This window comes from Pedobacter sp. MC2016-15 (genome assembly GCF_026239695.1).
In the GTDB taxonomy this organism is placed as follows: domain Bacteria; phylum Bacteroidota; class Bacteroidia; order Sphingobacteriales; family Sphingobacteriaceae; genus Pedobacter.
Genome location: NZ_JAPIVS010000005.1, coordinates 1 through 115,343 on the forward strand (window position 1 = coordinate 1; position 115,343 = coordinate 115,343).

Annotated in this window: 106 protein-coding genes (1 of these 106 running past the window's edge); 60 read left to right on the top strand and 46 right to left on the bottom strand. The window is 44.1% G+C overall.

From position 1 onward, the window contains the following. Both OQY15_RS15195 and OQY15_RS15200 read left to right on the top strand, forming a co-directional pair. Nucleotides 1-2,475, top strand: a 2,475-nt coding sequence (locus OQY15_RS15195; protein ID WP_265792666.1) for a gliding motility-associated C-terminal domain-containing protein, incomplete at its 5' end; no start/stop codon positions are given. Between the two features lie 25 nt (nt 2,476-2,500). Next, complete coding sequence (locus tag OQY15_RS15200) at nt 2,501-3,505, top strand: type IX secretion system membrane protein PorP/SprF (protein WP_265792667.1); 1,005 nt, start codon at nt 2,501-2,503, stop codon at nt 3,503-3,505. A 2-nt stretch (nt 3,506-3,507) separates the two neighbouring features. Here the strand turns inward: OQY15_RS15200 and OQY15_RS15205 are convergent, their stop codons facing one another. Beyond that, nucleotides 3,508-4,938, bottom strand: a complete 1,431-nt coding sequence (locus tag OQY15_RS15205; protein WP_265792668.1) for a serine hydrolase — start codon at nt 4,936-4,938, stop codon at nt 3,508-3,510. 143 nt (nt 4,939-5,081) lie between these two features. Here OQY15_RS15205 and OQY15_RS15210 point away from each other — a divergent pair, with 143 nt between their 5' ends. Together OQY15_RS15210 and OQY15_RS15215 are read left to right on the top strand one after the other, a co-directional pair. Continuing rightward, nucleotides 5,082-6,014 carry a serine hydrolase domain-containing protein gene (locus OQY15_RS15210; protein WP_265792669.1) on the top strand — a complete coding sequence of 311 codons (933 nt, stop codon included), beginning with the start codon at nt 5,082-5,084 and terminating at the stop codon, nt 6,012-6,014. Continuing rightward, nucleotides 5,969-6,256: a hypothetical protein gene (locus OQY15_RS15215; protein WP_265792670.1), complete on the top strand. Its 288-nt coding sequence runs from the start codon at nt 5,969-5,971 to the stop codon at nt 6,254-6,256. The genes OQY15_RS15210 and OQY15_RS15215 overlap by 46 nt, the downstream gene beginning before the upstream one ends. Here the strand turns inward: OQY15_RS15215 and OQY15_RS15220 are convergent. Continuing rightward, nucleotides 6,247-6,900: an arylesterase gene (locus OQY15_RS15220; RefSeq protein ID WP_265792671.1), complete on the bottom strand. Its 654-nt coding sequence runs from the start codon at nt 6,898-6,900 to the stop codon at nt 6,247-6,249. The genes OQY15_RS15215 and OQY15_RS15220 overlap by 10 nt on opposite strands. 294 nt (nt 6,901-7,194) lie before the next feature. Here OQY15_RS15220 and OQY15_RS15225 point away from each other — a divergent pair, with 294 nt between their 5' ends. From OQY15_RS15225 to OQY15_RS15240, 4 genes are all read left to right on the top strand, one after another. Then, entirely contained in the window at nt 7,195-7,887 is a 693-nt protein-coding gene (locus tag OQY15_RS15225; RefSeq protein ID WP_347343836.1) for an ABC transporter ATP-binding protein, read from the top strand. Continuing rightward, nucleotides 7,865-10,462 (top strand): FtsX-like permease family protein, encoded by a 2,598-nt coding sequence (locus OQY15_RS15230; protein WP_265792673.1) that lies wholly within the window; start codon nt 7,865-7,867, stop codon nt 10,460-10,462. The genes OQY15_RS15225 and OQY15_RS15230 overlap by 23 nt, the downstream gene beginning before the upstream one ends. Nucleotides 10,463-10,562: 100 nt before the next feature. Continuing rightward, nucleotides 10,563-10,934, top strand: a complete 372-nt coding sequence (locus OQY15_RS15235) for a response regulator (RefSeq protein ID WP_265792674.1) — start codon at nt 10,563-10,565, stop codon at nt 10,932-10,934. Between the two features lie 24 nt (nt 10,935-10,958). Then, nucleotides 10,959-11,825, top strand: a complete 867-nt coding sequence (locus tag OQY15_RS15240) for an aldose 1-epimerase family protein (protein WP_265792675.1) — start codon at nt 10,959-10,961, stop codon at nt 11,823-11,825. Here OQY15_RS15240 and OQY15_RS15245 read toward each other — a convergent pair. After that, on the bottom strand, nt 11,822-13,678 hold the full coding sequence (locus OQY15_RS15245) for a CocE/NonD family hydrolase (protein ID WP_265792676.1): 1,857 nt from the start codon (nt 13,676-13,678) through the stop codon (nt 11,822-11,824). The genes OQY15_RS15240 and OQY15_RS15245 overlap by 4 nt on opposite strands. A 118-nt stretch (nt 13,679-13,796) precedes the next feature. On the opposite strand from OQY15_RS15245, the gene OQY15_RS15250 reads away from it, so the two are divergent. After that, nucleotides 13,797-15,032 (top strand): MFS transporter, encoded by a 1,236-nt coding sequence (locus OQY15_RS15250; protein WP_265792677.1) that lies wholly within the window; start codon nt 13,797-13,799, stop codon nt 15,030-15,032. A 52-nt stretch (nt 15,033-15,084) separates the two neighbouring features. Continuing rightward, nucleotides 15,085-16,581: a gluconokinase gene (locus tag OQY15_RS15255; protein ID WP_265792678.1), complete on the top strand. Its 1,497-nt coding sequence runs from the start codon at nt 15,085-15,087 to the stop codon at nt 16,579-16,581. 4 nt (nt 16,582-16,585) lie between these two features. Here the strand turns inward: OQY15_RS15255 and OQY15_RS15260 are convergent, their stop codons facing one another. The 6 genes from OQY15_RS15260 to OQY15_RS15285 all read right to left on the bottom strand — a co-directional run bounded on the left by OQY15_RS15260 (nt 16,586) and on the right by OQY15_RS15285 (nt 25,160). After that, nucleotides 16,586-17,290 carry a hypothetical protein gene (locus OQY15_RS15260; protein ID WP_265792679.1) on the bottom strand — a complete coding sequence of 235 codons (705 nt, stop codon included), beginning with the start codon at nt 17,288-17,290 and terminating at the stop codon, nt 16,586-16,588. A 176-nt stretch (nt 17,291-17,466) separates the two neighbouring features. Next, nucleotides 17,467-17,688, bottom strand: coding sequence for a hypothetical protein (locus OQY15_RS15265; RefSeq protein ID WP_265792680.1), 222 nt, complete (start codon nt 17,686-17,688; stop codon nt 17,467-17,469). Between the two features lie 181 nt (nt 17,689-17,869). Next, a complete protein-coding gene (locus OQY15_RS15270) occupies nt 17,870-19,924 on the bottom strand; it encodes an alpha-rhamnosidase (RefSeq protein ID WP_265792681.1) in 2,055 nt (684 codons plus the stop codon). An 11-nt stretch (nt 19,925-19,935) separates the two neighbouring features. Further along, a complete protein-coding gene (locus OQY15_RS15275; protein WP_265792682.1) occupies nt 19,936-21,561 on the bottom strand; it encodes a sodium/solute symporter in 1,626 nt (541 codons plus the stop codon). Continuing rightward, nucleotides 21,512-22,612 carry a Gfo/Idh/MocA family oxidoreductase gene (locus OQY15_RS15280; RefSeq protein WP_265792683.1) on the bottom strand — a complete coding sequence of 367 codons (1,101 nt, stop codon included), beginning with the start codon at nt 22,610-22,612 and terminating at the stop codon, nt 21,512-21,514. Before OQY15_RS15280 ends, OQY15_RS15275 begins: the two co-directional genes overlap by 50 nt. Before the next feature lie 22 nt (nt 22,613-22,634). Continuing rightward, on the bottom strand, nt 22,635-25,160 hold the full coding sequence (locus OQY15_RS15285) for an L-rhamnose mutarotase (RefSeq protein ID WP_265792684.1): 2,526 nt from the start codon (nt 25,158-25,160) through the stop codon (nt 22,635-22,637). 203 nt (nt 25,161-25,363) lie between these two features. Between OQY15_RS15285 and OQY15_RS15290 the strand changes: the two genes are divergently transcribed. Then, complete coding sequence (locus OQY15_RS15290; protein WP_265792685.1) at nt 25,364-25,801, top strand: DUF4112 domain-containing protein; 438 nt, start codon at nt 25,364-25,366, stop codon at nt 25,799-25,801. Nucleotides 25,802-26,287: 486 nt separating this feature from the next. On the opposite strand, the gene OQY15_RS15295 is transcribed toward OQY15_RS15290, so the two are convergent. Then, nucleotides 26,288-27,130: an N-acetylmuramoyl-L-alanine amidase gene (locus OQY15_RS15295; protein WP_265792686.1), complete on the bottom strand. Its 843-nt coding sequence runs from the start codon at nt 27,128-27,130 to the stop codon at nt 26,288-26,290. Between the two features lie 379 nt (nt 27,131-27,509). Between OQY15_RS15295 and glsA the strand changes: the two genes are divergently transcribed. From glsA to OQY15_RS15310, 3 genes are read left to right on the top strand one after another with little or no spacing between them, the layout of a single operon-like run. Beyond that, entirely contained in the window at nt 27,510-29,108 is a 1,599-nt protein-coding gene (gene glsA, locus OQY15_RS15300; protein WP_265792687.1) for a glutaminase A, read from the top strand. 59 nt (nt 29,109-29,167) lie between these two features. Then, the gene (locus OQY15_RS15305) at nt 29,168-29,968 is read left to right on the top strand and encodes a histidine kinase (RefSeq protein ID WP_265792689.1); all 801 of its coding nucleotides are present in this window, start codon (nt 29,168-29,170) and stop codon (nt 29,966-29,968) included. 24 nt (nt 29,969-29,992) lie between these two features. After that, on the top strand, nt 29,993-30,637 hold the full coding sequence (locus tag OQY15_RS15310) for a response regulator transcription factor (protein ID WP_265792690.1): 645 nt from the start codon (nt 29,993-29,995) through the stop codon (nt 30,635-30,637). On the opposite strand, the gene OQY15_RS15315 is transcribed toward OQY15_RS15310, so the two are convergent. Then, a complete protein-coding gene (locus OQY15_RS15315) occupies nt 30,634-31,986 on the bottom strand; it encodes a M23 family metallopeptidase (RefSeq protein WP_265792691.1) in 1,353 nt (450 codons plus the stop codon). The genes OQY15_RS15310 and OQY15_RS15315 overlap by 4 nt on opposite strands. Before the next feature lie 391 nt (nt 31,987-32,377). Between OQY15_RS15315 and OQY15_RS15320 the strand changes: the two genes are divergently transcribed. From OQY15_RS15320 to OQY15_RS15345, 6 genes are all read left to right on the top strand, one after another. Beyond that, nucleotides 32,378-32,947 (top strand): sigma-70 family RNA polymerase sigma factor, encoded by a 570-nt coding sequence (locus OQY15_RS15320; protein WP_265792692.1) that lies wholly within the window; start codon nt 32,378-32,380, stop codon nt 32,945-32,947. 162 nt (nt 32,948-33,109) lie between these two features. Next, nucleotides 33,110-36,391, top strand: a complete 3,282-nt coding sequence (locus OQY15_RS15325; RefSeq protein WP_265792693.1) for a TonB-dependent receptor — start codon at nt 33,110-33,112, stop codon at nt 36,389-36,391. Nucleotides 36,392-36,403: 12 nt separating this feature from the next. After that, on the top strand, nt 36,404-37,843 hold the full coding sequence (locus tag OQY15_RS15330; RefSeq protein ID WP_265792694.1) for a RagB/SusD family nutrient uptake outer membrane protein: 1,440 nt from the start codon (nt 36,404-36,406) through the stop codon (nt 37,841-37,843). A gap of 17 nt (nt 37,844-37,860) precedes the next feature. Beyond that, nucleotides 37,861-40,428 carry a zinc-dependent metalloprotease gene (locus tag OQY15_RS15335; protein WP_265792695.1) on the top strand — a complete coding sequence of 856 codons (2,568 nt, stop codon included), beginning with the start codon at nt 37,861-37,863 and terminating at the stop codon, nt 40,426-40,428. A 24-nt stretch (nt 40,429-40,452) separates the two neighbouring features. Next, on the top strand, nt 40,453-42,084 hold the full coding sequence (locus tag OQY15_RS15340; protein ID WP_265792696.1) for an amidohydrolase: 1,632 nt from the start codon (nt 40,453-40,455) through the stop codon (nt 42,082-42,084). A 17-nt stretch (nt 42,085-42,101) separates the two neighbouring features. Further along, on the top strand, nt 42,102-43,727 hold the full coding sequence (locus tag OQY15_RS15345; protein WP_265792697.1) for a peptidase dimerization domain-containing protein: 1,626 nt from the start codon (nt 42,102-42,104) through the stop codon (nt 43,725-43,727). Nucleotides 43,728-43,756: 29 nt separating this feature from the next. Here OQY15_RS15345 and OQY15_RS15350 read toward each other — a convergent pair whose 3' ends face one another. From OQY15_RS15350 to OQY15_RS15375, 6 genes are all read right to left on the bottom strand, one after another. After that, complete coding sequence (locus OQY15_RS15350; protein ID WP_265792698.1) at nt 43,757-44,002, bottom strand: hypothetical protein; 246 nt, start codon at nt 44,000-44,002, stop codon at nt 43,757-43,759. Then, complete coding sequence (locus tag OQY15_RS15355) at nt 43,977-45,494, bottom strand: S8 family serine peptidase (RefSeq protein WP_265792699.1); 1,518 nt, start codon at nt 45,492-45,494, stop codon at nt 43,977-43,979. Before OQY15_RS15355 ends, OQY15_RS15350 begins: the two co-directional genes overlap by 26 nt. A gap of 11 nt (nt 45,495-45,505) precedes the next feature. After that, nucleotides 45,506-46,582 (bottom strand): hypothetical protein, encoded by a 1,077-nt coding sequence (locus OQY15_RS15360; RefSeq protein WP_265792700.1) that lies wholly within the window; start codon nt 46,580-46,582, stop codon nt 45,506-45,508. Between the two features lie 4 nt (nt 46,583-46,586). Then, nucleotides 46,587-46,955, bottom strand: a complete 369-nt coding sequence (locus tag OQY15_RS15365; protein ID WP_265792701.1) for a hypothetical protein — start codon at nt 46,953-46,955, stop codon at nt 46,587-46,589. A 77-nt stretch (nt 46,956-47,032) separates the two neighbouring features. Continuing rightward, complete coding sequence (locus OQY15_RS15370) at nt 47,033-48,133, bottom strand: acyltransferase (protein WP_265792702.1); 1,101 nt, start codon at nt 48,131-48,133, stop codon at nt 47,033-47,035. A 6-nt stretch (nt 48,134-48,139) separates the two neighbouring features. Continuing rightward, entirely contained in the window at nt 48,140-49,471 is a 1,332-nt protein-coding gene (locus tag OQY15_RS15375; protein ID WP_265792703.1) for an APC family permease, read from the bottom strand. Nucleotides 49,472-49,584: 113 nt separating this feature from the next. On the opposite strand from OQY15_RS15375, the gene OQY15_RS15380 reads away from it, so the two are divergent. Then, nucleotides 49,585-49,890: a GNAT family N-acetyltransferase gene (locus OQY15_RS15380; RefSeq protein ID WP_265792704.1), complete on the top strand. Its 306-nt coding sequence runs from the start codon at nt 49,585-49,587 to the stop codon at nt 49,888-49,890. Here OQY15_RS15380 and OQY15_RS15385 read toward each other — a convergent pair. Beyond that, the gene (locus tag OQY15_RS15385; RefSeq protein WP_265792705.1) at nt 49,887-52,175 is read right to left on the bottom strand and encodes a sensor histidine kinase; all 2,289 of its coding nucleotides are present in this window, start codon (nt 52,173-52,175) and stop codon (nt 49,887-49,889) included. The genes OQY15_RS15380 and OQY15_RS15385 overlap by 4 nt on opposite strands. A 39-nt stretch (nt 52,176-52,214) precedes the next feature. Further along, a complete protein-coding gene (locus OQY15_RS15390; RefSeq protein WP_265792706.1) occupies nt 52,215-53,774 on the bottom strand; it encodes an aminotransferase class V-fold PLP-dependent enzyme in 1,560 nt (519 codons plus the stop codon). A 44-nt stretch (nt 53,775-53,818) separates the two neighbouring features. Between OQY15_RS15390 and OQY15_RS15395 the strand changes: the two genes are divergently transcribed. After that, a complete protein-coding gene (locus OQY15_RS15395; protein WP_265792707.1) occupies nt 53,819-55,993 on the top strand; it encodes a PQQ-binding-like beta-propeller repeat protein in 2,175 nt (724 codons plus the stop codon). Here the strand turns inward: OQY15_RS15395 and rpiA are convergent. Both rpiA and OQY15_RS15405 read right to left on the bottom strand, forming a co-directional pair. After that, on the bottom strand, nt 55,988-56,683 hold the full coding sequence (rpiA, locus tag OQY15_RS15400; protein ID WP_265792708.1) for a ribose 5-phosphate isomerase A: 696 nt from the start codon (nt 56,681-56,683) through the stop codon (nt 55,988-55,990). The two genes, OQY15_RS15395 and rpiA, sit on opposite strands and share 6 nt — an antisense overlap. A 23-nt stretch (nt 56,684-56,706) precedes the next feature. Continuing rightward, nucleotides 56,707-58,008 carry a BamA/TamA family outer membrane protein gene (locus tag OQY15_RS15405; protein ID WP_265792709.1) on the bottom strand — a complete coding sequence of 434 codons (1,302 nt, stop codon included), beginning with the start codon at nt 58,006-58,008 and terminating at the stop codon, nt 56,707-56,709. A gap of 117 nt (nt 58,009-58,125) precedes the next feature. Between OQY15_RS15405 and OQY15_RS15410 the strand changes: the two genes are divergently transcribed. Then, nucleotides 58,126-58,704 (top strand): GNAT family N-acetyltransferase, encoded by a 579-nt coding sequence (locus OQY15_RS15410; RefSeq protein WP_265792710.1) that lies wholly within the window; start codon nt 58,126-58,128, stop codon nt 58,702-58,704. Nucleotides 58,705-58,717: 13 nt separating this feature from the next. On the opposite strand, the gene OQY15_RS15415 is transcribed toward OQY15_RS15410, so the two are convergent. The 4 genes from OQY15_RS15415 to OQY15_RS15430 all read right to left on the bottom strand — a co-directional run bounded on the left by OQY15_RS15415 (nt 58,718) and on the right by OQY15_RS15430 (nt 61,757). Continuing rightward, a complete protein-coding gene (locus OQY15_RS15415) occupies nt 58,718-59,176 on the bottom strand; it encodes a hypothetical protein (protein WP_265792711.1) in 459 nt (152 codons plus the stop codon). Between the two features lie 42 nt (nt 59,177-59,218). Then, nucleotides 59,219-60,376: a serine hydrolase domain-containing protein gene (locus OQY15_RS15420; RefSeq protein WP_265792712.1), complete on the bottom strand. Its 1,158-nt coding sequence runs from the start codon at nt 60,374-60,376 to the stop codon at nt 59,219-59,221. After that, nucleotides 60,373-61,080: a DUF4142 domain-containing protein gene (locus OQY15_RS15425; RefSeq protein ID WP_265792713.1), complete on the bottom strand. Its 708-nt coding sequence runs from the start codon at nt 61,078-61,080 to the stop codon at nt 60,373-60,375. The genes OQY15_RS15420 and OQY15_RS15425 overlap by 4 nt, the downstream gene beginning before the upstream one ends. An 80-nt stretch (nt 61,081-61,160) precedes the next feature. Beyond that, nucleotides 61,161-61,757, bottom strand: a complete 597-nt coding sequence (locus OQY15_RS15430; RefSeq protein WP_265792714.1) for a DUF4142 domain-containing protein — start codon at nt 61,755-61,757, stop codon at nt 61,161-61,163. Nucleotides 61,758-61,926: 169 nt separating this feature from the next. On the opposite strand from OQY15_RS15430, the gene OQY15_RS15435 reads away from it, so the two are divergent. Next, the gene (locus OQY15_RS15435; protein WP_265792715.1) at nt 61,927-63,651 is read left to right on the top strand and encodes a right-handed parallel beta-helix repeat-containing protein; all 1,725 of its coding nucleotides are present in this window, start codon (nt 61,927-61,929) and stop codon (nt 63,649-63,651) included. Here the strand turns inward: OQY15_RS15435 and OQY15_RS15440 are convergent. The 3 genes from OQY15_RS15440 to OQY15_RS15450 form a co-directional block, all read right to left on the bottom strand. Next, nucleotides 63,642-64,016: a DUF1801 domain-containing protein gene (locus tag OQY15_RS15440; RefSeq protein WP_265792716.1), complete on the bottom strand. Its 375-nt coding sequence runs from the start codon at nt 64,014-64,016 to the stop codon at nt 63,642-63,644. The genes OQY15_RS15435 and OQY15_RS15440 overlap by 10 nt on opposite strands. 4 nt (nt 64,017-64,020) lie before the next feature. Continuing rightward, nucleotides 64,021-64,620, bottom strand: a complete 600-nt coding sequence (locus OQY15_RS15445) for an acetate uptake transporter (RefSeq protein ID WP_265792717.1) — start codon at nt 64,618-64,620, stop codon at nt 64,021-64,023. Between the two features lie 67 nt (nt 64,621-64,687). Next, nucleotides 64,688-65,074: a DoxX family protein gene (locus OQY15_RS15450; protein ID WP_265792718.1), complete on the bottom strand. Its 387-nt coding sequence runs from the start codon at nt 65,072-65,074 to the stop codon at nt 64,688-64,690. Nucleotides 65,075-65,347: 273 nt separating this feature from the next. Between OQY15_RS15450 and OQY15_RS15455 the strand changes: the two genes are divergently transcribed. From OQY15_RS15455 to OQY15_RS15490, 8 genes are read left to right on the top strand one after another with little or no spacing between them, the layout of a single operon-like run. Next, nucleotides 65,348-66,271: an AAA family ATPase gene (locus OQY15_RS15455; protein WP_347343837.1), complete on the top strand. Its 924-nt coding sequence runs from the start codon at nt 65,348-65,350 to the stop codon at nt 66,269-66,271. A gap of 21 nt (nt 66,272-66,292) precedes the next feature. Continuing rightward, on the top strand, nt 66,293-67,174 hold the full coding sequence (locus OQY15_RS15460; protein ID WP_265792720.1) for a DUF58 domain-containing protein: 882 nt from the start codon (nt 66,293-66,295) through the stop codon (nt 67,172-67,174). 8 nt (nt 67,175-67,182) lie between these two features. After that, on the top strand, nt 67,183-68,130 hold the full coding sequence (locus tag OQY15_RS15465) for a BatD family protein (protein WP_265792721.1): 948 nt from the start codon (nt 67,183-67,185) through the stop codon (nt 68,128-68,130). Continuing rightward, nucleotides 68,081-69,121 carry a VWA domain-containing protein gene (locus tag OQY15_RS15470; protein WP_265792722.1) on the top strand — a complete coding sequence of 347 codons (1,041 nt, stop codon included), beginning with the start codon at nt 68,081-68,083 and terminating at the stop codon, nt 69,119-69,121. The genes OQY15_RS15465 and OQY15_RS15470 overlap by 50 nt, the downstream gene beginning before the upstream one ends. Before the next feature lie 4 nt (nt 69,122-69,125). After that, nucleotides 69,126-70,223, top strand: a complete 1,098-nt coding sequence (locus tag OQY15_RS15475) for a VWA domain-containing protein (protein ID WP_265792723.1) — start codon at nt 69,126-69,128, stop codon at nt 70,221-70,223. A 10-nt stretch (nt 70,224-70,233) separates the two neighbouring features. Then, nucleotides 70,234-70,992, top strand: a complete 759-nt coding sequence (locus tag OQY15_RS15480) for a tetratricopeptide repeat protein (RefSeq protein WP_265792724.1) — start codon at nt 70,234-70,236, stop codon at nt 70,990-70,992. Nucleotides 70,993-71,011: 19 nt separating this feature from the next. Further along, nucleotides 71,012-72,802 carry a BatD family protein gene (locus OQY15_RS15485; protein ID WP_265792725.1) on the top strand — a complete coding sequence of 597 codons (1,791 nt, stop codon included), beginning with the start codon at nt 71,012-71,014 and terminating at the stop codon, nt 72,800-72,802. Continuing rightward, nucleotides 72,792-73,562 (top strand): tetratricopeptide repeat protein, encoded by a 771-nt coding sequence (locus tag OQY15_RS15490; protein WP_265792726.1) that lies wholly within the window; start codon nt 72,792-72,794, stop codon nt 73,560-73,562. The genes OQY15_RS15485 and OQY15_RS15490 overlap by 11 nt, the downstream gene beginning before the upstream one ends. On the opposite strand, the gene OQY15_RS15495 is transcribed toward OQY15_RS15490, so the two are convergent. Continuing rightward, nucleotides 73,559-74,569, bottom strand: coding sequence for an alpha/beta hydrolase (locus tag OQY15_RS15495; protein ID WP_265792727.1), 1,011 nt, complete (start codon nt 74,567-74,569; stop codon nt 73,559-73,561). The genes OQY15_RS15490 and OQY15_RS15495 overlap by 4 nt on opposite strands. Nucleotides 74,570-74,623: 54 nt before the next feature. Further along, a complete protein-coding gene (locus OQY15_RS15500) occupies nt 74,624-76,024 on the bottom strand; it encodes a sigma-54 dependent transcriptional regulator (RefSeq protein ID WP_265792728.1) in 1,401 nt (466 codons plus the stop codon). Nucleotides 76,025-76,187: 163 nt separating this feature from the next. On the opposite strand from OQY15_RS15500, the gene OQY15_RS15505 reads away from it, so the two are divergent. Both OQY15_RS15505 and OQY15_RS15510 read left to right on the top strand, forming a co-directional pair. Continuing rightward, nucleotides 76,188-77,006 carry a hypothetical protein gene (locus OQY15_RS15505; RefSeq protein ID WP_265792729.1) on the top strand — a complete coding sequence of 273 codons (819 nt, stop codon included), beginning with the start codon at nt 76,188-76,190 and terminating at the stop codon, nt 77,004-77,006. Nucleotides 77,007-77,168: 162 nt separating this feature from the next. Further along, on the top strand, nt 77,169-77,750 hold the full coding sequence (locus tag OQY15_RS15510; protein WP_265792730.1) for a Crp/Fnr family transcriptional regulator: 582 nt from the start codon (nt 77,169-77,171) through the stop codon (nt 77,748-77,750). Between the two features lie 8 nt (nt 77,751-77,758). Here OQY15_RS15510 and OQY15_RS15515 read toward each other — a convergent pair whose 3' ends face one another. Then, a complete protein-coding gene (locus OQY15_RS15515) occupies nt 77,759-78,838 on the bottom strand; it encodes a universal stress protein (protein ID WP_265792731.1) in 1,080 nt (359 codons plus the stop codon). A 182-nt stretch (nt 78,839-79,020) separates the two neighbouring features. Between OQY15_RS15515 and OQY15_RS15520 the strand changes: the two genes are divergently transcribed. The 4 genes from OQY15_RS15520 (at nt 79,021) to OQY15_RS15535 (ending at nt 82,629) form a co-directional block, all read left to right on the top strand. Further along, on the top strand, nt 79,021-79,476 hold the full coding sequence (locus tag OQY15_RS15520; protein ID WP_265792732.1) for a nuclear transport factor 2 family protein: 456 nt from the start codon (nt 79,021-79,023) through the stop codon (nt 79,474-79,476). 92 nt (nt 79,477-79,568) lie between these two features. Next, on the top strand, nt 79,569-80,789 hold the full coding sequence (locus OQY15_RS15525) for a hypothetical protein (protein ID WP_265792733.1): 1,221 nt from the start codon (nt 79,569-79,571) through the stop codon (nt 80,787-80,789). Nucleotides 80,790-80,836: 47 nt separating this feature from the next. Continuing rightward, complete coding sequence (locus tag OQY15_RS15530; RefSeq protein WP_265792734.1) at nt 80,837-82,219, top strand: DUF1080 domain-containing protein; 1,383 nt, start codon at nt 80,837-80,839, stop codon at nt 82,217-82,219. A gap of 134 nt (nt 82,220-82,353) precedes the next feature. After that, nucleotides 82,354-82,629, top strand: coding sequence for a hypothetical protein (locus tag OQY15_RS15535; protein WP_265792735.1), 276 nt, complete (start codon nt 82,354-82,356; stop codon nt 82,627-82,629). On the opposite strand, the gene OQY15_RS15540 is transcribed toward OQY15_RS15535, so the two are convergent. Together OQY15_RS15540 and OQY15_RS15545 are read right to left on the bottom strand one after the other, a co-directional pair. After that, nucleotides 82,626-84,341, bottom strand: a complete 1,716-nt coding sequence (locus tag OQY15_RS15540) for a GMC family oxidoreductase (RefSeq protein ID WP_265792736.1) — start codon at nt 84,339-84,341, stop codon at nt 82,626-82,628. The genes OQY15_RS15535 and OQY15_RS15540 overlap by 4 nt on opposite strands. 11 nt (nt 84,342-84,352) lie before the next feature. Further along, the gene (locus tag OQY15_RS15545) at nt 84,353-84,877 is read right to left on the bottom strand and encodes a gluconate 2-dehydrogenase subunit 3 family protein (RefSeq protein ID WP_265792737.1); all 525 of its coding nucleotides are present in this window, start codon (nt 84,875-84,877) and stop codon (nt 84,353-84,355) included. A 631-nt stretch (nt 84,878-85,508) separates the two neighbouring features. Between OQY15_RS15545 and OQY15_RS15550 the strand changes: the two genes are divergently transcribed. From OQY15_RS15550 to OQY15_RS15580, 7 genes are all read left to right on the top strand, one after another. After that, complete coding sequence (locus OQY15_RS15550) at nt 85,509-86,486, top strand: hypothetical protein (RefSeq protein ID WP_265792738.1); 978 nt, start codon at nt 85,509-85,511, stop codon at nt 86,484-86,486. A gap of 59 nt (nt 86,487-86,545) precedes the next feature. Next, complete coding sequence (locus OQY15_RS15555) at nt 86,546-86,821, top strand: hypothetical protein (protein WP_265792740.1); 276 nt, start codon at nt 86,546-86,548, stop codon at nt 86,819-86,821. Nucleotides 86,822-86,842: 21 nt separating this feature from the next. Continuing rightward, complete coding sequence (locus OQY15_RS15560; protein WP_265792741.1) at nt 86,843-87,517, top strand: DUF4142 domain-containing protein; 675 nt, start codon at nt 86,843-86,845, stop codon at nt 87,515-87,517. Nucleotides 87,518-87,549: 32 nt separating this feature from the next. Further along, nucleotides 87,550-87,825 (top strand): YtxH domain-containing protein, encoded by a 276-nt coding sequence (locus OQY15_RS15565; protein ID WP_265792742.1) that lies wholly within the window; start codon nt 87,550-87,552, stop codon nt 87,823-87,825. Nucleotides 87,826-87,836: 11 nt separating this feature from the next. Further along, complete coding sequence (locus OQY15_RS15570) at nt 87,837-87,962, top strand: hypothetical protein (RefSeq protein ID WP_265792743.1); 126 nt, start codon at nt 87,837-87,839, stop codon at nt 87,960-87,962. Nucleotides 87,963-88,375: 413 nt separating this feature from the next. After that, complete coding sequence (locus OQY15_RS15575; RefSeq protein ID WP_265792744.1) at nt 88,376-88,759, top strand: hypothetical protein; 384 nt, start codon at nt 88,376-88,378, stop codon at nt 88,757-88,759. 87 nt (nt 88,760-88,846) lie between these two features. Beyond that, nucleotides 88,847-89,080, top strand: coding sequence for a hypothetical protein (locus OQY15_RS15580; protein WP_265792745.1), 234 nt, complete (start codon nt 88,847-88,849; stop codon nt 89,078-89,080). A gap of 33 nt (nt 89,081-89,113) precedes the next feature. Here the strand turns inward: OQY15_RS15580 and OQY15_RS15585 are convergent, their stop codons facing one another. Beyond that, nucleotides 89,114-89,713, bottom strand: a complete 600-nt coding sequence (locus OQY15_RS15585; RefSeq protein WP_265792746.1) for a helix-turn-helix domain-containing protein — start codon at nt 89,711-89,713, stop codon at nt 89,114-89,116. A 374-nt stretch (nt 89,714-90,087) separates the two neighbouring features. Continuing rightward, the gene (locus tag OQY15_RS15590; protein ID WP_265792747.1) at nt 90,088-90,528 is read right to left on the bottom strand and encodes a MauE/DoxX family redox-associated membrane protein; all 441 of its coding nucleotides are present in this window, start codon (nt 90,526-90,528) and stop codon (nt 90,088-90,090) included. Nucleotides 90,529-90,763: 235 nt separating this feature from the next. Here OQY15_RS15590 and OQY15_RS15595 point away from each other — a divergent pair, with 235 nt between their 5' ends. The 11 genes from OQY15_RS15595 to OQY15_RS15645 all read left to right on the top strand — a co-directional run bounded on the left by OQY15_RS15595 (nt 90,764) and on the right by OQY15_RS15645 (nt 100,592). Further along, nucleotides 90,764-91,081 (top strand): hypothetical protein, encoded by a 318-nt coding sequence (locus tag OQY15_RS15595; protein WP_265792748.1) that lies wholly within the window; start codon nt 90,764-90,766, stop codon nt 91,079-91,081. Between the two features lie 272 nt (nt 91,082-91,353). Next, nucleotides 91,354-91,791, top strand: coding sequence for an Rrf2 family transcriptional regulator (locus tag OQY15_RS15600; RefSeq protein ID WP_265792749.1), 438 nt, complete (start codon nt 91,354-91,356; stop codon nt 91,789-91,791). 70 nt (nt 91,792-91,861) lie between these two features. Beyond that, nucleotides 91,862-92,248 carry a group III truncated hemoglobin gene (locus OQY15_RS15605; RefSeq protein WP_265792750.1) on the top strand — a complete coding sequence of 129 codons (387 nt, stop codon included), beginning with the start codon at nt 91,862-91,864 and terminating at the stop codon, nt 92,246-92,248. A gap of 23 nt (nt 92,249-92,271) precedes the next feature. Beyond that, nucleotides 92,272-92,574 carry a hypothetical protein gene (locus OQY15_RS15610; protein WP_265792751.1) on the top strand — a complete coding sequence of 101 codons (303 nt, stop codon included), beginning with the start codon at nt 92,272-92,274 and terminating at the stop codon, nt 92,572-92,574. Between the two features lie 293 nt (nt 92,575-92,867). Next, complete coding sequence (locus tag OQY15_RS15615; RefSeq protein WP_265792752.1) at nt 92,868-94,562, top strand: cbb3-type cytochrome c oxidase subunit I; 1,695 nt, start codon at nt 92,868-92,870, stop codon at nt 94,560-94,562. Nucleotides 94,563-94,603: 41 nt separating this feature from the next. After that, a complete protein-coding gene (locus OQY15_RS15620; protein WP_265792754.1) occupies nt 94,604-95,608 on the top strand; it encodes a cbb3-type cytochrome c oxidase subunit II in 1,005 nt (334 codons plus the stop codon). A 7-nt stretch (nt 95,609-95,615) separates the two neighbouring features. Further along, a complete protein-coding gene (locus OQY15_RS15625) occupies nt 95,616-95,870 on the top strand; it encodes a hypothetical protein (RefSeq protein WP_265792755.1) in 255 nt (84 codons plus the stop codon). A 2-nt stretch (nt 95,871-95,872) separates the two neighbouring features. Then, nucleotides 95,873-96,277, top strand: a complete 405-nt coding sequence (locus OQY15_RS15630; protein ID WP_265792756.1) for a cytochrome C — start codon at nt 95,873-95,875, stop codon at nt 96,275-96,277. Between the two features lie 142 nt (nt 96,278-96,419). Beyond that, nucleotides 96,420-98,627, top strand: a complete 2,208-nt coding sequence (locus OQY15_RS15635) for an alpha-N-acetylglucosaminidase (RefSeq protein ID WP_265792757.1) — start codon at nt 96,420-96,422, stop codon at nt 98,625-98,627. Nucleotides 98,628-98,639: 12 nt separating this feature from the next. Next, nucleotides 98,640-99,767, top strand: a complete 1,128-nt coding sequence (locus OQY15_RS15640) for a DUF5009 domain-containing protein (protein WP_265792758.1) — start codon at nt 98,640-98,642, stop codon at nt 99,765-99,767. A 90-nt stretch (nt 99,768-99,857) separates the two neighbouring features. Then, nucleotides 99,858-100,592, top strand: coding sequence for a superoxide dismutase (locus tag OQY15_RS15645; protein WP_265792759.1), 735 nt, complete (start codon nt 99,858-99,860; stop codon nt 100,590-100,592). A gap of 115 nt (nt 100,593-100,707) precedes the next feature. On the opposite strand, the gene OQY15_RS15650 is transcribed toward OQY15_RS15645, so the two are convergent. Next, nucleotides 100,708-101,733 (bottom strand): glutamine synthetase beta-grasp domain-containing protein, encoded by a 1,026-nt coding sequence (locus OQY15_RS15650; RefSeq protein WP_265792761.1) that lies wholly within the window; start codon nt 101,731-101,733, stop codon nt 100,708-100,710. Nucleotides 101,734-102,287: 554 nt separating this feature from the next. Here OQY15_RS15650 and OQY15_RS15655 point away from each other — a divergent pair. Then, entirely contained in the window at nt 102,288-103,613 is a 1,326-nt protein-coding gene (locus tag OQY15_RS15655; protein ID WP_265792762.1) for a nucleotide disphospho-sugar-binding domain-containing protein, read from the top strand. Between the two features lie 68 nt (nt 103,614-103,681). Here the strand turns inward: OQY15_RS15655 and OQY15_RS15660 are convergent, their stop codons facing one another. After that, on the bottom strand, nt 103,682-104,260 hold the full coding sequence (locus OQY15_RS15660) for an OmpH family outer membrane protein (RefSeq protein ID WP_265792763.1): 579 nt from the start codon (nt 104,258-104,260) through the stop codon (nt 103,682-103,684). A gap of 166 nt (nt 104,261-104,426) precedes the next feature. On the opposite strand from OQY15_RS15660, the gene OQY15_RS15665 reads away from it, so the two are divergent. Next, entirely contained in the window at nt 104,427-104,942 is a 516-nt protein-coding gene (locus OQY15_RS15665) for a protease (protein ID WP_265792764.1), read from the top strand. On the opposite strand, the gene OQY15_RS15670 is transcribed toward OQY15_RS15665, so the two are convergent. From OQY15_RS15670 to OQY15_RS15685, 4 genes are all read right to left on the bottom strand, one after another. Further along, on the bottom strand, nt 104,943-105,455 hold the full coding sequence (locus OQY15_RS15670; RefSeq protein WP_265792765.1) for a PRC-barrel domain-containing protein: 513 nt from the start codon (nt 105,453-105,455) through the stop codon (nt 104,943-104,945). It lies immediately after the preceding gene. Between the two features lie 108 nt (nt 105,456-105,563). Beyond that, nucleotides 105,564-105,953 (bottom strand): tautomerase family protein, encoded by a 390-nt coding sequence (locus tag OQY15_RS15675; RefSeq protein ID WP_265792767.1) that lies wholly within the window; start codon nt 105,951-105,953, stop codon nt 105,564-105,566. A 139-nt stretch (nt 105,954-106,092) separates the two neighbouring features. Further along, nucleotides 106,093-106,836 carry a DUF2807 domain-containing protein gene (locus OQY15_RS15680; RefSeq protein ID WP_265792771.1) on the bottom strand — a complete coding sequence of 248 codons (744 nt, stop codon included), beginning with the start codon at nt 106,834-106,836 and terminating at the stop codon, nt 106,093-106,095. Nucleotides 106,837-106,849: 13 nt separating this feature from the next. Further along, nucleotides 106,850-109,120: a GH92 family glycosyl hydrolase gene (locus tag OQY15_RS15685; protein ID WP_265792772.1), complete on the bottom strand. Its 2,271-nt coding sequence runs from the start codon at nt 109,118-109,120 to the stop codon at nt 106,850-106,852. 259 nt (nt 109,121-109,379) lie between these two features. On the opposite strand from OQY15_RS15685, the gene OQY15_RS15690 reads away from it, so the two are divergent. Beyond that, entirely contained in the window at nt 109,380-111,221 is a 1,842-nt protein-coding gene (locus OQY15_RS15690) for a PAS domain S-box protein (protein WP_265792774.1), read from the top strand. A 15-nt stretch (nt 111,222-111,236) separates the two neighbouring features. Here OQY15_RS15690 and OQY15_RS15695 read toward each other — a convergent pair whose 3' ends face one another. The 3 genes from OQY15_RS15695 to OQY15_RS15705 all read right to left on the bottom strand — a co-directional run bounded on the left by OQY15_RS15695 (nt 111,237) and on the right by OQY15_RS15705 (nt 114,358). Beyond that, nucleotides 111,237-112,475: a sodium:proton antiporter gene (locus OQY15_RS15695; protein ID WP_265792776.1), complete on the bottom strand. Its 1,239-nt coding sequence runs from the start codon at nt 112,473-112,475 to the stop codon at nt 111,237-111,239. A gap of 125 nt (nt 112,476-112,600) precedes the next feature. Further along, complete coding sequence (locus OQY15_RS15700; protein WP_265792777.1) at nt 112,601-113,365, bottom strand: alpha/beta hydrolase; 765 nt, start codon at nt 113,363-113,365, stop codon at nt 112,601-112,603. Between the two features lie 84 nt (nt 113,366-113,449). Then, on the bottom strand, nt 113,450-114,358 hold the full coding sequence (locus tag OQY15_RS15705) for a glycosyltransferase family 2 protein (RefSeq protein ID WP_265792778.1): 909 nt from the start codon (nt 114,356-114,358) through the stop codon (nt 113,450-113,452). A gap of 86 nt (nt 114,359-114,444) precedes the next feature. Here OQY15_RS15705 and OQY15_RS15710 point away from each other — a divergent pair, with 86 nt between their 5' ends. Then, nucleotides 114,445-114,735, top strand: a complete 291-nt coding sequence (locus OQY15_RS15710; protein WP_265792779.1) for a hypothetical protein — start codon at nt 114,445-114,447, stop codon at nt 114,733-114,735. On the opposite strand, the gene OQY15_RS15715 is transcribed toward OQY15_RS15710, so the two are convergent. Together OQY15_RS15715 and OQY15_RS15720 are read right to left on the bottom strand one after the other, a co-directional pair. Next, on the bottom strand, nt 114,732-115,112 hold the full coding sequence (locus OQY15_RS15715) for a helix-turn-helix domain-containing protein (protein WP_265792780.1): 381 nt from the start codon (nt 115,110-115,112) through the stop codon (nt 114,732-114,734). The two genes, OQY15_RS15710 and OQY15_RS15715, sit on opposite strands and share 4 nt — an antisense overlap. Nucleotides 115,113-115,206: 94 nt before the next feature. Beyond that, a protein-coding gene (locus tag OQY15_RS15720) for a hypothetical protein (RefSeq protein ID WP_265792781.1) crosses the window boundary here: on the bottom strand, nt 115,207-115,343 show its 3' end. The gene runs 361 nt beyond the window's last position; 137 of the gene's 498 nt are visible here — the last part of the coding sequence; the start codon falls outside the window, past its right edge; its stop codon occupies nt 115,207-115,209.

Sequence of the window (115,343 nt, forward strand, 5' to 3'; positions counted from 1 at the left end):
TTACCAACCGGTACGATCAGTGGAAATACTGAAGTTTGCGAAGGGCCAACAAGTTCAATCATCACTTTCAAAGGTTTTGGTGGTACCGCTCCATACAACTTTACATACAAAATTGGCAATGGAGTAGCACAAACAGTCCGGTCTGACGCAAGTGGAGTAGCAACGGTCGGTCAGTCTAACGGCATAGTAGGGACTTATTTATACACATTGCTAAGCGTAAGTGATGCAACCACAACGGCCTGTGAAAATGCGCAGACAGGAATTGTGACAATAAAAGTAAACCCAAACACTACACTCAACTTAACATCAGCTCCTGCAACTGCAGCACAAACCGTATGTTTAAACTGCGCTGTCAACAACATCACCTACCAGGCAGAAAATGCAAACTCAGTAACCGTTTCAGGACTGCCAGCAGGTCTCACATCAACTTCCGTTAACGGTAAATTAACCATTACAGGCACCGCAACAGCTCTTGGAACATTCACCTATACGGTGACAGCCGCAGGCATCTGTACAACTGAAGTACTGACCGGTACCATTACAGTAACTGAAAGCCCTGCAATAACCCTTGTTAAAACAGGAATAATAAGCTCAGATAAAAACACAATTAAATACACCTTCAAAATCATTAACACAGGTAATGTAACCCTTAAAAACCTTACACTAACAGATGTTAAAATCCCTTCGTTAAACATCAGCTCAACCATAACATTATTACCAGGTGCCAGCACCGAAACCACCGCCACTTACACCATTACCCAGGCAGAAAAAGATGCCGGAAAAGTAAGTAACAGCGCTACTGCAACCGGAGTTAGTCCGGGTGCAAGGACAGTAACTGATAAATCCGGGACAGACCAAAACAGCGATGCCCCTACAGTAATTACTGTTCCCCAATCACCGGCACTTGCATTTACCAAAGTAGCTACAGGTACAGTTCCGGCAACATTAGGAGGCATAATTACTTACGAACTGAAAGTCACCAATACCGGAACAGTAACCCTGTATAATCTTGTTGTGACAGATCCTAATGCAGTGATCAGCGGAGGTTCACCTATTGCATCCCTTGCACCAAATGCAAGCGTGATCGTAACAGCTACACATAAAATTACACAGGCAGATCTCGATGCCGGAAAAGTCATCAATCAGGCAACTGTAAAAGGTACAGATCCTAACAATGGAAACATCACCAAACCATCTGATGATCCTGCTACGCCTGCATCGGAAGATCCCACAGTAACCCCATTGAATCAGTCGGGAGCTATTGCACTAGTAAAAACCGGTGCGACGAATAACAATGGTACTGCAATTATCTTCAGCTTCAACATCACCAATACAGGAAATGTAACCCTGAAAAATATCTCCTTAAGCGACCCAATGCTTGGCGGCGCTATTACCTTGAGCAATACAACATTATTGCCCGGACAAACCATTAGTGTAAATAAAACGTATATCCTCACATTGCAGGATAAAAACGCAGGTAAAGTAACGAACACAGCAACAGTTAAAGGTATCACCCCAACGAACACAACAGTAACAGATATTTCCGGAACAGAACTTCTGAATGATACACCAACGATCATAGAGATAGATATTCAGCCTCGTATATCTTTAGTTAAAACAGGAGTATTGAGCAGTGATTTTGCCACCATCACCTACACATTCCAGATTACGAACATTGGGAATGTAACCATCACAAACCTGAACCTGATGGACACCAAATTTACCAGCAGCATTCCGTTGAGTAAAACAACACTGGACCCGGGGCAATCTTTAACCACAACAGCAGTTTATACCGTAACTGATGCAGAGAAAAGAGATGGTAAGGTATTGAATACGGCGACAGTGACAGCTACCAGTCCGTCGGGAAGTCCGGTAAAAGATATCTCCGGTACAGAATCTAATAATGATGATCCTACAGTGCATATTATCGATGATTCACCACAGGCGCTGAACGATAACGGAGAAACGAAAATCAACCAGCCGGTAACCATAAATCTTGCTGTTAACGACCTGCCGTCATTCAATGGTATCGACAAAGGTAGTATCATCATCACCAGGTACCCGACAAACGGACAAGTGCAGGTAAATTCCGATGGAACTATAATTTATACGCCAAACAGAGGATATTCCGGACCAGATGACTTTAGATATACAATTAATGACCTGAAAGGTAAAGTAAGTAATGTAGCTTTGGTGAATATTACAGTAACACCAATTGACCTGTTTATCCCAAATACCTTCACGCCAAACGGTGATGGTAAAAATGATACTTTCAAAATTATTGGAAGAGAGAGTTTTGATAATATAAACCTGTTGATCTTTAACAGATGGGGTAACGAAGTTTACCGTAATACAAATTATCTCGATGAATGGGATGGCTCAGGTTTGAGCGAGGGTACCTATTACTATGTGATCGTGCTTAAAAAAGGCGCAAATGAAGTATCCAAAAAAGGCTGGATCCTGTTAAAGAGGTAAGACAAGTAAAAATGAATAAGAATTAATGAAGTTATATATAAGAATATTGATGTTTACAGGCTTAATCGGTTTATTTGCCGGACGAACCAGTGCGCAGCAAAACATTCAGTTTTCTCAATATATTTTCAATACCCTTAGCGTCAATCCCGCTTATGCCGGGTACAAGGAAGAATGGTTTGTGCAGTCTGCTTTGCGTAACCAATGGGTAGGCATCTCGGGTGCTCCAAAAACAGCACAGATATCCATTGATGGAATCCTGGATCCGCAGACTACCAAACATGGGGTGGGTTTTCAGATCACTGCCGACAAGCTTGGCGCTCAATCTTCAACCTCCGCAACGGCCAACTATGCCTTCCGCTTACAGCTGGATGCCGCTGATACCAGAAGATTAAGCTTCGGGCTTGGTGTTGGTATTGCGCAATACAGCTTAAATGGAAATGAGCTTACTACAGTTGATGGTAATGATCAGGCTGTGCCTCTTGGCAGTTCAAGCAACCTGTCGCCCGATTTCAGGGCCGGGATATATTATACTACCCCTTACTGGTATGTCGGACTTTCGGCACTGGACCTGCTGTCAAATACCAGATCCACAGACGACTACCGCAGGAATTCCACCGTTGATGATAACATCGTGCGTACACGACATCTGTATTTCGTTGCCGGGTCATTGGTTAATGTTGCTCCTGACCTGCGCATAAGGCCCAGCGTGATGATCAGGGAAGATTTCAAAGGACCCACAAATGCCGATTTTAATGTAATGGGTATATTCAGCGACAGGATCTGGCTCGGAGCCGGATACCGTACCAGTCTGAAAGTTTTCAAAAAAGAATATCAGAATACCGATGTCAGCAGTCAGGCGGCGCTCATCGGTATTGCCCAGTTTTATGTAAATGAGCGCTTTAGAATTGGATATTCCTATGATTTCGCCACCTCCAAACTCAGCGGTTACCAAAGTGGATCTCATGAGATCACCGTAGGTATTGCCTTTGGAAAAGCACCGAAGGCATCAATCTGTCCGAGGGTATTCTAAACTTATTTCTGTTTCAGGGAGAGCGAAAGCAGCTCGAGCGCTATGTCATTGACCTCGTCACCAGAATTACTTAAGATTACCACACCAAGTTTCTTGTCTTTAATATAGCCGCACCAGCTACTGAAACCTGCTGTTCCACCGTTATGCCAAATTACCGTCTTTCCCCTGAAAGGGCTCAACACCCATGCCAGCGCTGTACTTTGGTCAGTTTGCCTGTTGGTCTCCGTATGACTCAATATAAAGTCAGGATTAACATTTGCCATATTGGCTTTCAGATAAAGCAGCATATCGTGTATGTTCGAATTTAAGCCGCCAGCAGCATTAAAAGCACCCAGTTGCCAATAGGGTACTGGTTTACCACTTGTTTCAGAATAACCAATAGTCATCAATGCCATTTCGCTTTCCGCAATTTTAAAATTGGTACTGCTCATTTTCAGGGGCCCTGTGATCGTTTGTTTCACAAGCTCCTCCAACGGCTTTTGATAAATGTTTTCCAATATCTTTCCCAGCACAGCATAGCCAAAATTTGAATACTCCGTTCTTCTGCCAGCGGCCGTATCCGGTTTAAAACTTTTAAGATACTGGTACATCATCTCCTTTGTATAATGCTTGTATGGATCTTCAGCATTGAACCCCGGACTGGTATCAAAATCAGTGGGTAGCCGTGGTAATCCCGAGGTATGATTAGCCAGGTTCACGATCCTTATCGGTGTCCCCTTATATTGGAGCCCCGGATATTCTCCCGGCAAATACTTGCGGATATCATCCGTTAATACAATCTTCTTCTCATTAACCGCATGTGCAAGCAGAAAAGCTGTAAACGTTTTACTGATAGAACCAATCTCGTACAGAGACTTCTCATCAGGTACCTTTCCGCTTTCCTTTTTTGTCTCTCCGTAAAAGTAGGTAGAAGAAACATCACCGTCCACAATACCGATACTCAGACTGCTGTTGTTTGGATCGCGCAGATAGTCCAGTGCCAGTGAATCCAGCAATAATTGCAGTTTAGTCTGCTTTGGATTGTTGTTTTTGATCAGTGCCGTGTTTTTTGGAGAAGCGATCTCTTTCTCAGGTTTAACCGGCAACCACTCGTAGTAGGTAATTAACAGATCTTTACGTACAGCAATTTTAAGGCGCATCTTACCGCGCTCAAAATTGACCAGGTAATTGGCATTGGTCTTTACCTCGTCTACATAGTTCCATGAAGTGATCCTGCCCAGAGGGGGCAGCAGGTTCTCTTTGTATAACTGGATGATACTTGCCTCGGATAAGATCGCTTTGGCTTCCGGCGTAAACTGGTTATATATAGCTGTATATAAACCTGTATTGTAATTGTCGGCTAGTTTGCCAACAGCCTGATCTGTAAGGGGACGTTGTTGTGCAAAAGCGCACATATTGATCAACAGGAGGAAAGCAAGTATGTATCTGATCATTTGATAATTCGGTAAATGGTTGTAAAATGCACTAAATAGTTAAAGGTAGTGGTTTATTCACAAAAATTAACATTTGCTGTAACTGCTGAATCAGATAAGAGTCTTATATTCAACTTAGGAAAATTTATAGATATGAAGGTAATTTGGTTTATTTCAGCACGCTGATATTACTGGTTAGTCTGTCTTCATCCTTGTTTGCACAGCGCATCGTCAGAATCGACGGCAGCAAAATCAATAGTACAGACCTCGACAAAAATATAAGGGAACTGATGCACAAAGCAAAAGTACCGGGACTGGCAATTGCGATCTTCAATCATAATCAGGCCGTATACAAAAAGACATTTGGCTACAGCAATGAGCCAGCTCAGAAACCATTGAAACCAAGCACCAATATCTACGGCGCCTCACTCAGTAAATCTGTATTTGCAGTGCTGGTTATGAAGCTCGTTGAACAGGGCAAACTTGATCTCGACAAGCCCCTGCAACAATATCTGCCGGAACCTATTTATGATTACCTTCATCTTAAAAAATGGCATGATGACTACAGCAGTCTGAAAAACGATAGCCTTTATCAGAAGATCACCGCCCGGATGTGCCTCGACCATACTTCAGGTTTTCCCAACTGGAGATGGGATTTACCAGATCAGAAGCTGAAAGTTTTGCGCGTTCCCGGTCAGCGGTACAGCTATTCAGGTGAGGGAATGGTCTATCTGCAGGTAGTGCTGGAAAAGATGCTGGGCAAATCACTGGAACAACTGGCACAGGAGATAATTTTTGATCCGCTGGCAATGAAGTCTACAGCCTATACATTCCTGCCTGCATATGAGAAAGATTATGCATGGGGGCATAATGACAAAGGTGCAACCTATGAAAAGGATAAGGACAATGAGGCGCGTGCACCCAGCACGATGGAGACCACACTAAATGATATGTCCCTTTTTATTGAAGGAGTCATGCAGCACAGCATCATCAGTGAAAAATCTACAGCACAACTTTTATTCCTCAAATCCGCCTGCGTTCTGTCATGCAGATGGGGCCATTTGCGGCGAGAGACACCAATGCCAATGACAACATAGAGCTTAGTTATGGGCTCGGCTTCGGGTTATTAAAGTCTCCCTTTGGCTGGGGTGCCTTTAAAGAGGGGCATGGAGATGGCTTTCAGCACTACATGATTTTATTTCCGCAGCAACAGACAGCAATGCTGATCATGGCGAACAGTGACAATGCGGAAAGTATTTTCAGACAATTGCTGGAAATTGGCATTGCCGATAGATATACGCCCTGGAAATGGCAGCAATGGCCTTCGCTTTACAATTGAGGCTGCAGTATTTCCCAAACATTCTGTGATAATATCTGGTGACCTTCCGGGGTAGGGTGCAGGCCATCCTCCTGGATCAGCCTGGGAACGCCGCCCACACCTTTCAGCAAGAAGGGAATGAAGGCCATATTATTCTTCTTAGCCAGGGCAGGAAACATCTCTTTGAAGGGAACAGTATATTTTTCGCCCATACTTGGTGGCATCTGCATGCCTGCAAGTACCAGCTTTACATCCGGATATTTCTTCTTTACCTTATCGATGATCGCTTGCAGATTCTGCTCGGTCTCCTGTACAGGTATGCCCCGCAGACCATCATTGGCACCGAGTTCCAGCACAAAAATATCTACCGGCTGTCGTAACAACCACTCGATCCTGCTTTTTCCATCTGCTGAGGTTTCCCCGCTCAGACCAGCATTGATAACTTTGTACGGCAACTTCAGGGAATCAACTTTATGCTGAATCAGGGCTGGGAATGCCTGATCCGGGTCTACACCCAATCCTGCTGTAAGGCTGGTTCCAAAGAAGAGGATATTTCTGGAATCTGATGTTTGTACGGGTTTGTCAGAAGTCTGAACAGTATCCTTAACTTCTTCTGCTGGCTTATCATTATTACTGCAGCTGAATAAAAAAGAGGCTGACAGCATAAATACTAAATAGTAACTGAATTTAAGAATTCTCATCTGATCAAATAATGGTGTGTTATACGACTTAAAACAGCAAAATACGGATATAGTTTCATCTATTTATCTACTGAATTCAGTTGTAAGATGGAGCCTTTGATGATTAAAATAATTATTGCCTTGCGTGCTTAATAATTATTTTAATCATGTCGGGTTCACAATATCTGGATCACTGGCAAACAATTAAAGGCTTTTAGCAGTATATTTAACGTAACAATCCTTCTTTATTCACGTCAGATATCTAAATAAACTGCTTTTATATTGGAAACTATTTTAAATATCAGAGAAGTCAGCAAATCTTATCAAAGTGCCGGCACTTCACTTACTATACTTGACAAAATCTCCTTCTCTATTCAAAAAGGATCAACAGTTGCTATTACCGGTCCTTCAGGTAGTGGAAAAACTACGCTGCTCGGCTTATGTGCTGGGTTGGATCGTGCCAGTGATGGCTCAGTAGAACTCAACAATGTGGTGCTCGACCGCCTTTCTGAAGACCAGCGGGCGGCAGTGCGAAACCGCCATGTAGGATTTATATTCCAGAATTTCCAGCTGCTGCCTACACTCACTGCTTTGGAAAACATTATGGTTCCCCTGGAGCTGAGAGGCGAGAAGAATATCCGTCCCAGGGCTTTGGAACTGCTCGAAAAAGTTGGCCTGTCTGCCCGTGGAGATCATTATCCTGTACAATTGTCAGGGGGTGAACAGCAGCGTATCTCTCTTGCCAGAGCTTTCTCAAACACACCTGCTATTCTGTTTGCTGACGAACCTACGGGGAATCTCGATGGTGAAACCAGTGAAAAGGTGATCAGGCTGTTGTTCGATTTGAATAAGGAAGCCGGAACAACCCTGGTGATTGTCACACATGATATGGATCTTGCCGCGCGTGCTGACCGTATCATTCGTTTAAAAAGTGGAGTGATTATTAGTGATGAACAGAAAACTTATGTCTGAGGAAAAGTCAGCACCCATTTCATGGCTGTTTAAAATGGCATGGAGAGACAGCCGTAAAAACCGCTCCCGCTTACTGCTGTTTACCTCCTCAATTATTTTAGGTATTGCTGCTTTAGTGGCCGTATATTCATTCCGCGACAACCTGCAGCGTGATATCAATGATCAGGCTAAATTACTGACGGGCGCCGACCTTACCATAGACAGCCGGAATGCGATCCGAAAACCCGTAGCAGCAATGCTGGATACCCTTGGAGACCAGCGAGCGAAGCAGCTCGATTTTGCCTCCATGTTATACTTTGTAAAATCTCAGGGAAGCAGACTCGTACAGATCAAAGCGCTTCAGGGCGATTATCCATTTTATGGAGAGCTGGAAACTACTCCGGCCAAAGCTGCCAAAGCTATAAAAAATGGCAGAAACGCACTGGTCGACCGCACGGTGATGCTCCAGTTTAAAGCGAAGCCCGGAGATTCTATTAAAGTGGGAAAACTCAGTTTCGCCATAGCAGGCTTTCTCGACAATGCTCCCGGACAAACCGGTTTCTCCACCACCATCGCACCCGTCGTTTACATTCCCCTTCAATATTTGCCTGAAACCGGGCTCGCTACATTCGGCAGCCGTATTCACTATTCCTACTTTTATCAGTTTAACCAGCCTGAACAATTACCGGTATTGCTTAAAAAGCTTCAGCCTCTGATGGACAGGGAAGGTCTGGATCTTGAAACCGTAGAATCAAAAAAAAGAAGTACCGGACGCTCTTTCCAGGATCTGAGCCGTTTTCTCGCCCTTGCCGGTTTTGTCGCACTCCTGCTGGGATGTATCGGTGTGGGAAGTGCCATTCATGTCTATGTGAATGAGAAAATCGCTGCCATATCTACCTTACGTTGTTTGGGAGTCAAGGCCTGGGAGGCATTTTTTATCTTCCTCATACAGATTACCTTTATCGGTCTGGCGGGCGCTATTGCCGGTGCAGCACTGGGAACAGGTATACAGTTTTTACTTCCAGTGGTGCTTAAGGATTTCCTGCCCGTTGAATTTACAATGCAGGTATCATGGATAGCCATCCTTCAAGGCATTTTAACAGGATTAATCATTTCCGTATTATTTGCGCTACCCTCATTGCTGGCAGTGAGACTTGTATCTCCGCTCAATGCAATCAGGTTATCTTTTGAACCTGTACAAGCTTCAAAAGAACCCTTAAAATGGCTGGTATACTTTGCCATATTTTTATTCATCACAGGATTCAGCTACCTGCAAATGGAAAGCTGGATACAGGCATTCACTTTCAGCGGTAGTATTATCGCCGCGATAGCAGTTTTCTATGGGCTTTCGGTACTGCTGCTCTTCCTGGTCAGGAAAACGCTGTCTTCGGGATTAAGTTACACCTGGAGACAGGGATTTTCGAATTTGTACAGGCCCAACAACCAAACGCTGATGCTGATCGTTTCCATAGGATTGTCTACCGCATTGATCGCTACGCTCTATTTCGTGCAAGGCATTCTCATCAGTAAGGTCAGCCTTTCAACCGGCAAGACACAACCCAATATGGTCCTGTTCGACATACAGAGTAACCAGGAATCATCTGTCGCTGCACTAACGAAACAATACCGTTTGCCCCTGATGAACCAGGTGCCGGTAATTACCATGCGCCTCGAAGAAATCAATGGCAAAAATGCAGCAGACCTGGCAAAGGCCGACAGTTTGAAAGCTCAGCCAAAGGGTGATGGCAATCAGCGCAGAGAGTCACCGGGGCGTGCTTTCAAGGGAGAAATGAGGGCCACTTATCAGGATAAACTTACTCCTGCAGAAACTATCACCAGTGGAAAATGGACAGGCAGGGTAAACTCTCCTTCAGACAAAATTTATGTATCTCTTGACCAGGGCTACGCTGAGCGTATCAACGTGAAAATAGGAGACAGGATAACTTTCAATGTGCAGGGAATGTTGATTCCAACAATAGTGGGCAGCCTTAGAAAAGTAGACTGGGGCAGGGTGCAGACGAACTTCAGGGTAGTGTTTCCGCTGGGAGTTCTGGAAGAAGCGCCAAAGTTTCATGTGATCATGACCCGGGTGCCCGATATGAAGGTCTCGGCAGAATTTCAGTCGCAGGTAGTGCGTAATTTCCCGAATATTTCTGTGATAGACCTCGGGCTGGTACTGCAGGTGCTTGATGAACTCCTGGGCAAGATTAGTTTTGTCATTCGTTTCATGGCTTCATTCAGTATGATTACGGGTTGGATAGTGCTGGTTTCTGCGGTGCGCAGCAGTAAAAATCAGCGTCTGCGCGAAATTGTTTTACTGCGGACTATTGGAGCGAGAGGGGGACAGATTCTTAGGATTACAGCGATTGAATATTTGTTCCTCGGTCTGTTTTCGGCAGCTGCAGGAATGATCATGGCAATTACAGGAAGCTGGGCACTGGCAGTTTATAGTTTCGGTACAGCATTTCAGCCGCCTGTAGTGCCGGCACTGCTTTTATTTGGTTCAGTGACGCTGATTGTAGTGATTACCGGAATGTTAAGCAGCACTGGTGTACTGCGTAGGTCACCCTTAGAAGTCTTAAGAAAAGATAGTTAGCAACTGATGTCACATATATAAGGGTAAAATGTCCCGGAATTTGAAAATTCGGAACAATGTTTGCACTTTGTCTGAGATTTTAATATTCACCAGAGTAATTATGAAGAAAAGAATACATGTTCTTGAAGACGATCAGGATATCAGATATATTATTGAGTTCCTTTTAAAAGATGAAGGTTATGAATTACAACTTTCCTCGACATTCACAGAATTGAAAAGTAAATTGAACGACGCATTGCCTGATTTGTTTATTATTGATGTAATGTTGCCTGATGGCAATGGCATAGAGATTTGCGAAGATCTGAAAACAGATATGTTCACTAAACATATTCCGGTAATCGTGATGTCTGCCAATCCGGGAAGCAAAGAAAAGAGCGTAACTGCATTTGCTGACGATTACATCAGCAAGCCTTTTGACCTGGATTATGTAGTAAAAAGGATAGACAGATTGCTGGCTGGTAAAGTAGCGTAAGTTTAATTTTGCTAAATTTAGCATATGATCACACTTGAGAACGAAAATATCAGGGTAACCTTTGATACCAAGGGCGCCGAATTGAGAAGTATTACCGGTAAAACTACCGGCATCGAATACCTTTGGAAAGGCGATCCCGAATATTGGGGGAAGTTTAGCCCTGTTCTTTTTCCTGTGATCGGTGCGCTTAAAGAGGAAACGTATATAGTGGAAGGGAAGGAATACCACCTTCCACGCCACGGATTTGCCCGGGACCATGAGTTCAGGGCAGAGCGCATCAGTGAAACTGAAGTGTTGTTTACCTTATCCAGCAGCGCGGATACCTTAAAAGTTTATCCTTTTGAATTTGTGCTGGGCCTGCGTTATGTCATCTCCGGTTCAGCAGTATCATGCACATACGAAGTGCATAATCCGGCAGAAAAAGACCTGCTGTTTTCTATAGGTGGACATCCCGCCTTCGCTGCTCCATTGACCGACGATGCTTCTTATGAAGACTGCTATCTTGAATTTGCTATAGATGAATCCCTGAAATACCATAAGATTGAAAACAACCTCATCAGTGACCAGACAGACTCTCTGCACCTGGATCATGGTAAGATGTTTCTCAGACATGCACTTTTCTATGATGATGCTCTTGTTTTCAAACACATGGAAAGCCGGACGATCACGCTGAAAAATACGATCAACGACTATGGCTTGCATTTCCGTTTTAATGATTTCCCATTTTTTGGAATCTGGGCAGCGAAAGATGCAGATTTTATTTGCCTCGAGCCATGGTGCGGCATTGCTGATGGTATTGCCCACAACCAGCAGCTGAGCGATAAAGAAGGTATCATTTCTCTATCGCCCGGTGAACACTGGAAAAGGGTATGGGAGGTTGAGGTTTTTTAATCAGCCTTCATCACGCTCACTTTAAGGTGTGATGCATTTTTTCCCTCTGCGTATACTTTGTGCGTCGCCTTTTGGAAGTCGGCTTCTGTAGCTTTATAAATATTTACAAATTTTTGCGGGTTACGGTCAACCAGTGGAAACCAGGAGCTTTGCACCTGAACCATGATACGGTGGCCCTTTTTGAAACAGTGTGCGGCATCCTGCATATCAAATTTTACTTCCGTAATTTCTCCGGGTACCATTGCCTCCGGCGCAGTAAAACTGTTCCTGAATTTGGAGCGCATCACCTCTCCGCGCACCAGCTGCTGGAAGCCACCCATCTTTGTACCAGGAACAGGGCTGTCATTAGGGGCATCACCAGGATATACATCAATCAGTTTCACCACGAAATCTGCATCAGTACCAGTAGTTGAAACAAACAGATCTGCAAGTACATTTCCTGAGATAACCACATCGTTCTCCAGTGGATCTGTCTGATAAACCAGCACATCCGGACGCGAGGCTGCAAAACGCTGATCTTCGTACATGAAATCGCTTCCGCGGTCTATCCTGATCTCTTTGGTATAAGGAACCGGTTTGGCAGGATCACTGATGTATTCATCAAATCCTTCAGCTCCTGATTGTGGCGCTTCAAATGAGAGCTTGCCATTGGCGTGGAAGTAAAGATTTTTGTCCTGAGCTTCCAGAGGTGGCCAGGCGGAGTATTTTTTCCATTCGTTAGAGCCCGTTTCAAATATATTGGCCTTTGCCAGTCCGGGTGAAGCCATTCCTTTCAGATAATGGTTAAAAAATGCCAGTTCTATCTGTTCGCGGTAAAAAGGCCCGGTATCAGAATGGAAGCGCACGTTACCCAGCGCATTGTTGTTACCGCGGGTCCAGCTTCCATGTGTCCAGGGACCCATCACCAGGTAATTTGCCGCTGAAGGTTTGTTCTTTTCAGCACCGGCAAAAGTTTTCAGCGGTCCGTATAAATCCTCCTGGTCGAACCAGCCGCCTACGGTCATCATTGCAGGTTTAACATTCTTAAGATGTTGCGCTGCATTACGAGCTGCCCAGAAGGAGGTATAACTTTCATTCTCCATCATCTCGTTCCAGATCTTGTTTTTACCCTTGAAATATTTTTCGTTTACATTTTTCAGAGGGCCCAGTTTCAGGTAGAAGTCGTAAGCATCAGGGGTTCCGTATTCAGCAAATGATGGTGCACGTTCTGGCGTAGGCTCAGGTCTTTCAGCACCGTAATAGGATAAGAAAGAGAAGGTGCCCATCAGGAAGAACGCACCATTGTGGTGACGATCATCCCCCATAAACCAGTCGGTCACGGGTGCCTGCGGGGAGGCGGCCTTCAATGCAGGATGCGCATCAATGGCGGTCATGGTGGTATAAAACCCAGGTGCAGAAATTCCCCAGGTACCTACTTTTCCACTGTTATGCGGAACATTCTTTACCAGCCAGTCGATCGTATCATAGGTGTCAGAACTTTCATCGATCTCAGTTTTCTTCTTTTTATTGGGAATATAGGGTCTGGTAGCTACAAATTCGCCCTCAGACATATAACGTCCTCTTACATCCTGATAAACAAAAATATATCCTTCTTTTGCGAACAACATAGAAGGGCCGAGGCTCAGTTTGTATTCATTTTCACCGTAAGGTCCTGCGCTATAGGGCGTGCGGTTGAACATGATGGGATACTTTTTTGTCTCATCTTTGGGAACATAGATCACAGTATACAGCTTTGCTCCATCCCGCATAGGAACCTGTTTTTCGAGTTTCTGATAATGTTCCCGGATATATATAGAATCCTGTTGAACAGTTACCGGGCGCTGTGCCCATGCACCTAAAGAAAGAACTGACATAGCAGCGGATAAGATAAATTTGTTTTGCATAAAGAGGTCTTGATCATGGCAAAATAAACAAATTGTCAGGATTATCTATCATTTTGCTACATTAGATCCTTTATATTTTTTTAAAACAATGCAACCAAAAACGTATTCCAAGACGGCGCTGGGCGCTGCTATCCTGGTAGCTTCCTTAGGATATTTTGTAGATATCTACGATTTACTGCTCTTTAGTATTGTCCGTGTACCCAGTCTTAAAGCTATGGGACTTACAGGTACAGCGCTTACTGATACAGGAATATCTCTGCTGAACATACAGATGATTGGTTTGTTGCTGGGAGGTGTTTTCTGGGGTATGCTTGGAGATAAAAAAGGACGACTTTCAGTACTTTTTGGCTCTATATTTATTTACTCAGCGGCAAATTTTGCAAATGGCCTGGTACATTCAGTAACGGCCTATGGTATCTGCAGGTTTATCGCCGGCCTGGGCCTGGCAGGTGAACTCGGTGCTGGTATCACCCTGGTTGCAGAGCTGATGCCAAAGGAAAAAAGAGGATATGCGACCACTACAGTTGCGGCAGTAGGAGTGAGTGGAGCGGTGGCTGCCTATTTTGTAGCTAATCTGTTTGAATGGCGTACTTCATTTTTTGTCGGTGGGGGCCTTGGGCTGATGTTGCTGCTGCTGAGAGTAGGCGTTGCAGAATCAGGCATGTTCAGCCAGTCGAAAGATGCCAGCAACAGAGGTAATTTCTTTGCTTTGTTTAGTAGTAAAAACCAATTCTTTAAATATATACGCTGTATTCTGATCGGTGTTCCATTCTGGATGGTAATAGGGATTTTCATCACCTTATCCCCGGAATTTGGGAAAGTCCTCGGCGTACAGGGTGATGTTAATGCAGGCGCAGCAATTGCCTGGTGTTACGGAGGAATTGTGGTTGGAGATATTATCAGCGGACTGCTGAGCCAATACCTGAAGAGCAGGATCAAAGTGGTGTTTATCTTTTTATCTTTATCTGTGCTTGGAATTGTGGCTTTCCTGCTGATGCGCAACCTGAGGCTGGATCATTTCTACTGGCTGTGTGGTGCAATAGGCCTCGCTACAGGATATTGGGTGATCTTTATGACTATTGCTGCCGAGCAGTTTGGCACCAATATCAGGGCAACAGTAACCACCACAGTACCAAACTTCGTGAGAGGTGCTGTAGTGCCGATATCTTTTCTTTTTCAGCAGTTCAGAACATTTTACAGCGGTTCAATTCTATTGTCGGGATTAACCGTTGCTATTATCTGCTTCGGCATTGCCTTCCTTGCGCTGAGCAGAATGAAAGAAACTTTTCATAAGGATCTGGACTATGTAGAAGAATTTCTTTAAGGAATGTTTCCTTAGATTTTGCCGGCTTGCAGTTAAAGTCTAAATTGCGAATATGGAATATATTCTTGGTATAGATATTGGCACGGGCAGCACTAAGGCTGTTGCAGTAGGTATGGATCACATCGCCTTTGACAGCAGTCAGTATTTCTATCCTACCAATACGGAGAAAGCGCAATACAGCGAGCAGGATCCTGAGTTGATCTGGAAGGCTTTTCAGGACAGCATCAGCGCGCTGGTTGATCAAATCGGCAGTGCTCCGCAGGCGATTGGCCTCAGCACAGCCATGCACAGCCTGATCGCTGTGGATGAGCAATGTAATGCACTTGCACCGATGATGACCTGGGCTGACAGCAGGAGTACGGATATTGCTGAAAAGCTGTTGGCTTCTCCGCTTGGTGCAAAATTGTACCGGGAAACAGGTACACCTGTACATGCGATGTCCCCTTTATGCAAGATCATTTGGATCAGGGAAAATCAGCCGGAATTTTTCAGCAGCATCTATAAGTTTATATCGATAAAAGAATATATCTGGTACCGCTTATTTAAAACTTTTGAGGTGGATCATTCCATTGCATCCTGCAGTGGGCTTATGGTTGTAGAGCGGCTGGAGTGGAGTGAATTGGCCCTCAGTACTGCCGGCATCAACATCGGGCAGCTCTCCGACCTGGTATCTACGAATTACCTGAGAAAGGATTTTAATCCTGCAACATCCATGACTTTCCTCGAACCTGGAACCCTCTTTGTGATGGGGGCCAGTGATGGATGTCTGGCAAACCTGGGCACGGGTGCTATTACTCCCGGTATTGCAGCTTTAACCATCGGAACCAGCGGGGCACTGCGTGTGGCTAGTCATGAGGCACTCTTCAACGAAAAAGCAATGACTTTCAGCTATCGCCTCGATGAAAAAATATTTGTAAACGGTGGCCCCGTAAACAATGGAGGGGTGGCATTGAAATGGCATTTAAAAAATCTCTTTAACAAGGAACAGCTCCGGCCCGAAGATTATGATCAGGCACTGGCTGAAATGGAAAAAGTACCGGCAGGAGCTGAAGGACTTATTTTTCTTCCGTATTTACAGGGGGAACGCGCACCGATCTGGGATTCCAAAAGTTGTGGTAACTTTTTTGGACTACGCCTCAGGCACCAGTCGCGTCACTTTACCAGAGCAGTAGTAGAAGGTATATGTTTCGCTTTGAATGATGTGCTGTTTTCACTCGAAGCTTCAGGACAGCAGATCTCACAACTGAATGTAAGCGGTGGATTTGTATCCTCGGCAGCATGGCTGCAGATTATGGCAGACATTACCGGGAAACGACTGGTGTTAGCCACCACAGAAGATGCTTCTGCCGTCGGTGCAGCTTATCTGGCTGTAAAGGCTGCAGGACTTTCAGAAGCATATCCTTCACCCGTTCAGGATGAAAGCACAGTTGTGGAACCTGATCATGCTGAACATCAGCGATACAAAGAATACTTTGCGCTGTATCAGAAACTATACGAAAATCTGAAAGGCACGATGCAGGAAATGTACGCCCTTCAAAACAGAGAATAGGGGATTAGTTACTTCCAGCTGGCTGATGAACAGTGTTATAGGCTTTAACCAGCGACTGAATAGTTTTGACGTCGAAGGTGTTTAAGTCTTTGATTCGGGCAGTAAGATCCTGGTCGTCAGAGAATTTTTCCAGTAAGGTGTTCTTGATATAACGATAGTTTGCATCCGGATTTCCTTCATCAGGAGTGATTTCCAGCATGTCTCCGCTTCCCGGTTTTTCAATATATATCAATCCCTGGCGCCTTGGCTGTCTTGGCTGATCGTCATCGCGGTTTCCGCCACCGGCAATGCTTACGCCTCCACCAAAGCCAAATCCACCGAAACCACCGGTGCCTATTCCTAATCCAACAGATGGCATAAAACGTACCCTTCTTCTTTTTTTCTCTACTCCGGTACTTCCGCCCATTGAATAAAGGTTAACAGCACCTATCTCCAGCATTTTGAAAAAACGGTATTCCGTTTTCTTATGACTGATGAAAGGCTTGCTCACGAAGGTCTCGCCGTTCCACATAAACTCTTTAATATCTTTTGCATTGAATTGCTGAACTTCACCATTGTCTTTTTTGATCCCTACGGTAATAAAATCAGTTCCCTGTATCGTTCCCCGGATGAAATCTCCATCTGAAATGACTACAGCGTCCTGAGCTGAAGCAGTGAAAGAAAGTATGGAAAGGAGCAGAATGGTGCTCAGATATTTTAATGTCTTCATAATTTCCAAATAACGTAAATAGTTTGCCAAATGTTGTCACGCGCGACTCAGATCTTTGACTATTCTTACCCGAAATTCAATTCCAATGGATTTGTTACGGAATTTTGGGCTGAATCTAAAAATGCCCCGGGTGGCCGGGGCATTTTTAGCAGCAGTAAAGCAGTTATCATTTGACCTTAAGGTTTTGCGGTCTTTTTAGCGGTGGTTGATTTCGTACTTGTTTTCGTAACTGTTTTGTTCGCCTTGTATCGCATGTCCGGCGTACCGTCCTTCTTGGTTACTGTTTTGTTGGCTTTGTAACGCATGTCTTTCGTGCCATCCTTTTTTGTTTGAGCAAAGGTGGCTGTAGTGGTAAAGGCCATTACAGCCAATAGCATCATCATGATTATCTTTTTCATAGCAACAGAATTAAGTTTAAATGAAGCTAGTAAACATTTCTGGGAAAAGCAATAGGTACACCTATTAGTTATAGCTTATATTTTACTACATGTTCTTCTCCTTTAAGTATTTGAATGTCATAAACACCCGCTTTTACCAATTTGATTTGGGCTCCCTGGCAGACAGGCCTGATCTTGCTTTTTACCCGTAAGGTTCCCGTACCTTCGGTGCTGCTGATCCTGATGCTGTTGGTATTGCAATATAAACGTATCGATCCTTTTGGTGTAGGTACCTTGCCATCCATTTTAAGCCTCCCAGAACGGGCTCCACAAGGTATGTCTCATAACCTGGTGACAGAGGTTTAACCCCGAGATAGTATTTTCCAAGGAGGTAGATCGGACTGGCACCCCAGGCATGGCAAAGACTCTTGCCATAAGGCCTGCCGTACATGGACAAATGTTCGCTGCCTTTCCTGGCAGGGTCGTACTCTTCCCAGAAAGAAGTGGCACCCAGTTTAAGCATGCCTCCCCAGTAATCCTTCATTTCTTTGAGGACATAAGGCTGTTCGCCAAGTGCACAGAGTGCTTCCAGTTCATAAAAACGCATATAGGGGGTAGTGATCTTCTGTACTTCAGGATTCATCAGTACATGCTTTTTAACCTGCTGCTTCTGGTCGTCGCTAAAGTAGTTAAAGAAGATCCCGAACATGTTTGCATAACGTGTCACATTTTCTGTGGGACTTCCATTGAGAAAACTGTGGACAAGTGCTTTTTTATCCTCATTCCAGTACTTGCCAAAAATCTTTTGCTTCAGCTCTTCCGCCAGGAGGTGATAGGTTTTGGCATCAGCCTGCTGATTGACAATTTTAGCGCTGATTGCCATGGTCTCCAGGCTGCGGGCCAGCAACAGCTGTTCGAAACTCAGTTCGCCCTGCTTACTCAAGCCATCCGCCCAGTCGACAAATACCCAGTCGCCCGCCATTCCTTCCATCATACCATCCTTGTTCCTTCTCGACAAACAGTAATCCATCAGGCTTTTCATCCTTGGATAAAACTGTTTGATAAAACTTTGATCACCGGTATACTCATAGTAATCGTGGATTCCCATAAACCAGTAAAAAGTATAATCCATAATTGTATTGATGTGACTCGTTACCGGATCTTTTCCTCTCAGTGCAAGCAGCGTACGGGTAACTGAAGGGGAGTCGAAAAGCAGGTAATAGTTCATCAGATAACTTTGATAAGCATCTCCAGACCAGATCCATCGGTCGCGCTTTATCCCATCGATAAAAAACTCACGGGTATTTAAATGAAATGTATATTTTGATACCTCATAGATCCTGTTAATTTCCTCGTCAGAACACTTGAAATTGCCTTTGTCTTCCACAGGAAGATATTCATACAACATTGACACTGAGTCAGCACTCATGCCGGGCCCGAGCTGGAGATTCACATAACGGAACGCTTTTGTCAATGGACTAAGGGTGTCAGCTTTGGTATTCAGGTTGATATTCAGCTTATCCAGTGTTTCACAATGTGCAGTATCAAGCGCTTCCTCCCGGGATTCTCCATAGTAAATGCCTGCAATTCCCTTACCCTTAAGTCCATGTAACTTTACCAGTCCGAAGGTCTCTTTTCCAAAGTCGACCAGCAGCGACTGCCCTTGTCGTACGGTTTTAACTGCTGACTGAGCTTTCAGTGCTAATTTAAATGCTGAGGGTGGAGATGCTGCATCATCAAAATCCCATGCTGCGGCATTGAGCCAGCTGGTGCCCGACTGATCTGAGGCTTTACCCGACTGATCTATCCACTCTTTATCTTCAAAAGTAACCAGCCAGGAGGTATCAGATACAACTTTCTTTCCCCTGACAAATATTGCCGGCACACTATTCTGACAAAATACCTTCAGACTGATCCTGTGTTTACCTGCAGGGATACTGATCCTTTCCGGATAACCAAACAAAGATTTGCCGTCTATCTTCACATTATACTGTCCTTCCACGTGCAGCTCGGCCACTTCAGCTTCAGTAAGATCAAAGTCTTTATGAAAATCGATCAGCACATAGTGGTTGTCCAGTTTCCAGAAAGGAGGCAGGAAGGAGCCCCGTTCTGTTCTTCTGTTTTGCATTTTATTGCCCAGCCAGATTTCAAAATCACCTGGATACCAGATCCAGGTTGCTTTTTGTGCCAGCGCTGGTGCCGTAAGAAGGGTCATCAGCAGCAATAAGAGCAGAACAGCATTTCTGTATGTTGTCATGATAAAAGATTTTAATGTCCGTTAAAAAAGAGGTACAACGCAACCATCACAATAGCCAGGCTGATCCAGGCAATCCAGACCTTGCGGGAAGGTTGTTCTACCTCCGTCAATTCGTTAGCTACATAGATATGCGGCTGCTTGTCCAGCAGAGAAATCAGGATCGCAATGAGCAGCAATCCAAGGAAGATCAGAAAGGAGAGCATGAGATAATGTGGCCAGAAGGTATACTGATCAGGTAGCAAAATCCATAAATAGGTGATCCCTATGGACAGGCTGAGTACCGATCCTGCAGAAAGCGTAAAGTTTACTGCTTTTCTGGTGATGCCCTTCCAGAAAACAGTGAGTAGAAAAACGACCGACAAGGGCGGTGCGATAAATCCAAGTACTGACTGAAAGATGTCAAACAAGTTTAGTCCCTTGATATGGTCTATCGCCAGCACTACCATCACTGCAAGGATGCATCCTGCTACTACAGTAAGCCTGCCCACTCTGATGATCTCCCTGTTACTGGCTGAGGGATTCATCTTCTTGACATACACATCCATCGTGAAAACGGTACTCAGCGAATTTAGTGAGGAGCCGATGGTGCCCACCAGCACGGCAATCAGCACCACAATCACCAACCCATTCATCCCCGGAGGAAAAAGATGGGTAACCATCGTCATGTAGGCCTCATTTGGATCTTTAAGACCGGGGTACAGCACTGAGCATAGGATACCCGTGAGAATGAACAATGGTAAGGACAGGATCTTGAGCCAGGCAATAAAGTTTACTCCCAGCTGTCCTTGTTCCAGGGTCTTTGCGCCCAGAACGGACTGTACCATAGATTGATCTGTGCAGAAAAACGCCACTGCAGCAACTGGATAACCCAGTAGTATCGCATACCAGGGATATTTTGGATCGCTCGCGGGACGGATCAGGTTCCAGAAATCAGATGGCGTCTGCTGGTATAAAGAACTGATCCCGCCAACTTTATACAGGCCCAGTAATGTAAGGCTCAGTGATACTGCAATCAGGAGGATCATCTGGAACACATTTACTCTGGCAATGGCTTTTAAGCCGCCTGCGAAGGTGAAAAGACCGGCAAAAGCCACTAATACCGTTACCGACTGCCACATTGGAATACCCAAAATCTGCCGCACCAGAAACCCTCCGGCAAAAAGGCCCAGCGACAACCAGGAAATCAGTATTTTGATCAGCGCGTACCAGGCCAGGATGTTCTGTGTAGAATCACCGTAACGTTGTCCCATAAATTCAGGCATTGTGCTTACTTTAGCCGCAAGATATTTAGGTGCAAAAACAATCGCCAGCAGAAAGAGGAACAGAAAGGCGTACCAGTCGAAATTGACGGCCACGATGCCCGTGGTATAACCAATACTCGCAAATGCCAGCAGCATGGAGGGGCCCACGTTTGTTCCCCACATGTTGAAGCCTATGCTCTGCCATCCCAGTGATTTGCTTGCCAGAAATAAGGTTTCACCATCCTGTTTTTTATCCACAAAGCTGGCCCTGTATCCGATCAGGATCAGGATGAACAGATAAGCTGCAACGATCACATAGTCCAGTACGGTCAGCCGTTCTACGATGCTACCCATTGCTGAGTGTCTGAAGGCTGATATCTGCTCTCTGAATATCATATTCATCCAGAATTGCGTCAATCTTTACCGGTAAGCCCGTAGTTAATGACCTGTCCATGGCCTGCAGCAAAACTATTGTGCCAATTCCTTCCTTAAGATCAGGATATGCTGTTCTGCCCTCATCAAGGCAATCTGCAAAATATTCGAGGTAGTTCTGGTACTCACCGGCGTGGTGGCTTTTTCCCTCAAAACGGAAGTAATGTTTGAGTTTGTGTTCCCAGGTGATCAGCTGCTCTTCGCCGGTATTGGTAGTGATGGCATATCGCAGGTCCATATAGTCCGCCTGGCTGCAGCCTTCAGTGCCTCTCAGGATGCAGCTCATCTCACTATCGCGCATATTTGGCTGTACCGGACCAGTATAGGCACCACTGACGCGTGCAATACGGCCGTCTTTCGCCTTAAAGATAAAGTGCATCGTATCCTGATTTTTTAGTCCGGCAGCGGCACCATTGGCGCTCAGCATGCCATAACCCATCACTTCCTCAATCTCCGGCAGATACCATCTGATAAAGTCGGTTGGATGACTCAGACCGCCATACAGCCATTTAAATGACTGCTTTAAGGACCAGCCTTTTTCCAGAAACCACCTGTGGTCGGCATGATAATATCCCTCAATCGTGATCAGCTCCCCAATGACCCCCGCTTCAAAATCTTTGCGTTGCCTTTTCACTGGTTCGAAGAAACGTGAACTCTGACCCACAAATACTTTCCTGCCTGATTTTTCACTAAGTGTGATCAGTTCATTGGCTACCGAGAGGTCGTCTATAAAAGGTTTGGTGCAAACCACATGTTTCCCGTGGATCAGGGCTTGTTTCACATGTTCTGCATGCAGATGATCAGGAGTATAGATGGCGATGACGTCAATCTCCGGATCATCCAGCAAACGCTGATAGTTTGTTGTGAAGTTATAAAAACTAAATTCTTTCGCCCTTTGTCTGCACAAATCTTCATTGGCATCACAAATAATCTTTAGCGAAATCTTATCACTTGCGAGAGCAGCAGAGATGGTGCTGCGGCCTTCTCCTAATCCTAATATTCCTAAGTGTAGCATGGATGTTATGGTTGAATACGTATTAATTTATCTGTTTAAATGGAACCCAGACTTCTCCCGTTTTGGTTCCTGATATGCCTTGCTGATATTTTTTCATGAGCTGGTTCCATTCTTCCACCCTGGGGTTATTAGCGGTGGTCCTGGGGTTAAGCTCATCCAGATTTGCCCCTTTGGAGATACTGATCACCAGCATGAGCTGATCCCCGTTCTTAAAAACCTGCAGCTGCTGGAAACCGGCATTGCAAAATCCTTTTGATACCTCGGGCCATTCCTTCAGCTGGTTCTGGTGGTAGCGGAGGTATTCCCTTTGTAATACGGTGTCCTTCACCAGGTCTGCAGTAAAAATATAGTGGTCCCAATCGGCTGTTGAAACCTCATCCGGGCATTGTTTGGACCTGTTAAACTCATAAAAGGGGCTGTTGTAGATTTTGATCTGATCTGCTATGAAAGTCTGCTGCAGTTCATCTCTGAGCAGGAAGGGATCTTCTACAGCTCCGTAAATAACAATATGGTTGTTCCACTGATAAACAGAACTGGCAGGGAGCCCGTATTTCCTTCTGATTGCTGTCAGAGTGTTCATATCCAGCTGCTGACCATTTTTACCAATAATCTCAATCACTTTCATTTTTTCAGAATGATTGATCTTCCATTTACTGTCGGCCGGAGATTTTTCCCGCAGTAAAGGTCTGTATGCAGTTTCCAAGCCCGCTGAAGCGCTGATGCTGTCAGCTACCCGGGGGCCATTGTTCTGCCATATATTTCCTGGTCCGTTGGCATTCTGAAGATATTTGTCACTACGTGTCCAGTTGTCTTTTACCGTAATAAAGGAGGAGCCTTCATCAGTATATAAATAGAACCAATGGTTTGGGTCATGGGCATACGGGGCCTTATATATGCTATCGGCAACATTTCCGGTAATGAAAGAATTGGGCTGTGCCGATAAGGTGTAGATAGCAGAGACATCATACATATGTTTTCCATAACGGACGATTCTGTTCCTGCTGATGCGGTTATCTTTCATCACATTCACAGTTCTTGTCCATCCCCAACCCATAGAGATGCCCATATAGGATAGTTCACTGAGATCATTATGCTCAATCCGGATTCCCCTGACGTATCCCGCACCAATGCCCACAGCCCCCCAGTCCTCATTGGCGATGTCTGTAAGTACATTATTGCTGAACAGATCATTGCTGCAGATTTCTCTCTCATCTTTGGGCTGATAGGGGATATGTACCTCCTGTGCTTCATCAGAAAATACACCTGTTTGAATACCCGTACCAGAGATATCTTTAAAGAGATTTCCCATAATCTGATTATCATGAGTTCCCCTCTGGTAATCGAGGCCTGTAGCGCCAAGATGTTTAAAACTACAGTCGGTAAATCCTGTATGATGAGCATATGCGACTTCCGCAGCAGCTGGGGGGCGACCCACCCAGGCCTGGTTTTCCAGTGTCTTTTTATCCGCTGTGCCCGGGATTTTCAGCTTATATGCATCCATCATATACATACCGGACTGGTGGGGTACATGTCCTGCTTGTGAGGGACGGAGCCAGCTGCTGTGTGCAAATGAAATTCCTTTGAAATAGACATAAGATACAGGTCGGTCTGCTGTACCCTTCATGATCAGCAGGTTTTCCAGGACGGGTATAGTGACACTTGCAGTGCTTAAATTTTCATTTTTCTTTGGCCAGTAATATATTTTCCTGTTTACCTTATCCAGGAACCATTCTCCCGGCTCATTCAGAAACTGTATCGCATTGCTGAGAAAAAAGGCAGAGTTCCCTGTTTGTTTGGAGATCCATGGGGCAGGCCAGGGGTGTTCCGACTGAATACGGCTTTCGGGCTGGTAGAAAGATAACCGGGCACTGTCGCCGCTGAGGGTTACAGATTTAACCCGAAGTATTGCGATGGCCCACCACTGGTGGATCAGCATCTCCAGGCCCTTAACCTTGCTAAGGTCTGTGGCTCCGGCTCTCGGAATCCAGCAGGTCTGATCCTGATGGTTCCAGGAAAGTATCCTGTTCATTTTTCCGGCCCCGGTGTCTTTGGCGCGGAGGGCTTTCTGGTCGTTGATATACAACTGCCTGAAGTCTATAATCTGATCGCCGGCATAAGGTGCCTCTGCAACCCATACTTTTCCTTTTGCCGCGGCCGGTAATCCTGCTATACTCGTGCTGCTGATTTTCCATCCTGAAACTATTCTCCCGCCACTGATCACTGGTCTCTCTCCTGGTGCAGCAGAAATAATTGTCGGGCTTGTTGCGGTGCCGGCATCTTCCGGGCGCAGTACAATGGGTTCCTGAAGCTGATACAATCCCTCCCTCAGGATGATAGAGATGCCTTTTGTCACAGATGAATCGCCTGTTCTCCTCAGTTCACGCGCTTTTCTCAATGCAAAGCTGATATCAGCCAGAGGTTTATCCCGTGTTCCGGGATTGAGATTGCTCCCCTTTGGAGAAACCCAGATTTCAGCCCCAAGTATATCCATCCCGGTCAGGCACAATAATAAAAGTATCAGCACACATTGTTTGGGTATTGGAATCATAGCTGCCTCAATCCTGATGTTTAATTAGCTTCGTTGATTTATAATTTGGTTTCGTTTTGGTAAAAATACAGACGCCCATCAGTTTTTTTTTGTACGTGGTTCTCCATCTATTGTAGGATATCATCCAAACAATTCTTTCGCACAGCCGTTATCTTCACATGCCCGACCAACCTATTTTGCCTGGTAAAACAGAAAGACCCGGAATGACCATCATTAAAAGATTGGTTTACCTGCTGGATGAACAATTTCGTTTGCCGGGAACTAATTTTAGATTTGGCCTTGACCCGCTGATGAATTTGTTCCCGGTAGTTGGAGATATGACCGGCTTCGTGATCTCGGCTGGATTGTTACTGGCGATGGCAAGAAAAGGTGCCAGTAATAAATTGGTTGTGCTGATGAGTATCAATATTTTTATTGATGCAATTATCGGAGGAATACCGCTGATCGGTCAGGTGTTTGACTTCTTCTTTAAAGCCAACAGCAGAAACCTTCGCTTACTAAAAGAGCATTATGTGGAAGGAAAACATAGTGGTAGTGGTAAAAATACAATTATTCTGGCTATTGTTATTTTAGCCGTTCTGCTCGCCCTGATGATTTTCCTGCTCATAAAACTTGGCGACTGGCTGATCAGTTTATTCTAAAAGGTCCTGGTTTGATGCCAATTTGATGTTTGCTACAGAATACGTTAATAGCGTATAATAAAAGATATGATTTTATGAATTTTTCATCAATTAGGTATTTTTATATGTCGTTTTCATAAAAAAATGAGTGTTTTTATTCTTTTACTATGTTTGAACTTCTAAAACGATTGAAAACTTTGCAATTATACTAGGTGATAATATCTTTTAATTATATTAAATATAATTTTTAGCTTTAAATATTGATCATATTACAAAAGTTACATTTTATAGGGCATAAAGTGCCAAAAATGTTGCATTGATTTCTTTTTTTACGGAATATTGTGAAGCATTAAACGATTTAGCGTTTTGCTCATTTTTAACCCTAAAACGAATAAAATTTCTGGCAACTATTGCAGAATCAAGACTTTACCTGAGGATGGATGTCAAAGGTAATAATAGGTAATAACAGTTAATAATGAAGGCCAGTTCATCTGGCCTTTTTTATTTTTAGTTCATGCCCATTTGCTTTCTGTATTCAAGAATGGCATTGGTGATGTTCTGAACAATTTCTCCTCTTCCACTCGGAGAGTTGATGTATTCTTCTTCACCCGGATTACTGATAAACCCGATTTCTGTTAACACTGCCGGCATACCCGCTTTGGCCAAAACTGCAAGACTCTGTTCTTTTACCCCTCGGTCTACCCGTCCCGCTTTAATATATTGTTGCTGGATCAATCCTGCGATTTTAATACTCTGACGACGGTAGGCATTTTTCATCAGGCCAAGAATAATAAAACTTTCAGGATCATTAGGGTTAAATCCTTCATAATTATCCTTATAATCTTTCTCTAAAAGGATGGATGCATTCTCCCTTACCGCAGCATCCTGCTCACCAAGCCTTCCTGAACCTGAGACCAGGGTTTCTACACCAGTGACATTTGTCCGTCCTCTCATATTGAACGGCATGGAATTACAGTGGATGGATATAAATAAGTCTGCATGTGCCCGATTGGCAATGTCTATTCTCTCGTATAATGGAATAAATACATCTTCAGTGCGGGTGAATATTACCTTTGCATTGGGAATCTGTTCCTGGATAGTTTGTCCCAGCTGGAGTGCTACCGCTAAAGCAACATCTTTTTCCTTTGAAAACTCTCCCCTCGTAGATCCGTCCTTACCGCCGTGTCCTGCATCCAAAACAATGGTCATTGGTTTCGCAGTTACAGGAGTAGTTTGTACCGGTTGTAATTGTACAGGATTGGTCTGAGCAAAGGTGTAAACAGAGCTGATCAGTAAAAGGCATGCAAAAATATACCTGACAGATATCTGGTTCTTAATAACGTTTGGCATTCGTATTCGTGTGTTTATTCAAAATTACGAAAGATTACTATCATTTTTAATATACTTTTTGAAGTTTTGTCTGATCCCCACTTATGGGGATAAGTTTGATCGGTATTGGGGATATAGTAAGCCTCAGCTTATCATGATATTTGTATTACTCATTAAATGATCATCACCTCTACGGTTAATCTAAATGTAATCGGGTAGGTGAGCGTCTTTATCGGTTCAATAAATTTAGTAAGTTTTAGTTCAGTCTGATGGCTCCCCGGGAGGGAGCCATTTGCTGTTTCAGTTCCCTGTCAACCAAAAGGGTATCCCCTGAAAGGGGGATGAAGAACCCCCTTTTTTGGAGATGTTACGGCGCTTCCTTTATACCGAACTTTGCCCTATGGCTACTACAGAAAAAAAACAGGAAAAGATCAGGCTGAACGGGGCTGGAAAGACCGATTTTAACGGTATGATGGAAGTTGAATACAGTTATCTCTATGAATGCCTGCGAAAAGGGAAAGACGCCAGTATTTATTTTTCAGATCTTTTTACTGCGCTTCATGCAGTAGGGATCATGGAGAATGACCCCAGGTTAAAGCTCGATCTCTCTGACCTGAATATCGCATCGCAATTACTGGAATATTCGAAATTTAAAGATATTATCAAACATAGCCTGGGTGGCATCATCAAGGATGCGATACAGGGAAACCTGATCATTCCCGATTTCGGTAGTTTCTGTAAGGAGATTACAGAGATTTATGAGGTAACCAATCAGAATAAGGGCGGCAATGTGGCAACTTACATCCCGCAACTGAGCCGTGTAGACCCCAATAAATACGCGATCTCGATTTGTACCGTGAGTGGACAGCAGTTTTCTATCGGCGACAGTAACGAGGATTTTTGTATACAGTCTATCTGCAAACCGGTGAACTATTGTATGGTACTTGAGGAACACGGCGAAGAGATCGTTCATCAGCATATCGGTCGCGAACCGAGTGGAATAGGCTTTAACGGTTTGGTGCTCAATGAAAACAATCTGCCCCATAATCCCATGATCAACGCCGGTGCGATCATGGCCTGTTCGCTGATCAGTCCTGATCTGGAAATGGCCGACCGTTTTGATCATGTACTTAATTTCTGGAATAAGATCACCGGCAATCAAAATGCGCTGGGATTTAATAATTCGGTTTATCTTTCAGAAAAGGAAACGGCCGACCGGAATTTTGCACTCGGCTACTATATGAAGGAAAAAGGAGCTTTTCCACAACATACGAATCTCTTAAATACGCTGGAATTTTATTTTCAGTGCTGTTCCATTCAGACGGATACCAATGCGATGGCCGTCGCGGCAGCTACGCTTGCAAATTCAGGGATATGTCCTCTCACCAATGAACGCGCAATGGAGAATAATACGGTTAAAAACTGTCTTTCTCTGATGAACTCCTGTGGAATGTATGACTTTTCCGGAGAATTTGCCTTCACCATAGGCCTGCCCGCAAAAAGCGGTGTAGCCGGTGGGCTGATGCTGGTGATTCCAAACCTGATGGGCATAGCAATATGGTCGCCAAAGCTGGACAAATCGGGAAACTCTGTGAAAGGCATTGAATTTTCAAAGGAACTCGTGAAACGTTATAATTTCCATAGCTATGACAGTCTGAATCTGAACAATCCTGATAAAAAAGATCCCCGGCTGAAAAGAAACGAAGCAAAAATTGACGATGCAATGAGCTTATGCTGGGCAGCAGCCGAAGGTAATCTGCTGGAAGTGCAGCATCTCTATGCCAGGGGCATCAATATCAATATGGCTGATTATGATGGCAGAACTGCATTGCACCTGGCGGCATCAGGGGGGCATGAGCAGGTGATTGCTTATCTGATTGATAAAGGCGTCGACTTAAATCCGCGCGACCGGTGGGGGAATACTCCACTTGGGGATGCCTATAAAGAGAACCATCAGGGTACCATCCTTTTACTTGAAGCCAACAATGCTCTACGATAACATATCCCCACTTTTGGGGATAAGAATGTTAATTATGGGGATATGTATTGATCATAAATATGATGACATTTGTAGTTCTGATGGTGATTCATAACAAGCATGTGGCTGGAACACTTGACCAGGCTACGCACAGTTTAATTTCATGGTTCTTTATCCTCACGGCCATATTTGTGATCAGTCTTGCTATTATTTTATACCGTTACAGGATCAGGGAACTGCTCAACAGGCAGGAAGTAAGAAATCGCATTGCTGTGGATCTTCATGATAACATCGGCTCTACCCTGAGCAGTATTTCGGTATATAGCCAGGTAGCTAAAATCTATCAGCAACAGCAAAATCATCATCAACTGAATAAGGTGCTGGACACGATAGGCGAAACTGCCAGTGAAATGATCAGCGAGATGGGTGATATCGTCTGGGCGATTAATCCCAATAATGACCATATGAGCAGTATTTACAGCAGAATGGATTCTTATGCCAGGCCGGTGTGTAAAGCAAAGAATATAAACTTCAATCTGCATTGTGACCCTAAGGTGCCATTCCTTAAACTGGAAATGAATATCAGAAAGAATATTTATCTTATTTTTAAAGAAGCAATTAATAATGCGCTAAAATATGCTGACTGCGAAGTGATTACGGTAAAGCTTTACCTTGTGGATGCTGTCCTGATTTTAAGTGTTCATGATGATGGCGCTGGCTTTGAATACCATAGCCGTCTTGAAAATGAGGAGCAGACACTTTCTGGCAATGGTTTGCGTAATATGAAAATGCGTGCAGATGAAATCTTTGCCCAATTAAAGATAATAAGCGCTAAAAATGGGATGGGGACCCAAATTGAAGTGCAATATAGAATCCCCTGAATAATACACTTAATATTAGATAACATGAGTTTACGCATAGCAATTTTTGATGATAATAAAAACATCAGGCAAAGTATCACTTTGCTGATCAGTACAAATCCGGATATGGAAGTGGTTGGCTCTTTTGGGAATGTGCTCAATTGTGTGAACGACTGCCTCAAATGTGAACCTGATATTGTACTTATGGATATTCAGATGCCCGGAATGAGTGGCATTGAAGCAGTACAGCTGCTCAAACAGGAGCTGCCTACTATACAAATTCTCATGCAGACGGTCTTTGAGGATGATGACAGGGTTTTTGATGCGATCTGCGCCGGTGCCTCCGGGTATGTGTTAAAAGACGACCTCAAAAATAAACTCATCGATGCCATTAAGGAACTGCATTTCGGAGGCTCTCCAATGAGCCCGAGTATTGCCCGTAAAGTGATCAACAAGCTGCAGATTCCTGAAAAGATCAGTAAATCAACTGTCAATGAATATAAGCTCACTCCCAGGGAAAAGGAAGTGTTGCTATGTATTGTGAATGGCTTGAGTTATAAAATGGTAGCAGCAGAGTTGTTTATCAGTTATGAAACAGTACGCAGTCATATCAAAAAGATCTACGAAAAACTGCATGTTGCTTCACTTACAGAAGCGGTCGCAAAAGCGATAAAGCAGGGTATTGTTTAAGGTAGGGTGTCGATCCAGCCTGTTTGGTCAGTGTTGTTTTTTACCAGCTGGTAACTATTATAGTTCCCGAGTACTTCCAGTTGCGTGCCTGTCTTCAATGTTAACTTAACGGCAGCATGAAGGCTGTCGGGGTAATCGTACAGTTCCTGCTGAGCGGAGGTAACCTTCAATTTAAGCAAGGGCTTATTGATGCTGGTCAGGGCTTTAGCCTGTATAAACCCGGGCTGACCATCCGGCAATTCTATTTTATACCAGCTGCTGTTTGCAGAATTCACTTTTACTATTGTCCCGGATTTCAGAGAGGTGATGGTCCGGGCATTCTGGTCTGTTGAAGCGTAAAGGGTGGCGGCAGCTCTGGTGCGCATAGTGGAATTGAGGTTACTGACTGCTGAACTAATTACAGGTGGGTTTTTAATTACGGTGTTAACAAATGGCAGAGGATCTACCGCGCCACCTGAAGTGTATATGCCGAAATGCAGATGAGAGGATGTAGATTTTGCATTTCCTGTATTGCCTACCAGTCCGAGCGTATCGCCCTGAACAACCTGTTGTCCTTCCTTTGCTGTTTGCAAATCCAGATGAGCATAATATAAGGTATAGTCTTTGTCCTTAGGGCGCAGCCACACTACCTTACCTCCCAAATTGTTTTCATTAACTCTTGTGACTGTTCCCCCGGCAGCAGCAACCGCAGGTGTGCGAAATGCTGCAAAAATATCGATGCCTTCATGTTTTCTGGAGTTTTCATCGCGGCCATCGCCGAAAATACTTTTGATATCCCTGCTGTTTGATGATTTTACCGGAAATCCCAGCGATGGTCCGGTATTGATGTTCAGGGTATATTGTCCACCGCGCAGCAATTCGGGCTGCAGACGGATAAAAACAGATCCACTGGTTTTTGCTTCAAATTGCAGCGATTGATCAATCGTGTCTGCTGCAGCTACCAGTTTCATTTGTCCGTTTTGTGCCTGTTCCCATATATCTATATAGATCATGAATGGCTGAACGCCTTTCCGGGAAAGCTTTATGCTGATTTTTTGTCCTTGTACTATATTAAAACGGTATGCGGTCGCAGAAACTGACTCAGCGGGGAAATACCCTGTTTCCTGGTAAGGAATATTGATGTTCAGTGCTTTCTGAAATACAGATAGGGAAGAAACAATCCAGGCTGAGCCCATGCTGGTTTTGTCCAGACCGGCAGCAACCAACTTTCGCTGATATTGCTCATGTGGTGACGCTGGTTTGAAAAGATTGACCTGTCCTGATTTACAGGAAAAAAGCAATCCCAATATCATCAGGTATAGTCCGGCAAATTTGATGTTGTTGGGTTTCTGCAATTGTTTTGTATTCATGGGATGATAGTCCTTAACTAAACAAAAGCATGCTCATGAAGTTTTAGAATTTTCACTGCCGACTTACCGATATTACAGGTTTATTCAAAATTTTATATTTAGTTAGTTATTTGTTGAAATCTGTCAATAAAACGGCTGATATTTTTGATTAATTACAGATATATTCGCTTTTCATGTGTTAAAATTGTCTGTTTTGTAATTTGTTAGCCAATATTCGTCTTAAAATGTATCTTATTTTTAATATTAATTGATATTTATTGTTTAAAATGTAATTAAACATTCAAAAAGTAATAAAAAATTCAATATATTTAGGTTCTGACAGTGATATTGTTATTAACGGTGTCATAATTCCATTTATTGTTCAGGTTTAAGATTAATTTTTGATAATTATATGGCTAAGGTTGATGATAAAGCATTGGTTTCTCTCTTGCATAATGGATTTAGTGAAGGATTTAATAGTCTTTACTGGAAATATCACCAGCTCATCTATATGAATGTCTATAAATTTGTGAAAAATAAGGAAGAGTCTCAGGATATTCTTCAGGATGTCTTCGCTACCTTGTGGGAGAGCCGGCAAATTATCAAACAAGAGCAGTCTGTGAGCGGCTGGTTGTTTGTGATCAGCTTTAATAAATCGGTTAACCATCTGAAAAGGAAGATACGTCATTCTGCTGCTCAGGAGAAAGTGTTGTCATTTTACCATACTTATGATGAAGAAAGAGATGACTCTCATGAGGAGCACTACAGGATTCTCCATACCGCCATCAGGGACATGTCGCCCCAGAAACAAAAAGTATTTAAGTTATGCAAACTGGAAGGGAAGAGCTATGAAGAGGCTGCCCAACAACTGAATATATCCAGGCATACCGTAAAGGAATACCTTTCACTGGCTATGGTCACTGTTAAGGATGCATTCAGAAAAAATAATCAACAACGAAACCTAACCTCAACCAAAAACTAACATGAAAAGAAACACGCGGAAAGAATGAAGACAAGAACCTTCCAATCCTGAGAATTCAAGACCGGAAGGAGAAATGTAAAGCATCGGATTTGTAAGCTATCGGGCGTCGGAACCTGAATGATAGCAGTACAAAAAATTACTAAACACTTAAGCGACAAAATTATGAAAAAATCTCTACTTTATAAGAGAGTGAAAAATTATGCGTTAAGGTGCTCAAAAGTTGGTACGTTAACATCTCTAACCATTTGTTTAATCGCTACTAATGCCTCAGCAACTGAGGGAGCTACCGGCAATTCCTTAACAAAAAAAACAGCGCTGAAAGCCCTTAATCTGAAGGCCGCAATCAGGATTTCTGGAGTAGTTACAGATGAAAAGGGCGAATCTCTGCCTGGTGTATCTGTAAAAGTGAAGGGTGGTGGCGCAGCTACTGTCACCGACAGCAATGGTAAATTTACGATCACGGTACCAAATGAGAACACTATACTCGTATTTGGATACATCGGTTACACTTCAAAGGAGGTGGCTGTAGGAGCTAAGACCTCTTTGAAAATCAGCTTACAACCCGATGCTAAAACGTTAAATGACGTGGTAGTAGTGGGTTATGGCACGCAAACAAAAGCAGAGTTTACGGGCTCAGCCTCAAAAGTTTCTGGTGAAACACTTAAAGATCTTCCGGTACAGAGTTTTGACCAGGGGCTTGCGGGTAAGGCAACAGGTGTGAGTATAGGACAGCCAAATGGTGTATTAAACAACGCACCGGTAATCAGGATCAGGGGTATCAATTCCATATCCCTTAGTTCTTACCCCCTGATCGTAGTTGACGGTATTCCCATCAATACCGGGAACAGCTCAGGCAATGCACAAGTAGCCAACAATCCTCTCGGGGATATTAACCCTGCAGATATCGAGTCGGTAAACGTCCTCAAAGATGCAGCATCTACGGCTATCTATGGTTCCAGAGCAGCTGCCGGAGTAATCCTGATCACTACCAAATCAGGTAAAAGCGGAAAACCTAAAGTGAATTATGAAGGATGGACAGGTATCGTTAATGCTGTGCGCCTGCCGGAATTGCTGAATACGGAACAATTTCTGCTGATCAAAAACGAAGCGACGCTTAATTCCAAGATCCTTTCCAATAATCAGAATAATGCTGCTGTACCTTCGGCATCTTTCTTCCCATCTTACAGTGAAGATGGTTCATTGGTGGATACCAAATGGTTTGATGAGGTCTATCAAACAGGAGTTTCACAAAATCATAGTCTCAACATTTCCGGAGGTTCAGAAACAACCAAATATTATTTCTCTACCAACTACAGTAAACAGGAGGGGATCATCAGAACCAATGAATTTACCCGTAAGTCGGCACGTTTCAACATTGATCATAAACTGACCAGCTATATCAAGCTGACGGCGAACATCAACTACAACAACAGTCTAAATGCTTCTCCTCAAACAGGTTCCCTGGAAGGAAATGCCTTTGGTTTAACTGCCATCGGCCGTTTAGCCACTCTATCTGCACCTAATGTACCCGTGAAAAATCCAGATGGTACGTATAATCTGAGTACCACCAATACTTTAGGCATGGGTGCGAATACAGTATCCAGCAACTTCTACAATCCTGCTGCCCTGCTGGAGTACAATACTTACACCTCAGAAAACGACAGGATCATTGGTAACTTCGCCGTTGATGTCAACCTGGCCAAAGGGTTAACCTACAGGCTGAGCTATGGGGTCGACCGCTTTAAAATTGAAAACAAATCTTTTGAAAGCGCCGTTCACGGACCAGGTTTTGCCAATGGTGGCCAGGCAACCAACAACAGTGTATTAATTGATAACTGGAACCTTACGCATACCTTAAACTATGCGACAAAAATAGGCGATAAAAATAACATCAGCCTACTGGGTGGGTACGATGTGCAGAAGTTCAAAAACTCCATGTGGGGAGCACAACGTACAGGTTTGTCTGATTCATTCTACGATACTTTTGAAGGTTCCTTCCAGAACATCGTACCGGGCACTACCAACAACTCGAGAAGTGAAAAGGCTTTCGCTTCAATTTTTGGCAGGGTAAGTTATGACTTCGACAAAAAATACTTCGCTACCATCAACTACAGACGTGATGGTAACTCAGCTCTGGGTACCGGCAAAAAATATGGTAATTTCGGTGGAGTTTCCGGAGGATGGGCATTATCTGCTGAAGATTTCTACAAAAACTCTCATCTGGCAGAGATCATGAACAGTGTTAAACTACGTGCCAGCTGGGGCAGGGTAGGTAACGGAAACTTAGCCAATAACTTTGGTTCCCTTTCTCTTTATACGTCAAGCTTATACGGAACAGTACCAACCTTCGCGTTTAACCAGGGAGGGAACCCAGATCTGGGCTGGGAAACAAGTAAACAAACCAACGTAGGTGCAGACATCGGATTGTTCAAAGACCGTGTAACAATTGATGTTACTTACTATAACAATAACGTAGACGGACTGATCCTGAACGTACCACAGTCGCCCTCAAAAGGTATTCCCGGAAACGCGATCCTGCAAAACGTAGGAGCTATGTACAACCGCGGCTTTGAGTTTGGCGTCTCTGCACTGGTATATCAGAAAGGCAACTTCTCCTGGAACACCAACTTCAATTACACACGCAACAAGAACAAAGTTATCGATCTGTTTGGTGCGGGATCTGAAATCGTGGGTACCACAGCAACGTCTTCAGAAACTACCAACATTACGCGTGTAGGATATTCTGTGGGCAGCTTGTTTGGCGCAGTGACAAACGGTGTTAATCCTGCAAACGGACAGCGCATCTTTGTGAATGCCGCAGGACAACAGGTGCAGTACAGTCAATCGATTCCTGCAGGAGGAAGCCGCTGGACCTATCTGGATGGTACTGCAGCGCCTGCAATCAGCGTGAAAGATTACCAGATCCTCGGTAATGCACTGCCAACTTTCTACGGAGGTTTCAACAATACGTTCAAGTATAAAAGCTTTGATATGGGTGTAAACTTCACGTACTCGGGAGGGAACTACATTCAGAATGGTACTAAAGCCACCTGGCGCGACCAGCGCTTCTGGAACAATAGCACAGAGGTGCTGAGCAGATGGACTACTCCTGGTCAGGTGACAGATATCCCAAGGGTTGTCCTGGGAGATCTTTTGTCGAACGGTTCTTCGTTCCCGATCTCTGCCAATGTGGAAAAGGCCGATTTCATCCGTTTGCAAACTGCTTCCTTAGGATACAGGTTTAACCCGGCAATATTTGGAAAATCAGGAATTTCTTCACTCAGAATTTATACGCAGGTGTTCAATGCTTTCCTCATTACCAAGTACTCTGGTCAGGATCCGGACATCTCTGTAAACGGTAATACAAATACTACCCCGGGTGTGGATAAGAACTCTGTGCCACAGGGCAGGACATTTACTTTCGGTATTAATGTTGGTTTTTAAGCAAAAGAAAAGATGAAAAATATTAAAATCAAATCATACATATTTAAACTTACCTGTCTTTCAGTTGGCCTGGGTACACTGCTGCCGGCTTGTAAGGAATCAGAATTGTTGAACCCAATTCCTGAAACTTCTGTTTCGGCAGACCTGGTATTCTCTACGCCGACAAGGGTGCTGGCCCAGGTAAACGGTATGTACAAGGCTATGAAAAGTGGCGACTTCCTTGGTGGCCGTAACCTGATGCTCAACGATATCAGAGGTGAAGAATTTCTCAATCGTCTCCAGAATATTTTTACAGGATATGATGCCTGGAACCATACCATCAACTCTGGTTCTGCCGATGCACTTTCTTCATGGAGTGCCGGTTATGCAGCAATCAATTCTGCCAACCTGGTGATAGACGGTCTGGCGGCCAACACCACCGTCGTACCTGCTGCTACTTCGGTTCAATATGTAGCTGAAGCAAAATTTGTAAGAGCTCTTACCTATTACGCGCTGATTACCCTTTATGGTCAGCCTTACGTTAAAGATGGCGGGTCTTCTCCGGGCATTCCCCTGCGTTTAAAAGGACAGATGTCTACGACCGACAATGATATGCCAAGAAGCACCGTGGCCCAGGTATATGAGCAGATCCTCAAAGATCTGAACGATGCTGAAGCAGGGTTGCCCTTAACTTATGCTACGCCTGTGTTAAATACGACCAGAGCTCACCGCAATACTGCGATTGCGCTGAAAACCAGGGTTTATCTGACAATGGGAATGAATGCCAATGTGATCACCGAAGCGCAGAAGATAGTTCCAGCCGCGGCTCCATATGTAGCAGCCTCAGGAGTTGCCAATACGATGCAGCCCAGTATCCTCACCATCTTCTCGGCGAACTATGTTTCCCCGGAATCGATATTTTCTCTGCCTATGGCTGCTTTGGATTTTGTATCCGGACAAAACTCTCTGGGGTACAACTACAACACCAATCAGGAGTATAGCTTAAACCCGGCCGGTATCTATGGAAATGCGACATGGCCTGCCAGCGATGCCAGGAAAACTTTGGTAAAGACCAATGCCAATGGGGTATTCCTTACAAAGTATCAAAACAGCTTATTCCTGGATTATATCCCGGTACTAAGGTATTCCGAAGTACTGCTGAACTATGCTGAAGCGGCTGCCAAATCCGGTAACCTCGCAAAGGGTGCAGAACTGCTGACCGCTGTTCGCAGACGTTCAGACGCCAGCTACGTTTTTCCTGCTACAGCCCTAGCTACACAGGCAGCACTGGTAAACAGCATCCTGGTAGAGAGAAGGATTGAGTTCCTGGGCGAAGGTTTGCGTTCCAATGACTTGCTGAGAAACCTGCTGACGATCCCTGCCAAAGGGACTGCACCTTCGGTAACTCCAGCGCAGACAGAATACATTTTCCCAATACCAAACGCAGAAATATCTACCAATAAAGCTTTATAGTCTAAACCAAATAGCGAATGAAATTTTATTATACCATAGCATTAGCCTTAATTGCAGCAGGCAAGATGAGCTACGCGCAGACGCAAAGCCCCGCAGCGGCAGCAGCTGGTAAACAGGGCGACGCAAAACCACAGGCTCCATCCATGCAGAACCTGAAGAAGTTTGAAGGCTACTTTGACTTTTATTACGATGAAAAAACTGGTAAGATCTATCTGGAAGTAGATAAACTGGATCAGGAATTCCTGTATTTCAGGTCGCTCTCCAATGGGGTAGGAAATGGTGGCCCCGAAAGGGGACAGGCATCTTCCGCCATTGCCAAATTTGTGAAATCAGGACCTAAAATCCTGCTGGTAGAGCCGGTATATAACTATCGCGCTATCAGCACCAATGTGGATGAGATCAAGGCGGTGGAGAATAATTTCGCCAAATCGGTCATCTTTGCTTTTGCACCTGTATCTTCTTCGGGTGGCAAATACCTGATTGATATGACGCCCTTCATCATCCGCGACAGCCAGGGTATTACATCCAGGCTTGGCGTGGCGAGAGTGAGCGGCCCCGTGGCTATTCGTCCCGCAGCATCAGCGGGAGGGGCGTACAGGCTGGATGAAACACGCTCGGTGGTTTTTATGGAAAACACAAAGAACTTCCCTAAGAATACGGAATTTGAATCCATGCTAACCTTTACCGGTGGAAATCCTAACCCCGGGGGTTATGAACGGGGTAATGATATTGCCCCTGATCCAACGGCAATTACGATAAACATGCATCAGTCTTTCATAGAACTGCCCGAAAAGGGCTATTCGCCGCGTAAGTTTGATGCCCGCTCTGCATTTGGACAGTTTGCCTATATGGACTTTTCTGCACCGATGACCGAGCCGATCATGAAGAGATTTATTCGTCGTCACCGCCTGCAGAAAAAAGATCCTAATGCAACGCTAAGTGAAGCGGTAAAACCGATTGTATATTATGTAGACCGCGGCGCTCCTGAGGTGATCAAGAAAGCACTGATCGAAGGTGGTGCCTGGTGGAATGAAGCTTTTGAAGCTGCGGGTTTTAAAAATGCTTTCCAGATCAGCGAGCTTCCCGCAGGAGCAGACCCAATGGATATCCGCTATAATGTAGTAAACTGGATTAACCGTTCCGGCAACCCGGCACGCGCATTCTCTTCCGGTGCTTCTTTTTTAGATCCCAGGACCGGAGAGATCATCAAAGGGGTGGTCACACTGGGCTCCGACCGCCATCGTCAGGATTACCTGATGGCAGAGGGGCTACTGCAGCCGTATATTGCGGGCAAACCTGTGCCGAAAGAGATGCAGGAGATTGCGCTCTCCAGGATCAGGCAGCTTTCTGCACATGAGATAGGACATACTTTAGGGTTTAACCACAATTTTGCGGCAAGCCCCAAGGACCGTGCATCAGTAATGGATTATCCTTACCCAAAGTTTTCGCTGAAAAAGGACGGAACGGTAGATCTGTCTGATGCCTATGCAAAAGGGATTGGCAGTTGGGACAAACGTGCCGTATTATGGGGATATGCTGAATTTAAAAAAGGTACTGATGAAACTGCTGCACTGGAGAAGATCATGCACGAAACGCTGGATCAGGGTTATATTTTCATCCCTGATATAGGAGGTAATGCTCACCCAACCTCTCACCAGTGGGACGATGGCGCGGACCCTATCGATCAGATGACGAATATCATGACGGTGCGCCGTAAGGTACTGGATAATTTTTCTGAAAAAGCGATTATTGACGGAGAACCACTCGCGACTATCGAAGAGGTGCTGGTACCGGCTTATCTGCTGCACCGCTACCAGATTGAGGCAGTGGCCAAATCTATCGGTGGACTTTATTTTACACATGCCATTAAGGGCGATGGTCAGGTGGTGACGAGGATGGTTGAGCCCAAAGAGCAATGGCGTGCCTTTGAATCTCTCATGAGCACTGTTACACCTGATGCGCTGGCACTGCCCGAAAAACTCATCAGGATGATCCCTCCGCGCCCTTCAGGGTATCCTGCAGGAGTAGAGACGTTTAACCGCTATACCGGCCCGACATTCGATCCTATAGCGGCGGCAGAATCTGCTGCAAGTACAACAATGGCATATCTGCTGGATGACGAAAGGGCAAGCCGACTGATAGAGTACAATGCCAGGGACAGTAAGTACCCTGGATTTATCGAGGTGGCAGATAAGCTGATCGACCAGACCTGGAATGCGCCGATGGCCGAGGGCTACAAGGGAGAACTGCAAACTGTAGTGAACAATCAGGTGGTAAAATACCTGCTGATGCTGGCTGCCAACAGCCGTACTTCGGAGGTGGTCAGGGGACAGGCGCTCTACGAGGTTGAGAACCTGAAGCAGTTGCTTAGTGCAAAGCTGTCCGGCGCCAGGCCAAAACAAAAAGCAAATATCCTTTTTGCCTTATCCCAGTTTGAAGCTTTTAAGGCTGACCCTAATAAGTTCCAGCCCCCGGCAGCTACAGATATGCCACCTGGAGCACCAATAGGCATGCCGGGTATGGATTTCCTGCATGGCGCTGAAGTAAATAATTCTGGATATAGTGCTACCTACGATAATTTGTAAGATGCTTTCACTTAACTGAAGAACATGAAAAAATTAATTACGGCAGTTTATGTTGCGGCTTCCTGTGTATTTGGATATGGACTTTTTGATCCATCCCAGGCAGTAGCCCAAACGATGGATGCTGCGAAATTAGAAGCACTGAAAACGGAACTGATCAAAGAAATTGACAAACAACAGAAACAAACCCAGGTCATGGTGGATATGGTGTTTAGTTTCGGAGAGCTGGGCTTCCAGGAGTTTGAAACTTCGAAATACCTGACGGATATTTTAAAAAAAGACGGATTTACGATAGAGCAGGGAATATCGGGCATACCTACGGCCTGGATGGCTAAATGGGGATCCGGGAAACCGGTAATTGCGATCGGAAGTGATATCGACTGTATTCCTAAAGCTTCGCAGAAGCCAGGAGTAGCCTATCATGATCCGATTATCGACGGAGCACCGGGACATGGCGAGGGACATAACTCTGGTATGCCACTCAATATTACCGCAATGCTGGCCCTGAAGAAGATCATGGAGAAAGAAAAAATCCAGGGAACGCTGGTATTATGGCCCGGAGTGGCTGAAGAGCAGTTGGCTACCAAAGCATATTATGTGCGTGACGGATATTTTAAAGATGTGGATGCCTGTATTTTCACACATGTAGGCAATAACCTGAGTACGGGTTACGGTCCCATCGGAACCAGCGGAATGATTTCCGTAAAGTTTAATTTTGAGGGCGAAGCGGCACATTCTGCAGGTGCACCCTGGAAGGGTAGAAGTGCATTAGATGCGGTTGAATTAATGAACGCCGGATGGAATTTGCACAGGGAACATATGCTGCCCAGTCAGCGCTCGCACTATGTGATCTCTGATGGTGGCGATCAGCCGAATGTGGTTCCTTCAAAGGCTTCAGTATGGTATTACTTCCGTGAGCAGGACTATCCAAAAGTCATGCAGATGTACAAAGATGGTATTAAAATAGCTGAGGCTGCTGCTTCAATGACTGATACCAAAATGAGCTACGAAGTACTGGGAAGTGCATGGCCGGGCTTCATGAATAAGTCCATCGCTGAAACCATGTATGAGAACATCAAAAAAGTAGGGCTGCCAGCCTGGTCTGAAGAGGATAAACAACTGGCGCTGGCGACGCAAAAGGAACTGAATCCGAATGCGCCCCAAATGGTAAAGGGATTACCGACAGCAGTAGATACATTGAGATGGGCCGTTCCTGGGGCTGCCTGGAATGGCGGTGGATCTGATGACATCGGCGATATCTCCTGGAATGTACCAACAATTGTATTGGGTTACCCTTCAAATATCTCTGGCTTAAAGGGGCACGATTGGGCAAGTGCCATCACGATGGCAACACCTATTGCTCATAAGGGGGCCACAGCCGGCGCTAAAGCCGAAGCACTTACCGTACTGGATATGCTGGTAAAACCCGAGATCATCAAGGCAGCATGGACTTACTTTAATGAAGTTCAGACGAAGGATATCAAGTATACGCCAATGATCTCCAAAACTGATAAACCGGCAATTGGGCTGAACAAGAGGATTATGGCCGAATACCGTCCTGAGATGCAGAAGATGTATTACAATCCTAAAAAATACGATTCTTACCTGCAGCAGCTGGGCATCAAATATCCGACAGTGCGTGCAGAGAGTACCAAATAATCATTCCAAATCCTGACATGATGGACATTAAAGAAAAATTTTATTATAAAAAGGCATTGATTTCATGTACTGCACTAGGCATCGCTGCTGTTTGTTTGCTACATCCGATTGCTGCAAAAGCGCAGCTGGCTCCGGCAAAGCTGGAGGCCCTGAAAGCAGAGCTCAGTAAAGAAATCGATAAACAACAAAAAAATACGCAGGTCATGGTTGATATGGTCTTCAGTTTTGGGGAGCTGGGTTTCCAGGAATTTGAGACTTCAAAGTACCTGACTGATATCCTGAAGAAAAATGGCTTTACGATAGAGCAGGGAATCTCTGGTGTTCCAACCGCATGGACTGCGAAATGGGGATCGGGCAAACCTTTCATCGCCATTGGCAGTGACATCGACTGTATTCCTAAAGCCTCTCAGAAACCTGGCGTTGCCTATCACGATCCGATTATCGCAGGTGCCTCGGGACATGGCGAAGGACATAACAGTGGTGAACCGTTGAATATCACAGCAGTGCTTGCCCTAAAAAAAATCATGGAAAGGGAGAAGCTCCCTGGAACGATCATGCTATGGCCCGGCGTTGCCGAAGAGCAACTAGGCACTAAAGCATACTACGTGCGCGATGGTTATTTTAAAGATGTTGACGCCTGTATCTTTACCCATGTGGCCAATAATTTAGGCACAAGCTATGGTGATGGGGGTGGAAATGGCATGATCTCGGTAAGGTTCGACTTTCAGGGCGAGTCTGCACACTCTGCAGGGGCGCCATGGAAAGGGAAAAGTGCACTGGATGCTGTTGAGCTGATGAACCTTGGATGGAACTATCACCGTGAGCATATGGAAACCACGCAGCGTTCCCACTATGTAATCACAGATGGGGGCGACCAGCCTAATGTGGTGCCCTCAAAATCTTCTGTATGGTATTATTTCCGTGAAAGATCCTATCCCAAGATCATGCAGATGTATAAAGATGGGATAAAAATGGCCGAGGCAGCCGCTAAAATGACGGATACAAAAATGACGTATACGGTTCTGGGAAGCGCATGGCCGGGGCATTTTAATCAGCCCATGGCAGAGGCGATGTATGAGAATATCAAAAGTGTAGGTTTACCTGTATGGTCTGCTGAAGACCAGGCTCTTGCACACGGTATTCAAAAAGAGCTGAAATCACCCGAAGAGGGGCTGGCGACCAAGCTTAATGTGCTGTCCAAGCCTGCTGCATCGCTATCTTCCGGGGGAGGAGGGTCTGACGATATCGCTGATATTTCATGGACTGTACCCACGATTGTACTGCGGTACCCTTCCAATATCCCCGGCCTTCCGGGACATAACTGGGCCAATGCCATTTCGATGGCTACACCTATTGCCCATAAAGGCGTAACTGCGGGTGCAAAAGCCGAAGCGATGACTTTGCTGGAACTCTTTACCAATCCTGAATTGCTGAAAAACGCAAAAACATACTTTAGCGAGGTGCAGACAAAAGAGACAAAATATATCCCTCTGGTGTCAAAAACCGATAAACCTGCAATCGAGCTCAACAAAAAGATTATGGAAGAGTTCAGACCGGAAATGAAGAAATACTATTATAATCCGGCAAAGTATAAAACCTATCTGGAGCAGTTGGGTATTCAATACCCTACGATCCGGAAGTAAAAAAACAACAGAATGGGATTTCGTGCTTACTAAGATTTTCGCTTTGCTTTCTTCTGCGTTCCCGGAATCCCATAATTTTTTTCAGGATAGATATTCCATTCCGTACCGAGATCGGTCTGTATTACGGCAAGAGAAGATTCTTCAATTTCTACCAGCGCTGTGGTAGGTAAAAGACTGCCATCCAGCACACGCACACCATGCGCACTAAGAACGGCAGTCATTTTTTTAACATCCGGCTCAGTGGCTTCGCTATATTTTAGAATGAAGTTCGTCATTGGTGTATAACATTCCCTTTCCTTCAAAGTTAGCACCAAATCCTAAAAGTTTTGTATAAATCGCAAGATATTTCACCATTTCATCTGCACGGGTCTGATTTCTGGGTAAATCCAGAATTTTGGGACTACCAGCCAGTATTCTGGCAGCCATCCCAGCTGCTGCAGGGCATGACATACTGGTCCCATCCATCACTGCATAGTGGTTTCCCGGATAGGTAGATATGATTCCTACGCCGGGGGCAGTGAGGTCTGTTTCTGAGCCCTGATTAGAAAAATCAGCAATAAAGTTGGCTTCATCCGTTCCAAAAGGCTCATGTATGGCGCCCGACTGTACGCTGCTATCAGGAAATGTACCTTTTCTGCCCATTGCAGAAACAGCTATAGCAAGACTGTACGCTGCGGGGAAACTTACAGGACCGCGGTTGTCATTGCCGTTGGCGGCGAAACATAGTATTCCTGCGTTATACGCATCTTTGATATAACTGCTGATCGCTTCATCATCCTGTGCTTCTCCCAGACTCATATTGATCAGGTCGCATCCGTCTTTAATGGCCTGATCGATAGCCTTGATAATATCAAAGTTGGAGGCACCCTGACCTTTGGCGAACACACGGTAACTCATGAGCTCCGCACCTTCAGCAACCCCTTTCATGTGGCCTCCTGCAGCAATGATCCCGGCAACATGCGTACCATGACCTTCAACATCGCCATATCTGCTTTCTTCTTCTCCTCTCACCAGATTTTTGCCGCCCAGCACCGTCAGATCTTCGTGCGGTCCGATTCCTGTATCTATGACACCGACTTTTACCTTTCTCTCTATCGGCCGCCAGGTAGAGGTATGATAAAAATACCTCAGTGCATCTTTGTATCCAGGCAAGAATTGCTCAAGTGTATAATTCATGTCCCTTTTCAGCGTCACGTCAGTAGCATAATGCCCCCAGTAACTATGTTCCGGATAGAGGTAGATCCTTTCGGCTTTTGTTCCATTGAGTTTCAATGTGACTTGCCCTTTGGCATCAGTTACGCCAGAGGCGCCCCTGCTGGCCGAAAAGTCGCTGAAGAACACGGCTGTCACACCCGGAATACCCTGCCGGGCGGCATTGCTGATCCGGAGGTTTACAGTGGTCAGCGGCTGGGTTTCACTGAGCCGGATCTTCATAATTTCACGGGAGGCAATAGCAGGGCTGTAGAACCTTTCGGGGATAATCCTTACACCGGGGTAAGAAAACCTGAAATTTGCCAGTTCCTCCTTACTGATACTGATCAGTTTAGCCCCTTCAGTATCAATAGAGTCCAGCACGGTAACGGTAATCTCATCACTGTTTTGTGCGGGTCTTTTGCGGACATTGAGACTGATAGCTGTTGTGGCTTCAGACGAGGATTGAAGCTGAGTGAAAAATTCTGCTACTTTCGGACTTTCGTTGGGGTTCACCCTTGTTTTAGATATAGGTAGCAGGATATAGTTTTCCGAGGACTTGCGTTGCTGTTTCATCTTTTTCTGAATTATTTTGTGAAATCTCTGGTCATAATACTGCCAAAAGCATATTTCGCAACGATCCCAAAGGAAATCCGTTCAGTAAAACTGTCAGCAGTATGCAAACTATTAAATATGTCGTTCGATTGTGCGTAAAGTCCGCCGGCAAATTTCCCTTCACTTTTGTAAAAGTTAAGAGCCGTACCAGCCTGAACAACACGGTTGATTTTCTTTTCATTCATTGGGATGCAGAAGCGCGTAAACAAGGTATTCCATACCAGCCTGTAGTTGTCGTTTAGCCTTGCAAAATACAATGCGTCGGTTTTAATCTGAACTCTGTTATAGACGATATAATCACCAGTGTAAGAATGATGTTTACTTTCTGAAAGTAGCTGAGAACCCCCGATTACAGTAATATTCGTCACCGTGTAATCCCTGCTACTTAGTGAATCCAGGTTATCACAACGCTCAAATCCTGCAGCAATACCAAGAGTCCACCTGCGACCATATTCATAATTCAGCCCCGCAAAGAGAAATGCACCCCTGAAACGGACCCTGTTAAATCTCTCTGCAAGGGTGCTGGTGCTGAGATCTGTATACTGTTCAAAATTATTGGCATTCATACCCGGATTGAGATAGATGGTAAGTGCCTTCGAAGCTTGTCCTTCCCTGATGTTTCGAACCTGGTCATTTAGCTGCCTGATGGTATTGATCGCCTCTTCATTAGGGAAATTTTCTGAATCCTGTATATCCCGGATGCGCTTAAGTAATTCCAGGGCAGAATTCTGATAACTCTTGCGGAGCGCCACATATACGCTGATTCTGGATTGGGGCGTAAAATGTCCGCCACTGAATAACTCAGCAACTCCGTCGGAATTACTTCCCCGGGCGTCAATGCCCCAGATCATCTGATGTGGCTTCTCTATAGCCAGCTTACGGAAATTATTCCAGTTTGCCGCCAGTGCTGCGGCATTGAGGTCGAGCGTGATCGTGGAAGCATTCAGCAGGATAGAAGACTGTCCACTGGCATCTTCGGCTACCAGCTGTCCATAAACACTGAATCGAACCAATAAACCCGCCAGGAGAATCAGTGATAAAGCTTTCATGATTTCAGTTGATAAGTTGATCAAAATCCAGATGGCCCAGAGCATTGGTTTCTACCCTGATCGGACTGGCAGCTACATTTTGGCCATCGATTTGCAGTTCAAGTGTCCAGAAGTCGCCCGCCCTACCTTCCGCAAATACCGTCACCTGCATGCCGCCCTGTTCAAGGATGCAGGGATAGAATTTTCCTTCCCGGGTCGAGAAAATATTCGGGTTGGTTTCCTGATCACTCAGTAAATCGATACTGGCATAGCCTATGCTAAAGCCATTGTCAAGGAAGGCTACTAAAGGAGACTTCTTCAAGGTATATGTAACGGAAACGATTTTGCCGGGAGGTTGTTCGTTAGCGTTATGTTTTGCGTTCTCAGTTCTCATTCGGTTCGTTTTTGTTATATTAAGTTAACTATAACGAACTAAAAAACCAAGAACTTGTATTGTTTTATGAAAATTTATTATTTATTTGAGACTAATGTCCTTTTCCGGCTGAGATATTTCCTTACAGGAATATCATAAGCAACCATGATCAGCCATGATATGCTAATTAGCAGGATGGTTCCAATGATGATAATCAGCGTCAGCTGACCCGTGCTTACCTTATGTGTGCTGTAATAGTTCAGGAACATCCAGATCACGGCATAATGTGTCATATAAAGAGGGTAAGAAATTTTACCCGAAAACTGACAGATCTTGTTCAGCCCCGGAGATAATTTCGCACCGGCACCCAGGGCAATCAACAAAGGGAAATAGAACAGTACGACGAGGGTTTCTGTGAGCCAGTTCCATTTGCTGAAAGGCATCACAAAAGCGAGGAATAACAAAAAGCCAATCCCGGCAAAGCCAATGTTGTTTTTGATGATCCAGTTGGACCGATAGATCAGCAGTCCTGCTGAAAATGAAAAAGAGATCCTTACCAGACCATCCCAAAAAGTGGTTTTTCCCCAGCCACCCATCAGGTTTCCGGAATGCCAACCTACATAACAAAGGGCCGCTGCCGATGCCAGGGTAAGTGCCCAGAGCAGACTGCGTCCGATTCTGTAAAGGAAAAGGGCATAAACTATATTTGCGACATACTCCCAGAAAAGAGACCATGCCGGGGCATTGATATTGAATAGGTTAAAGCTTCGTTCTGTAACTACCGGATAGGGGATCATCAATACCGATGTGATGAAGATCATCGCGGTTTTACCAGCGCTGTATAACTCAGGATGCCCGCCAAACGGATCAAACAGAAAGGCCAGCAAACCCAAAACCGATCCCGAAATCACAAGTGGATGCAGCCTGATGATCCTGGATTTGAAGAATTCCAGGATGCCCATTTTGGCGATGCGGTCATCATAGGCATAACCGATCACAAATCCCGACAGGCAAAAGAAAAAATCTACAGCGAGAAAACCATGTGCGATAAAATTCTGGGTATAATCCAGATAAGCCATTTCCATGAAATGGAAAATTACTACAGCAATAGCGGCTATGCCTCTTAGTCCGTCAAGGATTTCGAAATGGTGCTTTGTTTTTAAAATACCGGGGTTTAAGTTTTCTGCGCTGATGGTCATATGAACTCAAATATCACTTTTTCCTTTTAATAACCTATAAAAAGGATAAGATAAAAGAAAGAGAACGGCAACTATCAAAAAGCTCCTGGTATCACTGATGGCAAATCCTACAAACAGAAACAATGTTACCAGCAAAGCCAGAATAGTCATGTAAGGATAGCCCCATACTTTATAGGGACGGTGCAGGTCGGGTTCTTTTTTCCGTAACATCAGCAGTGATGCAAAGGAACAGGCTGTTACCACAGTGAGCATGACCGCAGCCAGCGAGAATACCTGTTCAAAGGTATTATAAACGATAAAAATGATCGTGATAACATAACAGATCAGCAGCGAAATATAGGGTGTACCGCCCTTGTTCAATTTTGCGCCCTGGCTGATAAAGTAACCTTCCCTGCTTAAACCTAAAAGTATACGGGAGGGGATCAGCATGTAGGCGTTCAATATACTGATGACCACAAATATCGCAACGATATCAATCACCACAGAACTCCAGCTGCCAAAAGCAACTGCCGCCGCAGCAGATGCAGCGAGGGGAGAATGGGCAATTTCTGTCAGTGGCAGCACATACAAAATGGCACCATTGATTAACAGATACAGAAGAATAACGGTACCGGCACCGATAAAATACGATCTTGGAATATTTTTCCCGGGATTCTCATCCTCCTCTGCAAAAAATGAAACCGCCATCCATCCATCGTAGGTACTCAGAATCAGCTGCATCGCCTTAAAAAAAGCGATGACCAGCGTTCCGTTGAAAACAGTAGCTGTAGGAATTAGCGTCACTGGATTTTGCTGCGGCTTAGCCACAAAACAGCCTGTAACCAAAGCCAGCAATAATAAGACCTTCAATATACTTGTGATCTTTTGTGTAGCACTTCCAATCTTTATTCCAGGGAGGTTCAGCAGTGTAAAAACCGTTAAGTAAACAATACCTACCTGTTTATTCAATCCCGTTAGACCGGGGAAAAGCAGTACAGTATATTCGCCCAGTACGATGCAGAAAAATGCAGGAGCACCTACGTTCAGGATAAAATCAAACCATCCTGCTGCAAAGCCAACATAGTTACCAAAGGCCCGCTTGACGTAATTGAAAGAACCACCCGCTTTGGGCAGCATGGTCGTTAATTCAGCGTAGGAACTGGCGCATAATAATATATATAAGCCGGTTACCAGCCAGCAGGTCAGGATCAGAAATTTATCTGGCAGGAGCATGGCGATACTTGCAGGAACACGGAATATACCGGCACCAATAGTGCTGCCTACAACAATGGAAATACCGAATACTAAGCCTAAAACTTTTTTTAAAGGCACCTTTTGCTGACTGTCTCCTGTGATCATATTTGTAATTCGATTTTCGCTCGCTCCAAAGATAATGTTTGACCGCTTAGTTTGTGGTTTATAAAACCATTATCGGCGAATTTCGTTATACTTACACCATACAAATAAACAAAATGACAGACATCAGATTTGAAACACCCGATAATGAACCCGCTGCATTCAACTTATATCTCGAAGAAGAAAAAATAGGGGAAATGATTGTAGAAGTCAGGGGCAAAGATATGATTGTGTTCCATACCGAAGTTGACCAGGATCAGGAGGGAAAAGGTTATGCTGCTTCATTGCTGGATGCCATGACCAGCTATGTGCGTGCGAATGATCTGAAGGTTATTCCTATGTGCGCATATGTTCATATCCAGTTTGAAAGGCATCCGGATCGCTACGCTGATATCCGCAGTGCCACAGAAGGCAAACTTTAAGTATCTATAATCAGCCTGTGGTGATGATCGCTCAGATATTCTTCAGAAAATCTGATGGTGATGACCGTCCCGCTGTTAAGTTCAAACAGGATTGATGCTCCAATATCAGCACTTAATCCGCGCATCAGCTGCACGCCCAGTGAGTTGTATTCCAGATGATCTACATCTTCCATCCCTATGCCGTCATCAGCAATTGTCAGTTCGATCATTTCAGCTTGTTTTAAGCTAACCCTGATCGTTCCTGTCTCCCGTCCTTCAAAGGCGTATTTAATGGCATTGGTAACCCCTTCATTTAATATGAGTGCCAGCGGCATAGCTACCGAAATACCTAGTTTGATAGGCTCTACCTCCTGCAGAATGCGTATCCCACGCGCGTTCAGGTCAAAGCTATCAGCAATAAACATGAGGAATTCGGCAAAATAAAGCGACATGTTTACTTCTTTAATATCGTCCGACTGGTAAAGTTTCTGATGTACAAGAGACATGGCGTATATTCTGTTCTGACTATTTTCAATGGCCCTTAAAGCATCATTGTCTAAAAAAGCAGCCTGGCTTTCCAGCAGACAAAATATCGTGTGCAGGTTATTCTTCACCCGGTGGTGCACTTCCTTCAACAGCCATTCTTTTTCTGTGAGGAGCTGTTCCAGCTGGTTGTTTTTTTCGGTGATAACCACATTTTTTCCCAATACTAATTTGCTGCTGCGTTGTTTGAGCTGGTACTGATGGTATAATAAAGCGATAATGACCAGGGCCAGAACTAAGCCCCCGGCGATCAGATTTCTGATTTGCTGTGATTGCCTGAGTTTATCCTGCTGTGCTATTGTACGCTGTTTGAGGAGGGCAATATTCTGACTGTTCTGTCTGATTTCTGCTTCCTTTTTTTGCGTCTCAAAAGCGATCTGTAAACGCTTTACTTCACGATCCTTGACCAGTCGTGCGTTGTAGTCGGAGAGTTGGTTGAACATATTCTGATGCCTTATAGCCGCCAGATAATTGTTTGTTGCCGAGTCAGTAAGGAAAAGCATATACCGGAAATGCCGCTGATCCGATATGGGAAGGTTTGTGGTAGAATAATTGAAAACCTTGTACAGATAGGGTCTGGCCTTTTCGTATTGATGCCATTCTACATAAAGCTGACCTATCCTCCGATTAGCGAAAACCTGCCTGATTTGTTTTCTGTTGCTGATGGCATACATTTTCAGCATATAGGGTTCTGACTTCGCATATTGTTTCAATCCGCGATACCCGTCACCCATCATGGCAAAGTACATCATGCTATCGGCTGCTGTATATGGCGGATAACTGCGTTGCATACGCCTCAGAAATGCCAGAGCGGTTGTAGATCGTTCCATTTTGATATAATTATGGCTAATGATATCGATTACAAAAGGATGTGAGAGGTGGAAGATTCCCGCATGTTTCTGATAGTAAGATCTGGCGATATTACTGTAATCTATGGACTCTAAATAATCATCATTATCGGTACAGATTTTGGCATGATAAATATAGATATCTCCTGCAGCAACACTATCGCGGCTGCTTTTAATACTGTTTACTGAAAGCTGAGAGTAGTAAAGTGCCTTATCCGGATCGGCTGTGCCATAGTAGTAATTGGTGAGCAGCAGGTAGATATAATGCATGAAAGGATAATGTATCGCTTTGTATTTCCTGACCACCATCAGCAACTCCTGTTCTGCCGTTGGGCTTCGCTGTTCGGCATGGATCATCGCGATGTTTTTTTCCGCCAGCAGCTCAGAGCTGGGGTCATGCAGCTTTTTACTGAGTGAAAGAGCCTGTTCAGCATATTGAAGTGCTTTAGGGTATAAATTTTCCTGATCCTTGAGCCAGTATTTGAAACTCAGGTTCAGCAGTAATTTAACCTGCGCGGGCTCCGGCAATTGTTTCAGTATTGGCTCTGCAGCAGGAAGCTGATCCATAACAGTATACAAATCTGCAATCATCAGCAAGGCTTCAATTCTTCCACTTTCATTGCCGTTTTTTTTGCTCAGTGCGAGCGCTTTATTTGCATAATTTAAAGATAAAGACAGATCCTGCCGTTTCTTTAGTGGCTTATTGAAGTATAAATTACTCAGGGCATTTAGAATAACAATCTTCCCTGTGGGATCAGATTGTGCGAGTTCGTTGCGTAGGGCTTCAACCCTTCCCTGTGGTACCCTGGGCGCCGTGGGGTAGTACTGTGCGTAAGCGCATCCCGGCATGATCAGGAAAAATAAGGCTATGAGTATATTCAGGATTCCGCCTGCGTATATGCGTTCCTCCGCCATGGGATGAGTTTTGGATAATTTTTATAAAAATAGGATAATCTATCTCATTTTAAACACATGGCGGGTAGCTTTCCATGTTGCCTTTCCATATTCACCCACACTCAGCTCACCTTCCATGATATCATTGTCTATCTTTCCGCTGAAGAAGGAATGCACCCGTGCTCCATCAAGTCCGTACGTACTGCGAATCAGGACGTCTTTTCCCTGAATTGTTCCCGTAAATTCCCGCGGGCCAAGGCTCCCGGTGTAGATTCCTTTCAGGGTGTTATTCTCCTGTTCAATCGTAAAAGTTTGCTTTACCACTGCTGCGTAAAATTTTGTTTCCACATCCCAGGTTCCGCTCAGATTGGCGGCTGCCGGTATCACAGATGCAGGTTTTGACTGCTTTTTGGACAGTGCTGCCAGCAGCTGATCAGCCACAATTTTGTCCTCGCCATGATCCAGTTGCGAAGAGTTGACCAGGATGGTATGTTTCTGGTTGGGCTGGAAATAGCTCCCGGCGGCGCCGATGGCAATTCTGGGGCTTCCGTTCCATAGCAGATCTTCAATTTCCTGCCCGCTGCAACTGATGACACCGGGATCCCAGGATACCACCATATCCGGACTTGGATTGGAGCGCCCGGTTGGTTGTTTGATGACGATGCTGAGTCCCGGTATACCCCGGAGTCGTCCGGCCATATATTCCAGTCGCCTGTTCCATAACTTCTTTTCTGCTTGATGATCCCTTTTGAACCAGATCTCTGCAGCTGTAAGCATGCCAACGATTTCTTCGCGGCCTACTTTAAAACCCCTGCCGAAACCATGGTGCGGACCAGTATTCATTCTTGCGGCCATGATCAGGTCTTTCCTGCCGATCAGGAGCCCCGCACATTGTGGTCCGCGCAGGTATTTACCGCCGCTGTAGGCAACCAGATCGGCACCCTGTACAATATGCGGATTTGGGTTTTCAGGTCCTTCGGCAGCGGCATCAACCAATATTGGTATACCCAAAGGTTTGGTGATCGCTGAGATCGTCCGGAGGGACAATATCCCGTTCTCTGATTCAGCACCAGACAACAGGTAAACCATCGCTGTTCTTGGTCCCAGGGCGGCCTGTAATTCTTTTACATCTGCTACCTCTATCATCCTGACCCCAACAGCTTTGCATCCTGCATCATATGCGGAGCGTGAGTAGGAGGTGATCACTACTTCGTCTTTCATTCCACTGAGGTTGGGGATCATCCATATCTTGTCCGGATCTCCGCCAGTTACGCATCCTGCGGTGGCTGCTGTGATCGCTGCAGATGCACCTGCAGTCACACAGCCGGATTCTGTGCCCATGAGGTCAGCCAGGCGTTTCCCGGCGCCATCCATCAGTTCGTCAATCTGTACGAATTCATCAATTGCGGCATCCATGGCGTCCCGTACTTCAGGCAGTACCTTGCTGGCACCAACTACAGTTACGGTGCCACGGGCATTGATCAGAGGTTTTACGCCAAGCGCTTCATATACACTTTTGCGTTTAGCTAATGGTGCTGGTACCGATGCACTTACTGATTGTGGAACGGCAAGACTTACAGGCAGAATCGCCAGACTTTTGATCACATCTCTTCTTTTCATACTTTTAGCAAAATATCAGGTACGTTAGGGCGTTAATTTATAAGATGGGAATCACAAAAACGAAAATAGCAATTACGTTGCTATTGGCAATAGTCATAGCAGCATTTGCAACCTATTTCTTTTCCAAAAAAAATCACGACTGGCCTGTCTACGGTGGTAGTGCCGAAAATATCAAATATTCCTCATTACAGCAGATTGACACTACTAACGTTTCGCAGCTTCAAGTGGCATGGGTTTACCATTCTGAAAACAGTGATAGCTCCCGTTATGGTATTATGGAATGCAATCCGCTTATTATCGGCAATACGCTTTATGGCGTTTCTCCAAAGATGAAGCTTTTTGCTGTTGATGCCGCTACAGGGGTAGAAAAATGGCATTTTGATCCCGCTGATTCCGTGGCGAATAAAACCTGGCACAGGAACAGTGTTAACATGAACCGTGGGGTAACCTATTGGAGCGAAGGGAGCGATAAGCGGATTCTTTATACCGTTGGACCAGTGGTATTTGCTGTGAATGCAGAAACAGGAAAGCTCGTTCCGGATTTCGGAAAAGATGGGGGGATCGATCTCCGGAAGGGGCTTGGTAGAGACGAAAAAGACCTGTCAATTTCGCCAACCTCGCCGGTCATGATTTTCAAAAACTTATTTATCGTCAGTGGTGCTGTCAGCGAAACTACTCCCGGTCATATCCGTGCATATGATATCAAAAGCGGGAAGCAGCAATGGATTTTCCATACAGTTCCTTATCCTGGTGAACCTGGTTATGAAACTTGGGACGACTCCACTGCCTACAAGCGTATGGGCTCAACCAATGCGTGGTCGGGCTTTAGCCTGGACAGCAAAAGGGGACTCCTGTTTGCAGGTGTAGGAAGTCCTACCAATGATTTCTACGGGGGCGACCGGCATGGAAAAGGGCTCTACGGAAACTCGGTACTGGCACTTGATGCAGCCACGGGTAAATTGAAATGGCACTTCCAGGCTATTCATCACGATGTATGGGATATGGACGTATCAAGTCCACCTGTCCTGGTAACATTGCCCCGTGATGGCAAAAACGTAGATGCGATCGTACAGACAACAAAAACAGGGTTGATCTTTGTGTTTGAACGCAGCACCGGAAAACCTTTGTTCCCAATTGAGGAGCGTAAGGTGCCTGTAGATGGGGCAGTAGCGGGTGAAAAGCTCAGCGCTACCCAGCCCTTTCCTGTACTTCCAAAACCTTTTGTAAGAACGATCATGACCGGAAATGATCTGAATCAGCTGGGTACCGACTCTTCTTACCAGGATATCAAACGCAGGTTTCAGGGTTACCGCTCTGAGGGCATGTATACCCCGCCTACAGAAAAGGGTACGATCATTCTTCCGGGATATGATGGCGGTGCCAACTGGGGTGGCCCAGCGGTAGATCCGGAAACTAATATTCTATATATCAATGCAAATGAAATGGCATGGGTACTGAACATGGTGAAGGATACAGCTTCAGGTAGTAAAGAAATGACTCATCTTCAGGCAGGAGCATTGCTCTACAACAAGAATTGCATGGGCTGCCATGGCCCCGAGCGTTTAGGATCGGGAGATTACCCTTCATTGATCGGGGTGGGTAAAAAATATAATACATTACAGTTCAGTGAGTTGCTTGCTACCGGAAAGCGGATGATGCCCGGCTTTAATCACTTATCGAAAGATGAAAAGCTGGCACTTGCCGCTCTGGTACTGGATCTCAAAAATGAGCAGGACAAGCCTTACAAAGGTCCGCAGATTGCTGGGGGCAGTACTTCTTCAAAGCCCTCTTTCACGTTTACCGGATATAATAAGTTTCTCACCAAAGATGGATACCCCGCCCTCAGTCCGCCATGGGGCACTATCAGTGCCATCGATCTGAATACCGGTAAGTACGTTTGGAAAATCCCTTTCGGGGAGTTTGAAGAGTTAAAGAAAAAAGGAATTCCTACAACGGGAAGGGAGAACTTTGGTGCGCCGGTAGTGACGGCAGGCGGACTCCTGTTTATCGGCGCCTCCGCCGATGGTTATATAAGGGCTATACATAAAAAGACCGGCAAGATCTTATGGCAGGCAAAACTTCCTGCACCGGCAATGGCTACGCCGGCGATCTATGAACTAGGTGGCAGGCAATACGTGGTCATCGCCTGCGGGGGGGCTAAGTCTGGCGGTCAAATGGGAGATTCCTATGTGGCCTTCGCGCTACCTGCTCAGCTATGATATGCGCTGAGGCAGGAGTGTCTGCACACCATCCGGTCCTGCGATGATGGCCTTTGCGGCAATGCGGTAGAAGAGAGAATGCTCTACTACTCCCGGAATGAGGCTGATCCTGATATTGAGTTCTTCCAGCGGCAAAAGCGCGCTGAAATGGATATCCACCAGCAGATTGCCGTGGTCAGATATTACCGCTCCATCTTTCTGACTGCTCATGCGGAGGTTCAATCTGGCATCAGGGAAAGAGGTATTGAGGTGATTGAGCACCAGCGGTAATGCATTGGGCAGCACTTCTATCACCAGTGGATAGGTAGTGTCCAGCTGCTCAGCAAACTTTCCGGCATCACCAATCAGCACAAATTCCAGTGCCATTGAGGCCAGGATCTTCTCCGTGGTATGGATGCCACCACCGCTTTTCAATGCATTCAGCTCCTTGTCGAACTGATCACATCCGTCAAAGTAAAGATCCAGTTTTTTTATCGTATTGGTATAGCGAAGGTTTAAGCCTTTCTCCAGTATCAGGTTTGAAGTAGTAAAGGAAGAAGATATAAAGGTTAGGGAAGATGCAAAACTGCATTCTGTCGTTATTAGCTCAATGAGTTTTGCAATGGTGCTTCCGGCACCCAGTCCAATCGTTTGTCCTTCCTTAAGTAGTTGCATCGCTGCCCTGGCAGCATCCATTTTGTAGTCGCTCATAAAATTCGGTATCCGTAAAAATATTAAAATGCCTCGTTTAATCCTAAAAAGAATCCTTTTTGTCCGTAATTTCCAAATGCATAATCGAGGCAAAGATTGGTACGCGTGGCTTTATTAAACAGTACGCGCAAACCTGCTCCACCACCGGCCTGCCATTTTTCAAAAAGATTGGTGCCCAGGTTGTCATTGGCACTCTGCATGTTAAAGAAAGTTACGCCACTAAGAAATTTGTTTTTTGTGATAGGAAAGCGGTATTCCACTTCAGAATACGAATATTTAGTCCCTTTAAAATAGCCTACAGTGTAACCCCTTCCACTTCGGAAACCCGGATCTTTTCCGCTTCCGGGCAGCTCCAGGTAGGGTACAGCCCCGCTGATGAGGTAGGAGCCCCAGTTCCAGAAAGCAATGACATGCTCCGGATTACGGGTAGACAAGCTCCAGTACTTCCTGATATCCGAGCTAAACTGCAGCGCATTTTTTGTACTTCCCATCCAGGTTTGGTTGCCTCTGAAACCAATATCAGCATACACACCTTTATAGGCACGGTTCTGGTTATCACGTGTGGTATATTGCACATTAAACAGCAGCCCGTTAGACATGTAATGATCACGTTCAAATCCATAACGCTCGTTATAGATGTTGTACGGAGTAAGATCAGTAGTAGACACTTTATCCTCGATTTTTCTTCTGACATCAAAAGATACACCGCCGCCCACAAACCATTTATCATCTATCTGTTTATACACCTTTTCCCGGAAACTGTAATATTGCGCATGAAACACATACCCTTTTCTTTCAGGGTTGCTTAGCACCTGATCGGCTTCGCTACCTTCTGAGGGTTCACCGATTCCCAGACCAAAATCCGGGGTCACGGTTTTTGCCGCCACAAGACTTCCCTGAAAATTCCATTTGTTACCTGGTGTATATACGTTGTGGTTGATATAAAAGTATAAGATCCCCTTTGTGGTAATTGATGCCGACGTAGAGGCTACCGACATTAAGGTATTGGGATCGCTGCCGAGTTTTCTTCCGGCTACAGCCTTTATTCCTATTTGTGCTCCGATACTAGGATTGTAGGCCACATTGGGAATGATGGTAATACCAGATTTCTTGCCTGTCTTTTGCTTGCTTTTTGGATGCGCAATCTTCCTGATCAGGTCAGAGATGTCAAATTGTTTATTGATGCTATCAGTTTCCTGCTGAGTCTTTGCGACCTTGCGGAGCGAATCTGCTTTAATGGAGTCGACGGGTATCGTCTGACTATAAGCATAACTGCTGATGCTCAAGAAGAATAATAGTGTGCAGAGGTGATGTATGGATTTCAAATTATTTATCTTTTATGACATTACTATTAGCTATTAAAACCATGATTTTAGATTATTGTTTGCTGCTAAAACCTTTAATTTGTAGTTGCAATAACAGATTAACAATTACACATATAGATGAATACCCAGCCAGACCAATCCACCATTTCTTTTGAAATTGCCAGTAGAGAGGAGCACTTTGAGCAAATTCTTAATTTACAAAACGAGAACCACTATCTTTCCATATCTGAGGACCAGCAGAAGGATGACGGCTTTGTTTTTGCGACGCATAACCTGGAAGTGCTGAAGAAAATGGCTGCGGGCGCGCCTCAGATCATAGCGCTGGCAGAGGGCGAGGTGATTGGATATAACTTATCAATGAATAAATCCATGAAAAACGATCTTCCCAGCCTTATTCCGATGTTCGAGGAGTTCAATAACTGGGAGTATAAAGGTAAGCCCTTATTAGATTACAATTTTGTGGTTGGTGGACAGGTTTGCGTTCAGAAAGACTACCGGGGCCGTGGCTTAATCAGGCAGCTCTATCAGCACACAAGAGATCTTACTTCAGAACTTTATGATTTGTGTGTTACGGAAATTTCCGTACGAAATCATAAATCCCTGAAAGCGCATCAGCGTATGGGATTTGAGATCCTGGGCACTTATAATGACGGAATAGAAAACTGGAATCTGGTGATCTGGGACTGGGAAAAATAAGCAGGCGAAGGGGTCAGAGTTTCAAATACTTTTCAGTAATTGTCCGGTCGATATTTTCACTTTCAATTTTCTCAATTCCCGTTTGGATGAGCGTATCCCCCTTTATACTCACTTTAAAAACGAAGGTTTTTCCTTCCCAGTTTTTGTTGTTGTAATAATCCAGGGATTCTGTATACTGATCGCCCTTGAGCTGATAGCGTCCACCGCCGGCATCGAAATTGTTCTTGCCTTCGGCGTCAGACTTGAGTTCATGTTTCAGGAATGCGAAATGAGAATCATTGATGATTTTGATCATCTCCTGTGTTTTTGTGTAATCAGTGAAGGTGGTCTGTCCTTTGGAAACTGTAGTTGCTGAAATCAATTTCCAGGTTCCTTTTAAGGGAATCTGTTCTTCAGCTTTTTTTTCGGTACCTGATGAGCAGGAAGAGATAATGGCGGCAGTCGTGAGAACAGACAAAACAGTTGATTTCATATATTTGGTTTGAATTTCCTGAAATATACGGAAAATACAGATCTATTGAATAAGATTCTTATATAGGATGTTCACTGCTTTTCTGAGTACCTCCCTGAAATCCCTGACCAGAAGCGGATCAGCGCCATTAGTGATGACAACAATTCCAAATTTCTCTTTTGGTTCAAAGAACATTGCGCTGTACAAACCATAAGCAGAGCCGTTATGACCAATCATTACCTTCCCGGGAATGAGATCATCAAAATTCATGATCGCCATCGCATAACCTTCTTCCTCTGAAATCTTTTTCTGCATCAGTTTTGAACTCTTTTTGGAAATGATTTTTACACCCTTGTATGTGCCATGCTGCATATGCATCGTCATGTATTTGGCCAGGTCGGTAGCACTGATCTTCATACCCCCAGTTGGTGAGAATACTGGCGTGCTTGCACCCATCACATAATTTCTTATTTCCGCAGTTCTGGGCGCATAGGCCAGTGGGGCGGCGGTAAATTTGGTGGATACGGAATCATATTCGTACAGCGTAACAAAACGTTTGGCATCTAAGGAGTCAACATGGTAACCGCCGTATAATCCCAGAGGATCAAGGATGTGATGTTTCACATAGCCGTCGAACCGCTCTCCTGAAATTCGTTCGATGACGGCACCTACCATATTGTAATTGAGGTTACAGTACTGCCATGTGCTGCCGGGTTCATTGTTACTGTAACATTTGGCGTAATCCGGGTTCCTGTCCGGGTTGATGACATCCAGGTTAAAGTAGCCCTGACTGTCGTTGATACTGGAACGGTGGGAGAGAACCATCTTCAGGGTAATCACCTTATCAGGAAATTTTGGGTTCCTTACGGTAAAACCTACCAGTTTGCTGAAGTCGTCCTCTACAGAGAGCTTCCCTGCATCGCGCAGCTGCATAATAGATGTAGCGGAAAAGGATTTTGAAATTGACGCGATTCTGAAGATATCCTTGTCACTGAGAGCAGTATTCTGTTCAATGTTTTTAAGACCGAAAGAATGTGTATAAACGATATCTTCACCTTTTACTACGGCAACTGAGATGCCCACTGCTTTCATCTCTTTCATCATGTCCTTCATTTCTCTTTCTGCCTGCTCTACCTGCGGGAAGCCCATCAGACTGATACATGAAAACATGGTCGTCAGTAAGACAAACGGTAGGGTTTTGCTGCTTGATTTTACGCTCATGGTGTGATGGTCTTTGCCTGTTCGAGATGTATTTTTAATACCGGAAGATACCTTAATGCATATTCTTTTAACTGACGGTCGGATGATTTTGCCGTCTCCTGAAAAAGTTTTATGGCCTTTTGGTGATCTCCGATGATGATTTTCAGATATGCCTGGTCAAATTCCTTTCCGGAGCTGGCAGAGAGTGTACTCATATTTGTACTGCTGCTTTTGGGGAGCATAACACCTCTTGATCCTGCGAGGTCTTTCAGGTCATTATTGGCTTTATTATAATTTTTAACTATTGTAGCCGCCAGTTTTTTAACAGCATCATTCTGTGTGTTTTTCAATGCCAGCTCATTAAGCTGTATTTCATAAATACCGCTGTTGATGGCCTGGCTGGCAAAGCGAGTCAGTGTTTCTGCTCTTTCTGCCTCAACTGCAGCCAGTGCTTCGCCGGAGATACCACTTGAGGTAGAATTTGCTGTTCCCATTGAGGGCATACCTCCGGAATTAGGAGCGGTACCACTGTTAGCCCCGGTAGGAGTGGCCCCTGTCCGTGATGTGCCATCAGTTGGTCTTGAGTTTACAGCGTCAGTTGAGGAACCTGATGTACTGGTGTTACTTGGTACCGTCATCGTTCCAGCATCATATCGTGGTAGTGAACAAGCCTGAGCAGTCAGGAAGACCAGGGCAAGCAGCGAGAACTTCATTCGATTTTTCATGGTATCTGATTTATTACCTTATATGCTATAATCGCTGTGGTGTTCAAAATGTTTTGCGCTCTGCCAACAAAATAAGCTGCCTAAAGCTGATTTTTAATGGTGTTCGCCGAATCCAGGTGTAACCTCTTCAGGGAAAGCGTTTTAATAATGTAATCTTTAAAAGTAGTGTCCCGTAACGTTCTTGCTGTTTTCTCAAGCAGGTCAATATCTTTCTGATGCTGAGCTGCCATCAGCAACATATACCGTCTGTCAAATTCTTTCCCATTATACTTGCTGATCTCCTGTACATGGGACTGGATCCTGGCAGGCATCTTTGCCGGAACTATGATATGGTTTGTTTTTGATAAAATCAGCAGTTTACTATTCGCTTTGGTATAGTCTTTCAACATCATTGCCCCGAAATTTTTCACCCTGGTACTCTGTGCATTTTGTTGCGCAATCGTACCCATAGCCATTTCCATCAGGTAACCTGCTCTATTGTTAAGGACAAGTCTGGTGATATGACTGGACGCGGTATCCATCGGGTCTTTCAGGTTGCTATCCGGGCGCTGTGGGGGCAGACTATCTGCTGTCAGCGTACTCGCATCTATTGCTGGTCTAGGTTCGGTATTACAAGCGTTAAACATAAAAACTACGATCGCAGCCAGAAGGAGTAGATTGGTGGTTTTCATCATCATTACTTCAATTCCTGATAAGGGTATAAAAATACGGTTTGTTCAGCAGCACTACAATAGCTGTGTACAGCTTACTCTAAAACCAGATATTTGCTTATATTGATTCCGGAAGAAAAAAGCTTTGGCCTAATGATGATGGCTAAATTTTACTTTATCCAAAGTCCCTGTGTTCATGAAATTCGGTTTGCTTATATTATTGTTTTTCTGCTCATTTTGTCTTTGTGCACAGCGCCTGGATGTAAAGGATTATGGAGCTATTCCAAACAGCCTCAGTGATGCTGTGCCGGGGGTCAAAAAAGCAATAGCGGCTTGTCCCCAGCAGGATGGATGTGTAATCAGCTTCCCTGAAGGAAGGTATGATTTTTGGCCTGAGCAGGCAGAAGAGCATATTTACTTTATCAGTAACTCTTCAAGCGCGGAGGAATACCCCGAAAAAAAGCAAAGGGCCGGATTGTATTTTAAAGGACTCAAAAACATGGTCATTGAGGGAAACAACTCGCTGTTTGTGTTTCATGGTAAAATGATCAGCTGGATATTTGATCACTGTGAAAAGATGCGGCTGCAAAATATCCGGATTGACTATGAGCGCCCGGGGATGTCAGAGATGACGATCATGGAGGCTACCCCGGGAAGTATTACTGTAAAGGTACATCCCGACAGTAAATTCAGGGTAAACAATGGGACAGTTGTGTGGTACGGAGAAAACTGGATCACCCAAAACTTTCATGCTGTTCTCGCTGATACTGTTACAGGGGTAAACAGGGAAGTAGAATGGGAGGCTTTTGAGCAAAGCAAAGCGGAAATACTCTATCCGCAGATTCTGAGGTTTACAGGAGTTTTTTCCGGATTTAAAGCGAGTCCCGGTCAGATACTGACTGTGCGCGACCGCTATAGGGATTATGTAGGTGCCTTAATCAACCGGTCAAAAAATGTGTACCTCCAAAATGTACACATGCAGTTTATGCATGGCCTGGGTATAATCTCCCAGTTTTCTGAAAACCTTTATTTCGATAGTGTCTTCATAGAACCGGCAAAAGGCAACGGCAGGGCGATGGCATCATCGGCAGATGGGATGCACTTTTCTGGTTGCAAGGGTCAGATCCTTATTGATCATTGCCGCTTCCGTGGTTTACATGATGATGCAGTGAATGTGCATGGAACACATTTAAAGATCACAAAATTGATTTCCCCGCGATCGGTAACACTTCGCTTTATGCACGATCAGACCTATGGTTTTGAAGCCTTTATCACTGGGGATAGCGTGGCATTTGTGCATCCTGCATCATTGCGGATCTTCGAAACCGGAGTAGTGAAAACCGCAAGGCTGATCTCAGAAAAAGAAATCCTGGTAGAATTTACTGGCGCTGTGCCTGCCGGACTGAAAGTAGGAGATGTACTCGAAAATACAAGCTGGACACCGTCCCTGACGTTGAGAAACTCCCGTATAGAAGGTACGAATACCCGGGGCCTGCTGGTGACTACAAAGAGAAAAGTCCTGGTAGAAAACAATATCTTCTTTCGCACGGGTATGCATGCCATCCTGATTGCAAATGATGCCCTAAGCTGGTTTGAATCCGGGCCGGTGACAGATGTGATGATCAGGAACAACGTCTTTGAAGATTGTGCCTATAATAACTTCCCGGATAACTATCCAATCATGATTTCGCCTCAGAACAAAAAACTGATCAAGGGTTACCAGGTGCATAAAAATATCCGGATCATCAATAATGTTTTCAGGGTATACGATTATCCTTTATTGTCGGCCGCAAGTGTCAATGGCTTAACCTTCAGCGAAAATACAATCGTACAAACTCATTTTATGCCACCTGGTAAAAAGAGACCAGTTTTTCAGTTGAAAGGCAATACAGACGTCAGGATCAGCAAAAATCATTTCTGAGCAGCCTTCGCCAAATCTTGTTCGACCCTGAACTTCACTATCCGGCTAACCAGTTCCAGCGGTAATGCCTGATCAATGGGAAACTGTACCGAACCTTTCGCATGTTTATATCCTGTGAGCTCATCAGCAAAGGCGGCAATGCCCGCTGCACCCGGGTAAAAACCAATATGGTGCTGGTATCCTGCAAAGTGAACCAGATTGCCTTTGAGCTTAAAGGTAGGGATCTGGTAGCTGATCGTCTCTGTGGCTGCCGGAGCGGCTTCCCCGATAGTTTTTCTCATTGCCTGAAGAAGCACCTGAGTTTCTTTCGGGAAAGCTGCAATATATGCATCAATAGTGGTAGGTTTTGACTGATCCGGGGTCATGAGTTTAAGCTGTTTTTACCGGTCCGATAGGCAAAACAACGCGTCCATAAACTTCGTTGAGTACGTTAGCGATCCCGGTGTAGATGGCAGAGGCACCACAAATAATTCCTTCATATCCTGCCAGGTGTTCTATAGCAGGATTACCTGTAACTTTACCTGCAACCAGTAAAAAGAACAGGATGGTCAGAGAAGCAAACACAAATTGCAATGCGCGGTTTAAGCGAAGTGTGCCAAAGAACAGCAGGAAGGTAAAAACACCCCATACAGCTAGGTAAGCAGCCATTGCTCCTGCAGAAGTTGGGGCAACCCAGCCCAGCTTAGGCATCACCAACAGGCCAACCAGCGACAGCCAGAAGAATCCGTAGGAGGTAAATGCAGTGAGTCCGAAAGTGTTGTTCTTTTTTGCTTCGATAATCCCGGCGATCACCTGCGCCAGTCCGCCATAAAAGATGCCCATTGCGAGGATCATTGAGTTCATCTCAAAAAATCCGGCATTGTGAATGTTCAGCAGCACGGTAGTCATGCCAAAAGCACAAAGTCCTAATGGTGCTGGATTCGCAGTCTCGTTCACCACGGCTACAATTTGGGGAGTAGTTTCTGTCATACAAGTAATAGTATTTGGTTAAATTTCTAATCCTAAATATAACAAATTATGTCGCGGAAATGCAAATTTACTGGATCTGCCGCTGCGCTTGTAATTTATGATAAGTGACATAAGAGATGATCAGCAGAACAAAGAAGACCACAGGGAAATACCACATTGATGCAAGCCCGTCAACGGCAAGATGGGCAATAGCGGCGGAGATAAAATCGATCCCGAATGCCACATATACCCATTCCTTAATCATTCTTGGAAAAAAAGGAAGGATGAGGATAATGCCCCCGATAAATTTCCCAATACTCAGCTCATAATGAAACCATAGCGGAAGACCCAGATGTGAAGTGCCTTCCAGGGCCATTTTACTGCCAATGTAAAAGATTCCAGGTAGGATAAATGCAGCAATAATACCCGTGCTGACCCAATAAAGGATTTTTGTGCTTTTGTTTGTTGAACTCATAAAAGATTATTTAAGGTTTGATAAATATAATTCGTCATCACACGATTACAGCGGTGCAGAAAAGCCAATGAAGAGGGTGGAATGAGACAATTTTTAACATTTTTTAACATATATATCTGACATTTTTTTATTGAAAAATGGATATACTTTATAAGTTTGCCGTATCTAAAAAGTAAAGGATTAATGGAAGAATTAAATTCATCGTATACAACGGATATCAGGGCTGTGAATGAAATGATACAGCGTGAGAGTGCTTTTGTGGATCTTTTGAAAATGGAGATGGACAAGGTGATTGTCGGTCAGAAATATATGGTAGAACGCCTGCTGATCGGTTTACTTGCCGATGGGCATATCCTGCTGGAAGGTGTCCCGGGGCTCGCGAAAACTCTCGCTATCAATACTTTGTCAAAAGCGATACAGGCCGATTTCAGCAGAATTCAGTTTACGCCAGACCTGCTGCCGGCGGATGTGATCGGAACGATGATCTACAACCAGAAGAAAGAAGAATTTGTGGTAAGACAGGGGCCGATATTCTCGAACTTTATTCTTGCCGATGAGATCAACCGTGCTCCGGCCAAGGTTCAGAGTGCTTTGCTCGAAGCCATGCAGGAAAGACAGGTGACCATTGGCGACCAGACTTTTCCGCTGCCTGCGCCCTTCCTGGTGCTGGCCACGCAAAACCCAATTGAGCAGGAGGGAACGTACCCTTTGCCTGAAGCACAGGTAGACCGTTTCATGCTGAAGGTGGTGATCGGTTATCCAACCAAAGAAGATGAAAAAAGAATTGTAAGGGCAAATATCGCCCCTGGCGGAATGCTGAAACCTAATGCCATTGTACACCCCGATGATATTATCAGGGCACGTAAGGTGGTGAAAGAGGTATACATGGACGAAAAGATAGAACAGTATATCATAGATATCGTTTTTGCCACGCGTTTCCCGGATCAGTATAAACTGGAGAACTATAAAAACCTGATCAGTTTCGGGGCCTCACCAAGGGCAAGTATCAACCTGGCATTGGCGGCGAAGGCTTATGCTTTTATCAAGCGAAGAGGTTATGTAATTCCTGAAGATGTAAGAGCAATCTGCCATGACGTACTGAGACACCGTATCGGGCTGACATATGAGGCCGAAGCGGAGAACATGACTACTGAAGATATCATTACCGGTATTTTAAATGCAGTAGAAGTACCTTAACAGTCATTCCTGTAATCTATTATGGCAAGAGACACCAAAGAGCTGCTAAAAAAAGTACGCAAGATTGAGATCAAAACCCGCGGACTGAGCAACCACCTGTTTTCTGGAGAGTACCACTCTGCTTTTAAGGGTAGAGGTATGGCTTTCAACGAAGTAAGGGAGTACCAGGCTGGAGATGAAATCAGGACGATCGACTGGAATGTGACGGCGCGTTTTAACCACCCTTATGTGAAGGTGTTCGATGAAGAGCGGGAGCTGACAGTGATGATCCTGATGGATGTGAGCGGATCTGAAAACTTCGGTACGCAAAATCAGCAGAAACAGGATCTTGCTACAGAACTTTGTGCAGTACTGGCATTTTCTGCGATTCAGAACAATGATAAGGTAGGGGTAATATTTTTTTCAGACCGTATTGAAAAGTTTATCCCTCCAAAAAAAGGACGCAGCCATATTTTAATGATTATCAGGGAGCTGATCGATTTCAGACCGGAGAGTAAGGGTACGGATATTGCCGAAGCGCTGCGCTATTTTACGGGTGCCATCAAGAAGAAATGTACAGCCTTTATTTTGTCTGATTTTATGAGTCCTGCATTTGAGCAGCAACTGAAACTAGCCAATAAGAAACACGATGTGATCGCTTTACGCCTGTATGATAAGACAGAAGAGGAGTTTCCGGATCTGGGACTGATCCCGGTGAAGGACGAAGAATCGGGAATGCTGTCCTGGGTGAATACCAGCGATAAAAAGGTCCGGGATGCTTTCCGGGCCGAGGCAGGGAAAAGAAATGCCTTGCTGAAAGATATATTCACCAAATCTGGTGTAGACTTTACTTCAATAGGCACACATGAATCTTACATAAGCCCATTGAGATCACTATTTAAAAAGCGGGAACGCAAACGTTAACAGAATATATGACCAAGCATTTTAAATATATCCTGGTATTCCTGGTTGTCTTTGGTATGAAGGCGGCTGCACAGGATATCCGTGCGGTTGCCAAACTGGATCAGTCGGCCATTCGTATTGGCGACCAGACGAAGTTGCACCTTACGATTTACCAGCAGGCAAAGGATCAGTTTAGCTTTCCTGCACTGGCCGATACCCTTGCGGGAAAACTGCAGATCGTAAGCACTGCTGCGCAGGATACGATCCGTGATCAGAACAATCCTGAGAAAATTACTGTGACCAAAAGTTTTGTAATCACTGGTTTTGATGCCGGAACCTATACGATTCCTTCGTATGAGTTTAAGGGCAAGGCGGGATTGCTGAGGACAGAACCGCTGCAGCTGCTGGTGCAAACAGTGAAGGTGGATACTACAAAAGCAATTTTTGATATCAAGCAACCGCTGGCTGTATCATATACTTTTACCGACTGGCTGAAAGACAACTGGCAGCTGGTGTTGTTTCCTTTGCTGGGGATACTGCTGATTGTCGCTGCGGTGTATTACTGGCTGAAGCGTAAGAAGGATGTACCGGTAAAAACTGTCCCTAAACCAGGTTTGCCTGCACATACAGTGGCGCTGGATCAGTTGAAGGCGCTGAAGGAGAAAAAATTATGGCAGCAGGAGCAGGTTAAGGAGTATTACAGTGAGCTTAGTGATGTGCTGCGTGAATATATCGAGAAAAGATATGCGATCAAAACGTATGAAAAAACTACTGATGAGATCCTATCCGGGTTGAAATATGCTGATATCACAGCTGAAAACAAAGCTACGGTACAGGACTTGCTTACCCTGGCTGATTTGGTGAAGTTTGCAAAACAGAAACCTGTAGCGGTAGAAAACGAACGCAGCATCGAAGATGCCATGCTTTTTGTATCAGCAACCAGGAAAATCATTACAGAGGGAGGTGCCGGTGTTTAGGGAGACAGAATTTGCTAATCCTGGTTTTTTCTGGCTGTTGCTGCTGATTCCGGTAATGGTGGCTTATTACATCTGGAGGGAGCAAAAGTTACAGGGAAGTCTGAGTATTTCTGCCGTCAGCGGGTTTTCGCTGGCCAATAAGAGTATCATTCCGCGGTTGCGCCACCTCGGACTGGTGCTGAGGTCGCTGGCATTGCTGGCACTGATCATTGCTTTGGCCCGTCCACAGTCGGCTTTAAGCTGGCAAAATTCCACTACACAGGGTATCGACATTGTAATCGCTTCAGATATCTCCGGCAGTATGCTGGCTGAAGATTTTAAGCCCAACAGGCTGGAAGCGGGGAAAAATATTGCTATAGATTTTATCAAGGACAGACCTGACGACAGGATCGGCCTTGTGGTATTCAGTGGCGAGGCTTTTACACAATGTCCGCTAACGATCGACCATGATGTGCTGATCAATGTGTTTTCTGCGGTTAAAAACGGAATGGTAGATGACGGAACGGCCATAGGTATGGGATTGGCGACAGCGGTTAACAGGCTGAAAGACAGTGAAGCTAAAAGCAAGGTGGTGATTCTGTTAACTGACGGTTCAAATAACGTAGGCTCTATCCCCCCGGTAACGGCCGCGGAAATTGCAAAACAGTTTAATATCAGAGTATATACAGTGGGTATTGGTACTAGGGGATATGCGCCATATCCGGTGCAAACCCCGGAGGGTATCCGCTACCAGAATATGCCTGTAGATGTTGATGAAGGAACGCTGACTAAAATTGCCCGTACCACGGGAGGAAAATATTTCAGGGCTACCGACAATCAAAAATTGAAAAACATTTATGAACAGATCGATAAATTGGAAAAGGCGAAGATCGACGTGACACAGTATCATAAAAAAACTGAGGTATTTTTGCCCTTTGCACTAATTGCACTGGTTCTTCTACTCTCGGAGTTTATACTTAAAAATACTTTGCTGAAGGGGGCTTTAACATAATAGGATGTTACGTTTTGCACATATAGAATTCTTGTGGGGGCTGGCGGCTATCCCATTGCTGGTTATTCTGTTTCTGGTTGTCAGCAGATGGAAAAAGAAAGCTCTTGCGCGACTGGGAGACCGTAAGGTAGTAGATATGATTATCCCTGAGGTATCATTCTCAAGGCCCTGGCTCAAGTTTATTCTTTTTATTATCGCTTACGTGCTGCTGGTGATAGGTATCGCCGATCCGCGGATTGGTTCCAGGGTGGAGGAGGTTAAACAGAAGAGTGCAGACCTGATGATACTGCTGGATGTTTCCAACAGTATGCTGGCTCAGGACATCGCCCCCAGCAGGCTTGAAAATGCGAAACGCTCCATCGCACAGCTGATCGACAATCTGCACAATGACCGTATAGGAATTATTGTCTTTGCCGGCGAAGCTTATGTACAGCTGCCTGTAACGACGGATTATTCTGCTGCCAAATTGTTTCTAAATACTATTACTCCGGATATGGTGCCCACGCAGGGAACGGCGATAGGTGCGGCAATAGATCTGGGAATGCGGTCGCTTGATTTCAAGAATGGGACGGGTAAAGCAATGATCGTAATTACAGATGGTGAGAACCATGAAGATGATGCTGTGGCAGCTGCTAAAAATGCCGCGGATAAAGACGTTATGATCAATGTGATCGGGATTGGCTCCCTGCAAGGAGCGCCGATGCCTGTCTATGAGAACGGAAAGGAGAAAGGTTTCCGTACAGACAGCCTGGGCAAAACTGTGTTGAGCAAGCTGAATGAAGAGATGGGCAAAGAGGTGGCTATCGCTGGAAAAGGAGCTTACGTGAGGGCCACCAATGCCAATGGTGGTATGGAGATCGTGCGTGACCAGATAGCCAGGGTGCAGCGTAAAACAGTAGATTCACGGAATTACAAGGATTATGAAGACCGCTTCCAGTTCTTCCTGGGACTGGCCCTGATCGTTTTATTGGCAGAGTTTTTTATCTCTGCCCGCAAAAGCCAGCGTCTCAGCAATGTGAAGCTGTTTGAAGTGAAGTCGCCTACACCGGCTGCAGGAATGAGACCAAGTCAGAACAGGATCAACACGGGAAGGAGCAGATAAATTGATAAACATGAAGTATTTACTGATCATATCATTGTTTTTATTACAGACTCCCCGGCTGTTTGCACAGCAGGGGAAACGTTATATCAAAAAGGGCAATGATCTGTATAAACAGCAGAACTATGCCGAAGCAGAGGCTAACTATCGTAAATCTGTGTTGCAGAAAACTCAGAATCCCCAGAAGGGGCAAGCGATTGAAGGAAATTTCAATTTAGGAGATGCCCTGTATAAACAAAAGAAATTTGCAGATGCAAGGGAACAGTTCAGCCAGATTGCCGGCTCTCCGGAACAGAGCAGGGATGTAAAAGCACAGGCATATCACAACCTCGGAAATTCCTTTGTCAATGATAAAAAGCTGGAAGAAGGGATAGCTGCGTATAAAAAAGCACTGCTTAACAATCCAAAGGACGAGCAAACGCGCTATAATCTTGCCTATGCGCAGGAAATGCTGAAAAAACAGCAGCAGCAGAACAAGGATAATAAGGACAAGAATAAGGATCAGAAGAATAAGGATAACAAAGACAAAAAAGAGCAGGATCAGAAGAATCAGGACAAAAAAGAGCAGGATAAGGATAAAAAGGATCAGCAAAATAAAGATAAGGATCAAAAGGACCAGAAACAGGAGCCAAAACCTCAGCCCGGTCAGTTGTCTAAGGAGGATGCCCAGCGCATGCTGGATGCGATGAATAACAATGAGAAGCAGACGCAGGATAAATTGAAGAACAAGAAATTCAAAGGAGAAAAAGTACGTGTCGCTAAAGACTGGTAATACTGTTATGTATCAAAAAATGAATTATATCCTGATACTGCTGCTTTTTTGTACAAACCTGTCGTTTGCACAGGATCTGAAATTTACAGCAGCGGTAAGTTCGGCACAGGTTGCTACCGGAGAGCAGTTTGAAGTGCAATTTGCAGTAAATGGAAATGGTGATCGCTTTACACCGCCCAGCTTTGAAGGTTTCCAGGTGCTTTCGGGGCCCAATGTGTCAAACAGTATGACCTCCATCAATGGCAATACGACAATCAGTATTGCCTACAGTTATATTCTTGCTGCGATCAAAGAGGGTAGTATCACTATTGGTTCTGCCAGCATGACCGTTAATGGCAAACGTCTGCAGACAAATCCCATACGCATGACTGTAGTTAAAGGGCAGCCTGTCCAGCAAAATCAGGGTCGGAATGCAGCCGATAACACTATTACTGATGGAAGTACTGCAGATCTTTCCAAATCCCTGTTTCTCCGTGCTGTGGCTGATCAGACGACTGTATATCAGGGGCAGCAGGTGCTGCTCAGTTATCGCCTGTACACGCGTGTAGGTATTGTTGACAGCAGACTGGATAAATTGCCGGACCTCACGGGTTTCTGGAGCCAGGATGTGAAAGAAAACCAGCAGCAGGCGCAGTGGAGGGTAGAAACTTACAAAGGTCAGAAATATAATGTTGCAGATGTGCGCCAAAGCATTCTGTTCCCGGAGCATTCGGGTGATATCAAGATCGCTCCCTTTGAGATGACTTTTATAGCAAGGGTGGCGGAACCTTCCAATGATATCATGGACCAGTTTTTCGGAAGCCCGTACAAGGATGTCAAACACAACACGAAAAGTGCGCCGCTGGTGATTCATGTGAAACCCCTGCCGGAAAATGGTAAGCCTGCAGGATTTACCGGTGCCGTAGGCAAGTTTAGTATGACGGCAGATCTCGATAAAACTGAATTGAAAGCCAATGAATCGCTCACGTATAAGGTAAGAGTTACCGGCTCCGGAAATATCAAATTGCTGAAAGACCTGAGTGTGAATTTTCCGCCTGATTTTGAGAAGTATGATCCCAAGATTACTGATACGGTTACCGAGACTGCAAAGGGTGTTTCGGGTAGCCGTCTATATACTTTCCTGGTTATTCCGCGGCATCAGGGTGAGTATACGATTGACCCGGTACAATTTTCTTATTTTAATCCCTCAACAGGTAAATATGTGGTGCTTTCCGGCAGTCCCTTTAAAGTGAAAGTAAATAAAGGAACAGCAGAAAGCAATGTGACTGCTTTCGCTGCTGCAGGTAAGGAAGAAGTAAAAGTACTGGATAAAGATATCAGGTATATCAAGACTGGCGATGCTGGTTTAAGTGATATCGGAAAGGGTTTTTACAAATCCTTCTGGTATTTTCTGTTGCTTGCTGCAGGACCGGCATCCTGTGTAGCTGCGTTTATTTACAGGAATAAGCAGCGTATCGCAAATAGTGACGTGGTCAAAATGAGAAGCCGCAAAGCAGGGAGGGTAGCCGCCCGCCATTTGGCCAGTGCTGAGAAACATCTGGGTGACAGGAACGAATTTTATGAAGCTGTCTTTAAAGGCTTGTATGGTTATCTAAGTGATAAGCTGAATATCTCTGTAGCAGAACTCAACAGGGAAAACATCGCTGATGAACTCCATGTACGAAAGCTTGATCCACTGCTGACTGCGGAACTTCTCACTACATTGGATACTTGCGAAATGGCACGTTATTCGCCTGTGACCTCTATGTCTGAGCAGGAAATTCTGCAAAAATCAAAAAATATTATCAATCGCATTGAAGATGAAATCTAAACGCAGCTCAGGGACATTAATTTTTTGGATCGCGCTGTTGCTGCCCATGCTTACTTACGCCGGCGGACAACCTGACAGTCTGTTTAAGCAGGCCAATGCGCAATATGCAAAAGCGCAGTACACTGAGGCACTAAACAATTATCAAAAGATCATTGCCGGTGGAAAGCATTCTGCAGCAGTGTATTTCAATATGGGTAATGCCAGCTATAAACTGGCGGATCTGCCATCGGCAATGCTGTATTATGAAAAGGCTCATCAACTTGCGCCCAACGACGAAGATATCAATGCGAATATCAGGCTTGGCAATTCGAAAATCCGGGATAAAATTGAAGAGGTGCCGGAGTTTTTCATGAACCGCTGGTGGACTTCCATTTACCTGAGTTACACTGCCAATACGATAGCGTTAATCAGCTTGTTATTCGCCTTTGCAGGCTCAGCCTTATTAATAGTTTACTTCTTTGCTCATCGCAGAGGGATCAAAAAGACCGCTTTTTTTTCCAGTCTGACTTGTTTTGCTTTGGGGCTCTTTGCAATGTTTATTCTGAGCCGTCAGGTTAGTTATTTTGAACAGCAGTACGGAATCGTATTCCATAGTCCGGTTTATGTGAAAAGTGAGCCTGCTGAAGGTTCCCGTTCACTGGTGCTGATCCATGAGGGATTGAAGGTACGAATTATCGATGTTGGACAAAACTGGGTAAAAGTAAGGCTGGCAAACGGGAGCGAAGGCTGGATCAAATCTGCAGATCTCAGAGAGATCTAAGGTTTTTCTGGTAAAACTTTCATGTTCAATATACTTTGTGCAAAGTCCTGTGTTTCCCTTTCTACAGATGGAATATCTCCCGATAATAACGCTGAAGCAATGGGATGAACTCCTGTTTTCGGCAGGCTGAGTTTTCTCTTTAATGCTGCAGGGGTCCCCAATTGTTCAAACATATCCAGCATCGCATCTACCCTTACTGTTTTGTCCTGATGCGCTTCATCCTTGTAGTAGTAGAGCATCAGTACTGGCTGCTTAATTTTCGCGAAGATATCAGGTCTGCTGGTAGTTTCCACAAATTCTTCAAGTTGAGGCAGCGCCTCCACCCGGTATTGGTTATACCAGTATTTTAACACTTCAGGTTCTTTATCATTGTTCCTGACATAATCTCCACCCTTCACCAGTCTGGCAATCTGCAGGCCCCAGGGGTCATTGAGCAGCCAGGCTGCGCTGTTATTGATTCGGATATTGGGAGAATAGAGCACAAGCGCATTTACTTCAGGATATGTTGCGGCAAGCCGGAGTGCTAGGAGGGCGCCGTTGGAAGTACCCATCAGGATTACCTTTTTCCCGATTTTTCTACCTATGGCATAAGCCTCACGTGCCGAAGTCCATATATGATCCGGTGTAAAATCCAGCATGGCATCTTTATTATTAAGTCCGCTGCCGGTCAGACGCGCGAGATACAGGTTGCAACCAAATTTCTTTGCAAAGTTACGGTGTACCGGCTCTGCTTCGCCCTGACTTGCGCCAAAACCATGGATGTAGACTACTGCATATTCTGTTTGCCCTTTGTTTAAGCTGTCTGCCCACACGATCCTGGCCTGATTATCTGGTTTGACGGGAAGGGCGGCCTCATTTGAGCTGATATGTTTCTCCAGTTTATCAATGTCCTCAGGTAGTGCCGGCAGTGATTGGTCGTAAACTGGGGTTGTAGGTTTTGGCCCTGCAACATAAGCCATAAGAAGCAGAATTACCGCAATAGCATAATAAGCCTTTTCATTTTTCATAAACTAAAGGTCTGCAAAAGGAAATATATGTAACATAGCCGAAGGTGGTGATAATCAGGTGCTGTGTTTATCTCTGAAAAACAGCGATTTTTTCTCGATACCCAGTTTTTTCATTCTTGAACTGAGTGTAGATGAGTTGATCTCCAGGATCTCTGCCGCGCCGCCCTGTCCGTATATTTTCCAGTCGCAGCGCTCCAGTACGGCCAGGATATGATCTCTTTCGTTTTCTGTAATGGTTTTCATGCTACCATGCTGTTGTTGCTGCATGCCGGAATGATGATGGGGAGAGAGTTGCAGCGAACAGATGGTATTGCCGGTAGCCAGGAGGACACTCCTTGCCATCAGGTTTTCCAGTTCCCTTACATTGCCGGGCCAGTCGTAACTGATCATCTCCCGTAATACCTCCTCAGAGATTGCAGTGATCTGCTTTCCTTCTCTGCTGGCGTGTGCTCGCAGAAAGTGATTGGCGAGCAGGGGAATATCTTCCCTGCGTTTCCGCAGCGGTGGCAGGGTAACCGGGAAAACGTTGAGCCTGTAGTACAGATCCATCCTAAATCTGCCCGAGGCTATCTCTTCTTCCAGATTACGGTTGGTGGCAGCGATGATACGTACATCAATATTTTTCTTTTTACCGCCTATAGGTTCTATCTCTTTCTCCTGCAGTACCCTGAGAAACTTGACCTGCAGATCCAGTGGCAGTTCGCCCACTTCGTCGAGGAATATTGTTCCCTGATCTGCCTGTTCAAACTTTCCCGTTCGTTTGTCGGTAGCACCCGTAAAAGCACCGCGTTCATGCCCAAATAACTCTGATTCGATCAGGCTCGCCGGAAGTGCCGCACAATTGACTACAATGAAGGGCTTCTTTTTACGTGGGGAAAGCTGATGTATGCAATGTGCCACCAATTCCTTTCCTGTACCGCTCTCTCCTAAAATCAAGGCGGAGGTGTCTGAGGGAGCAATGATCTTCACATTTTCCAGCAGCTCCTGCATGGGCTTGCTATTTCCGACAATTCCTTGAAACTCCTGTCCCATTGAGGAGGAGGGTGATTTGGATTGTACAATCTTCAGGTATTCAGCTTCTCTTTTCTGCTGATGGAGGTACCAGGCCACATCCAGCATGACCAGGACATCCTTTTCACGAAAAGGTTTTACGAGAAAACCGTATGGCCTGGTAGATTTTGCCGCATTGAGTACTTGCTTATCGGAGTTGGCGGATAAAAATACGAAGGCTATATTTCTATCATTCAATATTTTCGCGAGGTCGATACCTGTCAGTCGCCCCTTCAGCTGTATATCGAGCAAAACCAGGTCTGGCTGTCCGCGGTCGATGACTTCCAGTGCTTCTGCAACAGAGCCTGCGATAGGGCAGACCTGATATCCTGACTTCTTTAAAATAATCTTTAAATTATTGGCTTCAATAAACTGATCTTCTACAATAAGAATTTTAGCTTGCATTTCAACCTCCTTTTCTGAAAATGAAAAATATGGGTTTTGCGACACCTGTGCAAAATCCTATCAAATATAATCGTTCTTATCAAATATAGAGTACAGTTGTAAAATGATATTTTCGTAAGCGATAAATCGTTTAATGTTTATATTGCCGACATACCTGAAAACTATGAAATTATACACATCTGTACTGCTGCTGGCATTGGCCTTTTCGGGCTGTAAGCATAAAGAAGAAGGAAAAATCTATACGCCCAGGGGTCTAAAAGAGAAAGAAAATTTTAACGAATTCCATAAGGGAGCTGAAAAATCCCTGGCTATTTATACGTATACGGATAAGGAAAGTTCCGGCGAAAGCCCTGACAAGGAATTGTTTGGTCTAAAATTCAGAGATACCACTGTTCGCATACAGATTCATCCATCAGATAAAGAAGCCGTTTCGGATCATTTTGCGATGGCTGAATTTCTGAATACCCAGAAAACTGCCGTGTTGGTACAGATTGCTGACCAGTCGGGATTGGTGGCACCATTCTATCTGATTTCGGTGAAGGATGGCGGTCTGGATGTAGTCAGCGTTTACCGGCCATCCAGCGGGAAAGGTGATAAGCGCTTTACAAAAGGACTCAGCAGAATTGGCCGTTCCGGTTATCTGATCAACAATGATTTCTTTATCACGACAGTAGATGCCAGAGTTTATCCCCTGACGAGGCAGAATCCGGACGAAAGAATCCAGGGTATCCACTTGTTAAATTCAGCTGATAAGAAGACGCTGGTATTTCTCGTATCTTCTTCGCTATACCAGATTCATTACCCAACCGGGGAGGTATATACACAGAAACTTTCTGCTGACCTGCCAAAAACACCTGAACAGGTATTTCCCTGGATACAGAATAATTACAGCTGGCAAACCAATGCCAAAGGGATCTCTTTTCTGAAGAAAAATAAAGATGACGAGAGGATCATAGACATCAGAGAGTTTAAAAAGTCGTAAATTGGCAAAGCTGGGGCTTGATTTTTGACGCCAGTAATTTTGTGGTTATTTGAGTCATTTGTGAGGACTTCGGGAATTATTTCTCCCATAGTGGGGTATTTTATCTCTTGATAGTCGTTTTCATCAAACATTTTAATTATCATTGTATTAAAATTTAATGAGATGGATTACGGCCTCTTACTTCGGAATATAGCCAGATATATAAAACTTGATAAAGACGAGGAAGAATACCTTATTCCCTTGTTAATGTCCAAAAAAGTACGGGCAAACGAAGTATTACTGGAAGCCGGTGATGTAAATCAAATGGTAATTTTCGTAACCGGAGGTTGTTTGAGAAGTTATGCGCTGGATAATAATGGTTTTGAACATATTCTTCAGTTTGCACCTCCCGGATGGTGGATCGTTGATATGCTGAGTTTTATTACTCAGGAACCATCGAGATTAAACATAGATGCGATTGAAGACAGTGAGATCATCTATCTTTCCAAATCTGATTTTGATACCATCTACCTGGAAGTTCCCAAATTTGAACGTTTCGGAAGGATACTCACGATGAACGGAATGGCTACTTTCCAACACAGGCAAATTGACAATGTGAGCCTGAGCCCGGCAGAGCGCTACATCAAATTTTGTAAATTATATCCATCCCTGATAAGGGACCTGCCCTTACAACAGATTGCATCCTATATTGGGGTATCCACAGATTTTCTGAGCAAAATGCTCAGTACTGCTGAATTTAAATAGCAACTTAATTACTGATCTTCTTTGAATACCAGCAAAGGCAGGTGTGTGCGGTAAGCCAGATTCCTGGTGAGGCTGCGGTGAAATATACGCTCAAAAAAACCATATTCTTTTGGTACGGTAATGAGCAGGTCCATCGTGTTCTCATCAGCAAAGTCAAGGATACCTTCTTCCACATTTTCATGGTCAGTATAGTAGTACTTCACCTCTTTTTCGCTCCAGATCTGATGGAGTTCTTTCAGTTCTTCCCTGGCCTCAGGATCAGGTTCTTCCTCAACTCTGTTGACATATAATATGGAAAGGGCTGCTTTCAGCTGGCTGACGAAAGTATTGATCGGGAAAACCGGAATGGTTTTCGTCACATTTTTCAGGTCGCACGCAAAAACTGCATTCTTGATTTTTTTGTATACGGCCTGCTGAGGGATAACTAACAGGGAAGTATGTGTTTCCTTTGCAACAGCGATGGTATTACTGCCTACCAGAACTTTTTCAATTTCACTTTTTCCGGCCATGCCCATTACGATGAGGCCAATGTGCTGCTGTTCTGTGATCAGGTTTACGGCAGGTATAAGGGGTCTGCCATCTGACAGGATCTCCACAGTAGTCTGTTCGTATACTAAGCTACTGAGTTCTTCTTTAAGGCGGAGTAATTGTTTCTGACTGTCTTTCTGGGAATGCAGCATCTCTGCTGAAACCGGCGCAATGGTGGTAGTCACAAGAGGAATACAGTCATGGGAATGGTATATGATCAATGCAGAACATTTAAGCTGATGGGTTAAACCGGCAGCGTACCTGGCTGCATTTAATGCAGATTCAGAAAAGTCTGTCAGTACCAGTATTTTTCCTCCGCCATGGAGGTGTTGAAGGTGATCGTCTATTGCATTTTCCAGCTGATGGAATTGCTCGTCGCTGAGGCTGCGCTGGCCCTGATTCTCTATTGTCCAGGTACCGGAAGTGGAGCGTAGTAATCGAATGGGGTCGGGCTCGCCCGTAATCATTTCAACTTTAAATCTTTGCAGGCGTGCTGATGCCGTTACAATAGCATCAAGTTCAAGGTTTCCTGCATTAAATTTTATAGAGAATGTTCTCATCACAATATATATTAATATAATGAAGCTATTAGCATGCCTGGTTTAATTCCTGAGAAATTGCATGAATATAGTTATAAAGATAACAAGTATTGTATTAATTGGTTTTAAGCTGCTGTGTTTTGTATATTGCCATTAACTGCATGGCGGATGATTGATCTGAACTGATATCCAGGCGTATATTTATGAGAAGATTTCTATTTTTTGTTTTAATTCTAATAGCCAGTCTGAAAGCTGCAGCTCAAACTCAGCAGGAACAACAGCGCATACAGGCACCATTGCTCCGGTTTTTTGATGCGATGGCAGCTATACAGCCAGAGGCGCTGAGGGCAGAGGTAACCCCTGATTTCTATCTGCTGGAAAATGGCAAGATATGGAATACAGATTCCCTGACCAATTCCATGAACCGATATAAAGGATTAGAGTTGAAAAGAGTCAACAAGCTGGATTTTCTGAAAACAGAACAGATCGGAAATACCTCGCTTGTATCTTATCACAATACGGCAGAGCTAAACTATAAAGGGAAACAATTTACCATCAGGTGGCTGGAGAGTGCTGTATTACTAAAAGACAAGGGAAACTGGAAGATTAGATTTTTGCATTCAACTGAATTAAAGCCTGTTGCAGAATCTGTCCACTGAAAATATCATTGTTACAAACTTTATGGCGTATATAGCGTTAAGGTATATTATTTTCCTTATCACCAGCAAAAAGACCTTATAATTTAATTCATATGAGAAAGTATCTATTCCTGATCTTGTGTCTCCTTCCCGCTTATCTGTCAGCACAGAATACGCCCACCATGCTACCGCAAAACAATATTGTAAGGGATACTACACATCAAACCGATCTGATAGATGTTTATAAAAGTATTTTTCGTGTCACACCAAAAAAGATCAGGACTGAGGACGGTAAGAGAATCTATTTTTCTTTTTTGCCTGTGGGAGGTTCAGCCCCGGGAGGAAGTGGCAATGCATTGGTAACCAGTACCACCGCTGCAATATACCTGGGTAACCGTCGTACCACAAATATTTCCAGTGCTACCTTTACGCCTTACTGGAACTTTGGAAGCCGGTTTGGTTTACCACTGCGTTCCAGTGTCTGGTTGCCGGATAATGCCTGGGTGATCCAGGGAGATATCCGCTTTCTGCGCTATCCGCAATATACCTGGGGATTGGGTAGCAGCCGAAGTAATGACGACAATGTCCTGGTCAACTATAACTATATCCGCTTTTATCAGAGAGCACTCAAACGTATCGAACCTTACCTTTTTGCGGGTGTAGGGTACCATCTGGACTACCATTCCAGTATTGCCAGTGATGATCCTGCAATAAGCCTGCAAGAATTTACCGGGTATAATTATGGCATCAAGGGGAATTCTGTTTCTTCGGGAATCAGTCTGAATCTTCTATACGATACCAGAAATAACTCCATTAACCCGCTTCCGGGTGCCTACGCAAACCTGGAATACCGTATGAACCCTTCCTTCCTCGGAAGTCACGATAGCTGGTCTTCGGTATTCCTGGACGTGAGGAAGTACTTTTCTATGAATCCTGCGAATAAAAACCAGCAGAACCAGCTCGCCTTTTGGTCGTATTTATGGAGTTCACTGAGCAACAAGACACCTTATCTGGACCTGCCAAGTATAGGATGGGACCCCTACAACCGCTCAGGAAGGGGAATCGACCAGAACCGTTACCGTGGGAAAACCTTATTTTACTTTGAAGGAGAATACCGGAGAGACATTACAGAAAATGGTTTGCTGGGGTTTGTAGTTTTTGCCAATACAAATACCGTAAGTGGCTCCGGCTCCTTCTTGAAATCATGGCATCCCGCTGCCGGTACAGGAATGAGGGTTAAGTTCAACAAGGGATCAAATACGAATATCGGCATTGATTACGGCGTTAGTAAAGGCTACAGCAGGGTGATTTTTAGTCTCGGAGAAGCTTTTTAGGCGAGCTTGTCAGCAGATAAATAAAGCATAAAACTAAATATAACTATATGATTTACGGTAAACCTTTTAAAGCAGGAGTAATGCTCGCGCTCATGATTGCTGCTCAGCCTGCCCTGCGGGCACAAACATCAAAAGCCAGCAGTATATTTGATGGCAAAACACTTAACGGTTGGAAAAAAACTGCCGGTAGTGCCACCTATGAGGTAAAGGATGGCGTCATTATTGGCACAACAGTAAATGGCACAGGTAATTCTTTTCTGGCTACAGAGAAAGAATACAAAGATTTTGTGCTGGAGGTAGATGTGATGCTGGAAAGCGCGAAAGGTAATTCCGGGGTTCAGGTGAGAAGTCATTTCGACCCTGAAGGGAATAATGGGAAGGGAAAGGTATATGGTAAACAGGCGGAGGTTGATCCAACAGACAGGAAATGGAGTGGTGGGGTGTACGATGAAGCCCGCAGGCAATGGCTATATCCTTTAACCCTGAATCCTTCTGCCGGAAATGCATATCAGCACAATGCTTATAATCACCTGAAGATAGAATGTATCGGTAATGAAATGAAGACATGGATTAATGACGTTCCTGCGGCTTATGTGATTGATACGCTGGATCATACCGGCTTTATCGCACTGCAGGTGCACGGCATTACAGAAGCTTCTGAAGCCGGTAAAAAGGTGTATTTTAAGAACATTAAAATACAGACGGCCGGAATTAAGCCCTCAGCATTCCCATCAGGGATTTACGTGGTCAATTATACGCCAAATACCTTGAGCAGTTACGAGAAAAAAGAAGGCTGGGAATTGTTGTTTGACGGCAAAAGCAATAAAGGCTGGGTAGGTGCGAATAAAAATGTATTTCCTTCAAAGGGCTGGAGCATCGCCAATGGCTTACTGAGCGTACTGCCTGCTGAAGGGAAAGAATCTACAAATGGTGGAGATATTGTGAGCACGGGAACCTATGGAGCATTTGACTTGTCTTTCGAATTTCAGCTTACACCAGGGGCTAACAGTGGCGTAAAATATTTCGTGACCTTAAAGGAGCAAACTGCCGGCTCAGCTATTGGCCTTGAATATCAGGTGCTCGATGATGCCCTGCACCCGGATGCCAAACTTGGTCGTGATGGAAATCGTACGCTGGCTTCTTTATATGATTTGATTAAAGCAGATAAACCTTCGCGTTTTGTGCATCCCATAGGACAATGGAACAACGGCAGGGTGGTGGTTTATCCCGATAACAGGGTTGAGCACTACCTGAACGGGATAAAGGTTTTAGAATATCAGCGTGGTTCTGCTGCCTTCCGGGAACTGGTAGCTATGAGTAAGTATAAAGACTGGAAGGAGTTTGGTGAAGCAAAAGAAGGCCATATCCTGCTGCAGGACCATGGTAATAAAGTAAGTTTCAGAAGTATTAAAATCAAAAAATTGAAATAGAATCTGAACTTTTCTTTTGTTAACTACGTAATAATTGTATAGCAGTATACTGGTCAGTCACGAAATACTTATTGATTTCAGCCGGAAGATAGAAGAGTTTCTATCGCAAACCAAGAAATGATAGCATTAAAGACATGTCACAATTTACTCTCAAGTCATGCGAAACCCCGCATGCGATTACGATTGATATTTTAGACGAGACAAATTCAATTCAGTTAAACACCACCAACAATGCAATGCTTAACCTCACCTGGATCTGGGATGGTGCAGAGGACCGGGCTGAGGAGAAGCAGAAATTAATAGAAGAGATCTATTTCGATCTTTTGTTTGTTGAAGAGAACTATGGTTATGAAATGGCAGGGGCGATCCTGCAGCTGCTCTACAGTAAGATTGATACTGTTTACAGTTAGATTTCGCCCCGGTTCATTGCTTTAACGGCAAAGTCTACAGATCTTGCCGTAAATGCCATATAAGTTAGCGATGGGTTCTGCGTGGAGGTAGAAGTCATGCAGGCTCCATCGGTAACAAATACGTTGGCACAAGTGTGCAATTGGTTCCATTCATTCAGGATGGAAGTTTTTGGATCACGCCCCATTCTTGCACCTCCCATCTCATGAATATCTAGTCCGGGAGCCTGTGATGAAATGTTGGGTGTGATGTTTTTAAATCCTGCTTCGGTAAACATTTCTGTCATCTGCTCGATATAGTCCTTTTTCATCAAGGCATCATTTTCATCATAAGCTACCGATATATTGAGGAGTGGGATGCCCCAGGCATCCTTTTCGCTGGCACTCAGGTTCACAAAATTGCTCTCCTTGGGGATGGTTTCGCCCATCATATGCGATCCCATGATCCATGGACTCAGCTTGCCCTGCAGCAGATTATCTTTAAGTTTGCCGCCAATAGCAGAACGGTCTCGTTCCATATATCTGCTACCATATAGTCCTGCGGCGTAACCCCTTTTAAAATTAGTCTCCTGTTTATAGACATTTCTGAACCGGGGAATATAGCCCCCTCCGGCGGGATTCCTGCCATCTGTAGCGAACTGTTTTAGTCCGTCAAACTCTGCTGTGATCCTGGCACTGTAGTTATGAAATGCTACATATTTGCCCAGTACGCCACTATCGTTTCCAAGCCCCTGAGGAAATCTCTTTGATTTGGAATTGAGCAGAATCAGGTTGGTGTTTAAGGCACCTGCATTGACAAATACGATCCTCGCATAATATTCTGTACTCTCTTTGGTGTTGGCATCCACTACACGAACCCCTGTTACTTTGCCTTTTGCATCATCGTAAATCACAGATTCTACTACGCTATCGGGCTTTAAAGTGAGTTTACCGGTTTTTGCTGCCCATGGCAAGGTAGAGGCGTTGCTGCTAAAATATCCACCGAAAGGACATCCGCGCTGGCAGAGGGTGCGGTTCTGGCATTTGGCTCTGCCCTGATCAAGGTGTATCTGGTTGGGCTTGGATAAGTGTGCGCAACGGGCACTGATAACGTGTCTGTTATTATATTTATTTTTGATAAAATCTTTGAAATAGTCTTCTGCAGCATTTAACGGAAATCCTGGCAAAAACTCCCCATCCGGTAATTCTGATAAGCCATCCCTGTTGCCCGAGATGCCAGCGAATTTTTCTACATAACTGTACCATGGCGCAATGTCCTTGTAACGGATAGGCCAGTCCACCGCAAAATCATCCCGCGCAGGGCCTTCAAAATCGAAGTCGCTCCATCGCTGTGTCTGACGTGCCCAGAGTAATGATTTTCCCCCGACCTGGTATCCCCTAATCCAGTCGAAGGGCTTTTCCTGGACGTAGGGATGTTCTTTATCCTTGACCATGAAATGCATGGCGTCCTCTTTAAATGCGTAACACCTGCTCACGATTGGATTTTCTTTTTTTATCGCTAATGCAGGCTCTCCACGGTGTTCGAACTCGTAGGGGAATTTATTGGTAGTGGGGTAGTCCTTGATATGCTGAACATCACGGCCTCTTTCAAGCACCAGCGTTTTAAACCCTTTTTCTGTAAACTCTTTTGCTGCCCAGCCTCCACTGATTCCGGAGCCGATCACAATCACGTCGTAGGTGTTGCCTTTGGCGGCATCTATATTTAAATTTGACATTGTTTGCTGAATTAAGCTGTTTTAACAGGGAAATAACCATTATACCGACCGGGAACCAATTCGTAAATGATGAGCTTGGTCATTACGTACTGAGAATTAAGATACCCGTCAATGGTTTTTGCTTTAGTTATTTTGTAAAATGCCGAGAGATCTGGCGAGGGATTGTTTTCGAGTTTGGACAATGTACTCTCACGCTGATGTGCCGAGAGTTTTCCAAAAGATTTTCCGTACTGCTCAGAAGTTAGTTCTTTAAACTCCTGTAGTCCATTTATAAAAGCCTGCTGATCAGTTTTTTCGTAGCAGTCATCAAGCATTTTGAGAATGAACAGGTGTAGCTTTAATTCCCGGGCACCGGGGGTCTTCGTCCTAGGGATAATCGTTTCAGCAATCTCTGCCAGCAAATTTTCTTCATCCAGGCTGACCTCTAAATTTGTTAGCCGGATACTCGATTTTCCCTCATCTCTGAGGCATGACGGTAATAAGGCTAAACCACCAGCCATAATCAGCACTTGTTTGATCACTAATCGTCTTTCCATTGTACACTGTTGTGATCACCTAAGTTAAGATAAATTCCTAAATACCGCCTATGGAAATAATGTAATCGTGGGCAGAGGTTACTGAGGAAATATCATTTACAGCAAGAGTTTCCATAATTCCAAAGTACTGATGTTCAGAATATACTCCAAAAAGTTGTCGGGTATTTATATCTGGTTAAATTTGACTCCTTAAACACCAATTTACAGGATTGTAATTACACTTATAACAATAGTAGCTACTCCGTTGAAGATTAATTTTTATTTTCTTGTTTTAATTCTATAGATATTCCGGAAAAATACGTTTCCCCTATACTATTTTTCAGTTGACCACGGTAATATTGAGATTGACCACAAATTATCTCCAAATCATGACCAATATTAGCTTTCTGCAATTTATCTTATTTGGTAATTATTTAACTATATTTACTTGAATATAAACCGAATTGTATTTATAATGAAATGAATTCATTTCATTTGATAATAATGGAATAAACCGATTGATGCCGAATTTGTCAAAACAATAATTTGTTATGATATTGTGAACGAATTTATATCAGAACAGCAATTAATATTGTGCAGGTCTGATAAAACCTTTTACTAATATGCACAGGGAATCACTATACTTTAATCAATGGAAGAAATACAAAGTATGAAGAAAGCGAAAAATGCGTCCCATGCTAAAACAGACCCTGGAAAACATCTCCCGGTGAAAGGAGCTGCAGTTTACACTGAAATTTTGAAACAGCTGAAGAAAGGTGACCGGGCCGCAGTAGTTACCTATAATAATTACATCAAATCATTATTGTCTGTCCATAAACACAGCCCTGAAACTTTAAACTGGGATGATTTTGCGAATGCCCATGAACCTAAATTGCCCTTGCGGCAGTCTTTGAATCAGGATGTTGCAGATCAGGAATACCGTTCATATGCGCCTACTATCCTGGATAAAATGTTTGGCCAGTGTAAGAAAAAGATGAGCGATCTGATGAAGAATACCGAGCAGGCTAAACGTTATGATGATCTGATTTATAATGCTTCACTGAAAGAATTCAGGAATGATTATCAGGACTGGGAAAAGGGGCAGCGTATAGCCAAAGGTGTAAAAAATAGTGAACCGGAGGCTTATCAGCAAGCTATTGAATTCCTGGATCCCTGCGAACAACTCACTCAGATGGGGACCAGAGTCAGGATCGAATCACATGCTGATCATGTAGTAGCTCATTTGAATTTTCATCTGACGGAGATGATTCCTGACTATGTGCTGAGCCATTCTCCAGCAGGTAAGGTTTTGAAAACGGAGATGCCAGAACAGAGATTCCATGAGCTTTGTCACCACCACATCTGCGCCTCTGCACTGCGTATCGGCAGAGAGGTATTTGCTGTCTTGCCAGTAAACACAGTTTTGGTTCATGCCTACACTTTCCTTCCTGATGCCACAAGTGGCGGTACTCATAAGGAGCTGATCCTGTCTGTCAGATTGACCCGGAAAGAAATGCAGGAACTTGATTTTAAGACGCTCAGTGGTCCGGATCATCTCGCCGGTTTTTCTCCCAGTATCGACTTCTCTCCGCATAATGGCTTTTCTCCCGTCCTGGCTTTAAGCTATTAGGCAAACGCTGCATTTTTTATTTGCACAAACATTAACCCCGGCGGCCTGTTAAGTAAGATATGGAACCAACATATCTTACAGAAGCACAGGCGACACTTCCAGATGGTGAAGTCGCCAGAGGGCCAATCACCACCATCGACCGTGAAACTTTCTTCTTCGAAAATGCGGTGGGAACACTGGATTTAAAACTCGAATTGAAAAAAAATGATCTTGGCTGGTACCAATCCGGAGGAAGCAATGTGTCCAATGCAGATCAAATGATCGATGAACTGGGTATTGTGATAGATAATCATCTGGGCAATAGTCCCATCGTCAGCAAAATCGGAATCGAGTAAAATTCTATAAATCATCTACCTATGAAAAAATTATTTTTAGGCGCTTTGCTACTTACAGCAGCCTACACCATACAGTCCTGTACAGCAACTCGTCCCGTTTCAGGCCCCGGAGGGGCAACCCCAGGTTTTGGCAGTGCTGCAAATGTATCTGCAGGCAGAAATGGGGAAGGTGTACCTAACCCGGGTATTAGAGAAGATGTTGTTCCCGGAAATGCCACGGATAACTCTGCAGGTCCTAAAGATTCGCTATCCAATAAAGTGGATGCCGCTAAAAATAAAGTAGCGCAATTTATCAACCAGACAGCTTTAACAAATCATACCCGTTTTGAAGCCAGTAAGATTCTGTCACAACAGGCGAAAAATGCTTATGTGAAGAGCTTTGCTTTGCTGGTAGTAGAGGAACAGGCGAAGGCTGATAGCGATCTGCTGGCACTGGCATCCGCTAAAAGTATTAAACTTGACTCGGCAGCTACGAATAAAGACAGGGATGATAAAGTGAAACAGCTGTCGACCGTAACGGGCGAGGAACTGGAGTCTGTGTATATTCAGATGATGACTACAGAGTTTGAACAGGCAGTAGCCTTATACGAAGATGGCGACAAGTCGAAAGACCCAGAGGTCAAAGCCTATGCAGATAAATATTTGCCCATGTTAAAATTACAACTGAAAAGCGTTTCCGCATTGAACAAGAAATAATAACATCCTATCCATACTTAAACTGAAAACCTATGAAGTTTAGACAGACGAACCACCTGATGACGAGTATCGCCTTAATTGCCGGTATAGCTGTTGGGGCAGCAATAGGAGCATTATTTGCTCCCAAAAGTGGAAAAGAAACAAGACGCAAAGTTGCAGGACACCTCGTTGAAGATCTGCGCAGTCAGACCAAAGAAAAAGCAGATCAGCTGGCAAATGTTGCCGAAGATGCTGTTGATCTGGCCAAAACTACGATAAAAAACAAAGGGCCGAAATCAAGACAAGTGCCTGAGGAACCGCAAATCTAAATCCAATTATCATGACTACGAAGAAAGATGACAAAGATCCCTGCTGGAAGAATTACGAGCAAGTAGGAACAAAAACCAAAGGAGGTAAAAAAGTTCCTAATTGTGTGCCCAAAAAGTCTGCTGAAAAAAAGAAATAGAAGCATTCCCCTGATATTTTTCCTGACCTTAACCATATCACCGTGTTTGATACCGGAAATGTAAAAGAGGGTAATCTCCCGACTGCCCTCTTTTAATGTGAAAAAACACTTGTGATATTAAAAACACACATGTATGTCCATCCAGACTAACACATCTTACAAAGATAAGACTGGATGTTTATGGTAAATACCTGTTCGCTATGGTAAAGTACCTGTTTGATATTGCGTTTTACCACAACCGCCTGTTAGCTGCCGGCATATACTATGATGTCAGGTCTGCGAAAAACGATTGACCATGCCCCGTTCTGGATAGAGATATCTGATTTGGGATGCATAATTATGAAGCATATATGCTGATAAAATAGTTTTACACATGATTTGTGATACTAAAAATATTAGTATAATTTTGGGTTATGGATTTAACAAAAGACCAGCAAAACAGCCTTATATCCATTCTTGATGAGTGGGTACACAGCAGCAGAATCATCAAAAATATACCCGCTCAATCCTGCTTTGTGTATTATAACGAAGGCAGGGTACACTTTAATCTCAGATTGCTCCATGAAGACTATATGCTGAAGTTTGTCTTCTGCAATTACCGCAGTTATGTCAATACCCTGCTGGATCATATTCAGCCTTCCCTCAAAAGATGGCTGATCAGAAATAATATAGATGAATATATCTTCAGCTTCGAATTTAAGTCTGCGGGAGAAAGCACATTAAAGGAAATACGGATCGTGTTGAAGGGGGCGTTTACACAACAGGATCCTGGTGGATATGAGAAGAAGTATTCCTGAAAGGGTTTGTTTTTAGATAGATTTGAGCTCTTGTGATCAATCAAAATTAAAGCAGGATTGTTCCTTTTCATATCAACCGGAACTGTTATGAAAAAATATGAATTTTCTGGGGAAATCCAGGGGAAATACCGCCAGATTGAAATCTATCCTTTATCTGATTCGAAACAGGCGTACCTGATACATTGGGACGGTTTTGAAGTAGGAGTAATATCTAAAAACAGTGGGAAATGGCATACCGATCATGAGGCGCTCGTAGATTATACAGAGGAACTCGGTGAATTTATAGAAGTGAGGGAAAAAGAAATTGCTGATAGTGAATGACCCCGGCCTGAATAAATATGTGCTGAAATAAAACTATAGTGGAGAATCAGGTTCTTCTGTTTGCTCCGCACTGTAGTAGACATATACTTCTCTATCCATTGTTTCCCCATTCTTTCTTTTCAATTTTCTTTTCTCACTTTTAAGTTTCGCAATTTCGACCATATAATTCAGGGTTTGAGATACTTGTTTGCTGCTCAGATCCAGTCCGCGTTCTGCACAGGCTGCTCTGATTTGCCACCCGTATTTTGGTTCCTTGAAGATGCCTGCCGGAACTAATTCCTGCAGAATGAAATAAGAACTTTTTCTGGCCGCTTTCGTCTCGGTAAAATATTCCGGATTGCCTTTTTTAAAGGTATCATAAAACTTCTTTACCGGCAGGGCCTTTCTGATGTTCGCGGAAAGAATATAACTGGGATTTAGAAGTTGTGTGCTTTTGATCTTTAGGGCATCAGCTATCTTCTTTGCAATTTCGGCTGTTAACTTTTTACTGCCGTTCGACAAAGCATAAATATGGCTTTCTGATACCTTGGTAAGTTCTGCGAAGCCCGCAATCTCCAATCCAACGAGATCCATGATCTGATTGATCCGGTCTCTGAAGTCATTTTGAAGGTAGGAGTCAGTTTTCTCTTCCATGCCCAAATGGAATGAATAACTTGTCCTAAAAATTATTCATAAAATTTGTTTTTCGAATTTATGTTGTTACCTTTACTATAGAAACTTAATTCAAGCGATATGACGGATAGGCCCAAGCGTGATTCGAACACGTATAAGTTTATCCATAAAGATTTGTCTAAGCCTGATTCATTAAGAGTTTAAAGCGTCAATATTTTGTGATTAAAAGTACAAAAAAAAGGCTGGGAGAAGCCTGATGGCGGAGCTGTGTCCGGAATCTTCTGATAAACCAAATGATAAACCCTACGAAAATGAAAAAATCAAAAATTCATTCATTGAGTACAATTCCGAAACCACCTGATTAGTAAGTTGCAAAGCGGCCGTATTTAGGTTGGTTATGGTAATGGCGGCCGCTTTGTTTTATTCTCAGTCTTTATGAAATAAAGACCTGTTAAAGTCATTCCCAAAAAAAACAGATTCATTACAAGATGAAGCGGCCAGCTAAAATAGTCGAATGCAGTGGGGTATGGGCAGGGCAGATGGTTATAAAAGTTAAAGCTGAGAAGAGCGGTATACATAGTGAAAATACTTAGTAAAGATGCTGACCCATATAGTCCTATCAGGCTCGTTCTTGGCCAGATCAGCAAAAAAGTCAGCAGTAGCTCTGCTGTAGGCAAAGCCGGCGCGAGAACAGGCTTCAGTTTATTGCTGAAAGGTTGGTTATTGATCTGCCACTTAAAATGATCATAATCCGTAAGCTTATCAAAAGCTGTATAAAAAAATAATGTCCCTAAAATAAATGGGGTTAGTTCTATCAGCCAATATTTCGATTTCATAATTTCAGGGTTAATTCGGTTGGTTAATATTTGAGAATACCGGAAAAAGTAATCAAACCTAAATTAGTGATTGCATTATCATGACAGAGAAGACACAGGTTTCAATATCAATTGATACCATAAGATTTACTTTTCGATGTCAATTTAAATAGCATAATATTTTAGTAATACTAATAATAATAGTATTATTGTATGGTGTATTTCAGAATACACTGAAAGACTTAAATTTAAAATTATGCAAGTAACGGTAGTTCCTATTATTAATCCGGCAGGTGATCCTGGCGCATCCCTTGCAACCGTCATGAAAAAAAGGCTGGAGCGCCTGGCAAATGATCTGCAAAGGGAAGAACTGAAATCGATGGAGGTAATGGAGCCCTTGTATGGGGATGTGGTGATTTACATCAGCTATAATAGCAAATACAATATCCGCTGGAGAATTGTAAATGATGTTCCGGAAGGAGTAGAGCAGGAAGTAGCCAAACACTGTGATCAACTCGGCTACCTCAAATGGAAGACGGATACTGTCAATTCATTTGCAGGACGGAAAGGATAGGAAAAGATTTATTTACGATTAAAACTTCGCAATAAAATGGCAATTAGCGTTATCGTGATAATTGTTGGTAACAAGTAGATTACCATATGTCCTAACTGATAACCAATCTGATATAAAATTGAATTAATGCTGCCCATAAAACAAGTATAAAAAAAATATTTAATTATTGGAGCGGTGGTGGAAAACTTTTGAAGAGCTATGTCAGGAAAAAATAATAAAAGATATATTTGTCTTTTATTTAGAAATTCTTTATATCTTTGTCCTGTATAACGATGGGAGTATTTTCAAAAACATGCGAATATGCGATGAGAGCAGTTTTCTTTATCGCACACCGGACCACAGCTGGCGAGAGGGTAGGGATCAGGGAGATCGCTGCTGGGATCGATTCACCCGAAGCATTTCTCGCCAAAATTATGCAGGATCTCACCAGAAGAGGAATTGTTAATTCTATCAAAGGACCAAACGGTGGCTTTTACATGGACGCAGCATCACTGAAAAAACCGTTGTCCGAAGTTGTACTCGCGGTAGATGGCGATGGAATTTTTGTAGGATGTGGTATGGGCCTGGAGTATTGTTCTGCGGTCAATCCCTGTCCGCTGCACAATGAATTCATGGAAATCAGGACCCGTATCCAAAAGATGATGCAGGAGAATACTATTGGCGATTTCAATGAAGAACTAAATTTGGGCATTCTCTCATTAAAGAAATAGATGGTAAGTGGCATAGTAAGATTAAGTTTTGTTATAATAAAGGATAAAAAGGTATTTATATATTAATAGTATGAAAGATATTGAAGACATCAATGACATTCGCTTGTTTGTCGACGAATTTTATAAAAAAGTACAGAGAGATATGTACTTGGGACCAGTGTTCCATAGTGCAATCAGCGACTGGCAGCCTCACCTGGAAAAAATGTATTTATTCTGGAATGCCGCACTATTTGGGATTGCCGGTTTCAAAGGTAATCCCTTTGCCAGACACGCCACCCTCAACATAGGACTGCTGCACTTTCAGAAATGGCTGGAATTATTCAACGAGACGATCGATGCCCATTTTGAAGGTCCTGTGGCAGAGAATACGAAGGAGAGAGCGGTTCTGATGGCAAAAACTTTTGTCGCACGACTGGAAAACCCTCCTCCGGGAGGCCATCAAAGAACCATAGTTTAATCTTCATATAAATAGAAAACATCATGATCATCAAAGAAATATTAAAAACACTGGAAACTACCAAAGGAGAAACGCCGGTTATCAAATTGATACATAAAAATGATAACAGCAAGCTGATGGCACTTGGATTTAACAAAGGAATGGTGCTCGGAAACCATCAGACGGATATTCCGGCCACGTTAATCGTATTGCAGGGCGTTGTGAATTATCAGGAAGAAGGACGAAACATTATTGTGAATGCGTTGGAAGAACTCAGCATACCCGTCAACGTCACTCACTCAGTCACTGCCCTTGAAGACAGTCTGTGTATCGTGATCAGGGCTTAATCAATTCTGACAGTCAAATGATACTTTAAATTTTTCATTTGTCGGCCTGTGGTAAACAATAAATATACCACAGGTTAAGAACTGATCAAACCAAAAAAGGTTTATAGCTTTGGGTAGCTACGGTTGGTTGTACTGCCTCTATTGCAGTTATTTAGTTCTTATTGCATTGTATGCCAGTGTTTCATGGTATGGGTTTGCTGTGTATTTGCTTACTCCTTTTTGGAGTGAGGTATGGCTGGAGAATAGTTTTTTCAGGCAGGAAAATTTTTGTATTTCTTTAAAATTAATCTAATATGATATACCAAATGACCTTTTTGGATGCAGCTCGCGCTGCTACGGTAAAAACTGAAAACCTGATAACCGCACCGGGAATTGTTATCACGCTAGTGCTGCTCTTTATTCCCATCCTCATTATGGTTGTACTGCTTTTGATGAAAATCCGGAAGTTGTTCGCTATCAAATCTGCTGCGAGACTTGCCGGTACTAACGGGGACTTACTGCTTTCCACAACAGATGGCTTGTTAAAAAATATCAATCAGCACGCTGCAGTTCCTTTTGTATCGGTCAAAAGAAAAGCACAAATCCGTCCCTATACAGATCCGAAACTAGCTTCGCTGATTCTTTGGTTCCTGATCTCTGCGACTTTCTGGCTCATTTTGGGTACTACAGTGGGAGAGTATGTTGGGATTAAGTTTGTGGCACCAGATGTTGACCATTATGAATGGCTTACTTTTGCACGATTAAGGCCTGTACATACAAACGCTGTTTTCTGGGGCTGGTCATCCCTGGGAATGATAGGTTTAGGGTATTATGTGGTGCCAAGGGTGAGTAATGTCCCCATTCATAGTACCAATGCCGGCTGGTGGACATTGTTGCTGATCAACAGTTCGGTGCTGATAGGAAGTCTGCTGTTGATGGCGGGTATCAATAACGGTGGCGGAGAATTCAGAGAATACATCTGGCCGGTGCAGTTGCTTTTCGCCATTGGCCTTGCCCTGACCTTAAATAACTTTCTGAAGACAGTTGCAAAACGTACTACCAAAGAGATTTATGTCTCTAACTGGTACATGGTTACGGCAGTAATATTTGCTATTGTGCTGACTATTGTTGGGTACATACCCCTCTGGCAGGATGGCCTTGGTGAAACTATCACGCAGGGATATTATATGCATCAGGGAGTAGGGATGTGGTTTATGCTTTTTTCACTCGGACTGGTTTACTATTTTCTGCCGCAGCAGCTAAACAAGCCTATTTACAGCTACAGCCTGGGTATCCTTGCATTCTGGGCGCAGATACTCTTTTATACTTTGATAGGTACACACCATTTCGTATTCAGTGCTATTCCATGGTCTCTTCAGACCGTTGCGATCATTGGAAGTATGGGCATGGTTATTCCTGTGGTCGCTGGTACGACTAATTTTCTGATGACCTTCATGGGTTCATGGAATAAAATAACCAACAGTTATACCCTCCCATTTTTCCTGGTGGGTATCGTCTTTTACTTTACGGGCTCCCTGCAGGGAACTGCAGAAGCCTTTCGCTATACTAACCTGATGTGGCATTTTACAGATTTTACCGTGGCACATTCACATCTGACGATGTATGGGATTATAGCCTTCCTGCTTTGGGGATGTATGTATGCGGTTGTTCCCCGTTTAACGCGGGTGGAACCGCCGCAGTTGGGTGTCGGACTTCATTTCTGGGCTGCCTTTATCGGTCTGATGTTTTACAGTATTTCACTGATGGTCGGTGGTACGCTCAGGGGATACATGTGGATGGATGGTAAGCCTTTCATTGACAGCGTAATCATGATGGCTCCATTCTGGCTGTGGCGCGCTATCGGAGGAACTTTGATGTGGGTATCCCATCTCGCTTTTGCATACAACCTCTATCGCATGATTGCCTTCCGCCATACGGTAAATGATACCATGGCCACAGAGCCGGAGCCTGAGGCGGCTACATATGAAATAGCAACTGCAAAAGGATAGTAGATAAGAATTTATGAATACAAATTATATCAAACAAAGCGATGGAGTATTTTAATGATCATAGGCGGTTATATTTAACTGCACTGGCACTTTTTGTGACGTTAACCCTTCTGGTTGTCATCATTCCTGCCATATCCAACCAGACTAATAACGGGCTGCTCCCCGGATATGAGTTGCCCTCTGATGAAGTGGTAGCGGGTAAAGCATTATATATTGCCAACGGATGTGTGGCCTGCCATACGCAGCAGGTTCGGGATGTAGCCATGGATGAGGTTTGGGCTGAACGTCCCGGAATGGCGGCGGATTATGCCGGTAACCACAGGCAGGATTTCTGGAGAAATACTGCTACCCTGATGGGTACAGAGCGTACAGGACCTGACCTTACCACCATAGGTACACGTCAGCCTTCGCGCGACTGGCATTTGCTGCACCTGTACCAGCCCCGGGCTGTGGTTAAGGAATCGATTATGCCCGCCCATCCCTGGCTGTTTGAGGAGAAAGAAAGCCTGGATTTGAAAGATGTGGAAGTCACTGTCCCTGATGAGTTTAAAGCGCACAAAAACATGAAAGTGGTGGCCAAAAGAGAAGCTTTGCAGCTGATTGCCTATTTGCAGAGTCTTAAACAAATCAAGATTTATAACCCCTCTGCAGTGGCTAAGTTTTTATATAAAGACGAGGCTAAGCAGGGCAAGGAGGCCGGGGCTGCTAAAAATCCCGGGGCCAAGGGGCAGGCCTTGTACGCGCAACATTGCCAAAGCTGTCATCAATCCAATGGTGAAGGTTTAAAAGGGGCTTTCCCGCCGCTTAAGGGTAGTCCGATTGTAAATGATGATAATCCCGAACTACAGATCACTATTATCATGAGGGGATATGATGCAAAACCAGAATATGGTGTGATGCCGGCAGTGGGCACCAATGCGAATTTAAATGCAGAGCAGATTTCTGCAATTGTCAACCATGAGCGTTCCAGCTGGGGGAATAAGGGCAGGGCTATTCCTCCTGCAGAAGTACAAAAGATTATGGATATGATTAAAAATGGCAAATAAATAGATTATGAAAAAGTTATCAGCAATTTCAGTGGTGATGCTGCTCAGTGTGGTATCCTTCGCTTGTCCGGTATGCGAGAAAAGACAACCAAAAGTATTAAGAGGGATTACACATGGCGGAGCTCCGGATGGTAATATGGATTATATCATCGTTTGGGCGATGGTTGTCATTGTACTCGTTACATTATACTATTCTGTGAAGTATCTGCTGTTCCCTAAAGAAAGTAATGCCAACCATATCAAAAGATTGGTCATAGATTAAGGATGGAAGAGAAAAGTTCTGTTGTGATCTTTATCGATGATGGAGAGCAACCACTGGGAGTGTTTACATCCCCGGTAAATTTTGAGCTGGATACAACCCGGCTTACGGATGGAGAACACGTCCTCAGAATTTTCAGCAAAGATCCCTCGGGTAAAGAGGGGATTCGTATTGTTCCTTTTAAAGTGAGGAATGGTCCCGACATTTCTGTAGACGGCTTGAAGAATAACGAGGTAGTGGATGGGATCATTCCTTTGACAGTCAGTGCGTACGGTAAAGGAGATCAGAAGATATTTCTGATTGAGGGGAGTGAAACTCCAAGAAGCATCCCTATCTGGGTATGGATACTGAGCCTGCTGTTTATAGGCTGGGGCTTGTTTTATCTGATAACACAATGGAAGCCTGATTGATCAATTTATGGTGTATTATTTCCCGTTCCGAAGGAAAAAATGATTAAAAATGCAGGAATGTTGAAACAAATTCCAAATTTTTAACTGATATTCAGACTTCTGTGCAGCTAAGCACCGGAGTCTGAATATTTATAGGCTGGAAATGACAATTACGGGGAAATATCTTATTTTAATACTGCTGTTGTGTGCCTTTGCTGGTTCAGATGCGATAGCTCAGGTTGACCAGGCGGCATCTGCTGCATTTATCGCTCGTGTGCTTCCGGACAGGAAGAATGAGTTCCTGATTGAGGAGATTCCGCAGGAGAACGGTAGAGATGTCTTTGAAATTGAATCCAGGGGAACTCAGATCGTATTAAGAGGAAACAATGGTTTATCCATCGCTTCGGCACTGAATTACTACCTCAAATACTATTGCTTCTGTGATATCACCTGGAATGGCACCAACCTGAATATGCCGGAAGTATTGCCCCGGGTAACTGGAAAACTGCACAAAAACACACCCTACAATTACAGATACTACCTTAACTACTGTACTTTCAACTACACCATGGCCTGGTGGGACTGGGAGCGCTGGCAGAAGGAGATCGACTGGATGGCGATGAATGGGATCAATATGCCTCTGGCGATTACCGGTGATGAAGCAATCTGGCGCGATGTATATCGCGAAATGGGTTTTACCGACAAAGAACTGGAGGGTTTCTTTAGCGGACCGGCTTACTTTTCCTGGTTATGGATGGGTAATATTGATGCCTGGGGAGGTCCGCTGCCACAACACTGGATGGATACGCACAAAGAGTTGCAAAAGAAAATTCTGGCCAGAGAAAGGTCCTTCGGGATGAAACCTGTATTGTCAGCATTTACAGGTCACGTTCCGTCAGCTTTTAAAGATAAATACCCTGCAGCCAAAGTAAAACGCACCAACTGGGATGCCGGATTTCCGGATGTGTTTATCCTTGATCCCGATGATGCGCTGTTTGAGGAAATTGGAAAGAAGTACATCGCGCTGCAAACCAAAGAGTTTGGTACAGATCACCTGTATTCTTCAGACACTTTTAATGAAAATATCCCGCCCACAAATGATTCTACCTACCTCAGTGACATGAGTAAAAAGGTATTCAGATCAATGACCGCTGCGGATCCAGAAGCCGTATGGGTAATGCAGGGCTGGATGTTCCATTACAACAATAAATTCTGGCAGCCCCAGCAGATCAAAGCGCTGTTAAACGCCATTCCGAATGATCAAATGATTATCCTGGACTTATACAGTGATGCGCATCCGATCTGGAACCGTACAGAAGCCTATTATGGCAAGCCATGGATTTGGAATATGCTTCAGAATTTTGGTGGAAACATCAGTATGTTTGGCAGGATGAGGCATGTCGCTGCGGACCCTGCGATTGCCCTGCATGATCCCGAATCCAAACAAATGGTGGGAATAGGAGTAGCTCCGGAAGGTACTGAACAAAATCCGGCACTGTTTGAGCTGATGCTCGAAAATGTATGGAAGGATACGCCAACTGATGCCGATGAGTGGCTGAAAGGATATGCCAGACGACGATACGGTAAAGCTACACCGCAGATGGATGAAGCCTGGAATATTCTGCTCAACACGGTTTACAGCGGGGGGCTTACAGAAGGGGGCAATGAATCGATTATTGTAGCACGGCCGACTTTCGAAAAAAAGATAGACCGCGTGCTCACTCATATACCCTATGGTCAGCAGAAACTGGTAAAAACCTGGGGACTTTTTATAGAAGCAGGCAGGGAGCTGAAATCTGACGGTTTTGAATATGACCTTGTAGATGTAACCCGGCAGGTGCTGGCCAATTATGCAAGTCCGCTGCAGCAGCAAATGGCCAGATCTTTTAAGGATGAAAATCAGGTTGCATACAAACAGTACAGTGCTGAGTTCCTTGCCCTGATGGATGATATGGACGAGTTGCTGCAAACACGTCAACATTTTCTGCTTGGAAAATGGATCACTGAAGCCCGTGCCAATGGCATCACGGAGAAGGAGAAGAATCTGTATGAATTTAATGCACGAGACCTTGTCACTCTTTGGGGAGATAAAGAAAGCGGATTACGCGAATATTCTAACCGCCAGTGGGCTGGTCTGATCAGTGGATATTACAAGCCGAGATGGCAAATGTTCTTTCATATGCTCGATGAATCTTTAAAAACTGGTAAATCTCCTGATCTCAAAACCTTTGATTCAGCAGTTAAAAACTGGGAATGGAAATGGGTAAACAAGCATGACAATACCTACTCCTCACAGCCCAGAGGTAATGCTTATGAAGTAGCAACCCGTTTATATAAAAAATACTATCAAAAAATCATAAAAACCACCTAACCAGCTTCTCAAATGGCCTTATCCAACGACCGATTTATTACACTTGATATCTTCAGGGGAATGACAATCTGCTTTATGATTATCGTCAATTCTCCTGGCTCAGGAGCCGTACACTGGGCTCCGCTCGACCATGCCGAATGGTTCGGATTTACGCCTACAGATCTGGTTTTTCCTTCCTTTCTTTTTGCTGTGGGTAATGCCCTTAGTTTTTCGAAAAAGAAATTTGAAAGTGACGCCACTTTTCTGGGCAAGATCTTTAAAAGAACGGTGATCATTTTCCTGCTGGGCTATCTGATGTACTGGTTTCCTTTTATGCACAGGCAGGAGGGGGCATGGGTCTTCAATGCCTTCGCGGCCACAAGGGTAATGGGCGTATTGCAACGGATTGCGCTGTGTTACTTCTTCGGGGCATTGATCGTTCACTATTGTTCAAAGAGAACCGCTGTGGCAATCTCTGTAGTCCTGTTGCTGGGCTACTGGACTTCGCTTATCATGCTGGGTACCGCCGGAGAGGAGTATACCATGCTGGGAAACGCCGGTACACATTTTGATCTGTTAATCCTTGGTGATCTGCACATGTACCACAATGCTGGCGGCCCAGTTGCCTTTGAACCTGAAGGATTGCTGAGTACGCTGCCAAGCATCGTCAATGTGATTGGTGGTTTCCTTGCCGGCTCCTATATCCAGCGTAAAGGAAGAAATTATGAATCGACCGCTATGTTGCTGATTTACGGTGCGCTGCTGATCTTTGCGGCATTGTTCTGGGGACAGTTTTTTCCGATAGGCAAGAAATTATGGACCAGCTCCTTTGCACTGCTCACTATTGGGCTCGACCTGGTGATTCTTGGTGTGCTGGTATACCTGTTTGAGTTACGGAAGTTCAGATGGAGTACTGAATTTTTCCTGATATTCGGTCGTAATTCACTCGCCATCTATCTGTTGTCGGAGTTGCTGATCATCAGTATCCAGACGATATGGGTTAGCCCCGGACTCAGCTTCTATGCATGGGTCAATCAGGTGTTCTTCCAGCCCGTGTTTCCCGGTGCTTTGGGCTCGCATCTGTTTGCGGTTACCTTTATGATGATCTGCTGGATTGTAGCTTATGTGATGGACAAGAAAAAGATCTATGTCAAAATCTGATGAAAAGAGATTTGTCATGAATTCTTTGCAAACAATTTCAGTGTCAGGTATATTGTTATTTATAAATTCTTGAATTCAATATTTCAAATTATGGAACCACATAACCGCAGAAATTTTATCAAAAGTTCTCTACTACTTGCTGCTATTCCAGCAATCTCTCCATTAAGTTCTCTGGCATTTGAGCCTGATGAGCTTTCAGCAGTCGCAAAGGAAGAGCGGGCGGCAGCTTTTGTATTTTCACAAGTACCTTTGCCATATGCATATGATGCTTTGGTGCCATCAATCGACGCCCTGACGATGGAAATTCATTATACAAAACACCATGCCACCTATGTTAAAAATGTGAATGAGGCATTAAAGGCAGACAAACTGACTTTTAAAAGTGCGGCTGATTTTTTTGGCCAGGCGTCAAAACTATCTGCCAAAGCTAAAAACAATGGGGGTGGGGTATGGAACCACAATTTTTTCTGGGAAAGTATGCAGGCTGCTCCAGCTTCGGCACCTTCAGCTAAACTTAAGGCTGCAATTGATAAAAGTTTTGGTTCTCTGGATCAGTTCAAAGATCAGTTTTCTAAGGCTGCGCTGGCCCAGTTTGGTTCAGGTTGGGCCTGGCTGGTAAATGATAAGGGTACACTGAAGATTACCACAACTCCCAACCAGGATAATCCCTTAATGAATACCGCTACTGTGAAAGGTACACCATTGCTGGCACTTGACGTATGGGAACATGCTTACTATCTCAAATATCAGAACAAACGCAATGATTATATCGCTGCCTGGTGGGATGTTGTCAATTGGGACAGGGTATCAAAAAGATTTGCGTAGCCTCTCCACTAACTAATTATGGAATTCAGTTGAATCTAAATAAAAAATCCCCGGCTGATAAACAGCCGGGGATTATAATTATAAATGGATTTAGCAACATTTCTGATGCTGAATTTTATCCTTCGATTAAATCCAGAACTTTTGCAGTTTTTACAGTTTTGATGATACGTGCTGCTACTTTGTACGGATCAGCTGCAGAATTTGGTCTGCGGTCTTCCAGGTAACCATTCCATCCTCTTTCTACAGTTGCCAGAGGAATACGGATAGATGCACCTCGGTCTGATACCCCATAACTGAAGTCGTAGATAGAAGCAGTTTCGTGTTTACCGGTTAAGCGCATGTCATTGTCGGCACCATAAACATCGATATGTTCTATCACTACCGGACGGAATGCCTCACAGATTGCATCATATACATCTTTGCTGCCTGCTGTACGCAGTAAAGTGTTCGAGAAGTTGGCGTGCATGCCAGACCCATTCCAGTCTAAAGCACCCAGTGGTTTACAATGCCAGTTGATCGCTACATTGTATTTCTCGCCAATTCTTTCCAGTAAATAACGTGCGAGCCAGATCTGATCTCCCGCTTCCTTGGCGCCTTTTGCAAAGATCTGGAATTCCCATTGTCCGGCTGCAACTTCTGCGTTGATTCCTTCAACGTTTAATCCAGCATCAAGACAAGCATCCAGATGCTCTTCAACGATTTCTCTTCCGAAGGCATTCTTTGCACCTACAGAGCAGTAGTATGGTCCCTGAGGGGCGGGGTAACCAGCTGCCGGAAAACCAAGAGGTTTATCTGTAGTAGGGTCCCATAAGAAATATTCCTGCTCAAAACCGAACCAGAAATCATTGTCATCATCTTCAATATGCGCGCGTCCGTTTGATTCATGTGCTGCACCAGAGGAATCAAGCACTTCACACATCACCAGGTAAGCGTCCTTTCTCTGTGGGTCTTTAACCATATAAACCGGTTTTAAAACACAGTCAGACGAACCGCCTGGTGCCTGTTCTGTAGAGGATCCGTCGAAACTCCAGTTTGATACGTCTTCCAGATTACCGCTAAAGTCTTTTTCAATTTTTGTCTTGCTGCGCAGGCTTTGTGTAGGTTTATACCCATCAAGCCAGATGTATTCTAATTTTGCCATTGGTGTATTATTTATTTGTCTTCGTTAACGATCTATTAATTTTTTAGGGCAAAATTGAGAATTGTACTGAAAATAATATATCCCCACTATTGGTAGAATTGATACCCCAATCCCGGTGGTTTTTTCGCCAGATTTCTCAATCTCCCGCTATACCCTGTTAAAATCTTTCTTCTACAAAAAATTACCACCTGTAAACAGATCGATCGTCTAAAATATCGAAAGATTTTGATGTTTTGTGAATGATCATAAATAAATATGGTCAATACACAAGATATAATCTGCCAGAAGAAAGGTAACATGATTAATATTATAAATATCGGAAGTTTTATTTACATCACAATGGGGAAATGTAGATTTAATACATATTTAAGTGTGAAATAATTCTATTTTCAGATTGTTCTGACAGAAAATCATTAGTTTAATACCGGGTATCCGGTACTGTTCTGATAGTCAGTGAGATTTGGTCGTGAAGGTGTAGGAAAAACCACTTATTTGGGGATATATCATTTGATAACATGTAGCGATGTTTGCATGAACACTAAGATCAAAATTTTATGGAATTACAATTAAAAGGAAAGAAAATCCTGTTTGGCACAGTACCAGCTGACGGGCACTTTAATCCGCTTACTGGCTTAGCGGTTTTTTTAAAACAACAGGGCTGTGATGTACGGTGGTATACCTCTCCGATTTTTAAGGAAAAGCTGGACCGCTTAAATATTCAGCATTACCCTTTTGTAAAAGCACTTGACGTAACTGGAAATAATCTGCAGGAAGTATTTCCGGAGAGAAATGACATCAAAGATGCAGCTGCGAAACTGGAGTTTGACCTGATCAATGTCTTTGGCGACCGTGCGACAGAATACTTTGAGGACATCAAGGATATTTATCAGACATTTGAGTTTGACCTGATGATTGGTGATAGCTTTTTCTCTGTCCTTCCTTTTGTAAAACACAAACTCAACGTACCGGTTATCGCTATCGGAATAGTTCCTTTGGCAGAAGATTCTGTCGACCTGGCACCCTATGGGATGGGTTTCCTGCCTCCGGGAAATGATGCTGAACGAAATGAGTATGCAAACCTGAGAGCATTGGTTAAAACCGCCATATTCAAAAACTCAATTGACAGATTTTCTGCAACGCTGGATGAATATCATATCCCTCATGAAAAATCTATCATTTTCGATCTTCTCATCAGGCAGGCGGATTTTTACCTTCAGATCGGTTCGCCGGGTTTTGAGTATGGACGCAGTGATGTAGGCGGCAATGTCAGATATGTGGGTGCCTTGCTTCCTGCAGTGTCAAAAAGCAGTGATAAAGTGTGGTTTGATGAGCGGGTCAAACATTATACAAAGATAGTTTTGGTTACGCAGGGTACAGTAGAAAGAGATACAAGCAAATTAATTGTTCCTGTACTTGAAGCCTTGAAGGATACCGATGTGCTTGTCATTGCAACTACGGCAGGACATGATACGGCTGAGCTGAGACAAATGTTCCCTCATCAAAACCTGATCGTCGAGGATTATATCCCTTATAATACCATCATGCCATTTGTTGATCTGTATATTACAAATGGTGGTTACAGTGGTACGCTGCTGAGCATCAAACATCGGTTACCTATACTGGCAGCAGGCCTTTATGAAGGTAAAAATGAGATCTGTTCAAGAATAGGTTATTTTAATATTGGTATTAACCTGAATACCGAGACACCGGAACCTCAGCAGATCACGGAGGCTGTAGAGGAATTGCTGACCGATCCGATGTATAAAAGGAACGTAGAAAATCTGGCGAATGAACTGGGAAGTTATGATTCCAATACGCTCTGCGCTGCGTACATTAATGAATTGATTGGAGAACGTGCGGACATCAGGGCGGGAATTTAGTTCGCAGCTGCAGCTGCAATATCAATTAATCAAACTGGCAACTTTCAGGGTTGCCAGTTTGTTCAGATTTAGGATTTTTTTGCGGGAACGGCTGCTGTACCTGCAGCGATGCCTAATTTAGCTTTAACAGCGGCGGTGAGGTCTACGCCACTATCATAGGCCAGCAAATTATTGGCAGATTGCTGTGCATTGCTGTCGAAGACATAGGCAATTCCTTTTTCTTTAGCTACCGCTTTTACCGCAGTGATGAATTTTGTTTGCAGGGGAGTCATCAGTTCACCTTGTTTAGCCACCATAAGCTGCTGCGCTTTTTCCGTAGCCTCATCAATGCCTCGCTTCAGCCCGTCAAGTTCGGTACCCATTGCCTGCAACTCCTTGCCTACGGTTTCTTTGTTGGCTTCATTTAAAGTTTTGTTCTTGGCAACAGCAGCATTATATTTCAATGTATAGTTGCTTTGTAGTTTCTCTATTTCTGCCTGTTTGGTTTTCTGCAGATTTTCCAGGGTAGTAGATATTGTTCTGGCTTCTGGCATGCTGGTAAAGATGGCCTGCGAATTCAGATGCCCGATCTTTTGTTGTGCATTTACACTGGATGCCGAAAATAAGAGGGCGGCGGCGATCACATATACGTTAATTAATTTTTTCATGTCAAATAAGGTTAAATTTTAAAATATCTGTCGATAGACTATACATACAACTAACTATTCAGCGTTATGTTGTATCAGGGCCCTGAGAAATAACCTAGTTGATCGGTATTTAAAGATATAGATAAAAAATTGTCTCTGAGTCAAATTTTGTCCCTACTTTTGTGTTATGAAAAACTTCAAATATATTTTGCCAGCTGCTATGCTGGTATTTGCATCCTGCAGTCCCACTACACGCCCTGCAGAAGACAATGTCGCTAAAACTGATGTTGCTGCAGATACTACAGTTGCAGAGAAAGCATTAATTGCAAAATTATCGATAAAGGATACGATTAAAACCGGTGAATCAATCCAGTTGAAATTCACGGTTTATAACAACGCTGACAGTGTACAGCAATTTTGTAAATGGCACACACCATTTGAGCCCTGGATCAGTAAATACCTGGATATTAAAGATGAAAATGGGGTAGAAGTTAGTTACAAAGGTGCAATGGCCAAGAGAATAATGCCACCTCCGGCAGACAGTTATTTAAAGGTTCAGCCCAAAGACAGCGTTGCTGCAGAGGCAGATCTGCTCAAGGGGTATGCCATCACAAATCCTGGCAAATATACCGTAGTATATAACAGCCAGAATGTGAGCGGCCTGAGTGTAAAGGACAGTGTTACGTTCGTATACAGCAAATAATTACATGATTTCACCCTTTTCGTGACCGTCTTTACCAGGAGGATTTCTTCTGTATCCCGTATCACTGAAGTGACTATGGTTATAGAAGTCATCTTCCACTGTATGTTTGTAGTTCATTACTTCCACCACATGCTCCGCAGTACCCGTTAAGACGTCACGAATTTTCAATTCATCAAGTGCAGTAATCTTTTCGCCATCATAATCTGGCAGGAAAGGTAATTTTGAGGAGATTGCTTCCGTCAGCAGAACTTCATCACTGTCTTCTTTCAGGGTCACCAATCCAATGGGTATCAGCACCCTTTTTTCTTCATCGAGTTCATAACCTTCGAGCTTCGAGATAATGTATCTTACTTTGAGCGCTTCCACGTCAAAGATCAGGTCTTCAACATCTCCGATGTAATCACCCATAGAGTCATAGATTTCCCAGTCAGTAATATCGGGCTGATCGTCAGCGATTTCATAATCACTGCCCTCGAGTTCTTCAAAGCGGTTGTTCGTATTGTCAGTTGCCATAACTTATAGATTTAGGAATGGAACAATCTAAAAAAACATAAGTTTTGGCAATCCGGTGGATAAGGGGCTGAAATCGTAATTCAGAATAAATCTTATTCGTATCAAATACTAATTTTTACTGATGCGGTAGCCAGGTGGCAACTCTGCCAGAAAGTTCATTTTATGTTCCTCCACACTGTAGATCAGGAGGAAAGTTTCAGGCCTGACCTGTACATTTTCATTGAGCAGGAACATGATGCGGCCAAAGAATGCCTGTTTAATGGCTTCCGTTTGCTCAGGTGCAAGAATGTTCAGCAGCATAAAGCCATCGGCGCTTTTTGGAACGTCATAATTCCGTGAATAAATCAGATCTTCAGGTTCCAGTTGCCTGATCAGCTTGAACATGCTGTCTTTATCTTCCTGGACAGATTTCAGTCCTGCGTCCTGAACCGCTGCTGAAACAGAGATAATGTAATCTGTAAGTTTTCCCCTGATCAGCGCAATACGAACAACACCCATAATTTATCCTCCTTATTTGTTAAATTCATACGGACATATTTGGCGTTCTGGTTGTAGTAGTATATCGTCACAACATATTACGGAATGTTATGTTTTTTAACGATTTTATTCGTTGAAATGGTATAATCAATCGTTCAAACTAGTCAATTTTGTAGATGTTCACCTTACCGATGTTTATTCCCCTTTTGATGGCGGGACTGCCTTTATAACCAACTTTAGCTTCGCCGAAGGAGGTCACCTTGATCTGATCCGAAGCATTTAGTTTAAGTTCGGCCTCGCCATATAATGTGGCTACGCTGGTGCTGTTTTTGATGGCCAGCGCATCTATTTTACTTTCACCATAAGAGGTAAATCTTTGCTCATCAATACTTCCGGATTTCATGTTTAAGGAACTTTCGCCATAGCTGGTGGTATGCATAGTTTTCAGGTTGATCTGATCAATATCCACCTGTGCCTCTCCGTACATCACGAGGTCAAAACGATCCTGGTCAATTTTGCTCTTCAGGTGAATCGTTTCTGCACCCCGGACAGACAAGTCATGCAATGTCTTATAGGAAATAGCGACGGTGAGGACAGTCCCCTGATACAAGGGCTTGGAACGCTTCTCCTCATCCTCATTCCTTTTCTCATTTTTTGTAACCTCTTTTGCGCCCTCCAGGTAGACACGCAGAGTTCTGCCATTGGATTCAATATTAATCTTATCCCTGCTTACCGTTGATTTTTCGATAGTCACACTTTCTTTGTCACCCTGGGTAAAGGTAACCTGCACATGCGGGCTAACAATTACCCGGTCAAATGTTGCAACAGAGACTACTTCCTGGGCATTGATAGTTTTTAAACTGACCAGGGTAAAGAGAGCGGTAAGCAGGAATAATTTGTTCATATTTATTTATTTTTTAGAGAGGTCTGTCTGATTTGCTGACACCAAATGTCTTTGATGGTTTGTTGCCCATGACAAATGTCATCGTACCACCTTTTACTAAATCGCTGTGTCTAATATACGATTTTGTATATGGTTGACCATTCATCGTGATGCTTTGAATATAGATATTTTTCTTGCCCTGGTTTTTAGTACTGATCGTAAACTTCTTGCTGCCCAGACTGATAGTGGCTTTATCCATCGCAGGAGAGCCAATGATGTAAACCCCGCTCATCGGATTCATGGAATAAAATCCCATCGATGATAACACATACCAGGCACTCATTTGTCCTGCGTCCTCATTACCACAGATGCCGTCTTTTTCAGTCGTGTAGAACTTGTTCATCACATCTCTTACCACTTCTGCAGTTCTCCATGGCTGTCCGGCAAAATTGTACAGGTAGGCCACATGGTGACTCGGCTCGTTGCCATGTGCATACTGACCGATCAGACCCGTTACATCATTCGGAGCGTTTTTCATCTTTGATGACATACTAAAGAAATGGTCTAACTTTTTGGTAAAAGCCTCTTCACCGCCATTGATACCGATCAATCCATATGGATCTTGCGGCACCAGCCAGGTATATTGCCATCCGTTACCTTCGGTATAATTGCTTTTGGCGTCAGTAGGGTCAAATGGAAGATCCCATTTCCCGTTTGCCAGTTTGCCTACAAAGTGTCCTTCGTCGGTATTGTAATAATTTTCGTAAAGTTTTGCCCTGTTCGCAAAATATGCTGCGTCCTCTTTTTTGCCAAGCTTAGCCGCCATTTTAGAGATCCCCCAATCTGCAATTGCATACTCCAGTGCCCATGCCACAGATTCATTCATGCTGTCAGAAGGGATATAAGCCGGTTTTTTTACATATTCAATCCCCATTTCAGGCATCATCGCTGTAGTCCTGATCGCTTTATAAGCCAGTTCTACGTCGGCAGGGTAGAGCAGACCTTTAAGGTATGCGTCAGTAATTACAGGTATTGACGGGTAGCCCACCATACAGAAAGTTTCACTACCCTGAAGCGGCCACAGTGGTAATTTACCCTGCTGCTCATAAATTGCCAGCAGGCTATGTACCAGGTCTTTCACCTTTGCAGGTTCAATAATGGTCATCAATGGATTTAATGCCCTGTAGGTATCCCAGAGCGAAAAAGTCGTGTAGTTGGTAAACTTCTGATTGGTATATACTTTTTTATCCGTTCCCCTGTAATCCCCGTTGTGATCATTAAATGTACTGGGTGCAAAATACGTGTGGTATAAAGCAGTGTAGAAAACAGTTTTTGTAGGCTGATCTGCTTCAAAGACAATTTTGTTCAGGGCCTTGTTCCAGGAAAGGTCAGCAGCTTCTTTTACAGCTTCGAAATTCCATTTCGGAGCTTCAGCTTTGATATTGGCCAATGCGTTTTCGGTGCTCACAGGGGAGATGCCCACCTTAACTTTAATATCAGGATTTTTTACAGCATCAAAAAACAAGGCTGCTTTAGTGCCAACGCCGCTCACAACTTTTCCTGTTACCGGATCCAGACCATTGTATAACTGGGCTTTTGTGACAGGCACTGATAATACCATCGCGAAAAACACACGCTGATCTTTAGACCAACCCGTAGAGTAGCGGTAACCCACAAAGGTACTGTCGTTTACCTGTGTGATTGAAGAGGAGACAGTTTTGTCCCACAACATCGTAAAATCCAGGTCTACCAGCAAGTGCGCATTATCAGTTTTATCATAGTGATAGTGGTGAAAGCCCACTCTTTCTGTAGCGGTCAGCTCTGCCTTTACCTTGTATTTGTCGAGGTATGCGCTGTAATAGCCCGGTTTTGCTACTTCCGTATCTTTGGAAAAGAAAGAGCCGTAGCCGCTTTCCATCTTGTTAAATTTTGCGGGTGTCAACTGTACCTCGCCATTGGCGGGAACCACAAGAACATCATTTAAATCCCCAATCCCGGTGCCGCTCAGGTGAGTATGTGAAAATCCAAGGATCTCCTTACTGATATAGTTGTAACCACTGCACCAGTCCCAGCCGTTAAATTCGTCCCAGTCCTGCATAATCTGCGAAGGACCGAGTTGCACTGCTCCTGTAGGGACGTTGGCGCCTACAAACACATGTCCATGCCCTACGGATCCGATAAATGGATTTACGTATTGCGTAAGGGATGCTGGTTTCTGTTGGGCCTGTACTAAAGCATTACTGGCCGAAATCGTGCTCATCAGCGTAATCGCTGCAAAAAAGGAAGTAATTCTGGTCTTAATCATTATGGTGTGTTGAAAAGGCTAATATAATATTCTTGTTTGTAATGATGATCAACAAAAACGAAAAAGCAGTCCCCAATGGTCATCTTTAGGTTAATTCAGTTATTTGTGTAAATATTTGTTTGTAATAAACCCATCATCCCGGAAAATACGTATACTTGATTTATAGAGGAGCTAAATGCTATTAATGAGATAACTATTATTTACTAACAATACTAAGGAATGATTGATTATCTGATAATCTGTCGGATCTGACCGGAACATGACATCATACGGAAACGATAACACAACTTATAAGAAGGATCAGTGTGAAAGAGAAGGTATTATCGCTGCTTTGCATTTTTCCCCTTTTCCGTGTTTGATCATAGAGCCGCTTGAAAAATTCAGTATCATCAACGTAAACCAGGCTTTTTCTGGACTTGCCTCTAATGCTGCTGAAGTATTTACTGGTCAAGAAGTTGCAGAGGTACTCTGTGATTCAGCTTTGAAAGATAAAGAGATCCTGATCAGTACAATGCTGCAGGTGTTCAGTTCCAAACTACCTGGCAATCTTAAGATCCCGCGTTCAGTATTGTTTAGCGAAGAAAGGAACGTACATCCTGAAAATTTTCTTCACTGCGAAATCTATCCCGTTTCCGGTAGTAACGCGAGTGTTGATTTACTCGTGATGCAACTCCGCGGGCTTCCTGAAGAGCAGCGGCCCATTTCCCGGCAGCAGGAACATGTGGTGCTGAAATCAGAGCTTGAGGCTCAAAGAGAAAAGTACGAGGACCTGTTTAATCTAAATCCCCTTCCTCAGTTTGTATACGATCTGGATACGCTTGATTTTCTTTTTGTAAATGAAGCTGCAGAACGTGAATATGGGTATAGCAAGAAAGAATTTGATAGCATGACCCTAATGGATATCAGGCCGGAGGAAGACAAAGAGCTGCTCAGAGATATCATCAGCAATAAAGTCATTAAAGGCCATATTGGTAACAGTACTGTAAGGCACATGAAGAGGAACGGGGAAATCATGTATGTCAATGTTCAGGGCACCACAGTGAGGTATGAAGGCAAAAATGCCCGGCTGGTGGTGGTGGTTAACCTGACAGATAAGATGCGTACACAAAAAGCCCTGGAAAGAAGCGAAAGACGTTTCAAGGCACTTGCGCAGGAGGGCTCAGATATGATTGCCATCCTCAGTCCTGAAGGGGATTACCATTATGTAAACCCCAACTCCAAGGCCATCATCGGTGTTCCCTCAGAGTTCTATATCGGCAAAAATGCCTTCGAGTTTATTCACGAAGAAGATAAAGCAATGTTTGCGGAACATATTGGCTTGCTCATGAAACACAAGCGTCTTCAGCTACCTCCGTTTCGTTTCGAAATCAATGATGGAGAATACCGCTGGATCGAAACAGTAATGACCAACATGGTCGATGATGCCAGCATTTCTGGTATCATTGCCAATTCAAGAGATGTCACAGAGCGGATCAATAATGATATGAAAGTCCAGGAGAGCATAGAGCGCTTTAATGTGCTTTCCAAAGCTACCAGCGATGCGGTATGGGATTGGAATATGAGCGATGATAAACTTATCTGGAACAAAGGAATCTGTGGGATTTTTGGCTATAAGGTCAATGAAACTGAAGATTCCTGGTGGCAGGAGCGCATTCATAAAGAAGATGTGAGCTTTGTTCTTAAAAAGTTTCATGCTACTATAAAAAACAGGAGGTCCAGACTCGAAGTAGAATATCGCTTCCGCTGTTCTAACGGCCGTTACAAAAACGTATTAGACAGGATGTTTATTACCTACAACAATAACGGTGAGGCGGTGAGAATGATTGGTTCAATGCAGGATATTACCGACAGGACCAACTACACCAAAGAAATCCAGGAGCAGAACCACCGTTTGCAGGAAATCTCCTGGATGCAGTCACATGGCGTACGCGCACCTTTAGCCCGGGTTTTGGGATTAACGAATTTGCTGTCTTCAGGCCTGATTGATGAGGGTTCGTCGGAAGAGTCCTTGCGCTACCTTTTGCAATCGGCTACGGAGCTGGATAATGTCGTTCGTGATATTATCAAAAAAACAGAAGGACTACAGAAGAAAAGTAAGTAATCTTTTTGGCCTTCATTAATCGACCAGTTTATTTACCACCTTATTCAGTGTCAGTCCCTGCACAATCACAGAAAATACAACGATGATGTAACTCACCGAGACGATCATCGGCTTAAATTCTGAAGGTGGCAGGGATAGAGCCAGCGCCACCGATATACCACCGCGCAATCCCGCCCAGATGACAATCGCAATACGGTTATAGGGCAGTGCCAGACGCCGGCTCAGCAAAATCGCCGGAGCCGTAATACTGATCGCCCTTGCGATTAAAACAAAGAGGATAGCCAGCAAACTGATGACGAAGTAGGCACTGTAGAAATGTATCAGGGCAATCTGTAAACCAATCATCACAAAGAGAATGGTGTTCAGCAGATCATCAATTAATCCCCAGATCTTATCCAGGATCTCCTTCAGCGACCTCGCATCAGCGGTCTGACCCAGCTGCACATTGCTCAGCATCAATCCTGCGGCAACAGCTGCCAATGGGATCGATACATGCAGCAGACCCCCCAATACAGAAATGCCCATTACCATAGAGATCGTCATCATCAGCACGGTTTGCAGTTCAGTAATCTTTTTGATCAGGAACATACAAAGTAACGCGGAACCTATACCCAATGCCAGTCCACCGACAACTTCCTGCACAAACAGGATCAGTGTGTGCGACCAGGTGAAGGCATCACTGGAACTTTCTGTGAGTTCACGCAGGGTAACAAACAGGAGGATACCTACACCATCATTAAAAAGAGATTCTCCACCGATAATGGTTTCAAGGGAAGAAGGTATTCTTGATTTCTTCAATACGGAAAGTACTGCTACAGGGTCTGTAGGTGAAATCAGGGCGCCAAAAAGCATGCAGTACAATAGGGGTACATCTATGCCAAACAGCGGTAATGTCCAGTAAAACAGAAAACCGAAGATCGTGGTAGAACCGATTACACCAACGGTACTTAATATCAGTACGGGGACCTTTTGTGCCTTAAGTTTTTCTACATCAAAGTGCAGGGCACTGGCAAAAAGCAGGAACGCCAGCATCACGTCGAGCAGCGTCCTCGTGAAGTCTACGCTGGACGTAAGCTCCTTAAAGAAGCCTGACGCCTCTGGAAAGGTCTTTCCAGAGACGAGGATCAATATAGAAAGTACAATTGCAATCACCATGATACCGATGGTGCCCGGAAGCTTTACGTAACGGTGATTGATATATGAGATGAAAGAACTGATGGTAACGAGTATGGCAATAGTAGTAAAAGTATCCATTAATAAGATTCGAGTGTTAAATGATAATATCGAAATGAGTTAAATTCAATATACTCACATGAATCATGCCTCAGATTCGATAAATGTTATCTTTATCCCGATCTTAATGATATTTTAATCTACAATTATTTGATATGAGTCGCCGCGTCAATGATCATATTGGCAACCTCCATAGGGTGTGATTCATATACGGCGTGACTGGCGCCCGCAATTTCCACCGTTTTACTGGTAGCCCTTTTGGCATACAGACGTTCCAGATCGGGGTTGATAATACGGTCCGCTGCAGCAACCATGTACCAACTTGGTCTGCTTCGCCATGCCGGAGCTGGCATTACCGCATGAAATACGGCATCGGCAGTCGGCATTTGTGCGTCGGCCATAAAGGTAGCGCGGTATTTGGGCAGGTCCGCTGCAAAATCAGCGTAAAACTGCTCCGGCTTGATATAGTCGAAGCCATCGGCACCTTTCTGCAGGGATTTGTAGGCTGAAGGATAAAGCTTGCCATTTCCAGCTTCCGTTTCTCCTTTATCGGGTGCATGTGCCGCGATATAGACCAGTCCGGCGACTTTCGGATCGTTGCCGGAGACAGTAATAATTGCACCCCCATAACTGTGGCCTACCAGGATACAAGGACCATTCTGCAGTGCAAGCACACGTTTCACTGCTGCCACATCATTGCTGAACGAATTCAGCGGCTGCTGAACAACAGTCACGTGATATCCTTTTTTGTAGAGGATATCGTATACTGGTTTCCAGCCAGAGCCATCAACAAAAGCACCGTGTACCAATACAATGTTTTTGATCAGTTTAGGCTGCTGTGCGACTGAGGAGAAAGATAAACCGGTTAATAAAAGTAAGCAAAGAAATTTGAGGGCCTTAAGAGTTTTCATGAATTTTTGATAATGATTATGTATCATCTATAACGGTTCATTAATCCCGTCAATATATCAAACATGAGATAAATTGTAGCAGTTTTACCGGGACCTGACAACTTTGGAGAGCCATTGGCGCCACTTTTTCTTACGCGGCGCAGGTGTGGCAATTTTCCTAAGGAAGGTGCTGAATGCCTCATATGCCTGTTGGTCAGGGGCGATTTGAGTTTTGATGTCTACGGGAGAGTCCGCTAATTCCACGTCATAAAAATTACTTGCAGCGCAGTGCGTTCCGCTGGCATCATGCCCGATATTTCTGACCAGTGACTGTCCCGGATAAAGCGTGAGTTTACCCAGCAGGAAGGCTGATGCATACCATCTGATGTCCCAATCTTTGGTGATGCCCTTTGCCTGTCGTTCAAGCGCTTGAATATAAGGGTAAGTGTTCTCAAAATTAAACTCCGTTTTAAGCTCCTCGCTTGTGAACTGATCTAACAATCGCTGACCATCCAGTTCCATCAAATCCCATCCCCGTTTCCAGGTTGCCCAGCCCCAGCAATCGGCGCCTTTCAGAAAGAAGACCTCTTTTAGTTTTTGTGCTGTCTGATAAGAATAACCATGAATAGAGATGACCTGCTCCTCATCTTGATAATACTCCAGGGCCTCGTTCATATATTTAAGGAAATAGGCTGAGGTAACCAGATCATCTTCAAGTACGATCGCACGGCCATGTTCATTGATCACTTCTGTCACACCCATAATGATATTGTCATGAACGCCAATATTAGCTTCCCGGAGCCTGATACAGATTTTCTTAAATCCGGTGATTGTTTTGATAAAGGCGCGTACCTCGTTCACTGCTGCCCTTGCTTCCTCATTTTTTGGGGCATCGGCATAGATATACAGCTCGCTTTCAGCAGCAAGTTCATTTGCTTGCAGTGCCTGGATAGTTTTCTCCGTATGGTCGATGCGGTTATAAACAAAGAGGATTATTGGTGCGGTAACAGACATTCCTGTGAAAATCAAAATTGGTTGACCAAAGCTAGCCAATATTCCTAACATCTGCACTTTGGCAGCTAAATCTATATCTTAGTGTTATGAAAAATTTTCAGGACTTTAAAAACTCTTTGCAGAATGAAAATCCGGATGCTGGTTTATCTGTGCAGCTGAAGGCATTGTGGTATGACGGTAAGGGCAACTGGACTCAAGCTCACCATGAAGTTGATCAGCTGAATGATCAATCCTCAGCGCATGTCCACGCTTACCTCCACCGTAAGGAGGGAGATATCTGGAATGCAGATTATTGGTACAAGAGGGCAAAACAAAGTCGCCCGCCGATCACACTGGAAGAAGAGTGGGAGCAGTTGGTCAGGTTATTCTTAAATTAATCTTCAAAATCTTCAGGCGTCTTTTGATAAGAGCTGATGATTACCCTTTTCAGCTGCTCCTGGTGCTCGTCGCCCCACAGCCCTATAGCGGAGATCACCGGGATCAAAGTTTTACCGAAATCTGTGAGACTGTATTCTACCTTTGGTGGCATCACCGGATAGATGGTCCTCATCACAAGCTCATGGTTTTCCAGTTCTTTCAATTGGATATTCAGAACCCGGCGTGAGGCATCAGGTATCTTCCGTTGCAGTTCACCGGGGCGCAGGTGTCCCTCGTTGATAAACCATAACAAACGGATCTTCCATTTACCGTAGAGGACTTCCCCTACGACGTCAAGTCCGCATTTCAGATTTGGTAAAGTCTTTTTCTGATACATTATACAAATATAACCGGATGTATAGTCTGAAACAATACGGAAAAATTTCTCCCTATTTTAATCATAAGCTGGTACTTACGGGCAGGGCAGGCTCTCAGAACATTTTCTTTCCGGATTTTTGAAGAATCTCCTTAGTCGTTGTTAAATAATCATATAATAAGGGATTACTTTCTCTGCTTGGACTATGAGCATCAGCAAAAAATTGAAGAGAGCCATTTTGAAAGAATTCAA

Bases quoted from the DNA above. Each gene is read 5' to 3' on its own strand.
- OQY15_RS15240 (WP_265792675.1), top strand. From the start codon at position 10,959: ATGATCACACTTGAGAACGAAAATATCAGGGTAACCTTTGATACCAAG.
- OQY15_RS15275 (WP_265792682.1), bottom strand. From the start codon at position 21,561: ATGATATTCAGAGAGCAGATATCAGCCTTCAGACACTCAGCAATGGGT.
- OQY15_RS15525 (WP_265792733.1), top strand. From the start codon at position 79,569: ATGAGAAAGTATCTATTCCTGATCTTGTGTCTCCTTCCCGCTTATCTG.
- OQY15_RS15360 (WP_265792700.1), bottom strand. From the start codon at position 46,582: ATGAAAGCTTTATCACTGATTCTCCTGGCGGGTTTATTGGTTCGATTC.
- OQY15_RS15665 (WP_265792764.1), top strand. From the start codon at position 104,427: ATGAAAAACTTCAAATATATTTTGCCAGCTGCTATGCTGGTATTTGCA.
- OQY15_RS15615 (WP_265792752.1), top strand. From the start codon at position 92,868: ATGATATACCAAATGACCTTTTTGGATGCAGCTCGCGCTGCTACGGTA.
- OQY15_RS15490 (WP_265792726.1), top strand. From the start codon at position 72,792: ATGAAATCTAAACGCAGCTCAGGGACATTAATTTTTTGGATCGCGCTG.
- OQY15_RS15410 (WP_265792710.1), top strand. From the start codon at position 58,126: ATGAATACCCAGCCAGACCAATCCACCATTTCTTTTGAAATTGCCAGT.
- OQY15_RS15530 (WP_265792734.1), top strand. From the start codon at position 80,837: ATGATTTACGGTAAACCTTTTAAAGCAGGAGTAATGCTCGCGCTCATG.
- OQY15_RS15570 (WP_265792743.1), top strand. From the start codon at position 87,837: ATGACTACGAAGAAAGATGACAAAGATCCCTGCTGGAAGAATTACGAG.
- OQY15_RS15535 (WP_265792735.1), top strand. From the start codon at position 82,354: ATGTCACAATTTACTCTCAAGTCATGCGAAACCCCGCATGCGATTACG.
- OQY15_RS15600 (WP_265792749.1), top strand. From the start codon at position 91,354: ATGGGAGTATTTTCAAAAACATGCGAATATGCGATGAGAGCAGTTTTC.
- OQY15_RS15560 (WP_265792741.1), top strand. From the start codon at position 86,843: ATGAAAAAATTATTTTTAGGCGCTTTGCTACTTACAGCAGCCTACACC.
- OQY15_RS15340 (WP_265792696.1), top strand. From the start codon at position 40,453: ATGAAAAAATTAATTACGGCAGTTTATGTTGCGGCTTCCTGTGTATTT.
- OQY15_RS15355 (WP_265792699.1), bottom strand. From the start codon at position 45,494: ATGAAACAGCAACGCAAGTCCTCGGAAAACTATATCCTGCTACCTATA.
- OQY15_RS15555 (WP_265792740.1), top strand. From the start codon at position 86,546: ATGGAACCAACATATCTTACAGAAGCACAGGCGACACTTCCAGATGGT.
- OQY15_RS15700 (WP_265792777.1), bottom strand. From the start codon at position 113,365: ATGAAAACTCTTAAGGCCCTCAAATTTCTTTGCTTACTTTTATTAACC.
- OQY15_RS15505 (WP_265792729.1), top strand. From the start codon at position 76,188: ATGAAATTATACACATCTGTACTGCTGCTGGCATTGGCCTTTTCGGGC.
- OQY15_RS15335 (WP_265792695.1), top strand. From the start codon at position 37,861: ATGAAATTTTATTATACCATAGCATTAGCCTTAATTGCAGCAGGCAAG.
- OQY15_RS15710 (WP_265792779.1), top strand. From the start codon at position 114,445: ATGAAAAATTTTCAGGACTTTAAAAACTCTTTGCAGAATGAAAATCCG.
- OQY15_RS15305 (WP_265792689.1), top strand. From the start codon at position 29,168: ATGATGACATTTGTAGTTCTGATGGTGATTCATAACAAGCATGTGGCT.
- OQY15_RS15510 (WP_265792730.1), top strand. From the start codon at position 77,169: ATGGATTACGGCCTCTTACTTCGGAATATAGCCAGATATATAAAACTT.
- OQY15_RS15650 (WP_265792761.1), bottom strand. From the start codon at position 101,733: ATGGCAAAATTAGAATACATCTGGCTTGATGGGTATAAACCTACACAA.
- OQY15_RS15200 (WP_265792667.1), top strand. From the start codon at position 2,501: ATGAAGTTATATATAAGAATATTGATGTTTACAGGCTTAATCGGTTTA.
- OQY15_RS15610 (WP_265792751.1), top strand. From the start codon at position 92,272: ATGATCATCAAAGAAATATTAAAAACACTGGAAACTACCAAAGGAGAA.
- OQY15_RS15595 (WP_265792748.1), top strand. From the start codon at position 90,764: ATGCAAGTAACGGTAGTTCCTATTATTAATCCGGCAGGTGATCCTGGC.
- OQY15_RS15660 (WP_265792763.1), bottom strand. From the start codon at position 104,260: ATGAAAAAATTAATTAACGTATATGTGATCGCCGCCGCCCTCTTATTT.
- OQY15_RS15605 (WP_265792750.1), top strand. From the start codon at position 91,862: ATGAAAGATATTGAAGACATCAATGACATTCGCTTGTTTGTCGACGAA.
- OQY15_RS15295 (WP_265792686.1), bottom strand. From the start codon at position 27,130: ATGCCAAACGTTATTAAGAACCAGATATCTGTCAGGTATATTTTTGCA.
- OQY15_RS15480 (WP_265792724.1), top strand. From the start codon at position 70,234: ATGAAGTATTTACTGATCATATCATTGTTTTTATTACAGACTCCCCGG.
- OQY15_RS15330 (WP_265792694.1), top strand. From the start codon at position 36,404: ATGAAAAATATTAAAATCAAATCATACATATTTAAACTTACCTGTCTT.
- OQY15_RS15655 (WP_265792762.1), top strand. From the start codon at position 102,288: ATGGAATTACAATTAAAAGGAAAGAAAATCCTGTTTGGCACAGTACCA.
- OQY15_RS15475 (WP_265792723.1), top strand. From the start codon at position 69,126: ATGTTACGTTTTGCACATATAGAATTCTTGTGGGGGCTGGCGGCTATC.
- OQY15_RS15270 (WP_265792681.1), bottom strand. From the start codon at position 19,924: ATGACAACATACAGAAATGCTGTTCTGCTCTTATTGCTGCTGATGACC.
- OQY15_RS15500 (WP_265792728.1), bottom strand. From the start codon at position 76,024: ATGCAAGCTAAAATTCTTATTGTAGAAGATCAGTTTATTGAAGCCAAT.
- OQY15_RS15380 (WP_265792704.1), top strand. From the start codon at position 49,585: ATGACAGACATCAGATTTGAAACACCCGATAATGAACCCGCTGCATTC.
- OQY15_RS15680 (WP_265792771.1), bottom strand. From the start codon at position 106,836: ATGAACAAATTATTCCTGCTTACCGCTCTCTTTACCCTGGTCAGTTTA.
- OQY15_RS15445 (WP_265792717.1), bottom strand. From the start codon at position 64,620: ATGACAGAAACTACTCCCCAAATTGTAGCCGTGGTGAACGAGACTGCG.
- OQY15_RS15425 (WP_265792713.1), bottom strand. From the start codon at position 61,080: ATGAAAAATCGAATGAAGTTCTCGCTGCTTGCCCTGGTCTTCCTGACT.
- OQY15_RS15385 (WP_265792705.1), bottom strand. From the start codon at position 52,175: ATGGCGGAGGAACGCATATACGCAGGCGGAATCCTGAATATACTCATA.
- OQY15_RS15640 (WP_265792758.1), top strand. From the start codon at position 98,640: ATGGCCTTATCCAACGACCGATTTATTACACTTGATATCTTCAGGGGA.
- OQY15_RS15315 (WP_265792691.1), bottom strand. From the start codon at position 31,986: ATGAATACAAAACAATTGCAGAAACCCAACAACATCAAATTTGCCGGA.
- OQY15_RS15220 (WP_265792671.1), bottom strand. From the start codon at position 6,900: ATGCTGTCAGCCTCTTTTTTATTCAGCTGCAGTAATAATGATAAGCCA.
- OQY15_RS15205 (WP_265792668.1), bottom strand. From the start codon at position 4,938: ATGATCAGATACATACTTGCTTTCCTCCTGTTGATCAATATGTGCGCT.
- OQY15_RS15620 (WP_265792754.1), top strand. From the start codon at position 94,604: ATGGAGTATTTTAATGATCATAGGCGGTTATATTTAACTGCACTGGCA.
- OQY15_RS15645 (WP_265792759.1), top strand. From the start codon at position 99,858: ATGGAACCACATAACCGCAGAAATTTTATCAAAAGTTCTCTACTACTT.
- OQY15_RS15550 (WP_265792738.1), top strand. From the start codon at position 85,509: ATGGAAGAAATACAAAGTATGAAGAAAGCGAAAAATGCGTCCCATGCT.
- OQY15_RS15585 (WP_265792746.1), bottom strand. From the start codon at position 89,713: ATGGAAGAGAAAACTGACTCCTACCTTCAAAATGACTTCAGAGACCGG.
- OQY15_RS15625 (WP_265792755.1), top strand. From the start codon at position 95,616: ATGAAAAAGTTATCAGCAATTTCAGTGGTGATGCTGCTCAGTGTGGTA.
- OQY15_RS15540 (WP_265792736.1), bottom strand. From the start codon at position 84,341: ATGTCAAATTTAAATATAGATGCCGCCAAAGGCAACACCTACGACGTG.
- OQY15_RS15450 (WP_265792718.1), bottom strand. From the start codon at position 65,074: ATGAGTTCAACAAACAAAAGCACAAAAATCCTTTATTGGGTCAGCACG.
- OQY15_RS15310 (WP_265792690.1), top strand. From the start codon at position 29,993: ATGAGTTTACGCATAGCAATTTTTGATGATAATAAAAACATCAGGCAA.
- OQY15_RS15465 (WP_265792721.1), top strand. From the start codon at position 67,183: ATGACCAAGCATTTTAAATATATCCTGGTATTCCTGGTTGTCTTTGGT.
- OQY15_RS15685 (WP_265792772.1), bottom strand. From the start codon at position 109,120: ATGATTAAGACCAGAATTACTTCCTTTTTTGCAGCGATTACGCTGATG.
- OQY15_RS15675 (WP_265792767.1), bottom strand. From the start codon at position 105,953: ATGGGTGTTGTTCGTATTGCGCTGATCAGGGGAAAACTTACAGATTAC.
- OQY15_RS15390 (WP_265792706.1), bottom strand. From the start codon at position 53,774: ATGAAAAGAAGAGATGTGATCAAAAGTCTGGCGATTCTGCCTGTAAGT.
- OQY15_RS15515 (WP_265792731.1), bottom strand. From the start codon at position 78,838: ATGAGAACATTCTCTATAAAATTTAATGCAGGAAACCTTGAACTTGAT.
- OQY15_RS15705 (WP_265792778.1), bottom strand. From the start codon at position 114,358: ATGTCTGTTACCGCACCAATAATCCTCTTTGTTTATAACCGCATCGAC.
- OQY15_RS15250 (WP_265792677.1), top strand. From the start codon at position 13,797: ATGCAACCAAAAACGTATTCCAAGACGGCGCTGGGCGCTGCTATCCTG.
- OQY15_RS15580 (WP_265792745.1), top strand. From the start codon at position 88,847: ATGAAAAAATATGAATTTTCTGGGGAAATCCAGGGGAAATACCGCCAG.
- OQY15_RS15670 (WP_265792765.1), bottom strand. From the start codon at position 105,455: ATGGCAACTGACAATACGAACAACCGCTTTGAAGAACTCGAGGGCAGT.
- OQY15_RS15460 (WP_265792720.1), top strand. From the start codon at position 66,293: ATGGCAAGAGACACCAAAGAGCTGCTAAAAAAAGTACGCAAGATTGAG.
- OQY15_RS15375 (WP_265792703.1), bottom strand. From the start codon at position 49,471: ATGATCACAGGAGACAGTCAGCAAAAGGTGCCTTTAAAAAAAGTTTTA.
- OQY15_RS15715 (WP_265792780.1), bottom strand. From the start codon at position 115,112: ATGTATCAGAAAAAGACTTTACCAAATCTGAAATGCGGACTTGACGTC.
- OQY15_RS15215 (WP_265792670.1), top strand. From the start codon at position 5,969: ATGGGGCCATTTGCGGCGAGAGACACCAATGCCAATGACAACATAGAG.
- OQY15_RS15575 (WP_265792744.1), top strand. From the start codon at position 88,376: ATGGATTTAACAAAAGACCAGCAAAACAGCCTTATATCCATTCTTGAT.
- rpiA (WP_265792708.1), bottom strand. From the start codon at position 56,683: ATGAGCGACTACAAAATGGATGCTGCCAGGGCAGCGATGCAACTACTT.
- OQY15_RS15635 (WP_265792757.1), top strand. From the start codon at position 96,420: ATGACAATTACGGGGAAATATCTTATTTTAATACTGCTGTTGTGTGCC.
- OQY15_RS15265 (WP_265792680.1), bottom strand. From the start codon at position 17,688: ATGAAAAAGATAATCATGATGATGCTATTGGCTGTAATGGCCTTTACC.
- OQY15_RS15370 (WP_265792702.1), bottom strand. From the start codon at position 48,133: ATGACCATCAGCGCAGAAAACTTAAACCCCGGTATTTTAAAAACAAAG.
- OQY15_RS15695 (WP_265792776.1), bottom strand. From the start codon at position 112,475: ATGGATACTTTTACTACTATTGCCATACTCGTTACCATCAGTTCTTTC.
- OQY15_RS15590 (WP_265792747.1), bottom strand. From the start codon at position 90,528: ATGAAATCGAAATATTGGCTGATAGAACTAACCCCATTTATTTTAGGG.
- OQY15_RS15495 (WP_265792727.1), bottom strand. From the start codon at position 74,569: ATGAAAAATGAAAAGGCTTATTATGCTATTGCGGTAATTCTGCTTCTT.
- OQY15_RS15365 (WP_265792701.1), bottom strand. From the start codon at position 46,955: ATGAGAACTGAGAACGCAAAACATAACGCTAACGAACAACCTCCCGGC.
- OQY15_RS15320 (WP_265792692.1), top strand. From the start codon at position 32,378: ATGGCTAAGGTTGATGATAAAGCATTGGTTTCTCTCTTGCATAATGGA.
- OQY15_RS15485 (WP_265792725.1), top strand. From the start codon at position 71,012: ATGAATTATATCCTGATACTGCTGCTTTTTTGTACAAACCTGTCGTTT.
- OQY15_RS15345 (WP_265792697.1), top strand. From the start codon at position 42,102: ATGATGGACATTAAAGAAAAATTTTATTATAAAAAGGCATTGATTTCA.
- OQY15_RS15245 (WP_265792676.1), bottom strand. From the start codon at position 13,678: ATGTCAGTTCTTTCTTTAGGTGCATGGGCACAGCGCCCGGTAACTGTT.
- OQY15_RS15285 (WP_265792684.1), bottom strand. From the start codon at position 25,160: ATGATTCCAATACCCAAACAATGTGTGCTGATACTTTTATTATTGTGC.
- OQY15_RS15630 (WP_265792756.1), top strand. From the start codon at position 95,873: ATGGAAGAGAAAAGTTCTGTTGTGATCTTTATCGATGATGGAGAGCAA.
- OQY15_RS15395 (WP_265792707.1), top strand. From the start codon at position 53,819: ATGGGAATCACAAAAACGAAAATAGCAATTACGTTGCTATTGGCAATA.
- OQY15_RS15520 (WP_265792732.1), top strand. From the start codon at position 79,021: ATGAGAAGATTTCTATTTTTTGTTTTAATTCTAATAGCCAGTCTGAAA.
- OQY15_RS15350 (WP_265792698.1), bottom strand. From the start codon at position 44,002: ATGACGAACTTCATTCTAAAATATAGCGAAGCCACTGAGCCGGATGTT.
- OQY15_RS15290 (WP_265792685.1), top strand. From the start codon at position 25,364: ATGACCATCATTAAAAGATTGGTTTACCTGCTGGATGAACAATTTCGT.
- OQY15_RS15260 (WP_265792679.1), bottom strand. From the start codon at position 17,290: ATGAAGACATTAAAATATCTGAGCACCATTCTGCTCCTTTCCATACTT.
- OQY15_RS15455 (WP_347343837.1), top strand. From the start codon at position 65,348: ATGGAGATGGACAAGGTGATTGTCGGTCAGAAATATATGGTAGAACGC.
- OQY15_RS15415 (WP_265792711.1), bottom strand. From the start codon at position 59,176: ATGAAATCAACTGTTTTGTCTGTTCTCACGACTGCCGCCATTATCTCT.
- OQY15_RS15565 (WP_265792742.1), top strand. From the start codon at position 87,550: ATGAAGTTTAGACAGACGAACCACCTGATGACGAGTATCGCCTTAATT.
- OQY15_RS15430 (WP_265792714.1), bottom strand. From the start codon at position 61,757: ATGATGATGAAAACCACCAATCTACTCCTTCTGGCTGCGATCGTAGTT.
- OQY15_RS15230 (WP_265792673.1), top strand. From the start codon at position 7,865: ATGAACAGAAAACTTATGTCTGAGGAAAAGTCAGCACCCATTTCATGG.
- OQY15_RS15325 (WP_265792693.1), top strand. From the start codon at position 33,110: ATGAAAAAATCTCTACTTTATAAGAGAGTGAAAAATTATGCGTTAAGG.
- OQY15_RS15690 (WP_265792774.1), top strand. From the start codon at position 109,380: ATGACATCATACGGAAACGATAACACAACTTATAAGAAGGATCAGTGT.
- glsA (WP_265792687.1), top strand. From the start codon at position 27,510: ATGGCTACTACAGAAAAAAAACAGGAAAAGATCAGGCTGAACGGGGCT.
- OQY15_RS15440 (WP_265792716.1), bottom strand. From the start codon at position 64,016: ATGACCCCGGATCAGTCAAAACCTACCACTATTGATGCATATATTGCA.
- OQY15_RS15545 (WP_265792737.1), bottom strand. From the start codon at position 84,877: ATGGAAAGACGATTAGTGATCAAACAAGTGCTGATTATGGCTGGTGGT.
- OQY15_RS15235 (WP_265792674.1), top strand. From the start codon at position 10,563: ATGAAGAAAAGAATACATGTTCTTGAAGACGATCAGGATATCAGATAT.
- OQY15_RS15255 (WP_265792678.1), top strand. From the start codon at position 15,085: ATGGAATATATTCTTGGTATAGATATTGGCACGGGCAGCACTAAGGCT.
- OQY15_RS15280 (WP_265792683.1), bottom strand. From the start codon at position 22,612: ATGCTACACTTAGGAATATTAGGATTAGGAGAAGGCCGCAGCACCATC.
- OQY15_RS15435 (WP_265792715.1), top strand. From the start codon at position 61,927: ATGAAATTCGGTTTGCTTATATTATTGTTTTTCTGCTCATTTTGTCTT.
- OQY15_RS15420 (WP_265792712.1), bottom strand. From the start codon at position 60,376: ATGAGCGTAAAATCAAGCAGCAAAACCCTACCGTTTGTCTTACTGACG.